We start from the raw sequence: 110531 nt of genomic DNA, 5'->3' as shown, positions 1-110531 counted from the left end.
TGCCGGGAACGTAGAAGGGAAGGCCTTTCTTCTTCTTAATCTCCCCCACTTCTTGGGCAAGTTTGGCCCTTCTGTTGAGTAGGGTCAGAAGCTCTCTGTCTATCCTGTCTATCTCCTCTCTCAGCTGGCTGAGACTCTTCATCTTCTCGAATCCTCTCCAGGAGCTCTTTGAGCTCTTGTGCGTTTTCCTCTACAACTTTAACAATTTTGGGGTCGTAAAGCTTCCCGCTGTTTTCCTTTAAGTGTTTAAGGACCTCTTCAAACGGGTGCGGCTCCTTGTAGGGGCGCTTAGCGGTCATCGCCTCTATAACGTCGGCCACGGCGACTATTTTAGCAAGTTTGGGTATCTCTTCACACTTAAGGCCCTTGGGGTAACCGCTTCCGTTGCACCTTTCGTGGTGGTAGAGGACAATCGGGAGTATCTCTTTGAAGGTCTCTATGGGCTCGAGGATTCTGTAGCCGATTTCGGGGTGCTTTTTGATGATTTCGTACTCTTCGTCGGTTAGTTTTCCGTTTTTGTCGAGTATGGAGACGGGAACGCCCAGTTTGCCTATGTCGTGGAGCAGGGCCCCGATTTTTAGGTTCTCAAGCTCTTTCTCGGAGAGTTCAAGTTTCCTGCCTATGAATTCGGCAACTGCTGCAACTCTGCTGCTGTGACCCCGGGTCCAGGGGGACATTGCGTCTATCGCTTTGGCGAAGGCCTCTATGGTCTGGAGGAGGACTCTGCGGTTTTTCTCTTTCTCTTTGGCGGCAAGGAGTACCGTGTCTATTATGTTCAGGATGGTTTCGAGGAACCTGGACGGTATTTTCCGGTGGCAGACGTAAAAGCCCGAGTGGGAGAGCCGTCTTGATGTGAAACCTTTCGGACACTGAGGGGTTTTTGCCACTTTTACCGCTATGTTCCTCATTTTAAAGAGGGAGTTCACGGTAGAGATAAAGTCCTCCAGGGCCTCGGCCTTTACCAGGTAGTAGAGGAGCTCCGAGCTTAAAGTCAGGAGTTTAAAGTTGAAGTTGAACTCTTTCCTTATGGCCTTGTAGAGTTTGTAGATTTTCTTCTCTATCTCGAGGAACTCATCTTTTTTCTTTTTATCGAACTTCTTCTGGAGTTCGAGGGGGTTTGAGAGGAGTTGGACTATCGACTCTATTCTCTTCTTTATGCCGCTGTAGGAGGCCCAGAGGAACAGCACGGTAGCGATGAAGAGGTAGATGTCGAACATGAGGAGAACCGCCTGGAAAATCCGGTAGGTCGATAGAAGGGCCCGATTCGAGAAGTAGAGGACGAGGCGGGTCGGTGGGTCTTTGGCAAGGGTGGCCTCCTCTACGTAGATGCAGGGCTCTTTGAAGAGGTCCTTTGAGCAGCGGGGCAAATGGCGGACGTCCGATTTAAACAGCTTGGCCACCGGGTAGGTCTGCATGAAGGTGTAGACTTCTACCCCTACTAATCTTGAATCACTGTTTAGAAAGGCTTCAAGGTCGCTTAAGGTTCCGCTGTAGTTGAAGTTCTTTATGTCTCTGTAGAGCAGGCGGGAGACCACTTCGAGCTCTACCCGGGCCTGTTGGGTGAACCAGTCGTGGAACGTCTGTTTCAGCAGGTAGTTGCCGGCAAAGTAGAGGGCAACGAAGATTAAAAACTGGAAGACTATGATGCCGAAGAAGAGCCGGGTGGTGTAGTAGAACTTAAAGGCTTCAGATAGGCTACGGAACAGACGGTTTAGCTTTTGAACTGCCTTTTTCAGCGGAAGCTCCCTTAATGGTTCTTAAAAGGTTGCTGAGGCGGCGTTTGTGAAGCTCCTCGTCTTTGGGTATCGTGTAGATGGTATCCCTGTAGCGGGCCGCTTCGGGGGCTTCCAGCATCCGGCTGTAGAGGTTCACGGCCGATACCTCGAGGTCTACGTCGTATTGGAGTAGTTTCTGCAGCTTCTTGTCGGTTTGGTAGGGCCAGATTCCTGCCGAGGGAAAGCCGCCCTCCTTTATGAGTATTTTCGCAATTTCCCGGGCGTGTTTTACTTCGTCGAGCATGTTCTTCAGAAAGACCGATTCGGCCTTTTTAGACTTGGTTATCCCTGCGTGGTTTACGTATTGAATAATGGCTCCGTATTCATGAGAGAGGGCAACGGTGCACATTGTAAAGAAGTCTTGAATGTTGTCGGTAGGATTTGCAAGGGCAGAGGGAGAGATTGCCGCTTCGGAGAGAATCCCCAGGATAACACTTAAAAACTCCCTCCTCTTCAAGTTCCACCCCGAGTGCATATATTATCTATGCTGCCTAATACAATTATATTACTCCTTTTCTCAGGAGGCGAAAATGCCGATATACGAGTTTAAGTGCAAGGAGTGCGGAGAGGAGTTTGAGAAGTTCGTTATCTCTTACTCTCAGATAGGGCAGGTGAAGTGTCCCAAGTGCGACTCCAACAACGTTGTTAAGAAGGTTTCTGCCTGTGCGGTAGGCGGAAGTGACTCCGGTTCTTCCGGAGGCTCCTGCACGGCGTTTGGCTGAGGTATTTAAACGGCGGGGTTCCCGCCGTCTATAACCTCTTCTCTGCCACAGACCACTACCTTCCCGAGTTCGTTCAGAACTTGGTTTAGGGTTAGCTCAAGGCCGCTTTCGGCCCTTACCGCCAGCGCTACCATTCCTGCAACTTCAAAGAGAAGTTGGTCTTTGGTCATAGAGGTAAGCTCTTCACACCTTTCATTGTCTATGGGGATTCTACCTATAAGGTTCCCGCCTTTGTCGTAGAGTTCAACCGTTGCCAATGTTCTCCTCCTGTTCTATCTCTTTCAAGAGCTTAAGCTCCTCTTCTGTGAGTTTACCTTCTCTTTTGAGTTTCTCTATGAGCTCGGGGGCTCTTTTGAGGGTTTTCTTTAGGCTCTCTTTCTTGCGCCACCTCTCTATTTTTGCGTGGTGTCCCGAAAGGAGAACTTCGGGAACTCTCATTCCTTTGAACTCGGCCGGGCGCGTGTAGTTGGGGTAGCCCATAAGCCCCCTGTCCATGAAGGAGTCTGCTTCAAGGCTCTCTCGGTTCCCTAAAACCCCCGGGGTTAGCCTTATAACGGCGTCCATAATTACCATGGCGGGAAGCTCTCCGCCGGTTAGAACGTAGTCGCCTATGGAGACTTCTCGGTCTACCAGCTTTTTAACCCTTTCGTCGACCCCTTCGTAGCGGCCGCAGATGATTAGTAACCTGGGGAGTTTTGAGAACTCCAGGGCCATTTCTTGGTTGAACTTCTCTCCCCAAGGCTCTGTGAGTATAACGAAGGGTTTTGGCCCTTCCTTCGAGAGTTTTTCGTATGCCCCAAAGATGGGTTCGGGTTTTAAAACCATTCCGGGCCCACCGCCGTAGGGGACGTCGTCTACAACTCTATGTTTGTCGGTTGTAAAGTCTCTTATGTTGTAAACGTTAACGGATACAAGGCCACGTTCTAAGGCTTTTCCTATAACCCCCTCTCTCAGAAAGCAGTCGAAAAGGCCCGGGAGAACGGTTAAAACGTCTATTCTCACGACTCCATGCCCTCTATGAGGGAAACTGTAACTTTGCCGTTTTTAAGGTCTATCTCTTTAACGAATTGCTCTATAAAGGGTATCAAAACCGTTTTTCCGTCGCTCTTTTCAACTTCAAGGATGTGGCTTGCGGGTTGCTCCAGGATGTTCTTTATAACTCCGAGTTCTCGGCCGTCTTCGGTGAAAACTTTAAGGCCGAGAAGCTCCTCGTAGTAGAACTCTCCCTCTTCAAGCTCTACCCTTTCGTTTTCGTCTATCCAGAGCTCTCCTCCTATTGTCTCTTCTGCCTGGGAGCGGTCGTTTATCTCCTTAAACTTTATCAGGTATATGTCTTTATATGGTTTTACAGATTCAACTGTAACCTCTTCTTTCCTCGTCCCCCTGTAGAGTGTAAGAGAGTCAACGGCTTCGAGCTGCCTTTCAAATATGTCCGACTCAGACTTTACCTTTAACTCACCTTTGAGTCCGTGAACGCCGACGACTTTTCCTATAAGGACCTCTCCTTCGTGATTGAAGGCCTTCATCTTGCGCCTTTCTAAAATCTCCTTAACCGTCCTCTTCCTCTTCACTCCAGCTCCTCCAGCTTCTTTATTGCCTTCTCTATTACGGGAGCGTAGACCTTTGAAATTCTCTCAAAGATTTTCTCAGCCTCTTTTTCATCGTAAATGTGAGAGCTCCTGTTTTTATCTTCAACCATGTCGAGGAGAATCTCGTCGTCATTTTCAGAAAAGAGGATTGTCTTCAAAGTTTAACCTGCAAAGGGGGTTAGAAAGGAGTTTATCAAAAGGCAATAAAAAAGGGGGCCGAAGCCCCCTTTATAAAGTTCACGCTAAGGAGAGTTAGAACCTTACGTCTGCCTGAGCCCAAACGTGGTGCTCGGCCTTGTCGTCGCCGGCAATAGCTTTGTAAGCATCATCCGGGTTGAAGTAGTCGTAACCGAAGCTAAGGCAGAGGTTCTTGCTGTACTTGTACTTGGCCTCAAGGTCGGCTTCCCAACCGATGTCCTTGCCGTAGCTATCAATCTTAGTAATCGTAGTGCTACCAGCTGCTTGCTTATACAAAGCAAGGTCCTTGGCTGCTTTGAAGTAGTGAAGGTCGAGTCCGAGAGCTACCCTTTCAAGAGGCTTAACATGAAGTTTGATGTAAAGATCTTTTACACCTGCAACGTTGTAGAAATATGTATTTCCTGCCGCATCAGTATATGCATTTGACCTCTGAAGAGTCACATCGAGCAGACCATTACCATTGAATTTATAGAAAGGTGTGCTAACCCAAACAGTATCCGCATGGCCAAGCCACTTGTGAGCAGTGGGAAGAACAGACCAGAAGGCCTTCATATCAGAGTTAGGATCGGGATTATCATCTCCAGAGTAGTAGTCGTAACCTACGAAGAGGCTCGGTGTCCAGGCAACTTGGTCGAAGTCTGCACCGGCACCGATGCTGAACATGTAACCTTTGTAGTCGTTGCCGCCTGCGCTACCTGTTTGCTTGGCAGCTTCAAGGTTAAGCTTGATTTTAGCCATGTCGGTTTCAAATGCGGGTGTTACACGGCCGTAGATAGTATCGACATTCATGTCGAGGCCGGCAAAGCTTGTTGTCGGGTTAACGTAGATGTTTGTGATTTCATAAGTTCCGCCGATTCCGAAGGGCTGGAACTTACCCTGCCATGTTGTTACGTAGAGGTCAATATCGGGTTCTTTTTCAACTTGAGGTCTGAACCAAGCATCCTGCTTTCCAGCATCGTTAAGCTTACCGTAGAAGAATGCAGCAAGTCCATAGTTTCCTGCTGCGTAGCCTACCAAGATACCGTCGAGGCTCCTTCCTGCCTGAGACCAGCCTACAGCACCAACGAGCCTCTGGTTACCGAGGTTAACTTCCTGACGACCCATCTTTACGATTACGTTATCAATTCCAAAGGGGTTGGAAAGGAGCAAGTAAGCTTCATGCATTGTAAAGCTTGTGCTTTCGCCAAGGCCAAGACCTTGTCCGTTTTCACCCCAGTAGCCTACAGCTTGAGGTGTGAATACTGCTGTTACGCCGTCGGAGAGCTCGGCTTTGATGTTGAGCCTTGCTCTGTAAGTTGCTCCGAGCTCAGCACCTTTTCCGGAGCCAGCTTCAGCTCCCCACCATTCGAGCCTTTCCCTCAGCTGTCCGCCGATGGTGATTTTAGAGCTGCCCATATCCATGTCGGCAGCGCTTGCAGCGGCAGGAACTATAAGTGCAGCTGCAAGACCCATTAAGGTCGCTGCTTTCAGCGCTTTTCTCATCTGGGACCTCCCCATACTAAAGTTTTTTTAGACGTTGTGTCTTTAAGTTCAAAACAAAATTTAACATCTCCTTCTAAGCAGTGTCAACTGCTTGTAACCGGGCTCAGGGCCTTGTTTTGCAAAGTTGCAAGTTAACTTAGGCTTCCTCTATTAAATAAGGAACACTCTATATATTAACACTGCGGAAGCGTTTTTTGTAAGCAGAGCGGTTAAAGTTTCCTCCGACCCTTGAAATCCCACACCGATTAAACTATATTTCAGGTCGCAGAACGGTTGCCCACGTGGCTCAGGAGGTTAGAGCGCACCCTTGGTAAGGGTGAGGTCGGCGGTTCAACTCCGCCCGTGGGCACCACTCCTTCCCAAGTCCCCCCTTGAATTTTTCCCCTCCTATGCTAAATTTCCAGCCAGAGTTTTCTGCTTAAAATCCACTATACATAAACTTTCGGAGGATGGCCATGGCGAAGCAGAAGTTTGAAAGGACGAAGCCCCACAAGAACGTGGGAACAATCGGCCACGTTGACCACGGCAAGACTACCCTGACAGCGGCAATCACCCACTGCCTTGCGCTGCAAGGAAAAGCCCAGGAAGTATCCTACGACCAAATCGACAAAGCCCCTGAAGAGAGAGAAAGGGGAATCACAATTGCGACAGCCCACGTAGAATACGAATCCGACAAATACCACTACGCCCACGTAGACTGCCCGGGCCACGCCGACTACATCAAAAACATGATAACCGGTGCGGCCCAGATGGACGGAGCGATACTCGTAGTATCTGCGGCAGACGGCCCGATGCCCCAGACCAGGGAGCACGTACTCCTTGCGAGGCAAGTTAACGTACCTGCGATAGTAGTATTCCTCAACAAAGTAGACATGGTAGACGACGAAGAACTTCTTGAACTTGTTGAACTTGAAGTTAGAGAACTCCTCTCCGAATACGGCTACCCTGGAGACGAAGTACCCGTAATCAGGGGATCTGCCCTTAAAGCCCTTGAATGCACCGACCCCAACTGCGAATGGTGCCAGCCGATATACGAACTTGTAAAAGCCCTTGACGAATATGTACCTGAGCCTGTAAGAGAAATCGACAAACCCTTCCTGATGCCGATAGAAGACGTATTCTCCATCTCTGGACGTGGAACAGTAGTAACAGGAAGAGTAGAGAGGGGGACCCTGAAAGTAGGAGACGAAGTAGAAATAGTTGGATTAAGGGACGAGCCCATAAAGACAGTGGCGACAGGAATAGAAATGTTCAGGAAAGTACTTGACGAAGCCTTACCTGGAGACAACATAGGAGTGCTGCTTAGGGGAGTAGGGAAAGACGAAGTAGAGCGCGGAATGGTAGTAGCCAAGCCTGGTAGCATCAAGCCCCACAGGAAGTTCAAGGCGGAAGTTTACATACTGTCTAAAGAAGAAGGGGGAAGGCACACCCCGTTCTTCAACGGATACCAGCCGCAGTTCTACTTCAGGACGACGGATGTAACAGGGAAAGTTAAGCTGCCTGAAGGCGTAGAGATGGTGATGCCTGGAGACAACGTTACCTTTGAAGTAGAGCTTTTAAAGCCCGTAGCTATTGAGGAAGGGCTGAGGTTTGCGATTCGTGAAGGTGGAAGGACAGTAGGTGCAGGTGTTGTTACCGAGATTCTTGACTAAGTTTTCGGGGGCTCTGCCCCCTTTAACACCACAGACAAGGAGTTGAGGCATGGCGAAGAAGGGACCCCGTGAGATAATCCAGCTTGCCTGCACAGAGTGCAAGAGGAGGAATTACTCTACAACCAAGAACAAGAGGAACACTCCCGACAGGCTCGAACTCAGGAAGTACTGCCCTTGGTGCAACAAGCACACCTTGCACAGGGAAGTTAAATAGTCTATATTTTTAGCCTGCAGGTAGGCCAGTAGCCCAATTGGTAGGGCTCCGGACTCCAAATCCGGCGGTTGGGGGTTCGAGTCCCTCCTGGCCTGCCATTTTATTTATTTTCCCTTCCTTTTCTGTTAAAATTCCGCTCCGTAAATAAATCAATCTTCAGGGGTTCTAATGTCTCCTTTTCAGTTTTTAAAGGAAGTAAGGGAAGAGCTTCAACGGGTTACCTGGCCCTCTAAGGAGGAGGTTGTAGAGGCAACGATAGCGGTGATTGTCTTCTGTGCGGTGATAGCGGCTTACTTCTGGGTTATAGATACGGTTCTCACTGCGGCCCTTGAAGTTATCCTGGCGAAATAAGGTATTGGGAGAGTTTCAGATGGCAGAGAAAAAGTGGTACACCCTTCACGTCCAGTCGGGCTTTGAGTTCAGGGTGAAGGCCAACTTGGAAAAAGCACTAAAAGAGGAGGGGGTAGAGGACAAGGTAGAGGAAATCTTCATCCCTGCCGTGGAAAAGGTGGTTTTTAAGGCCCTCGGCAAGGAGAAGGGCGAGGTACCCCTTCACACCGAAGAGCCCAAAAGCATAGAAATTGAAGGGGACGAGGGGAAAACGGTCACTTTCAGGGTTGAGAACGGTCAGGTTTGGGTTGAGTCGTGCCAGTGTGAAAAGAAGAAGTGCACCCCCGACAAGCCCATAAGTCGAATCGGCCAGAAGATTAAGTGTCCGGAGAACAGAGTGGAAGCGAAAATAGAGCTTCGCGACAGGCTCTACCCCGGCTACATCTTCATAAAGGCAGACCTCGATAAAGACCTTCAGAGCCTTATAAGGAGGGTGCCCAGAGTTCTCGGCTTTGTCAGCGCCGGAGGAAAGCCTGTAACTGTGAGCGAGGCCGAAATCCAGGCGATGAAGGAGAGGCTTAAGAGGGGCGTTCCGAGAATCAGGAAGCTCAAGTTTGATATCGGGGACAAGGTCAAGATTAAAGAAGGGCCGTTTATCGGCTTTGAAGGAACCATATCGGAGATTGACCCCGAGCACGGAAAGCTTATAGTTTTGGTGAACATTTTTGACAGGCAAACTCCCGTTGAGCTGGAGTTTGACCAGGTAGAGAAAATCAGCTAATTAAACGGAGGAAGCCATGGCCAAGAAGGTAGTAGCTGAAGTTAAGCTTCAGCTGCCGGCAGGAGAGGCTACGCCTGCACCACCGGTAGGTCCGGCGCTCGGTCAGCACGGCGTAAACATCATGGAGTTCGTTAAGGCCTTCAACGCTGCAACTGCAGACAAGAAGGGCCTTGTGATTCCCGTTATCATCACAATCTACTCCGACCGCTCCTTCGACTTCGTTCTCAAGACGCCTCCGGCCTCTGTTCTCATCAAGAAGGCCGCCGGCATCGAGAAGGGAGCCCACATGCCCAAGAAGGAGTGGGTTGGGCAGATTACAAAGGAGCAGCTCAGGCAGATTGCCGAGCAGAAGATGCCCGACCTCAACTGTTACGACATTGAAGCTGCCATGAGAATCATCAAGGGAACTGCAGAAAACATGGGCGTTAAGGTGGTTGACTAACCTTAACCGATACCACCGCAAGGTGGAAGGCAAAAAAGCCGACAGGAGGAGAAGAAATGCCCAAGCACGGTAAGAAGTACATGAACGCCCTGGCCCTTGTGGACAGGAAGAAGCTCTACCCCTTAAAGGAGGCCATTGCACTTGTTAAGAAGATGGCCGACGTTACCCAGCGTAACTTCGACCAAACCGTTGAGATGGCGGTTCGCCTCAACGTTGACCCCAAGTACCAGGACCAGATGGTAAGGGGAAGTGTTGTTCTGCCCCACGGACTCGGTAAAGAGAGGGTTGTTGCCGTAATTGCTCAGGGTGAGAAGCTCAACGAGGCCAAAGAGGCAGGTGCCGATTACGTTGGCGGAGACGACCTCATCCAGAAAATCCAGCAAGGCTGGCTCGACTTCGACGTTCTCATAGCCACTCCCGACATGATGGGTAAAGTGGGTAGGCTCGGTAGGATTCTCGGTCCGAGGGGACTCATGCCCAACCCCAAAACGGGAACCGTTACTTTTGACGTAGCCAAGGCCGTTAAAGAGGCCAAAAGGGGTAAGGTTGACTTTAAAGTTGAGAAGGCCGGTATCGTTCATGCTCCGATAGGGAAGGTCTCCTTCGACGAGGAGAAGCTCTACGAGAACGCCGTTGCCCTTATGAAGGCGATACTTGCGGCCAAGCCTTCCGGAGCTAAAGGGCAGTACGTTAAGAGCGTTGCCGTTGCAGCAACTATGGACCCCGGCGTTAAGGTAGATGTGTTCGACGCCGTTAACGCTGCTCAGAGTGTAGAGTAACCTTGACACCTAAGAATTTTTGAATAGAATTAGCGCTGCCAGTCGGCGTGCCGGTTGAAGAGGGTAGGTGCATAGGCTTAAATGCCCTAAAGGGCAGCCTACTGAGACCGGGTGAGAGACCCCGCCAAGCTATGCCCTCCCTCTTCACCCCGCCAAACAACAGCAGGAGGTAACCTCCGTGAAAACCAGGAAGCATAAGGAGCAGATTGCTCAAGAGTTAAAGGAGAAGTTCCAGAAGGCTCCGCTGGTTATTCTCACAAACTTCCAAGGGATGACCGTTGCCGAAACGAACCAACTCAGGCGCAAGCTGAGGGAAGCGGGGGCCGAGTATAAAGTTGTTAAGAACACCCTTATGAGGTACGCCTATCCCGGAACCCCGGTAGAGCAGATTAAAGACGCCTTTGTAGGGCCTACGGGTATAGTTTTTGCCTTCGATGACATAGTTGCGGCCGCAAAGGCTCTTAAGGACTACATGGCCGGAGACGGCAAGGAGGAGCCCAAGCTTAAGTTCAAGGCAGCCATTGTAGAGGGCAAGGTTGCCGACTTTAACATGATTAAGCAGCTGGCCGAGCTTCCCTCCAGAGAGGAGCTCCTGGGACAGCTTGCCTTTACCCTCAAGTACCCCGTCAACGCTATGGCCTGGTCGCTTGAGAACCTCTTTACCAAGCTTGTTACGGTTCTTGAGAACGTTAAGGCCGAGAAGGAAGGAGCTGCATAAAAAAACTTTAGAGAATACTCACTAAGGAGGAGCGAAATGGCTGAAATCACCAAGGAGCAGATTATCGAAGCTATCAAGAACATGACAGTTCTCGAGCTTGTTGACCTCATCAACGCCATCAAGGAAGAGTTCGGCGTATCCGACATGCCCGTAGTTGCCGCTGCCGGACCCGTTGCTGCAGGCGGAGCTGCCGGAGCTGCTGCCGAGGAGAAGACCGAGTTTGACGTTATCCTCAAGTCCCCCGGTGCCAAGAAGATTAACGTTATCAAGGTTGTAAGGGAGATTACAGGACTCGGCCTTAAAGAGGCTAAGGCTCTCGTTGACAACGCTCCGAGCCCGGTTAAGGAAGGCGTATCCAAGGAGGAGGCCGAGGAGATTAAGAAGAAGCTTGAGGAAGCCGGAGCCGAAGTAGAGATTAAGTAACCCTTGCCTGCAGACAGGTAGAGGACTATAATTTATCAGCTGGGAGACTGCCTACAGGGGTAGTCTCCCTTCTGCTATTTAATCACTAAAACTCCCTTGCGAGGAAGAGGAGACTATGGGAAAACTCCAAAAAACCGCCCCCACCTACGAGAAAGAAAAAGTAACGTCTCTCCCCAGGAAAAGTTTCGCAAAAAGGAAAGAGACCTATCCCATTCCCGACCTTCTCCAGTTTCAGTTTGAGTCCTACGAGCGCTTTATTCAGCTTAACAAGGCTCCCCACGAGAGGGAGAATGTAGGGCTTGAATCTGCGTTCAGGCAGGCCTTCCCGATTATCGATGAGACTACCGGAGTGGAGATTCACTACAAGGGATACGAAATCGGAGACTGGTACTGTAAGTGCGGAAAGTTTCAGGGGCTCGGAGGAAAGGGAGTAGTATGCCCCAAGTGCGGAATGGAGGTTGTGTTCCGCCCCCGCTACACCCCCGACGAGTGTAAGGAGAGGGGTATAGACTACAGCGCGCCTTTAAGGGTTCTCTTTGAGCTTCACGTGTGGCAGAAGGACCCTAAAACCGGCGAGAAGATTGCCCCGGTAATCAAAGAGAACAAGATGTACTTTGGCGAAATCCCCCTTATGACCGAGAGGGGGACGTTTATCATAAACGGAACCGAAAAGGTTGTTGTCAGCCAGCTTCACCGCTCTCCGGGACTCTTCTTCAAGAACGAGATATCTAAAACCACGCAGGTTGCAAGGGTTATTGATATAGCCAGCATAATCCCCGCAATGGGCTCCTGGCTCGAGTTTGAGATTCCCTACAACGACATCCTCTACGCAAAGATAGACAGGAAGAGGCGCTTTATAGGAACTTACCTTCTGAGGGCCTTTGGCCTCAGAACCGACGAGGAGATACTTAAGGTATTCTACGGCGACGTTATCGAGACTCTGAAAGTTGTTAACGGTGAGCTTGTAGATGCCGAAACGGGTGAGGTTAAGAAGCCCGAGGAGCTCAACGACTACTACCTTGTTTCCGACGTTGTAGACCCGGAAACCGGCGAGGTTATACAGGAGGCTTACGAGGAGCTCTCTACAAGCTCCAGGAAGCTCCCCGAGGGGGCCGAGTTTAAGGTAATCAACAAGAAGAAGACCCCCTACGGCGCCGTAATCGTAAACACCCTGAGGAAGGAGAAGCGCGACAGGGTCAGGGAGAAGATAGAAGACCCCCTCATTGCCGCCTACGTTGAGATATTCAGGAAGGTTCGCCCCGGAGATACGGCTACTGTGGAAGGGGCGAGGAAGCTCTTTGAAGCTATGTTCTTCAGCACCCGTAACTACGACCTCTCGAGGGTCGGTAGGGCCAAGGTTAACGAGAAAATCTACCCCAAGGAGAAGCTCGAGAGGTTAACCAAGGAAGACCTGAAGGAGATAGAGTGGCTTCCTCCCCTTAAAGTGGCCGAAGACGTTTACAACGAAGAGGGCGATATCGTTGTAGAGAAGGGCACCCTCATCACTCCGGAGGTTGCCTTAAAGCTTGCGGCCCTTAAGAACTACGATGAGTTCAAGGTTGAGCCCGACTACGACGACGCCGGAAGGATTCTCCACAAGGCAGACATTGTAGGCGCCGTTAAGGCCCTTATGGAAGTTCACGCAGAGCTTCGCCCCTACGACGACATCGACCACCTGGGCAACAGGAGGGTTAGGGGCGTAGGCGAGCTCGCCGAGATTGCCTTTAAGTCGGGTCTGTTCAAGCTTGAGAAGGCGGTTAAGGAGAAGCTCGCCGTTGCCGACGTAGACTCCGTAATGCCCCAGGACCTCATCAACCCGAGAACGGCAATTAACCCTCTGAAGGAGTTCTTCACCCTTACCTCCCTGTGCCAGTTTATGGACCAGACCAACCCGCTGGCAGAAACCACCCACAAGAGGAGGCTTTCTGCCCTCGGTCCCGGAGGACTCACAAGGGAGAGGGCAGGATTTGAGGTAAGGGACGTTCACCCGTCTCACTACGGAAGAATCTGTCCTATTGAAACTCCGGAAGGTCAGAACATTGGTCTTATAAACTCGCTCACAACCTACGGAAAGATTAACTGGCTGGGCTTCCTGGAGACTCCTTACAGGAAGGTGGTTAACGGTAAGGTTACAGACGAAGTGGTTTACATGACCGCCGAGGAGGAGGAGAACTACGTTATAGCCCAGGCCAACGCCCCCGTAGACGAGAACGGCTACATTACCGCCGATACCGTAATGGCCCGCCACAAGGCGGAGTTTAAGCTGGTTAAGAGGGAAGAGGTCCAGTTTATGGACGTCTCCCCGAAACAGGTGTTCTCCGTATCCGCTTCTCTCATTCCGTTCCTGGAGCACGACGACGCCAACCGTGCCCTGATGGGCTCCAACATGCAGCGTCAGGCCGTTCCCCTTATAAAAACCGAGGCTCCCCTTGTTGCCACCGGTATGGAGAAGGAGGTGGCCCTTTACAGCAGGGCTGCGGTTGTTGCCAAGCGCTCCGGGGTTGTTGAGAGCGTTACGGCAGACAAGATAATCATCAAGGTTGACCCCGAAGAGATTGAGGAAGGGGGAATCTCGGTAGATACCGGGTTTGACGTTTACAACCTGAAGAAGTTCCAGAAGTCTAACCAGAAGACCTGCATCAACCAGAGGCCGATTGTTAAGAAGGGGCAGAGGGTTAAGAAGGGTCAGATTATCGCCGACGGCCCCTCTATGGAGAACGGAGAGCTTGCCCTCGGTAAGAACGTTCTGGTTGCCTTTATGCCCTGGCGCGGTTACAACTTTGAGGACGCCATCCTGGTCAGCGAAAGGCTCTTGAAGGACGACGTTTACACCTCCATTCACATTCAGGAGTTTGAGTGTGAGGCCGTTGAGACGAAGCTCGGACGTGAGGAGATAACCCGCGATATCCCCAACGTGTCCGAGGCGGCTCTGAGGAACCTTGATGAGTCGGGTATTGTCCGTATAGGAACCTACGTTAAGCCGGGAGACATTCTGGTAGGAAAGGTTACTCCTAAGGGAGAGCAGGTTCTTACCCCCGAGGAGAAGCTCCTTCAGGCGATATTCGGCGAGAAGGCCAAAGGGGTTAAGGATACCTCCTTACGGGTTCCCCACGGCGTAGAGGGAGTTGTTATAGACGTTAAGATTCTCTCCCGTAAGGGCGAGGCGAAGGACCCGAGAACCCAGCTGATAGAGGCCGAGGAGAAGCTCAAGCTCGAGAGGGAGAAGCAGGAGGAGATTAACCTCATCAAGAAGGACCGCGACAGGAAAGCGGCAGAGCTTATCCTGGGCAAGAAGGTGAAGGAAGACGTTTACGACGGTGCGGGTAACCTGCTCATTTCCGCCGGAGAGGAGATAACCGAGGATAAGGTTGAGCAGCTTGTCTTCTTCGCCCTCAGGAAGCCCTCAATCATCGACGACGAGCAGGTTGCCGAGGAGCTGAAGAAGATAAGGCTCAAGGCCGTTGACAAGATTGCCCTCGTTGAGCACATCTACGAGGAGAAGAAGGCGGCCCTTGAGATGGGGCACGACCTTCCGGCAGGCGTTAACAAGAAGGTGAAGGTTTACATAGCGACCAAGAGGAAGCTCACCGTTGGTGACAAGATGTCCGGTCGCCACGGTAACAAGGGTGTTATCTCTCAGATTAGGCCCGTTGAGGATATGCCCTTCCTTGAAGACGGAACACCGATAGACATTGTCCTCAACCCGCTGGGCGTTCCGTCCCGTATGAACATCGGTCAGGTTCTTGAGGTTCACCTGGGGCTTGCCGCCAAGGCTCTCGGTAAGAAGATTGAGGAGCTCATGAAGGTAGGCCTTGAGAAGGTGAGGGAGGAGATTAAGGCAATCTACAACGACGAGCAGGTGAGCAAGCTTATCGACTCCCTCTCCGACGACGAGCTTCGCGAAGTTGCCAAGAAGCTTGCCAACGGCATCAGGTTTGAATCTCCGATATTTAACGGAGCCAAGGAAGAGGAGATTAAAGAGCTCCTTAAGAGGGCCGGCCTGCCCGAAACGGGCCAGCTTACGGTTTACGACGGCCTTACAGGTGAGCCGTTCGACCAGGACGTTACCGTGGGTTACATGTACATGCTGAAGCTCATTCACCTTGCAGACGACAAGATTCACGCCCGCTCTACCGGACCTTACTCCCTTATCACTCAGCAGCCGCTCGGCGGTAAGGCCCAGTTCGGCGGTCAGAGGTTCGGAGAGATGGAGGTGTGGGCTCTTGAGGCTTACGGTGCCGCCTACACCCTCCAAGAGATGCTCACCGTTAAGTCCGACGACGTTGAGGGCCGTTCGAGGGTTTACGAGGCCATTGTTAAGGGAAGGTACTCCTTTGAGCCCGGACTCCCCGAGTCCTTCAACGTTCTCGTTAGGGAGCTTAAGGCCCTTGCCCTCGACGTTAAGTTCATCAAGGAACTCGAAGAGGAAGAGGGCGAATCTGAAAACCCTGAAAACGCTCACTAAAGCCGTTTCCGCGGGGGCACCTGCCCCCGCTTAAACCCCCTTAGGAGGACTCAACTGTGAAGAAGAAGGAGATTGTATTCTCCCAAGAGCCCAAGACTTTCGAGTTTGACGCCATAGAGATAGGCCTTGCCTCTCCTGAAAAGATTAGGGAGTGGTCTCACGGGGAGGTGAAACTTCCCGAGACCCTTAACTATAGGACCTTAAAGCCCGAGAAAGATGGACTCTTCTGTGCCAGGATATTCGGCCCCGTAAGGGACTGGGAGTGTCTGTGCGGTAAGTACAGGGGCTCCAAGTACGCCGGCGTTGTGTGTGACAGGTGCGGCGTTGAAGTTACACTCTCTAAGGAACGTAGGCGCCGCTTCGGACACATCGAGCTTGCAGCTCCGTGTACCCACATCTGGTACGTAAAGTCCGTTCCCAGCAAAATCGGAGCCCTGCTTGGCCTTTCCGTTAGGGAGGTTGAGAGGGTTGTTTACTTTGAGAGCTACATAGTTCTCGACCCCAACGAGTACGACGGGGAAGAGGTAGAGCTCTCCGGCGGTAAGAAGATTAAGCTGGAGCAGTTTACCCTGCTTACAGAAGACGAATACCAAGAGGTTAAAGAGCAGCTGGGAGAAGATGCGATAGAGGTGGGTATAGGCGCCGCCGGAATAAAGGAGGCCCTTAAGAGGGTAGACCTTGAGGAACTTGCCAAGGAGCTTCGCGACGAAATCAGAATGTACTCCGGCGAAATCTCCTCCATTAACGCAGACCTCCAGAAGAAGCTTCCCAACGTTTTCAAGGCGGCTGTAGAAACCCTTTCCCACTACACGGGGCTCGATGAAGACACAATCATCGGAATAGTGAAAAACGTTCTCGTTGTAGTCACAGACCCGGGAGACTCCGGCCTTGAGAAAGGGGCAATAATCGAGTATGCCCAGTATAAAGAGCTTCAAGACAAGGTAAACCTTGAAGTTGCAAAGGGCGGAAAGGCCCTCGAGTGGTACGTAGAGTTCCTCGCCGAGCAGGGTAAAATCCCCAGCAAGGAGCTCGTTAAGGAAGAAATCAGAAGGGCCACCAGGAAAGACACCACTGAGGCAAAGCTTAAGAAGCTCGTAAGGCGCCTTAAAATAGTTGAGTCCTTCCTCAACTCCGACAACAAGCCCGAGTGGATGGTTCTCGAAGTTCTTCCCGTTCTTCCTCCGGAGCTCAGACCCCTTGTTCCCCTTGAAGGAGGAAGGTTCGCCACATCCGACCTTAACGACCTCTACAGAAGGGTTATCAACAGGAACAACCGTCTTAAGAGGCTCCTTGAGCTGGACGCCCCCGACATCATCGTCCGCAACGAAAAGCGTATGCTTCAGGAGGCCGTAGACACCCTCATCGACAACGGAAGGAGGGGAAGGCCCGTTAAGTCCTCTAAAGGACATCCCCTCAAGTCCCTCTCCGACGTTTTAAGGGGCAAGCAGGGTAGGTTCAGGCAGAACCTCCTCGGTAAGAGGGTAGACTACTCCGGACGTGCAGTTATTGTTGTAGGTCCGGAGCTGAAAATGCACCAGTGTGGCCTGCCCAAAATCATGGCCCTTGAGCTCTTCAAGCCCTTCATCTACAGGAGGCTTGAGGAGAAGGGCTACGCTAACACAATGAAGCAGGCCAAGAAAATGGTGGAGCGTCAGGAGCCCGAGGTGTGGGAGTGCCTTGAAGAGGTGATTAAAGAACACCCGGTTCTCCTGAACCGTGCTCCCACCCTTCACAGGGTCTCCATTCAGGCCTTTGAGCCGGTTCTCGTAGAGGGTAAAGCTATCCAGCTCCATCCCCTCGTATGTCCGCCCTTCAACGCCGACTTCGACGGCGACCAGATGGCCGTTCACGTTCCCCTTTCCTTAGAGGCCCAGCTTGAGGCTTACACCCTCATGCTCTCCACCCAGAACATCCTCTCACCTGCCCACGGTAAGCCCCTTACCGTTCCGTCCCAGGATATGGTTCTCGGCCTCTACTACATGACGCTCGACAAGCCCGGTGCCAAAGGGGAAGGAAAGGCCTTCTCTTCCTTCGATGAAGTTCTCAAAGCCCTCGACCTCGGAGAGATAGAGCTTCACGCCCGCATAAAGGTTAAAGTTCCCGCTCACAAGAGCGACTCGGGCAAAGAGGAAGTTGTAGAGACAACGGCCGGAAGGGTTAAGTTCAACACCCTCCTTCCCGAGGAGTACCCGTTCGTTAACAAAGTAATGACCAAGAAAGCAGTTGCGGCACTTATCTCCGACGTTCACAAAAAACTCGGAAACGAAGTGACCGTTGACATGCTCGACCGCCTCAAAGAGGCTGGATTCCTCCAGGCTACACTCGGCGGTCTCTCCATAGGCGTGTGCGACCTTCACATTCCGCCTACAAAGAAAGAGCTCATAGAGAAGGCAAAGAAAGAGATAGCCGAAATTGAAGAGGGATACCGTAAAGGACTCCTCTCGAAAGACGAGCGCTACAACAAAATCGTTGACATCTGGACAAGGGTTACCGAGCAGATAACCAAAGACATGATGGAGTACATGAAGACCCACGACATCGGAGGAAGGGGCCGCCTCACAAACGACGGTAGGTTCAACCCCGTCTTCATGATGCTCTCCTCCGGTGCCCGTGGTAGCCAGACCCAGATTCGTCAGCTGGCCGGAATGAGGGGTCTTATGGCCAAGCCCTCCGGTGAGATTATCGAAACTCCGATTATCTCCAACTTCCGCGAAGGTCTCACCGTTCTGGAGTACTTCATCTCTACCCACGGTGCAAGGAAAGGTCTGGCCGACACGGCCCTTAAAACTGCCGATGCCGGATACCTCACCCGTAGGCTTGCAGACGTAGCCCAAGACGTAATAGTCACAATGGAAGACTGCGGCTGCGAAGACGGAATAGAAGTTTCCGCCCTTATAGAGGCCGGAGAAGTTGTTATCCCCCTTGCCAAGAGAATCGCCGGACGCTTTGCTGCAGAAGACATAGTAGACCCTGTAACCGGGGAAGTTCTGGTTAAGAAAGACCAGGAAATCACAGAGGAAGTTGCCCAGAGGATAGAAGACCTCGGCATAGAGAAAGTAAAAGTTCGCTCCATACTCACCTGCCGTGCACCCTTTGGCGTATGTGCCAAGTGCTACGGTAGAGACCTTGCACGTCAGAGAACCGTTCAGCTCGGAGAGGCCGTAGGAATCATAGCCGCCCAGTCCATCGGTGAGCCCGGAACCCAGCTCACCATGAGAACCTTCCACATCGGTGGTATCGCTATGCGCGGCGCCGAGGCCTCCGAGTACAGAGCCAAGCACGACGGTGTTGTGAAAATCTTCGACGTTAACACCATAACCGACAAAGAGGGCCGTAAAATCGTTATTAACAGGGCCGGTAAAATTGCCGTTGTAGACGAAAAGACCGGTAAGCACTTAGAGCGCTACGACATTCCTTACGCTGCTGTTCTGAGGGTTAACGACGGAGACAAAGTAACCAAAGGGCAGATACTCGCAGAGTGGGACCCCCACGCCCTTCCGATACTTGCCCTCAGGAGCGGTATCGTTAAGTACAAAGACATCATCCCCGGAGTTACCATCTCCGAGAACGAGCCTGTGATTCTTGAATACAGGACCCTTCCCTACGAGCCCACAATAGAGCTTGTAGATGAAGAGGGCAACGTTATCGACTTCTACCCGCTCCCCGTTGGTGCGAGGATTGCAGTAAAAGAGGGTGAAAAAGTAGAAGTGGGTGCCGTTCTCGCGAGGATTCCCAGGAGAATCGGCGGAACCAAGGACATTACAGGTGGTCTGCCAAGGGTTGCCGAGCTCTTCGAGGCTAGAAGGCCTAAAGATACTGCAATTCTTGCGGAAATCAGCGGTCAGGTTACGGTAACCACCGAGAAGAACAAGATAATCATCACCATTGTTGACCCCGAAACCAACGTTAAGAGGGAGTACGAAGTACCCAAGGGTAAGTACATCTACGTAAGAACCGGAGACTTCGTTAAAGCCGGCGAGCCCCTTACAGACGGCCAGCTCAACCCCCACGACATACTCAATATCTTGGGCGAGAGGGCCGTTGCAAGGTTCCTCCTTGACGAGATTCAGTCGGTTTACAGGGCTCAGGGTGTTGACATCAACGACAAGCACTTTGAGGTAATCATCAGGAAGATGCTTTCCAAGGTTAAGATTGAAGACTCCGGAGACTCCAATTTCCTCGTTGAAGAGGTTGTAGACAGAGAGGAGTTTGAAAGGGTAAGGGAGAAGCTCTTTAAAGAGGGTAAGCGTCCGCCTAAGGCAAGGCCCGTTCTTACCGGAATTACAAAGGCGGCCCTCTCTACAGACTCCTTCATCTCTGCGGCTTCCTTCCAGGAGACAACAAGGGTACTTTCCGAAGCTGCAATTGCAGGAAAGAGGGATTACCTTAGGGGCCTGAAGGAGAACGTTATAATCGGAAGGCTCATACCTGCAGGAACCGGAAGGAAAGAGTACAGGAAAGTTACCTGGGAGTACTGCCCCGAGTATGAAGGAGCAGAAAAGGGTGAAGAGGCAGAAGCCGAAGGTTAAGTGCTGAAGTGAAACACCGGAAGGCGGGGCTTTAAGCCCCGCCTTTTTTATTTAACTTCGGTTCCGCTCTATCCTGTATTTCGGAGTTCCTGTATCTAAAATATAGTTTTAGAAAACTTACTGCATTCCATCATAAAATATTCAAAGTTGGGCTTGTAGCTTGGGCTGCAAGCCCTTCAGGATTTATATTAGATTATTATCATAAACTTAATGGAGGTCCGCTGCACTTAACCCTCTCTTCACCAATTTGCTATAATGAGAAAAGCATTGCAGTTCTTTAACTTGAGAATATGGCCAAAGGTTGGTTTTATCTGAACAAGTGGGATTTAAACCTAAAACGGCCTTTCTCTCTTGAGTTCTATTCCTGCTCGTTTTATCTGAACAAGTGGGATTTAAACCCTCAAAGGTGGCGGTGGTAACCTCGTATTCGTAATCGTTTTATCTGAACAAGTGGGATTTAAACCTCTTCTTTAAGAACTCCCTTACGGTCTCAAGGTCGCCGTTTTATCTGAACAAGTGGGATTTAAACGTCGTCATATAGGGAACGCAAGTTCATCTCCTCCCCCGGTTTTATCTGAACAAGTGGGATTTAAACCAACAAAATAGAGAAACTCAGGCAGAAGCTCCTAAGTTTTATCTGAACAAGTGGGATTTAAACCCACGATAGAGCTGGCTTTTGTGAATAGCTACGCCAAGTTTTATCTGAACAAGTGGGATTTAAACCTTTGAGGGCGTTCTCAATGGCCTCTTTCAGGACAAGAAGTTTTATCTGAACAAGTGGGATTTAAACTGTAGTAGATGTGGAAATATCTCATCTCCTCTTCGTGGTTTTATCTGAACAAGTGGGATTTAAACCATTGATTTATTTGAATTTGCTTACCCCCAATATCTAGTTTTATCTGAACAAGTGGGATTTAAACGTTAAAAGCATTTAGCTTTACTTGGGAGGCACTTCCGCTTTATATTGCTGCTGCTCTCTTAAAGTCAGCAGTAGAGGAAAGTTAATTCAAACCTTTCTGAGTCGAAAAGGCCTTTGTCGGTTAGTTTGAGTTTTGGAATCACTTCAAGAGCCATGAAAGACAGTGTTATTAGGGGGTTTTTCAGCCGGCAGCCGAGGTTTTGAAGCTCGGTTTTTATTTCGGTCACTTTAGCGGCTAAGCTTTTAACGTTTGAGTTGCTCATAAGGCCCGCAATGGGTAGGGGAATTGTTATGTTGCGGTTTCCGGCGTGTAAGCTTATGCCGCCACCGACTTCTATTACCCGGTTAACTGCTTGAACTATTTCCCGGTCGGAAGCTCCCAGGGCTATTATGTTGTGGTGGTCGTGGGCTATCGACATTGCCAAGGCTCCCCTTTTAAGGTTGAAGCCTTTTATGAAGCCTACGCCTATTCTCTTCTCTCCATACCGATTAACAACTACAAGTTTGAGAACATCGTTATCGGTATCTGAACAGAGGTTGTTTTTGATTTTCCTGGCCTTTAAACAGGCTTTGTCTGTTATTAATTCCCCGTCTGTGGCGATTATGGTTTTTACAAACTCTCTTAATGCTGTAATTCTGATTTCCTCTTCTGTTATTTTCTCTGCCTGGAAATTGTTTAGTGTTTGGGAAATGGCCGGTGGCACAAATAGAGGCGTGCCGTTGTGGGCTATTTTCCGGCCGTTGCAGTAAACGCTTTTTACTGTTAGGGGTTTTAGGCTTTCCAGTATTAGAAAATCTGCCGGGTCTCCGGGCCGAAGCAGACCCACCGGTAGTTTATAGTGGATTATCGGGTTTACAGAGGCGGCTCTTAGGGCTTTTAGGGGGGATATGCCCTCTTCTATTGCCGTTTCTACAAGTCTGTTTATGGTTCCGGAGGTAAGGTCGTCGGGGGAGCGGTCGTCGGTGCAGAGCATAACTTTTTCGGGGTATTTTTCTATTAGCGGAAAGAGCTTCCGGAAGTTCCTTGCGGCAGAGCCTTCCCGAATCTGTATGTAAACTCCCAGTTTTATTTTCTCCTCTGCCTCCTCCAGTGTTGTCGATTCGTGGTCGGTAGATATTCCGGCTTCGAAGTATTTTCTTGCCTCTTCCCCTTTTAAACCCGGGGCGTGACCGTCTATCGGTTTTTTCACCCTTTTTGCCGCCTCTATTTTCGCCATAACTTTTTCTTCTCTATTAATTACTCCGGGAAAGTTCATCACTTCTCCCAGCGATTTCACCTCTTTGAGCTTTAAGAGCTCTTCAACCTCTTTAACGCCGAGCACGGCACCGGCCTTCGAGAGCGGAGAGGCCGGGACGCACGAGGGTGCGGCGAAGAAGAGCTTCACCGGCACGCTTTTACCGTTCTCTACCATAAACTTCACGCCCTCAGTTCCCAGAACGTTTGCTATCTCGTGGGGGTCGGCAACCGCCGAGATTACGCCGAAAGGGGCGAGGGCTGCGGCAAACTGTGCCGGTGTCAGCAGGGAGCTCTCTATGTGAACGTGGGAGTCGATAAACGGTGGAGTGATTATCTCTCTTCCCGTTCCTCCGGGCTCTACCCTCTTTATCTTGCCCTTTTCAACGGTGATTCGGCCGTTAAAAACCTTCCCGTTTAGGGGGTCGTATACCTTCCCTTCAATTACCGTTTTCACCTTCCACCTCCCTACCTCCATTCTACTCCTCGGAAGGCGGTTTCAATAATTAAGAATCACTAATCTTAGAAAAGATGGAGTATAATGGAGGAAATAAAATAGTGTGGAGGTAAACGTGAAGAGAGTATTGGTTACCCTCGGGGCTGTTGCAGCACTTGCAACGGGCGCGGTTGCAGGTGGAGGAGCCCACTGGGGTTATTCCGGCAGCATCGGGCCGGAGCACTGGGGAGATTTAAGCCCCGAATACCTTATGTGTAAAATCGGTAAGAACCAATCGCCCATAGATATTAACAGCGCCGATGCGGTTAAGGCGTGTCTTGCTCCCGTTAGCGTCTACTACGTTTCAGACGCAAAGTACGTTGTTAACAACGGCCACACAATTAAGGTTGTTATGGGGGGAAGGGGTTACGTGGTTGTTGACGGTAAGCGCTTTTACCTGAAGCAGTTCCACTTTCACGCCCCCAGCGAGCACACCGTTAACGGCAAGCACTACCCCTTTGAAGCCCACTTCGTCCACCTTGATAAAAACGGGAACATAACGGTCCTTGGCGTTTTCTTTAAGGTTGGGAAGGAAAACCCCGAGCTTGAGAAGGTGTGGCGTGTTATGCCCGAGGAGCCGGGTCAGAAGAGACACCTTACCGCAAGAATCGACCCGGAGAAGCTCTTGCCCGAGAACAGGGACTACTACAGATACTCCGGCTCTCTCACCACACCGCCCTGCTCGGAAGGGGTTAGGTGGATTGTGTTTAAAGAGCCGGTTGAGATGTCTCGGGAGCAGCTTGAGAAGTTCAGGAAAGTTATGGGCTTTGACAACAACAGGCCGGTTCAGCCCCTTAATGCAAGGAAGGTTATGAAGTAGTTCCGGCGGGGCTTGTGCCCCGCTTTTTCGGGGCCTACATTATGGAAGTATGTTGAGGGTTCTCTTCCTGCTTCTGTTTTTGGCTTCTGCGGCCGCTGCAAAAACTTCCGCCTCCCTTTACCTGCCTTACAGGTATCCCGGCTCTTTGGGCTACTTTAAGGTAAACCCGAAGAGTCCTTACAAGGTTGTAGTTTCCGGGGCCGGCAGGAGTTGGGTGTTTAAGGGGGTAGAGGGAAGCAGTAAGGTTTACTTTGTTGTTCCATACGGGCTTAAGGGGCGGTTCAAGCTCTCCCTCTACCGGGGAAGGCGGGAGGTCTTCTCGCGGATTTTGAGGGTTTCCCCTAAAAGGTTCAGGGTTTCACGGATTTGGGTAAAAACGAGGCCTTTGAAGGGGGCCCTTCTGAGGAGGGTTATTCGGGAGAACAGGCTGCTGAGGCGTATCTTCTCTCAGGTTACTCCTAAGAAGTTTCGCTCTTCTAAGCTTCACCCTCCCCTTCCGAGGTTGGTGGTTTCTACGCCCTTTGGAGCCAAGAGGATTATTAACAGGAAGAAGCGCTCTATCCACTGGGGAACCGACTTCAGGGCCAAAAGAGGCACTCCGGTTTACGCAGCCCTTTCGGGCAGGGTGGTTCTGGCCAGGAAGCTCTACTTTACCGGCAACACGGTTGTTATAGACCACGGCTTGGGGATTCATACCCTCTATGCCCACCTGTCGAGGATAACCGTTAAAGAGGGACAGTTTGTAAAGAGGGGACAGGTTGTCGGCAGGGTGGGGTCGACCGGTAGGAGCACGGGACCGCACCTGCACTTCGGCTTTTACGTTGACGATGTAAAGGCAGACCCCATGCTGGTTCTGAAGGAGCAGCTTTAAGGGGCCCGCCCGCTTTGCAGGGGCCCTACAGTATTCCAGCCTTTTTGGCGTAGGAGTAGAGCTTCATAACCACCTCTAACGGGTTGCTGTCGGCGGAGGTTTCCTGCTCTACCGTTCCCACAATCTCTTTTCCCTTCTCGGGCTGGTTGAGTAGGCCTTTTAGGAGCTTCAGCACCGTTTCCGCGTTGAGCTCCGAGCCGCCTCCGAGTGCTCCTGCAAGCTTCCTGAGGTCTCCAAAGTTCATCTTTTCCCCCTATATTTGTTTTGTCAAACCATACCACTTGAGCCCTACGGATTTCAAGGGAGGTTTTTTGAGAAGGGCCGTTTTCCTCGACAGGGATAACACCCTCATTTACGACCCCGGCTTTATCCACGAGCCTGAAAAGGTCAGGCTCCTTGAAGGGGTTGTTGAGGGGTTGAAGCTCCTTAAAGAGGCCGGCTTTCTGCCGGTGGTTATCAGCAACCAGTCGGGCATCGGCAGGGGCTACTTTACAGAGAGAGAGTTCTGGGCGGTTAACGCAAGGCTCAACAAGCTTCTGGCACCCCACGGGGTTCAGATAGAGGACTTTTTCTTCTGCCCCCACAGGCCCGACGAGAACTGCGACTGCAGGAAGCCCTCTCCGCGCCTGGTTTTTGAGGCGGCCCGAAAGTGGGGAATAGACATCTCGGAGAGCTTCGTTATAGGCGACAGGGACTCCGACCTTATGCTCGCCTTCAACGCCGGTTGCAGGGGCGGGCTGATTGTGGGAAGGGAACCCTTTAAAACCTTCCTCGACGCCGCCAGGTTTATAGTCGGAGGAGGAGATGAAGCTCTACTCTCGGATAAAGACAAGGCCTGAAGATTTTGTTGTGGAAGAGCTTCCCACCCTAAAGCCCGGGAACGAGGGGAAGTTCTGGCTTTTGAAGCTCAAAAAGCGGAACACTTCAACTCTTGAAGCCCTCAGGGTTATATCCCGCTTTAAAAAAATACCCTTGAAGAAAATTGGCTTTGCCGGCCTTAAGGACCGTTTTGCCGTTACTGTTCAGTACCTTACGGTGCCCGTTGAGTTTGAGGTGGGAAACTGGTGCTTTGAGTTCAGGAACGGCAGGTGGGTTGAAGTAGAGGCCTTCGACTTTACCGGAATGGGCTTCTGCGTTGAGCCGCTGGGTAGAGTTAACAGGCCGCTTACGTTGGGGGACTTAAAGGGGAACAGGTTCACTGTGGTTATCAGGAACTTCGAGAAGAACCTGAGGGAGAGGTTCTACCGTAACTACGAGGTTGTAAAGCGCTACGGCTTTCCCAACTACTTCGGCGAGCAGCGGTTCGGCAGCGTTAAGAGCCGCGACGACTTCGTTCTCCGCTACCTGCTGAGGGGAGACTTCGACGGCGCCCTCAGGAGCTACTTCTTCGGCAAGTCTTCTATAGACTTCTGGGGAGATTGGCGGAAGCTCTACAAGACCCTCTCACCCACCCTTGAGGAGTACGAGAAGGACCTCATAAGGGGGCTCATGAGGGGGCTGACTGCCGAAAAGGCCTTCAGGATTCTGCCCAAAAACGTTCGGCTTATGTTCAACTTCGCCTATCAGAGCTTCCTCTGGAACGAAGTTCTCAGGGAGTACGTAGAGGCTAAATACCCCTTTGTGCGGGTGCCTTTTATAAACAACTGGAAGCTCTCCTACTACCTCGAGGTTCACGACATCGATTACCTTAAGGAGCTTCAAATCCCCTACACCGGCAAGGAGTACCCTCCCGAAGACCCGGTTCTTAAAAAGGCTATGAGCCGGGTTTTCAGGCGTTACGGCGTGAAGGAGGAGTGGTTCGACGCCCAGGTAGGAGGTATGGCGGTTATGACCGACGGCCTCCGCAGGGCCGTTGTCTTTCCGGAAGGGTTTAAGGTGCTCGAGAAGACGAAAAGGAGCGTGAAGCTCACCTTCACGCTCCCGTCGGGCTCCTACGCAACCATACTTCTGCGCTTTCTCCTTAAAGTGTAGCCAGAATGGACTGGGCGCTGTCTTCCGCCACTAAACAGCTCTCTATCAGCTCCTCCCGCGACAGGAGGGAGAGTTCCGGGGGGAGTTCAACCTCGGCTCCCTCGTTGAGCCTGTCGCACTCTTCAAGGAGCCTCTTTGCAGCCTCTTTGAGCTTCCCAAGCTTACTCTCGGGGTTGAGCAGGCCGTTAACCACGTACTCCGAAACGCCGGCCTTTTCAAGGATTTCCCTGATTTCCTCTCCTATCTCCTCCCTTACCTGCTCGAGGATTCCCACCATGTAGGCTTCGTCGTCGTGCTCGGGCATCAGCCTCTTTGCAAGCTCCCTCATCAGGTATGCCAGCTTGAGGGTTCTTTTTATTTCGTCTTTATTGGCGTTTTTGAGCATAGAGGAGGTGAGGAGGAGGAAAACGTAGTCTTTTAAGTTCCTGTATCCCAAATAGGCTATTGCCTGAACGATAGACTTGATTTCCTTTTTGAGGCCGAAGTAAGGTGAGTTAATGAATTTTAATAATTTTGCCGAAAGGTTCGGGTCCATGCTGATTATTTTGGCTATTTCGTCGAGCTCTTCCCCCTCAAGGAGCGCCTTTATCAGTTTTAATAGCACTTCCCGTTTAAGTTCGAGCTTTTCTATGCTGGACATTGCTCCTCCCTCACTCGTGATTCAGAATTCATTATAGCAGTTGAACCACTTTCTCGGCCTCTATGTCGGCGTCGAAGCAGACCTTTACCAGGAACTCCTTCTTGAAACCGCCCACCAGCAGGGGGAACTCCTTTTCCTCCCCTTCGATAATCTTCCTGCAGTAAGGGTTAAAGGCGAGGGCAAACTTCAGGAGTATTCCCAGCGGGGAGTGGGGGTTTGTCAGGCCCTCTACCACCTCTTCTGAGACGCAGGCCTCTTTCAGCATATTTAAAAGCTCCTGCCCCATTTCCCTGTAAACCGGGTAGAGTATCCCCACCATAAAGGCCTCTTCGGCCAGGGAGGGAACCTGCCTCTTGGCGGCCATTTTCATTATGTAGGCCGTTCTCAGGAGCTCTTTCAGCTTTGTCGGGTCTTTTTCGGTTAGGAGCGAGGTGGCAAGGAGCGTTACGGCAATCTCCTTGAGTTTTTTAAGCCCGATGAAGGCTATTGCGTCCTTTATTGAGGAGATTCTCCGCTTCAGCCCCGCGTAGGCAGAGTTTGCAAATTGGAGGAGCTTTGCCGCAAGGTTGGGGTCTGCCGAGGCTATCTCGGCCACCGTAGAGAGCTCCTCTTCCTCCATAAGGGCTTTTATGAGCCTTAGAAGCACCGTTCGCGAGATTTTCGGCTCTTTCATCTCAACCTCTAAGCGTAAGTTTCTGGTAGTAGAAACCGTCTGCGTTGTCTTTGTGGGGAAAGAGCCTCAGGCTGCCCTCCTGCTCCCTCTCTTTAAGGTATTCCGGCAGCCCGGTTAGCGGGAGCGGTGTGTAGCCCAGTCTCCTTGCAAATGCGCTGTTCTCCTCTCCCTCCTCCCTCTCGAGGGAGCAGACGCTGTATAGGAGCGTTCCTGTGGGCTTTAGGAGCTCTTTTGCCGCCTTTAAGAGGCTCCTTTGGATGGTTTGGTTGTGTTTTATTAGGCTCAGACTCTTGTTCCACTTGCCTTCCGGGTGGCGCCTTATAACGCCGGTTGCCGAGCACGGGGCGTCTATGAGGATTCTGTCGAACTTTCCCCTGAACCTGTTCAGGAAGTTTGGGTCTCGGGCGATGTCCGTGATTACAACCTCTGTATTCTCCACTCCCAGTTTCCGCAGGTTCTCCTTCAGGAGCTCGGCCCGCTCTCTGTTTACGTCTACGGCAACGATTTTCGCGCCGTTTCCGGTCAGCGAAGCTATTGCCGTTGTTTTGCCCCCGGGGGCCGCCCCAACGTCCAGTATCAGCTCCCCCGGTTTTGGCTGTAGAAGGTAGGCCGCCAGGTAGGAGGCAGGGTCTTGGATGTAGAAGAGCCCCTCTTTGAAGCCCGGAAGCTCGGGGAGGTTCACCCTCCCCTTTATCCTTATCATCTCTTTGAGGAACGGGTGGGGCTCTGCCTCTACGCCGGCGCTTTTCAGGAGGTTTAGAAGCTCTTGGGGTTGGGTTTTTATGAGGTTTACCCTTATGAAGAGGGGCGCCACCTTGTTGAGGCCTTCGAGGAGGTGGGGGAGCTCGCGGGGGCCGTAGAAGCTCTCCCACCTTTTAACCATCCAGGTTTCAAAGGAGTGTAAGGTTGCAAGCCTTTCGAGGGGGTCTTTAATGCTCTCTACCTCTTCTCGGTAGTTGAAGTTTAAAAGCTTTTTCCCTACGGCGTTTACAAAGCCGGCGGCTCCCTTTCCGAGCCGCTGCTTTACAACCTCAACCGTTTCGTTCAGCGCGGCGTAAGGGGGAACGCCGGTGAAAAAGAGCTGGTAGGCAAGCAGTCTCAAGGCGTTTCTCACTGTAGGTTTTTGGCTTGCAAGTCTCCTGCCGCTTGCCCGCTCTACCGAGAAGTCAAGGAGCCTTAGGAACCTTACCGTTCCGTTCACCAGCTCCCGTAGGAAGGCCCTCTCCTGCGGGGTCAGGGCCGCCGTTAGGGCCTCCAGGTGCTCCCTCAGCTTTTTGTCTCTCTCGAAGGCGTTTAGGACCTTAACCGCTATTTCCCTCTGTTTCCAGCCAGTCAACATCTTCAAATATCTCCTCTCCCTTTACTGCCCGCTCTATGAGCTCTGCCACCTGCTCGGGGATTCTGTTTGTGGTGTCTATGTGGATAACCCTTTCCGCCAGCGGGTTCTCAAGGGCTTCGGTTGCTATTACGGCAAACCTCTCCGCCTCTACGTTCTCCTCTACCTTGGCCGGCGGGTAGTTCCTCGGAGCCAGCCGCTTCCTTACCGTTTCCGGAGAGGCCCTCAGTATCACAAGGAGGTCTGCAGGTATAAGGTGGGCAACGAGCCCCTCGGCTATGAAGGCGTTTCTGTTTTCAAAGTAACTTTTCAGTTTTTCGGGGTCTACAACCAAGGCGTTGCGCTCGTCGTCCAGCTCGCTGTAGAGCTTCTCCTCCCTTACGAGTCGGGAGAGCTCAAACAGCGGCAGTTTCAGCCTTTCTGCCAGCAGCTTTGCAACGGTGCTTTTGCCGGTTCCCGGGGTGCCGGTAATGGTGATTCTCAACCCTTTACCTCTCTTAAGCTTAGTCTTCAGAGTATAAAATTACACTCAAACTCTGCTCTGGAGGGCGCCCTTGCCTAAGAGAACCGACCTCAGGAAGATTCTGATAATCGGCTCCGGGCCCATAGTCATAGGTCAGGCTGCCGAGTTCGACTATTCGGGAACCCAGGCCTGCAAGGCTTTAAAGGAAGAAGGCTACCAGGTAGTCCTCGTAAACTCAAACCCTGCAACAATTATGACCGACCCCGACATAGCCGATAGGACTTACATAGAGCCCCTAACCGTTGAAGTCCTTGAGAAGATTATAGAGAAAGAGCGGCCCGACGCTCTCCTTCCGACCGTTGGAGGCCAGACGGCGCTGAACCTGGCCGTTAAACTCCACGAGGCCGGTATTCTTGAAAAGTACGGCGTTGAGCTGATAGGGGCAAAGGTAGAGGCGATAAAGAAGGCCGAGGACAGGGAGCTGTTTAAAGAGGCCATGCTCAAAATCGGCCTTGAGGTTCCGAAGAGCGGAACCGCCCACACCCTTGAGGAGGCCCTTGAAGTTGTTAAAGAGGTGGGACTTCCGGCAATTATCCGCCCCGCCTTCACCCTCGGGGGCGAGGGAGGAGGTGTTGCCTACAACATCGAGGAGTTTAAGGAGATTGCCAAAAAGGGTCTTGCCGCCTCACCTGTAAGCGAAATCCTCATCGAGGAGAGCGTTCTCGGCTGGAAGGAGTATGAGCTTGAGGTCATGAGGGACCTCAACGACAACGTTGTAATCATCTGTTCCATAGAGAACGTTGACCCTATGGGGGTTCACACCGGGGATTCCATAACGGTTGCTCCGGCCCAAACCCTTACCGATAAGGAGTACCAAGTTCTGAGGGACGCCGCCATCGCCATAATCAGGGAGATAGGCGTTGAAACCGGCGGCTCAAACGTTCAGTTTGCGGTTAACCCTGAAAACGGCAGGGTTATAGTGATAGAGATGAACCCCCGGGTTTCCCGCTCGTCTGCCCTTGCCTCTAAGGCGACGGGCTTCCCTATTGCGAAAATCGCCGCGAAGTTGGCAGTCGGCTACACCCTCGACGAGCTTCCCAACGACATAACGAAGAAAACCCCCGCCTCTTTTGAGCCGGCGATAGACTACTGCGTTGTTAAGTTCCCCCGCTGGGCCTTTGAGAAGTTCCCCGAGGCCGACTCCACCCTCACCACCAGGATGAAGTCGGTGGGCGAGGTTATGGCCATAGGCAGGACCTTCAAGGAGGCTCTACTTAAGGCCGTTCGCTCCCTTGAGATAGGCCGCTACGGCCTGACCATGAAGGGGGTGGAGAGGCTCTCCGACTCAGAGCTTGAGAGCAGGATAGCCGTTCCCAACGCCGACAGGATTTGGTACATAGCCGAGGCCTTCAGGCGGGGCTGGAGCCTGGAGAAACTCTACGAGCTCAGCAGGATAGACAGGTGGTTCCTCCACAACATCAGGCAGCTTGTAGAGCTTGAAGGGGAGCTTAAGAAGCACACCGTAGATACTGTTCCCGGGGAGCTTTTAAAGTGGGCCAAGAAGTGGGGCTTCTCCGACAGGGAGATAGCGTCTCTCTTGGGGACCACCGAGAAGGCCGTTAGGGAGAAGAGAAAGAGCCTTGCTCCCGTCCTTTACAAAACCGTTGACACCTGTGCAGGCGAGTTTGAGGCCTACACCCCCTACTACTACTCCACCTACGACGGCAGGGAGTGTGAGGCCAACCCGTCGAAGAAGGAGAAGGTTACCGTTTTCGGCTCGGGGCCCAACCGGATAGGTCAGGGTGTTGAGTTCGATTACTGCTGCGTTCACGCCGTTTGGGCGCTCAGGGAGCTCGGTTACGAGGCCCACATGGTTAACTGTAACCCCGAGACCGTTTCTACCGACTACGATACCTCCGACAAGCTCTTCTTTGAACCCCTTACCCTTGAAGATGCCCTTAACGTTGTGGAAAAGGAGAAGCCCTTAGGAGTTGTTGTTCAGTTCGGCGGGCAAACGCCCCTGAAGCTTTCTGTTCCCCTTGAGAGGGAAGGGGTTAAGATACTGGGAACCTCTTCCGAGAGCATAGATATAGCGGAGGATAGGGAGCGTTTCAGGGAGCTTCTCAACCGCCTCGGCCTCAAGCAGCCCCCTTCCGGGATTGCCCGCTCCCTTGAGGAGGCCGAGAAGATTGCCCAGGAGATAGGCTTTCCCGTCCTCATGAGGCCCTCGTACGTTCTCGGCGGGAGGGCCATGAGAATCGTTTACTCTATGGAGGAGCTTCGCCAGTATATGGCCGAGGCCGTAGAGGTCTCCGAGGAAAAGCCGGTTCTCATAGACAAATTCCTTGAAGACGCCGTTGAGTTCGACGTAGACGCCGTTGCCGACGGTGAAGAGGTTGTTATAGGCGGCGTTATGGAGCACATAGAGGAGGCCGGCATCCACTCCGGAGACAGCGCCTGCGTTCTGCCCACCTTCTCCGTGAGCAGGGACATCGTTGAGAAAATCAAGGAGATAACCCGCAAAATAGCCCTTGAGCTGAACGTTAAGGGGCTTATCAACATACAGTTTGCCGTTAAAGACGGCGAAATCTACATAATAGAGGTTAACCCCAGGGCCTCAAGAACCGTTCCCTTCGTCAGTAAGGCAACCGGTATTCCCCTTGCGAAGGTGGCAACAAAAGTTGCCATGGGTAAGAAGCTCAGGGAACTGGGCGTTAAAGAGGTTGAGCCCGAGTACTACTCGGTAAAGGAGGCGGTATTCCCCTTCAACCGCTTCCCCGAAGTCGACCCCGTTCTGGGGCCGGAGATGAAGTCCACCGGCGAGGTGATGGGAATAGACCCCGACGTAGGTATAGCCTTTTACAAGGCCCAGCTTGCCGCCGGCTCAAGGCTTCCCCTCGACCCTTCCTGCGGTAAGGTCTTCATAAGCGTAAAAGACAAAGACAAGCCCAAAATTTACTCCGTTGCCAAACAGCTTGCAGATATGGGCTTTAAAATTGTCTCCACCGAGGGAACCTACAGGTTCCTCAGGGAGAAGGGGATACCCGTTGAGCTGGTTTACAAGCTGCAGGAGGGCAGGAGGCCCAACATAGGCGACCTCATTAAGAACGGAGAGGTGTGCCTCATAATAAACACCCCCACCGGCACCCGCTCCAAGAGGGACGCCTACAGTATAAGGCGTCTTGCGGTTAACTACGGAATTCCCTACTACACAACTGTTCGTGGTGCAGAAATGGCCGTAAGGGCCATCTCCGCCATGAGGAAGGGTAGCCTCAACGTTAAACCACTTCAAGACTACTACGGAGGGAAGTAATGGCCGAGGAGAAGAAGGAACAGCAGCCTCAAGTTGTTGTGGGAAGTATGCCCTACAGGGTTTCTATGGCCGAAGTTGACGCCTACGGCGTTATGTACTACTCCAGGTTCTTCGAGCTCTTTGAGAGGGGAAGAACAGAGCTTTTCAGGGCCCTCGGTATTGAGTACAGGCAGATTCTCCAGCAGAAGCAGATACTCATGCCGGTTGTTGAGGCGGCCTGTCGCTACATGGCTCCCGTTGTCTACGACGACCTCATAACCCTTGAGACCGCCATCACCAATATCGGCACAAGGGGCATAAGGTTCGACTACAGGGTGCTCAGAGACGACGTTGTTCTGGCTGTCGGTTTTACCCAGCACATCTTCATAGACCCTCAGGGCAGGCCCGTTTCCTTCGGAAAGGAGGTGTTTAACATCTTAAAGGAGAAGGGTGTTATCACCGGGGAGCCCCCCAAAGACGAGGAGGGACAGCAGCAGCCCCAGCAGGCCCAGCCTCAGGAGGATGTGACTCAGAAGCTGAAGAACTTCATAATCGAGAGAACGGAGGGGAAGGATAACTAAGAAGGGGCCGGTAGGCCCCCTTTCTAAACAACTTCGAAGCGAACCGAGAATACTTTTCTAAAGTCGTCTTTAACCGTAAAGGCTATTCTTCTCCTTATTGCCACTCTTCTCAGGTTCAGGTTTACGTCGAACGAAACGGCGTTTGTTCCGTCGCTGCCGTGGAAGCTTAAGAACTTTACTCGGCTGCCCTTCGGTACTTTAAAGGTCCTTGAAGAGCTTACGGATACGTGCCTTCCGTTTATCAGGAGGTCTACCGTGTAGGTGCGTTTCGGGTTAACGAGTCGCTCTACATTTGCTATGAGGTAGTCGAAGCTCGGCTCAATCTCTACGCCGTGGAGTTTGAAGAACTCCTTTAGCATCATAAGGTGGAACTTTACCTTCGTTTCAAGGTTCGGCAGCTGCTTTGAGACCTCGAGGCAGATGGCTGGAACTTTCGGCTTTGTCAGGCAGTAGTAGGTGAGGGAGCGCCTCTGCTCCGGGTGTTTTGTGTCTGCGGCAAAGGTCCTGGTGTTGTAAACGGGGATTCGCCACTCCCTTTTGTGTATGGACCTATTAACGGCCTTTGAAACGGCCCTTGCCTCTTTCCCTAAGGGGAAGCCGTTGTGCTCTTCGGCGTCTATGACTATGCACTGGCCCCAGGCTCTCGGGTTCACAGAGTGGAAGCCGTACCCGTCGTGGAGCGTTAGGAGTATGTCGGGTTTAACGTTCCCTATGAACTCTTTTAGGTCTTGGACCCTTTTGTAGTCTGGGTCTTTTTTCGATAAGGGGCCGAACTTCCTGTTCATGTCGCCGTTGTAGCCCCTTTTGTCGGCGAGAATCGAGACGAAGTTGCTCCTCGGGGCGATGAAAAGCTCACCCCTTTTCACCTTAACGGTTCGGAGGATTTCGGCCGCAGTGTAGGCCCCCGGCTCGTTTCCGTGGATGCCTCCTACAACCAGGATGCGGCCCCCTTTTCTCTCCCCCTGTAGGTGCGTCTCCTGGAAGGGGAAGGGGGGAAGCTCTATGAGTGCTCCCCTTCCTGGGGACGCAAGTGCCTCACTTTTAAGGGCCGCGAGCAACGGGACGCTAAAGATTAGGCCCTTTACAAGTTCTCTTCTCCCAGGATTTTCCATCTTCCACCTTCCTTGATTATGTATAGCACCTTGTTGGTTATTGAGTTGTAGTTGTTGGAGCGGTACTTCAGCCGCATCCTCACTACATATAGATTACCAAATTGGAGTAGCCTTCCGTCTTTCATTGCACACAGGTCGGAGATTGAAATCTTTATCCACCTTTTATGTTTTGTTACCCGCTCTTTGTGGGCTATCCACTCCTTTAAGCCGCCCCTTTCCCAAACGAAGTGTTTGGAGTAGCACTCAAAGTAGGGCTTTAAGCTTTTGGGGGTGTTCTCCCAGGCCCTTTTCCACTTCAGGACGAAGTTTATTATCGACCTCTGCTCTTTGAGGAACTCGGGCTTTGTTGCGTAGGCAAGGTGGGAGACAACAACTACGGGGGTTCTCTTGGGAACTATCAGTTTTTTGAGCTCCCGCAGGTACTCGTTCTTCAGAACGATGCAGCCGTTTGTGCTGTGGGGCGGACGGTTGGGGTTGTTCGTTCCGTGAATCCAGATGCCGTGTCCGTTCCTCTTCAGGATTTTCCTATCGAGAAGGTTGGGGTAGTTGAGGGGGAAGGCGCCTATGCCGTATATCGGCGGGAGGTTTGTCTCCCAGTACATCGGAAAGTAAATTCCTTCGGGGGTTCTCTGGTCTCCCTCTTCGAGCTTATCTCCCGGCCGCTTTCCGGTTATGCAGGGGAACTTCCTGACTATAAAGGGGACGCCGTTTTCCATTCTTATTACGTAGAGGACCTCGTTTGTCTTATCTACAACAATGGCGTGAAGGTCTCTTGGGAGCTCAAGGACGTTTGCCACCAGCTTTGTGTTGTAAAGCTTGGAGAGGAGCTCCTTCGCCTTTTTGCTGTCTCCGGCGTAGGTTAGGAGCAGGAGTTGAAGTTTGAGTCTCTCTTCCTGGGGGAGCTTCCTTATCTCCTGCTCAAGTTTGGGAACGGACCAAACCCCTAAGTTTTCCACTATTTCCGTAAGGGTTGTTCCCCTTCCCGGCGAAAGAGCTGTTAGCGTAATCAGGAGGGCCAAGAGAATGGCTCTTAACATACTGGTGCCTCCAGCCGTTCCTTCCTGCGCTCTTATTTTATCGGAAGGAGGGCTGGAGGGTTGAAGGGTTTTTAAATAATGGAGTGAAGCTCGTCTACTATCTCTTCAAGGTCTTGCTTTGTTACCTCTTTTCTCGTTGCAAAGTCCTCTATTCTCGAAGAGAGCCAGAACAGGTGTTGGGCGTTTTTAAAGTCTTTGCTTACCTTCCCCCTCATTACCGGCCTGAAGTAGCCGATTGGGCGAGACCAGAGCGTTACATCGTCGGAGCCGCACCTTTCACACTCCCTCTTCTTCCCCACCATTTTGTGTCCGCAGGAGTTGCAAGTTGTCAGGAACGGGGTTTTCGTTAGGTACTGAATCGGGAAGTTCTTTATGATGCCGAAAATGAGCCTCTCCTGCTCGTGAGGCTCCATCTCCTCGGCGGTAAACAGGTGCATTATGCTGCCGCCGGTTGCGTAGCTCTGGAAGTGGGCGTTTACGTCTATCTGTTTCAGAAGGTCTCCCTCCTGGAAGGGAGCCTGAAAGCCCGAAGTCAGAAACACCCTGCCGGTCTGGGGGTCGCCGTTAACGAACATCCTTGCCTTCACTTTACACTTCATCTGGAACCTCCACCCTTAAAAAGAGTTCTTCTCCGAATGCGTTAACTGCTTCCCGGATAAACTCGTTGAGTTTAGGGTCGCCCGATATATCCGGCGTTCTATCTCCGTTTATAACCTCTTCAAGGGCCTTTGCAAAGGCGAGGTCTTTCTGTGCCATCTTACAGGCGGCGTTCTCACTGGGTGCGTACTCAAGGGAGTAGAGGACCTTGTCCCTCTCCATAAACTGATAGAGCTTCTCGTAAAGGTACTGGGCTATCTGGTGGGCGTAATCCTTGGCCTCCTCGTTGAAGAGTCCATCTTTGAAGCCTGCGTTTATCATACCTTCGTGCACGCCCACAACCGAGAATATGTTAAACAGCGAACGGTCGTCCTTCTGGTAGAAGGAGAGGTAGGGGAAGAGGTCTTTCCAGTGTTTCCTGAGCCATTCCCTCTTCCTCTGTAGGGCCTTTGCCCCAACCTCCATTGTGTAATCTATCATTCTCTTCAGAAAGTCGAAGTTGTCCTTTGCCAGGAACAGGAGCCTGTTCATATTTATGGCGTAAACGCCTATGCCGCCTACTCCGCTTCCCGAGTGGAAGGGGTTTGAGCCGGTTACAGCTTCAACCTGGGAGATGTCGAAGAGCATTCTGCAGCAGTTGCTGTAAATCATCCCCTCGTCGAAGGGCTTTATGTAGGGGTTTTTCTCCTTGTACTTTGAGGGCTTGGTGAACGGCTCTTTTAAGTAGTTCTGAACGTAAAAGCCTCCGAAGTACTCGCTCTCTTTAAGTAGCATCTTCCAGGCCGGGTTGTTCCTGTCGAAGTCCTCTGTTACGTTTACCGTTATCAGGGGAAAGGTAAAGGGATTGCCGTCGGCATCTCCCTTTCTCATCGCTTTTATAAAGGCGATGTTTACCCGGTCGAAATAGTGGGCCGGAATCTGGCTGTAGGTGTAGTTAAGGAGCTTCCCGGCGTAAACCACCGGCTCGTCTTTGAGCCTGCTGTTGGGCTTACCAAAATCGAGGGTGATATTTGAAAACGGAGAGTTACCGCTCCTGAAGGGCAGGTTGATGTTGTACAGAAACTCCTGCCACAGGTTTTCAAGCTCGTAGTCGGAGTAGCTCTTTTTACCCTCCTTTTCCAGGTAGTAGAGGTAACCTGCAGCCACCGTGGAGAGGTCGTTCAGAGAGGTTGCCCCCGAGACCTCCTGTGCTATGAGGCAGATGAGGTTGGCACACTGCATAAAGAGCGTTTCCAGCCTTTTTGGGGGTGCTGCCCTCCTTTCGTTCTTTGCGTTGCTCTGGAGTCCGTAGTAGGCGATGTCTTTTGCCGAGAGCCCTATGCAGTAGGCGCTGAGCCTGTAGGTTTGGTGTTGATAGGCCCACCCTTCCTCGTGGTGGATTCTAACCGGGAGTCCCTTGTAGATAACGTCGAAGAGGTAGTCCTTCATAACCTCGCCGACTACAACGTGCTCCAGAACCGGTATTCCGCGGACGAAGTTTGCGTTGTTCCTCGAGATGTCGTCGTTATCGATGAAGAGGTCTATCAGCTTGAAGTACTTGTTCATTCCGCCTCCACAGGGTAGAAAGGGTTAAACTGGTGCGGGAAAGATTTTAGACTTCCCCTTATCAGCTCCTTGTCCTCGTCGGTTAGCAGGGGGTATTCAACGGTGCGCAGGAGCGTGAAGGGCAACGAGTATCGCTTTAAGACCTCTATTGTTAACTTCACTCTATTCACATAGTTGTAAACTTCTGAATCCTCTAAATCCTCCCTCGAAAAAAGCACTCTCTTAAAGCGTTTGAGCTGGTGAGGGGTATACTCATCGAGGAGGGGAATCTTAACATCGAGGGCCACGCCGTCTATTAACCTATTTTGGGCCAGTTTTTCAACCCTCTCGGGCTCTGTTCCATTTGTGTCGAGCCTTACGGGGAAGCCTTTTTCTTTTATGAACTTTAACCCCTCCTCGAGTCGGGGCTCAAGGGTGGGCTCTCCTCCGGAAACTATTACCAGCTCCACCCCGAGCAGTTTACAGAGGGAGAGCTTCTCCTCCAACTCCCCGTAGTTAAACCTCTCGTACTCTTTCGGTGCCAGGTGTTTGTTGTGGCAGTGGTAGCAGTTCAGGTTACACAGCCTTAAAGGGGTGTAGAGTAGAGCCGACAGGACCCCGGGATGGTCTTTAAACGATGTGGGAATGTCGGTTTTGACGAACGGGGAGGAAGCCACCGCTCCTCCTGGGATGGGTTGATGAGATATTAATTTAACACTGAATATCTGAAAAAGGGAGGCCCCGCGAAGGACCTCCTCGGCAGTAAGGGACTGTTGTTATTGTTCTTCCCTCAGCTCCTTTGCAAGGGCTACAAGGTTCCTCAGAGCCGGTATAACCTCTTCCCAGCGCCTTGTTTTCAGGCCGCAGTCGGGGTTAATCCAGAAGTTCTCTTTGGGGATGACTTTGAGAGCCCTTTCCACTATCTCCTTCATCTCCTCAACGGTGGGGACGTAGGGTGAGTGGATATCCCACACCCCGAGGCCTATCTGCCTGTCGAAGTTCACCTTCTCGAATGCCTCTATTATGTCGCCCTTAGAGCGGGTGGCCTCTATCGAGATAACGTCGAAGTCCATCTGGAGTATGTACTCCATAATTTCGCCAAACTCCGAGTAACACATGTGGGTGTGAATCTGGGTTTCGGGCTTAACCGAGCTGTGGCAGAGCCTAAACGACCTGACCGCCCACCTGAAGTAGTCATCCCAGTTGCGTCTCTTTATCGGGGCCTTCTCCCTTATGGCGGGCTCGTCTATCTGAACGATTTTTATTCCCGCCTTTTCGTAGTCGGCTATCTCGTCTTTAAGGGCGAGGGCTATCTGGTAGGCTACCTCTTCGGTGGGGATGTCTTCCCTTACGAAGCTCCAGGCGATTATCGTTACGGGTCCGGTGAGCATTCCCTTCACCGGTTTATCGGTGAGGCTCTGGGCAAAGGCAATCTCCTTTATAGTCATAGGACCTTCTCTGTCTACATCTCCGTAGATGATTGGAGGCCTGTAGCACCTGGTTCCGTATGAGATTACCCAGCCGTTGCCGGTTGTTGCTATGCCCTTCATCTTCTCGGCGAAGAACTCAACCATGTCGGTCCTTTCAAACTCCCCGTGGACGAAAACGTCCAGTCCCAGCTCTTCCTGAATCTGTATGGCCTTTGCGATTTCACCCCTGATGAAGGTGTCGTAGTCCTCTTGGGAGAGCTTCCCCTTCCTGTAGAGGAGCCTTACCCTCCTTACCTCCTCCGTTTGGGGGAAGGAGCCTATTGTGGTTGTTGGGAAGAGGGGGAGCTTCAGGACCTCCTGCTGCTTCTTCACCCTCTCGCTGTAGGCGGGCTTCCTCTCGAAGTCCTCCTCCTTGAGGTTTTGAACCCTCTCCCTCACCTCTTTGAGCTCGCCGAAAGAGCTTCCTACGCCTTTGCTCCAGCTGTTAAGCTCCTGGTCGCTTCCCTTAGCTATAAGGCTGAGCTCTTTCAGCTTCTCCTCTGCGAAGGCAACTTTTTCAAGGAGTCCTTCGGGCAGCGTTGCTCCGGCGAGGCTCACCGGCAGGTGAAAGAGGGGGGCGGCGTTTGTTGCAACAACCTCAAACCTTTCGGCAAGCTCCGCTAAAAGGGCCCTTTTAGCGGTGAGGTCTGCCCTCCAGACGTTTCTTCCATCTATAACCCCGGCAAAGAGCTTCTTGCCGCCCGGCTCTACCGTTTTGAGCTGCTTTAGGTTCTCTCCGCGGTCGTGGACAAGGTCAACGCCTACGCCGGAGACGGGAAGCTCAAACAGCCCGGCAAGGTTATCTACGCTGTCGTAGTAGGTGAAGAGGTTTACATCTCCGGGGAACCTCTCAAACTCGCCGTAGGCTTCCTCTACAGCCTTCCACTCCTCTTTACTTAGCTCAAGAACGAAGGCCGGGTCGTCGAGGTGAATCGACTCAAATCCCCTCTCTACGGCGTAGTCAACGAGGGTTTTTGCAACCTCTTTAAGGAGCTCCCCGAAGGCCCCCTCGGGCAGGTTCTTTGAAAGCTTCAGAAACGTAAGCGGGCCTATCAGGTGTGCGTTCCTCTTAACCCCTTTATGCCTGTCCCACACCGGAACCGTCGCCTTAAACTGGGGCCGCTTGCCCTCAAAGTCCGGAACCAAATAGTGGTAGTTGGTGTTGAACCACTTTGTCATCTCCAGGGCGTTTTTGCCCCTGCACAGCTGGAAGTACTCCTCCAGGCTCTCGGCCCTGTAAAGCCCGAGGATGAGCGCCGTGTCGAGCATGGGGTCGTAAAGGGTCATCTCCCCCCGGGGGAAGTTGTCTACGTGGGCTGCGTAGCTCTCCTCCCTCTTCTTGTTGAGCTTCTCGATGCCGGTTAGAAGCTCCTCTTCCGTTACTTTTCCGGCCCAAAAACCTTCAATGAGCCTCTTGAACTCCCTCTGCTTCCCGAGCCTCGGGAAGCCGTAAGCGTAGGTTTTGATCATACTTACCTCCTGCGGCGTTTTGGGTTTAAACGCCTGCAGGCGGTTCAACGGCGGGAAAAAGAAAAAGGAAACCCCTTCTCTTTCCCGCGTCCCGAACCCCCGCAGGACGCGAAGGGGTAGGTGTTCACCTACCCATCACGGGCCGGTCTCCCGGCTCGCAGGCTTCTTAAAGGGTTTAACCTTCCCAGGAAGGCGGCTTATCACCTTTCCTTCCCAGTGGTTAAACCCCCCGAGTTTTTGCCTGCTCACGGTTGCGAGGACAGCGCCGGACTCTCACCGGACTTCCCGTTCACCCGTGACGGTGTCAATTTTAAAGAGTTTTCCGTAAAAGGCAACAAAGGGGCCTAACTTCCCCTCCCCCTTAAAGTCGCAGAGAGCTTTACAATCCCCTTTGCCACCCTCTCCTTGGCGCCGCTTAAAACCGAGAACACCCTCTCTAAGGCCTTGGAAATCCCCGACAGCCCCTTTAACTCTTTTATTATCTCGCTCTGTTGCCGGTTAACCTCTCCCAACTCGTCCGATATCTTAATAACCCGGTTGATGTCGTTAACGAGGGTGTCGAGCTTCTTCCTCACCTCCTCCATCGCCTCTATGTTTCCCTGGATGTTCTTCAGCGTCGGCTCAATCTCCCTTTCGAGCTCCTTAATCTCGTGGAGGATTTTGAACGTTTTCTTTGCCATATCCCGTATCTCGTTGGCAACAATGGCAAACGTTCTGCCGCTCTCTCCTGCCCTCGAGGCCTCTATAGAGGCGTTTATGGCAACCAGCTCTATGTGGGAGGCTATGTTCTCTATGCTATAGAGCTGGCGGTTTATGTGGCTCATGTTCTCTATGAGCTTCCGGTACTCAACCGAAGCCCTTGAAAGCTCTTCCACTATCGGTTTAAAGTCTTCCATAAACTTCTGAAAGTTCCGGGAAATTTCGCTTAGGGTCTGAATATCCCTCTCCATGTTCTCGCTGTTTTTCAGGAGCGTTCTCTCCACATCGCTTACCAGCTTGTTCACAGTTTGGGAAGTTTTACTCAGCGACAGAACGCTCCTTTCAAGGTCCGAAAGGGCCTCGAGTACCTCTACAGGGATATCAGGTCTGTTCCGCATTTCAGGTTCTCCAAGAACTTAAAGAAGTTTTTAACGTGCTCTTTGGGAATCAGGGCGCCGTGCTGGGGCAGAATCGCCTCCAGTTCCAGCTTCTCCACCCTTTTAAGCCAAGCCCTTACCGCTTTGTTGTTTGCCATAAGGAGCTTGTGGGGGCCGTAGAGGAACTCCATGTGCTTTATCCAGTCTTCAACCACAAGGTAGTTAAAGTTGCCGAGCGCTATCCCGATATCGCCGCTGAAGAGGAACCTGCTTATGGGGTCGTAAAGGGTAAAGTGGTTCGGAGAGTGAAGGTAGTGGGCCGGAATAGCTTTAACCCCTATTTTCCCGACCGGTATGGTTGCTCCCTCGGAGGGTATGGGAAAGGCGTTTTTCTCTATATCCTCAACCCCGAAGTGGGGCAGGAACCGAACCCAGAGCTCCCCTATCGCTATTTTGGCCTGGGGGCACACCTCCTTCCACATGGGGATTGAGCCGCACACGTCCGGGTCTTGGTGGCAGAAGTAGAGGAACTTTATAGACTCAAGGGAGGTATACTTACAAACCTTCTGAACCAGTTGTGGAAAGAGGTGGTAGCCTCCCGGGTCCACTATCAGCCCCTCTCCGTCGCTTATAACCAGGTAGGAGAGGACGTCTACCGAACCCTCTTGTGCTCCCTTCGTTCCGAGGTAAACAACCGTGTGTCTGCTGTCGGAATAGAGAACCGCGTCTGCGTTGGGTTTCAGCTTTTTGGGAAGCGCCATAACAGACTCCTTAGCTCTTCGCTTAAAATCTAAAAATCTTGATTCACTATTATAGTCCTTGATTCTTTAATTGTGTAGGGATAACTTTAAAAGATTCTATTTATATTTGATAATAGAAGAAACTGATTGGAGAGTAGCGAGGGCGGTTAATTTTGTGATTCACCGTTTTTGCGGTTAAAAGAGGGAGCGGAGGAGGAGATGTGATTTTAGTTAAAAAACTAAAATTTAAAGTTTTTCTTCTTTTCCTCTAAAACCGAGTCCAGCACTTCGTAGAGCTCTTCAAGACCGTACCAGAGCACCGTAAAGGAGAGTGTGATTAAGAATATGGCGGTTAAAGACATCTCCCCCTCGTCGGAATTTAGTTGAGGGCCTAACAAATTCTATATTAGTATTATCGGTTCAATCGGTCAAGTTTTAACAGGGAGGTTGCCGTGAAAATAGAGGTTGAGAAGGGTAGGGTTGTCGCCTTCCTGGAGGACGGACAGGAGGCCTTTATAACTTTCGGCGTTGAGGAGAGTGAAAAAGTTGTTGTTGTAAGCACTACTTTTGTTCCCGAGAGCCACAGGGGTAAGGGGATAGCCGGAAAACTTACCGCCGAGCTTGTGAAGTGGGCCGACTCTAACGGCTACAGAATCTACCCCCTGTGCTCCTATACCAGAAAGTTCCTCGAGAGAAAGAGGCCGGACTTAATAGTGGAGAGGTGATGGAGGTTGTAGTTACCACAGACCGAAGGCCGAAACCGGAAGTTGTTGAAGACGCAAAGACCCTTGCGGAAAGGCTGAACGCCCCCTTTGTTAAGCGCAGGCACAGAACGGTAAACAGCATCAGGAGGGAGTTCGGCAGGGCGGTTCTCGTTGTGGGCAACGACCACAACCTTACCCTTCACACCTTGAAGGGGCAGAAGCTCTTCTTCCACCCGGGGCTGTTTAAAATCAGGCTTCTCAGTTACCTTTCGGGGGGCCGTGAGGCCATGGTAGAGGCCATGGGCATAGGGGAGGGAGACTCGGTTCTCGACTGTAACCTCGGCCTTGCCCAGGACGCCCTCCTTTCGGCCTTTGTCACGAAGAGGCCGGTTGTGGGCGTGGAGATAGACCCGGTTATCTACGAGATAGTGAAGAGGGGCCTTAAGAGCTACAAGCCCGAAGGGAAGCTCAAGCAGGCGGAGTTTGCCTTCTCCCTGGTAAAGCCCGTGCTCTCTGATAACCTGATCTTTTTGAAGACTCAGCCCGATAACTCCTTCGACGTTGTTTACTTCTCTCCGATGTTCGTTAAGCCCAAGTGGAAGTGCGACGTTATGATGCCGTTTAGGGAGGTTGCACCTAAAGGGTTTGTTACTCCCGAGCTTCTCAGGGAAGCAGAGCGGGTGGCGAGGCGAAGGGTCGTTATAAAGGTGAACAAGGGGGTTAGGGAGCTCTTCCCCTTTTTGGCAGACTACGAGCCGCAGCCCAGCTCTACGAGGGTGGAGTATTTGGTGAAGGAGCTTCATAAGTAGTAACTGTTATCGTTAAGGCTCGATTTCCTCTTGAAACTCCGAAACTTTTTTATTAAAGTTATCGGGAAAACAAAACCGATTGAGGAGGAGGTATGGCCGAAACTGTAACTTTGAAAGGAAACCCCGTAACCCTTGCCGGGCCCGTTGTTAACGTGGGAGATGAAGCTCCCGTTGCCTGCGTTGTAAAGAGCGACCTGTTGGAGAAGCAAATCGGCGGCAAGAAGGAGAAGGTTCAGCTTATCATCACCGTTCCCTCACTCGATACCCCCGTGTGTGAAACGGAGACGAGGAAGTTCAACGAGATGCTCAAGGACCTTGATGTAGACGTTACCGTTGTTTCTATGGACCTTCCCTTTGCCGAGAAGCGCTTCTGCGAGAGCTTCAACGTCTCCAACGTAGACGTTGCCTCCGACTTCAGGTACCGCGACATGGAGAAGTTCGGCGTTCTCATTGCCGAGGGTGCCCTTAAGGGACTCCTTGCAAGGGCCGTGTTTATCGTAGATAAGAGCGGAAAGGTCTGCTACAAGCAGCTGGTTCCGGAAATCACCCAGGAGCCCAACTACGACGAAGTCCTCTCTGCCCTTAAGAGCGTTCTTTAATCTCTTCCCCGCCTCCTTGAAGGGGGCGGGAAAATTTTGTAACCCTCCCTACTGCTCCCCCCTGTTGAACCTGAAGTGCCCTTAAGACAAAGAGAGGAAGGTTTTGAAATAGATTTAAAATTCTAAAAAGCGAATTTAATCGGCTTCTTAATAACAGCCAGAATCAGGGTCTACTCCGCTCCCCACTTGAAAAGGAGACCCCGGCTGCCGTTAAATAGATGGGGTAACAATCGGGAGGTGCCATGACCAGGATAACGGTAGTTAAGCGGAAAGGGGACAGGGAGCCGCTCTCCATCGAGAAAATCAGGAAGGTTATCAACTGGGCTGCCCAAGGGCTGGCCGTTAATACTCTGAAGCTGGAGGCCAAGCTCAAGCTCCACTTCTTCGACGGCATAACAACGAGGCAGATACACGAAGCGGTTATAAACACCGCCCTTTCTCTAACAACCCCCGAGGAGCCCGACTGGCGGATTCTGGCAGGCAGGCTCTTCATATTCAACCTCTACAAGGAGGTCTCTATAAAGAGGGGAACCAGTAAGCTCGCCTACGTTGGCGGGGGAGAGGAGTATTTAAAGGTTGTTAAAGACCTTGTGGATAAAGGCCTTTACACGAAGGAGCTTCTTGAAAAGTACTCCGAGGAAGAGCTCGTAGAGGCGGGCGACTACATAAAACAGTCTTACGACTTCCTCTACGACTACGCAGGGGCCAACCTCCTCGCCCGGCGTTACCTCTGCATCTACGAGGATACCCCCTTTGAGCTTCCCCAGGAGATGTTCATGACCATTGCCCTTATGCTGGCCATTAACGAGCCCAAAGAGAAGAGGATGGCTTTTGTTAAGAAGTTTTACGACCTTATAGCGGGGAAGAAGCTCTCCCTTGCAACGCCGATTCTCATAAACTTGCGCCGCCCGAACGGTAACCTCTCCTCCTGCTTCATAACCGCAATGGACGACAACCTCGACTCCATAATGTACACGGCCAACCAGGTTGCCCAGATTTCAAAGAGGGCCGGCGGCGTTGGAGTTAACCTCTCCCGCATAAGGGCCCAAGGCTCCTGGATAAAGAAGGTTTTCGGCGCAAGCGGCGGCGTTGTCCCCTGGGTGAAAATCCTCAACGACGTTGCAGTTGCCGTTAACCAAGAGGGCAAAAGGGCGGGAGCCGTAACGGTTGCCCTTGACGTGTGGCACTTAGACGTTTACGACTTTCTCGAGCTCAAAACCGAAAACGGAGACTTAAGGCGTAAGGCTTTCGACATATTCCCCCAGCTTGTAATCCCCGACCTCTTCATGGAGAGGGTAAAGCTGAACCAGGAGTGGCTGCTGGTTGACCCTTACGAGGTAGAGCGGAAGTTCGGCTACAGGCTCTACGAGCTCTGGGGGGACGAGTTCGAGAAGGCCTACACCCACGTAGAGGCCGAGAGCGACAAGCTGAGGCTGAAGAAGAGGGTAAAGGCAAGGGAGCTCTTCAAGGAGATTCTGAAAACCCAGGTGGCCACGGGTCTTCCCTACATCTTCTTCAAAGATACTGCCAACCGCCTTAACCCCTTGAAGCACGACGGCTACATCGGGAACGGGAACCTCTGTATGGAGAGCTTCTCAAACTTCAGGCCCTCTAAAGGGTTTAAGACCTACACCGACGGTAAACGCATCATCAACGAAGTTGAGGAGTGCGGCCTCGTCCACACCTGTAACCTGCTCTCTGTGAACCTTGCCAACATAGAAAACGACGAAGAGCTTGAAGAGGCCGTAAGGGCCGCGGTGAGAATTCTCGATAACACCATAGAGCTCACCTCCTCTCCTATCCCTGAGAGCGAGCTCCACAACAGGCGCTATAGGACTATAGGTATAGGGACCCTGGGGCTTGCAGACTACCTTGCAAAGAGGGAGATTCCCTACGGAAGGCAGTCCCTTGCCGTTATAGACGAGCTCTACGAGAAAATCGCCTACTACGGAATCGACGAAAGCGTGAACCTTGCAAAGGAGAGGGGAGCCTTCCCTCTTTTCGAAGGTTCCGACTGGAGCAAGGGGATAATCATCGGTAAAGACGCCGGTTACCTTCTTGAGAAAACTTCCCTTAAAGAGAAGTGGCTGAAGCTCCTCTCGAAGCTCAAAACTTACGGAATCAGGAACGGTCAGCTCTTTGCCATAGCCCCGAACACCAGCTCGGGACTGCTCCAGGGAGCAACGCCGGGGGTTCTTCCGCCTTTCAGCAGGTTCTACATAGACAAAAACCAGAAGCAGGCCGTTCCCATATGCCCGCCCTACCTGAAGGAGAAGTTCTGGTTCTACAGGGAAAGCAAAACAATGGACCAGAAGGAAGTTATAGACGTTATCTCCACCATTCAGAAGTGGGTAGACAGCGGTATCTCTATGGAGCTTCTGTTCAACCTGAACCTCGGCATAAGGGCAAGGGACATTTACGAAACCTTCCTCTACGCCTGGGAGAAGGGCATAAAAACCGTTTACTACGTAAGAACCGTTCAGAGGGACTCTCAGGCCGCCCTTGAAAAGCAGGAGTGTATCGCCTGCGCCAACTGATGTTTAAAAACTTTAATGATGAGCTTCTATGGTTAGTGTTATTATTAAAGCAGAAGCTGGAGAGTAAACTACTATAAATCAATAGCTGGGGAGTTCACCTCCCCACCACTACCAGTTGAGGGGTTCACCCCCTCACCATTATCTATTAGGTAGGGAGTTATCTCCATTGCAAGGGGAGGTCCTCCTCCCCTTACCTCTCTTGTTAAAGGGGGATATTTGGAAGAAAGACGAATAAAAACGGCTATATACGTTGATTTCGACAATATATATGGTGCTCTTCTCTCAATCTATCAAATGGCTCCTGGAAAAGACAGGAATGAACTCTCTCCTTTTCAGGCCCAGTTATTGAAACTATTAATACCAGAATTCCTAAAACTATTAAAGAACGGAATTATTTTTACAGGAGGTGGAGAGGATATATACCAAGACTCGCGATGTATCAAAATATTTGCTGAGTATCACAATTTGCCCTATCAAGCTCGTATATCCCCTCCTTTAACACATATAGTACAAGAGGTTGGAGCCGTAACTCATAATCCTTTTATACCCTCTTCAAAAAAGGGGAAGGGTAAAAATGCAGCAGATGTAGCTTTGGTCCTTTCGGTAATAGAAGATTTGTTGATAAAGAGGATACCCGTGGACGCTGTTGTTATAGCAACTTGTGATATAGACCTTTATCCTGCAATAAGATGGCTTAAAGAGCACACGGGATTGTCCATTATCCTTGCCTCCTTTGAAGGAAGGATAAACTCTATCTACTTGAGGACTCTTAATTCTGGCGAGATATGGTTTTTGAATGATGGGGATGAGAACCGCGATTACACGATTAGAACGTTGAAAAATGGCCTTTCGGCCTACTTGAACTTGATAGAGAACGGGGATATTAATGCTTATCCTAATGATAAGGACTTGAAATATTTGGAGGGTTTGAAAAACATCGTGACTGAGAAGGTTTCTCTTAAATCTGAGCTTGTGGTTCTAATAGATAAAGTTAAAAACCTAAATAGAAATGGAAGAGAGAGGGATGTGTACGTTGTTTTCAAAGAGAAATTAATTAAGGGGCTTAGGGGTTGGCTTGTAAAAAATGGTTATGCTAAAACCGGTCTTATAATCAAAAATTGGTTGCCAAGATGGAATCTTGGAATAGATGAAATGACTGCAAATCAATATCTTAAGAAGGTTGTTGAAGAGGAACTTCCCCGCCATCCTGAGATTGTCTTTGAGTGCCAAGGAGAGAAAGACGGGGTTATAATAGGGACATTCAAGTTCAGATCTACAAACTAGCCTCGGAGGTCTAATGGCCGACCTTAGAAAAGAGTTGATGAAACCCCGTCCGATTTTCAACCCGGAAGGAAACGACGACCCCGCAAAGAGGGGAATCCTCAAGGGGAACACCACGAACATCTTCAACCTGAACGTTATTAAGTACCCCTGGGCCACGAAGCTCTACAGGGTTATGATGGCCAACTTCTGGATACCCGAGACCGTTGACCTCACCCAGGACGTTCAAGACTATAAAGAGCTGACCGACGATGAGCGTCAGGCTTACGATGAGATTCTCTCCTTTCTGGTTTTCTTAGATTCCATTCAGACTACCAACATACCCAACATAGCCGCCTACGTTAAGGCCCCCGAAATTACGATTGACCTTTCTATACACGCCTACCAGGAGGCGATTCACTCCCAGAGCTACGGCTACACGATAGAGAGCGTTGTTCCCGCCGAGAAGCGGGAAGAGGTTTACTACTGGTGGAAAAAGGACCCGATTCTCTTTGAGAGGAATAAATACATTGCGGACATCTACCAGAAGTTCCTCGAGGAACCCACCCTTGAGAACTACGGAGAGGTTCTCATAGGCAACTACCTCCTTGAAGGGCTTTACTTCTACAACGGTTTTATGTTCTTCTACAACCTTGCATCAAGGAACTTGATGCAGGGAACTGCCGACATAATCCGCTACATAAACAGGGACGAGCTTACCCACGTTATCCTCTTTGAGCACTTCATGAAAGACCTTACAGACGAGGGCTTTAAGAAGTACCTGACGAAGGACAAGATTTACGACATGTTCAGGATAGCCGTTGACCAGGAGCAGCGGTTCAGCAAGAAGGTTATAGGGAACAAAATCCTCGGAATGAACGAGCAGTCTATAGAGGACTACACCTTCTACATAGCCAATAAGCGCCTTAAGGCCCTCGGTCTTGAACCCATATTCCCCGACAGGGGCAACCCCTACGAGCACCTTGAGAGGATTGCCGATACGGGCGGAGAGGCAAACGTTAAGGCAAACTTCTTTGAGGCCACCGTTACGAGCTACAACCAGGCAAACGCCGTTGAAGGGTGGGATGAAATTTAGAGGTCCCCTGTTTACAGGGGGCTCTCCCCTTCCCTTAACTCCTGAGCGCCTTCGTGGTGCCTGAGCCTCTTCTTGTTCTCCTTCTTGAACCTGTACATCTTCTCGTCTGCTATCTTGATGAGGTGCTCTGCCTCCTTGCCGTCCTGGGGGGCGCTTGCCAGCCCGTAGCTCATCGAGAGGTTGAACTTCCTGTAGCGCTCCTCTATGTGGTTTTTTACGCTCTTCAGTCTGCTCTCTATCTTCTCCGTGTTGCAGTTGGTGCAGATTACCACGAACTCGTCTCCGCCCAGCCTGGCCACAAGGTCGCTCCGCCTGAAGGAGTTTTGAAGGATGTCTGCAACGTCGCTCAGGACCATGTCTCCTACCTGGTGGCCGAGGAGGTCGTTTACGAGTTTGAAGTTGTCCAGGTCTACGTAGGCCAGGCAGACGTTCTGAAGCTCGCCCCTTTTCAGCTTCTCGAGTTCCTGACTCAGGTAGGAGAGGGCAAATGCCCTGTTGTAAAGCCCTGTTAGAGGGTCTCTAACCGCCATTTTATGGATGTTGTTTAGCAGCTCTGTTGTCAGCTTTGAGTGAAAGTAGGCAATTATCGAAACGGCGAAGTAGACCACAAGGGCCTGGTTGAGGGCTTCGCTGGAGTAGGGGAGCTTGATTATCCTGAAGTAGTTGAGAACCAGTATCAGGAGCAGTATCGCCGTGAAGGCCCCTATCCACTTGAGGGCCTCCTTTGGACGCTTGAAAAACGAGATTATCAGCGGAAAGAGGTATATCCAGAAGATACCTGTGTTGTAGGTGCCGCTTATTACGGTAAGTAGCGGGAAGAATATTACCAGCGTGGCCAGGAAGATGTTTGAGGCCAGCTGGAAGTCCTTGGAGAAGAGGAAAAAGGTTAGGTTCAAGGCCAGGATTGTTGCAGTCAATATTTCAAACAGGCCAAGCAGGCTCGAGTGGAGGGAGTTGAAGGCACCGAATGCCGACAGGAAGAGGATTGCCAAAACGGAGAATATTATGAACCCTTTCTCTCTTACTTTTAACTCAAACTCCTCAATCATCGCTTAACGTAATAGGGTTTAGTTTATCTCCTCTACTGCGGTTTTCCTGAGGATTTCCTCTACTAGCTCGGGGGTGCAGAGCTTCGTCCCCTCTCTCGTAACTGTTGCCGTTCCGCAGGCAACCCCGAAGGCCACGGCCCTTTCCAGGGGCTCTCCGGAGTAAATCGCGTAGGCAAACCCTCCAACAAGGGAGTCTCCGGCTCCCACCGTGTTTTTAACCTCAACTTTCGGGGGGATTACCCTAAAGGCTTTTTCCTCGGTTACGCAGATTGCGCCGAACTCCCCGAGGCTCACTATTACCACTTCGGGGCCGGTCTCTACCACCTCTTTTGCGGCTTTAACGAAGTCTTTGGTTTCCATGAGGGGTCTGCCTACGAGCCTCTCGAGTTCATGTTTGTTGGGTTTTATCGCGAAGGGAGCCGCCTCTACGGCTTTCTTCAAGAGCTCCCCGTCTGCGTCAACAACGATTTTCGTTTCGGAGCCCCGGTAGTTTAGGATTATCTCCCGGTAGTAGGTATTCGGTAGGTGGGGAGGGACGCTTCCTCCCAAGATTAAAACCCTGGGTTCCAGCTCCCAACACACCGCCCTGTTCAGTTTCTCCTGCTCCTCCTGGGTAAGGGGCTCTCCCCTTGCTGCAAGTAGTATGTGTTTTCCCTTTGCCCTCTGCTCCAGTATGGTGTTAACCCTTGTTGTGGATGTTGTTTCGACTATTATCGAGTTTACCCCTTCCTCTTCCAGCATTCCCTTTATACACTCGCCGGTGCAGCCTCCCAAAGGGAGTGCAAGGTAGGAGTCCTGGCAGAAGCGGGCAATTACCCTTGCGGCGTTTACCCCCTTGCCTCCGGGAGACAGAAATGGGTTTTCGACCCGTGTTGTGTCGTCCTCTTTGAGGGCTTGGGTGTAGTAGTAGACATCGAGGCTGGGGTTGGGGCAGAGCGAGAGAATCATGGTTACCTCTTTACTTGCGTTTGAAGAGGGCCTTAACTTTCGGCAAGAGGAGCTCATACTCTTCGTAGGCCGCCTCTATTAGTGCCGTAACCGGGTCTGCCTCCGTAAGGTTTTCCGGTTTGAAGGAGTTTAAAAACTCTTCCAGAGCCCTTTTGAAGCTATCGCTGTCGTGCTTCTCCCTTACCTCAACAATGGCCCTGGAGAGGGCCTCCTCGTGGGAGAGGCCCTCTCTGCGGTGCCTGTTGTATGCGGATTGAAGCTCTTGCTTTATCCGTTCCATTAAAGCTCTCGCTTAACCTTTTCAATAGTATAACACTCTATAACGTCGCCCACCTTTATGTCGTTGAAGTTCTCCAGTCCTACGCCGCACTCGTATCCGGCCTGAACCTCTTTAACGTCGTCTTTGAACCTCTTGAGGGAGGCGATTTTACCTTCGTAGATTACAACGCCGTCCCTTACCAGCCTTACATTTGCGTTTCTCCTGATTACGCCGTCGCGGACGTAACAGCCGGCCACGGTTCCAACCTTCGGAACCTTAAAGGTTGCCCTGACTTCAGCAGAGCCCAGGTATACCTCTTTCTCCTCAGGTTCAAGGAGACCCTGCATCGCCTTTTTAACTTCGTCTACGATGTCGTAGATGACCCTGTAGGTCCTAACGTCTACTTTCTCCCTCTCTGCTGCTTTCCTTGCTGCAGAGTCCGGACGGACGTTAAAGCCTATAACTATGGCGTTAGAGGCCGCTGCAAGCATGATGTCGTTTTCGGTTATCGGGCCCACTCCTGCGTGGATAACCTGAACTTTAACCTCGTCGTTGGAGAGCTCCTCAAGGGACTTGCGTATCGCCTCTATAGAGCCCTGAGCGTCGGCCTTTAGAACTATGTTGAGCTCCTTAACCTCGCCTGCCTGCATCTTGGAGAAGAGTTCCTCAAGGGATACCCTCTTCTCCTTTTCAAGGGCCGATTGTCTTGCAAGCTCTTGCCTCTTTTCGGCAATCTGACGGGCCTTCTCGAGGCTCTCTACAACGTAGAACTTGTCTCCGGCCATCGGAACGTTCTCAAGGCCCAGAACTTCCACGGGCATAGAGGGCCCGGCCTCTTTAACGGGCCTGCCTTTATCGTCGAACATGGCCCTTATCTTTCCGGCGTACAGGCCGGCAACTACCGGATCTCCCACTTTCAGGGTTCCCTGTTGAACCAGTAAGGTTGCAACCGGTCCCCTCTTTTTGTCCAGCTTCGCCTCAAGGACAACTCCCCTTGCGGGTTTGTTGGGGTTCGCCTTGAGCTCCATCAGCTCGGCCTGAAGGGCAATCATCTCGAGGAGCTCGTCTACGCCCTCTCCGGTTTTTGCCGATACGGGAACCATTACTGTATCTCCGCCCCAGTCTTCGGGGATTAGGCCGTGCTGTGTGAGCTCCTGCTTAACCCTCTCAGGGTTTGCTCCCGGCTTGTCGATTTTGTTTATTGCAACGATTATGGGAACCCCTGCGGCTTTTGCGTGGTTTATGGCCTCTATTGTTTGGGGCATAACGCCGTCGTCTGCGGCTACAACGAGAACGGCTATATCTGTAACTTGGGCACCCCTTGCCCTCATGGCGGTAAAGGCCTCGTGGCCGGGGGTGTCTAAGAATACGAGGGTCTTCTTCCCTTCACTTGTTTGGGCCTCTACAACGGAGGCACCTATGTGCTGGGTTATACCGCCGGCCTCTCTTTCGGCAACTTTTGTGTTCCTTATGTAGTCTAAGAGGGTTGTCTTTCCGTGGTCTACGTGGCCCATAACCGTGATAATCGGCGGGCGGGGCTTAAGGTCTTCCTCTCTGTCTGGGGTTTCTGCGAGTTCTGCCTCAAGTGCTGCTTCTTCCTCTTCTGCCCCTTCCAGCTTCACAACTTTGTCGTACTTTTCTGCAACTTTGGCGGCAGTTTCAAAGTCTATCGGCTGGTTTATCGCTACGAACTTTCCGAGGGATATGAGGTCCTGGAGTACCTGGTTGGGCTCAACGCCGAGCTTCTCGGCAAACTCCCTAACGGAGATTACTTCCGGTATTACAACCGTTCTCGCCCGCTCTTCTTCCTCTATGAGCCTTTGGAGCTGCTCCTCTTCAGAGAGCTCCTCGAAGGGAACCTCTTCTACTTGGTCCTCTTTCTTTTTCTTCTTACGTTTTTTCCTCTTGGCCCTGTTTTTCTCCTCTATTTTGCGCATAAGCTCTTCGAACTTTTTCTGGTCCTCGAGCTCCTTCTGCTCACGCTTCCTCTGGGCGAGAATCTCCTCTTCGCTCTTGGGTTTCCCTTTCTCTTTTGTGTGTTGCTGGGGTTGAGTGGAGGCTACGAGCTTTTCAAGCTGCTCCCTTGTAACTGTCTCCTGTTGAGGCCTTCTCCTTTCCGGTCTTCTCGGCCTTTCCCTCCTCTCACGAGAAGGTCTGCCCTCTTTCCTTTCGCCTCTTTCGCCTTCTTCTCTCCTTATGGGTTTGCGCCTTCTGCGCCTGCGCTTTGCAAGCTCTTCGGGTGATAGGATCCTCACGTCGGAGCGTTTCTTGCGCTCCTCCCTTCTCTCTTCCCTTTGAGGTTCTTTAGGCTGTTGGGGCTCTTCCCTTTTCTCCTGCTTTGGTTGAGCCTCTTTGGCGGCTACAGGCTTCTCCGGTTGGGCCTGAGCCTGCGGCTGAGCGGGAGCTTCCTTAACTTCTGCTTTCTCCGCTTGGGCCTTTTCGACTGGAGCTTGTGCCTTCGGGGCCTCTTCTTTCTTGGGCTCCTCTTTTTTAACCTCAACGGGTTTTATAAACTCTTTTATGAGCATAACTTGACGCTCGTCGAGTCCGGAGGAGGCGCTTTTAACGTGTATATCAAGCTCTTCCTTCAGGCGCTCTATGAGCTCCTTTGAGGACATACCGAGCTCTTTTGCAAGTTGGTGAACTCTGACTCTTGCCAAAACGGAACCTCCCGAAACGGTTAAGCCTTAATATATACGGCTGGCAGATTATATCAATCTTGGCTTTTTTTAAAAGGCGTCCTCGATGTGAACGGTGTTTAAAGGAGTTCCGTCTGCCGAGAGTTCAACGGCTATTAGGTCGAACCTGACTTCGGCGTAGCTGACGGAAGTTTCGGCCAGGAAGGCCTCTGCACACCGCTTTATACGGTTTGCCTGGGCTTTCGTTAGCGCCTCTTCCGGGTTTACCGGGCCTCCCCGCTTCCTCGACTTGACCTCTACGAATACGAGGGTTTTACTCTCCTTGTGGTAGGCCACTAAGTCCAGCTCTCCGCAGGAGCACCTGTAGTTTCTCTCGATAATAGAGTAGCCTTTCCTCTGTAGATGCAGGGAAGCCGCTATTTCCCCCGTTTTCCCTCTCCTGTGAGAGCTTCCCAAAGCTCCTCCTGTGAACCGGCGATAGTCCGAAGCTCCTAACGGCGCCGTAGTGGGTCTTTGTGGGGTAGCCTTTGTGTTTGTTGAAACCGTAGTTGGGGAAGAGGGTGTGAAGCTCCTCCATTATGAAATCCCTAACCACCTTTGCCACAACGCTTGCGCAGGCGCAGGAGAAGCTCCTCTCGTCGCCCTTCGGTATCGCGATGAGCCTGCCTGCAAACTTCGGAATCTTCAAGTAGTCGGTTATCAGGTAGTCGGGTTTCAAAGGGAGCTCCTCTATGGCCCTTTCCGCTGCGAGCAGGGTGGCCCTGTAGATGTTTAACTCATCGATTTCGGTAGAATCTGCAAAACCTACACCTACGGCGTATGCGCTCTTGAGGATTTCCCTAAATAACCTTTCCCTCTCCCGTTTTGTTAATTTTTTTGAGTCCCTGAACAGGAAAGGTTTAACGTGGGGGGAGAAAACCACCGCGGCCGCCACAACCGGACCTGCCAGCGGGCCCCTCCCCGCCTCGTCAACTCCGGCAACGAACCTGTAGCCCTTAGACCACAGGCTCTTCTCTATGGAGATTATTTCTTGGTCATCCACTCCTTTCTCTCTTTAATGCGGGCAGCTTTACCTTTACGCTCCCTGAGGTAGTAGAGCCTTGCCCTTCTTACGATACCGCGCTTGAGAACCTCTATTTTGTCAACAACCGGGGAGTGAAGGGGGAAGGTCCTCTCTATTCCGATACCGTAGGATACCTTCCTTACGGTGAAGGTGGCGTCTGTTCCGCCGCCCCTTTTCCTGATGACAACGCCTTCAAACGCCTGAATCCTTTCCTTATCCCCTTCCTTAACTTTAACGTAAACCCTTACGGTGTCTCCGACCCTGAACTCGGGTATGTCTTTCCTGATGTATTTCTCCTGAACAGCCTTCATGAGGGCGTCGAGTCCGCCGAGCATGATAAAACCTCCTAAGCTTTCCCTAAGTTTAGCGGGGAAATTGTAGGGGAAAATAAAAAAAAGTCAAGACGGAAAGTGGTGCGCCCGGCAGGATTCGAACCTGCGACCTCGAGATTAGGAATCTCGCGCTCTATCCTGCTGAGCTACGGGCGCACGGCAATAGGAAAGATAGGCAAAACGGTTTGAACTGTCAACAATAAACGGCTAAAATTTGCCAAAACTTCCGGAGGAGCTTGATGCTTAGGTTCTACACGGCCGGAGAGAGCCACGGTAAGGGGATTTTCGCCTACCTTGAGGGGTTCCCCGCCAACTTCCCCGTAGACTTCGACTTCATTAATCGGGAGATGGCCCGCCGTCAAAAGGGTTACGGTCGCGGCGGCAGGATGAAGATAGAGAAAGACCGGGTTGAGTTTTTAAGCGGCGTTCGCCTCGGGAAGACTTTGGGCTCTCCCATTCTCATGGCCGTGTGGAACAGGGACTACAAGAACTGGGAAGAGGTTATGAGACCCGAGCCGGGGCAGCTCCCTCCCGAGAAAAAGGTTACCCGCCCGAGACCCGGCCATGCAGACCTCCCCGGCGTTTTAAAGTACGGTTTCGATGATGTGAGGAACGTTCTGGAGCGCTCCTCTGCCCGTGAAACCGCCGGAAGGGTAGCAGCAGGGGCCCTGTGTAAAGACCTACTTCGTAGGCTCGGCATAGAGGTGGGAAGTTTCGTTCTATCTATAGGCTCTGCTCAGGTGCCGATGGAGGCAATAGAGGGTAAGAGCTTCAAAGAACTCTTTGAAAACGCGGAAAACTCCCAGGTCAGAATTCCGGTTTCAGACCCGGAAGTTGAAGAGACGTTCAAAAGGGAGATAGATGGGGCCAAAGCCAAGGGAGAGAGCCTCGGCGGAGTTTTCGTTGTTTTTGCTACCGGCGTTCCTGTGGGGCTCGGGAGCCATACCCAGTGGGATAAGCGTTTAGACGGCAGAATTGCCCAGGCTATAATGTCTATCCAGGCGATTAAGGGTGTTGAGATAGGTTTGGGCTTTGAGGCGGCACGCCTTCCGGGCTCAAAGGTTCACGACGAGATTTTCTACAGCCAAGAGAGGGGCTTTTACAGGCTTACCAACAACGCCGGTGGTATAGAGGGAGGTATAACAAACGGTGAGCCGATAGTTGTAAAGGCTGCTATGAAGCCGATACCCACCCTTTACAAGCCGTTAAGGAGCGTAGATATAAAAACCAAGGAGCCTTTTGAGGCCTCCGTTGAGCGCTCGGATGTGTGTGCGGTTCCGGCAGCCGCCGTTGTCGGCGAGGCAATGCTGGCGATAGTTATTACTGCGGCTCTCCTTGAGCGCTACCCCGCCGACAGCTTTGAGGAGCTCCGTTTGTTATTCTATTAGTCTTGAGATGCCGTCATTTTTGTTAGGTTGTATGATGATGCAGTCACTGTGTTCTATGACTCTGAACTTGCTACCGTCACTGTTATTTGTTTCTTGCTTACACGAGAGGACCCTTGATAAGGGAATCCAGTACCAAGTATCATAATTCCCCTTTGCGCAGAATACAAACCAAACCGGTAGTCGTGTTAACCTTTCAAATTCAATGTATTTTTCCACCTCGTTTTTTTCATCAAGTGTAAATGAAAGTTTAGCTCCGTAAGGTTTTTTCTCTTTAACATCTACAGCGATGATGCCGAAGTTTTTTACAATAATGAGGAAGTCTGGGCGTTTAGAGGTTCCTTTAAAGAACTTGGAGAAGGTGTTTATGCTTTGTTCTATATAGAGGTAGGGATAGTTCATTTTATCCAGCCACTCTCTAAATTTTTCCTCGGCTACAGTCTGTAGGTTGTTTGCCTTCATATTTACCTCCTCATTCCCTATAACTCAGAGCTTCGGCAACATGGTGAGGAAGGATTTTATCCGAACCCTCTAAGTCCGCGATTGTTCTGGAAACCTTTAAAACTCTGTTGTAGGCTCTGGCTGAAAGGCCTAAGGTTGAAACTGCATGGTTAAGGAGCTCTTCGGCTTCCGGTGTAAGCTTGCAGAACTTTTTAACTTCTTTTCTTCCCATCTGGCCGTTGAACGAGATTTTTGAGCCCTTAAACCGCTTTTTCTGTATCTCTCGGGCTTTTAAAACTCTTTCTTTTATTTTAGCAGAGCTTTCTCCTTTATCTCCTTTGAACTCTTCGGGCTTAACGGCGGGAACGGTTACCTGGAGGTCTATCCTATCCATTATAGGGCCGGAAACCTTAGACCTGTAGCGCTTTACCTGGAGAGGAGTGCATTTGCAGTAGTGGACGCCGTCGCTAAAACCGTAGTACCCGCACGGACACGGGTTGCTTGCCGCTACAAGGAGGAAGTCTGCAGGGAAGGTGAAGGAGCCGGAAGCTCGGGACACGGTTACTATACGGTCTTCAAGGGGCTGCCTGAGGGCCTCTATTACACTCTTTTTAAACTCGGGAAGCTCGTCTAAGAAAAGAACGCCGTTGTGGGCAAGGCTTACCTCTCCGGGCTTTACTGAACTTCCCCCTCCTATTATGGAGGCCTCAGATGCACTGCTGTGGGGTGAGCGAAACGGCCTTTGCACAACGGGAACCTGGTGGATAAGGCCGGCAACCGAGTAGATTTTGCTCGTTTCTATTATTTCTTCTTGGCTCATCTGGGGCATTATTGTGGGGAGCCGCCTTGCAAGCATGGTCTTGCCCGAGCCCGGCGGGCCCACCATGTAAACGTTGTGTTTGCCTGCTGCGGCTATCTCAAGGGCCCTTTTTGCCTGAAGCTGGCCCACCACTTCTGCCATGTCTACGCCGTAGTTTGCGGTGTATTCGGGTGGAGAGTGTTTAACTGGAGGGGAGTGAAGCTCTCCGTTTAAAAACTCCACTGCCTCTTTTAGGCTTTTTACCGGTATCGCCTCTATCCCTTCTATGAGGGCCGCTTCCGATGCGTTCTCCGGAGGGACTATAACTCCTTTTAACCCCTTCTCCTTTGCCAAAACGGCCGCCGATAGCGTTCCCCTAACCGGGTGAAGCTCCCCCGAAAGGCCGAGCTCCCCTGCTATAAGGTAGCTGTTGAGCTTTTCACCTTTAACAACCCCAAGAGAGGCAAGTATCCCTAAAGCTATTGGAAGGTCGAGGTTCGTTCCTTCTTTCCTCACGCCTGCAGGTGCCAAGTTTACGGTGAACTTCTTTCCAGGGAACCTGAACCCGCTGTTGGTTATTGCAGAGCGAACCCTCTCTTTACTCTCTTTTACGGCGGAATCGGGGAGGCCAACGATTATTATTCCCGGCAGCCCTTTGGAGGAGTCGACCTCAACCGTAATCTCTATTGCGTCTACTCCGTAGGTAGAAAAGCTCTTTACCTTGGATACCACTAATACTCCCCTATTACGCCGCTTTCTAAGACCTCCGGCGGGTTCGGCGGGTTGATTCTGACTACAAGGTAGTAGATTGCCTCATCGGGCGAGTAAAACCTTTTCCCCGGAAACACCCTACATCTGTTCTTTGCCTTTCTCTTCCTACACCTTCCCTTGTAAACCTTGCCGGATGGTGTAATGAACACTACGAGCTTATCTTTCGGGTTTTCTACTGTAACGAATGGTTTAAAGTAGGTGGAGCTTCTATCAAACCTCTTCCAGCCCGTTTCTGCTCCTATCCCGGGTAGGTAAGGAAACAAAGTTGCTGTAAGAGTTAGCAGAGCAGTTAGAGTTTTTACTGCCCCCTTCACTGAACCGCCGAATTTTTGTTCTTTAAAAAGAAAATGGTCGGGGCGACCCGACTTGAACGGGCGACCTCTGGCCCCCCATGCCAGCGCGCTACCAGGCTACGCCACGCCCCGACGCACAAGTAAATATAGGAAATCGGTCGGCAATTTCAACCGCCTATTCGGGTTCTATTGTCATTAAAGCTTCATCCGGGTTCACGTTATCCCCCGGTTTAACGTAAATGGCCTTAACAACGCCGCTTATGGGGGCGTGAACCTCGTTCTGCATCTTCATGGCTTCTACTATGGCAACAACGTCACCTTCCTGGACTCTATCGCCCTCTTTAACCTTAATCTCAACCACCTTTGCGGGCATAGGAGAGGTGACGTCGCCCTCCTTAGTGGCCCTCGGCCTCTTGGAGGCGGATGTTAACTCTCCTGCAATTTCAACCTCTTCTCCGGTTGGTACTACCTCAACAAGGGGCTCAACAACAACCTCTTCGAGTCTGCCGTCTATCTTGATGAAGTAAGGCTTTTTACCCTCCTTCTTATGCCCTACGCCGGCGATTTTCACGTGGTAGCTCTCGCCGTGAACGTTAACGATAAACTCGGTGGGAGCAAGAGGTTGTGGGCACTTCCTCTCCTCCTCCTCCATGTCCTGTAGGTCCTCTTCCGAGATGGCCGGTATCTCTCCCTTCTCAACCTTTTCGCGCCACTCAAAGAACTCCCTTGCCACTTTCGGGAAGAGGCAGTAGGAGAGAACGTCCTCTTCGCTTCTGGCAAGGTCCTTAATCTCTTCCCTACACTTTCCCAGCTCCGGCTGAAGAAGGTCTGCGGGTCTGCAGGTTATCGGCTCTTCATCTCCGAGAACCTTCTTAATAATCTCCTCTTTAATCGGAGCCGGAGGTCTTCCGTAGAGTCCTTTTACGTAGTTTTTAGTCTCCTGGGTAATCATCTTGTAGCGCTCGCCTGCAAGAACGTTCAAGACGGCCTGTGTACCTACTATCTGACTTGTCGGCGTAACAAGGGGCGGGTATCCGAAGTCCTCTCTAACCCTCGGAACCTCTTTCAGAACCTCTTCCAACTTATCGAGTGCTCCCTGTTCTTTTAGCTGGTTAATGAGGTTGGAAATCATGCCGCCCGGAATCTGGTGCTCTAAAACGGCAGCATCTATGCCTTTGAAGTCTATGTCGTACTTCTTGTATTTCTTTCTTACCTCTTTAAAGTGCTGGGCCATCTTTTTAAGGGCTTCTTTGTCGAACCCGATTTCATATCCGAACTCACCTAAGGTATAGGCCATTGTCTCCACTGCCGGGTGGGAAGTGTCGGAGGCAAGTGGAGAGCTTGCAACGTCTATTATGTCGGCTCCGGCCTCTATTGCTTTTAACTGTGCCATTTCGGCCATGCCGCTTGTGCAGTGGGTATGAACGTGAACCGGTAGGCCCACCTCTTCCTTGAGCGCTTTAACCAAGGAGTAGGCCCTTTCGGGAGAGAGCAAGCCCGCCATGTCTTTTATGGTGATTATGTCGGCTCCCATCTCCTTAAATTCAAGGGCCAGCTCTATGTAGAGGTCTTCTGTATGGACGGGGCTGATGGTGTAGGAGAGGGCGCCTTCTACGATTTTCCCCATCTCTTTGGCGGTTTCAACGGCCACCTCTACGTTCCTCAGGTCGTTTAGAGCGTCAAATATCCTAAAGACGTCTATGCCGTTTTCGGCAGCCTTTCTCACAAAGGCCCTGACAACGTCGTCTGGATAGTGGCGGTAGCCTACAAGGTTCTGGCCCCTGAGGAGCATCTGTAATCTTGAGTTGGGCATAAGCTTCCTTAGAACTTTGAGCCTCTCCCACGGGTCCTCTCTGAGGAACCTCAGACACACGTCGAAGGTTGCTCCGCCCCACATCTCAACCGACCAAAAGCCGGCTTTGTCGATTACGGGGGCGATTTCCACCATGTCTTTTGTTTTCATCCTTGTGGCAAAGAGTGACTGGTGGGCATCCCTTAGGCTTACATCTGTGAACTCTATCTTCCTTCCCATTGCTGCCTCCGTTAAAGTCCGTGGTGTGCTGCTATTGCTGCAGATATAGCAAGGGCCAGCACCTCTGGGTCGGTTTCTTGAATAAAGGTGAACTCCTTGATTTTCTTATCGATAAAGGAGGTATCGAACTGCCCTTTAACAAACTCCGGGTCGTTCAGTATCTTCTTAAAGAAGGGAATGGTTGTGGGCACACCTCTTATTACGAACTCTCCGAGTGCCCTCCTTGAGCGTCTGATTACTTCGTCCCAGTTCCTTCCCCAAACTATCAGCTTGGCCACCATTGAATCGTAGTAGGGAGGAATTGTGTAGCCCTTGTAAACCACGCCGTCTATCCTTACTCCTATTCCTCCCGGGGAGTAGTAGGCGGTTATCGTTCCGGGAACCGGGACGAAATCTTTGGAAGGGTCTTCGGCGTTTATCCTGAACTGCATTGCGAACCCGCGAAGCTGAACGTTTCTCTGGGAGAATGAGAGGCCCATTCCTGCGGCTATTCTTATCTGCTCCTGAACGATGTCTATTCCTGTAACCTCTTCGGTTATTGTGTGTTCAACCTGAAGCCTGGGATTTACTTCCATAAAGTAAAAGTTGCCGTATTTATCCATGAGGAATTCCCAGGTTCCTACTCCGTAGTAGCCTATCTTCCTTGCCGCCTCTACGCATATCTTTCCAAGCTTCTCCCTCTGTCTTCTGGTTAGAACCGGGGAAGGAGCTATTTCGAGAACTTTCTGGTGTCTTCTCTGGAGAGAGCAGTCCCTCTCCCCCAGGTGAACAACGTTCCCGTGCTTGTCGGCCACTATTTGAATCTCTATGTGTCTGGGATTCTCTATGTACTTCTCAATGAAAACCTCGCCTTTTCCAAAAGCTGCCTCGGCCTCCTTAACAGCTATCTGAAACTGGGTCTCAAGCTCTTTTTCGTTTCTCGCCACCCTAAGGCCCCTACCGCCTCCGCCGTGGGCCGCTTTTATCATCACAGGGTAACCTATTTTCTTGGCTATCTCTTTGGCCTCTTGAAGGTCGTTTATCGGTTTCTCACTGCCTTCGGCAACGGGAACTCCCAGCTCTTTCATGAGCTTCTTAGACTCAATTTTGCTGCCGAATATTCTCAGGTGTTCCACCGAAGGGCCGATGAACTCTATTCCTTTTTTGCGGGCGTACTCGGCAAAGTCTGCCCTTTCGGATAAGAAGCCGTAGCCCGGGTGTATAGCTTCTGCTCCTGCCCTTTTGGCTATATCTACTATTTTGTAGTAGTTGAGGTAGGCTTTAACAGGGTCTCCGTGGATTAGGTAGGCCTCGTCTGCCTTTTTAACGTGGAGTGAGTTGACATCTGCTTCGGAGTAAATGGCTACGGTTTTTATTCCCAGCTCCTTGCAGGCCCTTATGACCCTTGTAGCAACCTCTCCGCGGTTTGCTATCAGAACCTTCTTAAACATGGAGAAAACCTCCAACTATTCTCAGGAGCAAGTTTGAGACAACGCCGGCTATTGCATCGTCTGCCGTTATTCCCCATCCGCCTGGGAGTTTTTCAAACCAGGTGATGGGGGGAGGTTTCATTATATCAACAGCTCTGAAGATTATGAGGCCCGCCAGGGCAGCTGCTGGGTTGTGTTGCGCCTTTACACCGAGGAAAGTTATGAATATGCCGAGGACTTCATCTATTACCACTTGGTCGGGGTCTTTAGAGTTCAGCTCTTTGGAGAGGTAGTCGGAGGAGATAACGCTCAGCAGGAAGGTTATTGCAACTATGAAGAGCTGCAGTTTCAAACTCTGGGGCCAGAAAAAGTAAACGAGCAAAGTGGCAAATATAGAGCCCCAAGTCCCAGGCATTTTGGGCAACTTCCCGGTGTAGAGGGCCGTAGCTATTAGTTCCATTAGGAATTTCCGCACTATTAACCTCCCGACCGTATTCTACTTGTTAACGGGGCGGAAAATAAGGTATCATAATTTACAAATAGGGGGAGTAGTACCGAAAGTGAGGGGGAGTGGTTTATACCTGATTCTTTTACTCTCTGTAGTCCTTTTGGCAACGGGGTGCCGGGCGGTTACCTCTGCCGATTTCGGGTGTTCAAGGAGCTTCTCCGTAGTTTTTAATAGAGGCGGCCCTAACAATCTGCTGGGAAGAGAGGTTTTCTACTTCTCCTCTTCGGGTTTTGTTCAGCATTACGTTGAAGACGGAAAGCGCTACGGTTACATTGACTCTTTAAGCCAAGGGAAACTTGCTTTTGACTATTCCAGGGTAGAGGAACGGCTCATAGTTTTAATGGGAAAGGGTAAAAAAATCACCAATTCCTCTAAAAAAGAGAAAGTTGAAGTTGACTTTGTTAATCCTACTACCTGCGTTTACTTTTTAAATAGGGGTAGAGTTGTAAAGGAAGCCTGTGTTAGCGGTATAAATGGAGAAATTTACCGTTATTTGAGCAGGTTAACGCGTAGTGCTCCGCGTGTGAAAGGTTCTAAAGGAAGGCTTTGGCTGGAATTTGTTCCAGTTGATACCGGACCTGCTCACATCTCTTTAACTAAAGATGAGCTCAGACGTAGCCCACTTCTTTGGAAGGCTTTTAACTGTCCTTTCCGTTTAGTGGAAGTAAGTGGAGAGTTGAATTTGCCGGGGTTTTGGTGTGAAGCTCCGTGTTCTCAAGTTTTAAGGGTTGAAGATGGTTATTACGTGTTAAATTTTGAAAAAATTTGAGAGTTTGCTATGCTGTATGCCAGTATAAGCGGGGCCAACGGAACAACCGGAAGTTACAGCTTTAGTGTTGGTGAGAGACTTTACTCAGACCAGGTCTTCCAGCCTGTGGAGCCTGCAAATGAGGAGATAAACGAGAGTTCGGGGTCTTCAGGTGGAGGATGCTCTTTCTCAAATACAACTAAAACCAATTTTGCTGTTAATATGCTTATAATGGTTCTACCTCTTGGGTTCTTATTGTTGAGGAGGAAGAAATTGGCTTAAAGGGGGGAGGGGCTCTCCCCCCTTATTAAACATTAATAACCATTGAGGGGGATTTGAAGCGACCGATAGTTGTTGCTTCCTACGGAGCAGAGGTATCGAAAAGGGCAAATCGTTTGTTGGTAAGTGTAAACGGCAGGAATAAGCCGGTACCTTTAGGTGTTATAGAACTTTTAATCCTTTTTCCAGGGGTATCTATAACCTCTTCTGCAATCCGGTTCCTGTCTCATCATAATAGGCCTGTCATTTTTGTTAACGGATTTGGGAAAGTTGTATCTGTGAGTCTCCCGGAGCATTTTGGAAGCTCTACGGTTAATTTAAGGGCGGCACAATATAGGCTTTTCCCCGAAGAGGCCTTTGCTAATGCTCTAATTAGAGAGCTTCTTTTAAAAAAATGTAATCAGCTTAAAGAGGTTATTCCGGATATATCAGAAAAGATTACAGAGGTTGAGGAAAAAATTCCCGTTGCAGATACGCTAAATACGCTTCTTGGCTTAGACGGCACCTTAGGGAAGTTGATGTATGGCTACTACTCTCAAAAAGATTTGGGGGAGTTTTCTTTTAAGTCTCGAGAGTACTATCCTCCTCCCGACCCGGTAAACGCTGTTTTGAGTTTGGCTTTTTCCTATTTTTACAACCTTATAACTGCCAACGTTATTGGCAGTGGATTCGACCCTTATATGGGCTTCTTTCATAGGAGAAGAGGCACTCACGCTTCGTTGGCATCGGATGTGATAGAAATTGTGCGGCCTAAAATAGCGAATTTCGTCTTTGAGCTTTTTGAAACAAAAATTTTTAAAAAGGAAGATTTTGAGCAAACTATAAGAGGAATTACTCTTAGAGAAGATAAGCTCAAGTTTTTACTGTTACTGTTAACAGAGTTCCAGAGGAAGAAGAAGGTTTTAAATACTGCTAACTCTTTTATTAAAAAGCTGAAGGAGAAGCTTGTTTGAGTGATGTATGTTGTGGTTTATGATATAAGAGATAACAAAACGCGTTTGCGGGTGGCGAATATCCTCGAAAAGTATGGAGAACGTGTCCAGTACAGCTGTTTTGAAATTGGGAACTACTCTCAGGAAATAATTAAAAAACTTGCACTTATACTGTCGGTTCGTATTAACTACGATACAGATAGAGTTTTCTTTTATCCGATTAGCAATTATTGCCGCTCTTATATATTACGCTTTCCTCGGAAGTTTGGAGAGATTTACGAAGATTTGATGGATTGGAAAGAGGAGTTAGGTAGGCTTACCCGCAGAAAATTCTTTTATTTTTTAAGAGATACTCTCGAAATGGAAATAAAAAGCGGTAAATTTTCCAAGTATCTTCTGGTTTACGATATTAGTGACAACTTGATTAGGATAAAATTCTCAGATATTTTGGAGGAGTTCTCCGAAAGAGTTCAGCTTAGCGCCTTTGAGGTTCCGGCATCTCCTAATGTTATCGCAAGAATAGCAGTATTAGCTATGCAGTTTGCCGAGATAGATGATAATTTGAAGGTCTATCTCTATCCTATAGATAAGGGTAGTGAGAAGAAAATTATTCGTATAGGAAGCTCCTACCTTTCATTTAGGGATATCTTGTGAATTGGCCGAGAGTGTGTTATCATTTTAATAAGGTCTTTGAAAGAAGAGAATATGTTAGTATATCCTAACCTGTACTGGGGAGAAGCCTTGGGAACCAATGGTATGAAAGCCGAATGTAAAATGAATACCTTGGCTTGTAATGGCTATTCCCCATCAAGGGTTGAAATGCCCGAAAAAGTAGACGGGATTGCGACCATTCCTACAGCGTATTGTAGGAATGACCCAGAAAGCATTATGTTGAAATGCCCGAAAAAGTAGACGGGATTGCGACGAGGCAGCACTGTGTTTCATCTCAATTACGATCTGCGTTGAAATGCCCGAAAAAGTAGACGGGATTGCGACATTACAATATCTTCCCTCAGTATATTATTATTGTTGTTGTTATAGTTGAAATGCCCGAAAAAGTAGACGGGATTGCGACCGATACTTATCATATCCAATATACTTCAACCTCCACATCTTCATGTTGAAATGCCCGAAAAAGTAGACGGGATTGCAGCAGGAAAGGTTTGGTAGCAGGGGATTTATGGAATTAGAGTTAAGGTTGTAACCTATTCTCTAAAGGTGTCTATGATACCTTTGATGATAATCCACATAATGATTAGGAATACAAAAACATCCATTAATTTCATGGTTTTCTCCTTGTATGGGGTTTAGGAATTTCCTACAGCAACTCTATTTCGTCACAGTATTTGGATATCTCTGGGAGTAAATGGTGTTCCTTTTTCTTTTACTCTGCTTTTGACTTTATCTTCGAGTAGGTATATAAAGATTTTGTCTCTTTTTGAGCAGTATTTTTGGATAGTTGCTTTGAGTTTGGGGATTTGTGTTTTTGAAATTTCTATCTCGAAAACGCTTCTTTGGATTCTAACTCCGTATTTTAGAAGTTCTTTAGCAATTCTGCATCTTCTTCTGTAGTCTGAGGATACCCACGCACCTTGATATTCTTCTTCAAAGTTGAAAATGTCGTAGATAACTACATAGGTGGAGTTTTTTCTTCCCTTTTCCCGCATATTGCTGTTTCTCCTTTAAGGCTGTTTTTTGTTAGCGGATAGGCTATTACGTGGTCTGTCTGTTTATTTATTAGTTTGTCAATTCGTTTGAAAAGTTCGGAGAGTTCTTTTTCAGTGCATTCTACTTCAAAACAGCTGAATTGGACTCTTTTGCCGAATTTTTCAAGGATGTCTGCCACTTTTGTTCTTGTTTTATCATTGGATATGTCGTATGTAATTAAATACATCATTGAAATTTTCCCTCACCTACAATTTTTCTGATTGTGAATATGACAGGGAGTAAATACTCTCCGTTATAGGTGAACTCCAGGAGAATTTTTGTGGCTATTTTCTTTCCTGCTTCGGTTAGGCCTTTGGGTGTAAGTTCTTCAGTATCTATTAGGCCGGTGTTGAGCATATGGGCACATATGAAGAGTCTCTGGGGGAGGAGCAGATTCTCCAATTTTTCAACGATTTCCTCCTCAGGCGTGTACCCTTCGCCTTTCATAATGTAGGCTGTTAGTGCCCTTGATAAGCCTGTTATAAATAGAACGAACTTATTCAGTTCGGGGGATTTGGGGTTAACTGAGGAAAACTGGTCTACGTATCTTAGAAACTCCGACGTTATAAGTTGGTCGATTGTTCTATTTCCCAACTCCGCTCTTCCATTTAGGGTTTTGTTGAGTATGTTCTGATAGAAAGCTCTGTTTTGTTGGCGTAGTTCTCTGGTTCCGGAGGCGCTACGGAAAGATAGAAGTGTTCTGAGGGCTTCTTCCTTTTTGAGGTGAATCATTGAGTAAAATTTATAGCTGTTTGGTTCAGGGAATTTAAACTTTTCAAGCTTAGGGGTGGTAATTATCCGGATTAGGTCGTCATTGACTTGGACTGTTAACAGATTATGTTTTCTGAAATCCTCAATGGCCTTTTGAGGAATTTGCAAGTTATTGAGTAAAATGACAGCCTCTAATTTGCTTAAGGGAAATTCTTTTCCCTTTGTTTTGGTTTTTATTATTAATTTCCCCCAGCCGGTTTTTAATTCCCCACTTTCTGTGACAAATAGCTTCATTTTTCATCCTATTGCTTTTTTTCAATTTTAGCATAGAAGTTGTAGAATTCCTCTGCCATGGTTTTAAAGTTTGAGGAGTTTTTTGCCAATAAGGAGTTTATTTGGAAACCCGGGCTTGAAAGAGTAAGGGCTGCTGTTGAGGAGTTTGGCGGTAAAGACTACCCTTCTGTAATTGTTGCCGGAACTAACGGTAAAGGCTCAACTGCCCTTGCTACCGCAGAGTCTTTGGCTTGGAACGGTTTGAAGTGTGGGCTCTTTACCTCTCCTCACGTTTACAAGTTTAGTGAGCGTATAAGGATAGGTCCCCGGGAGGTTTCGGAGCAGTTACTCAATGAGGCTTTTGATTCCGTCCGTCCGCTGATTGAAAAGTTCTCTTTGACTTACTTTGAGGCTTCGTTGCTTCTTGCTCTTGAGGTTTTTAGGAGGGAGAGGGTAGATTGTGCCGTTTTTGAGGTTGGACTCGGCGGTAGGCTCGATGCTACCAATGTTTTGGAGCATCAAGTAGGAGTAGTAACGCCGGTAGGTTTCGACCACCGGGACTATCTTGGGGATTCCCTTGAAGCTATTGCAGTAGAAAAGGCTGCCGTTTTGAAACCCGGAATGGTTGCAGTTGTTGCAAATCAGCAGCGGCCGGTTCTTGATGTTTTAAAACGGAGGCCTGTGTCGGAGCTTCACCTCTACGGCAAACACTTCTGGGCAGACGGCGTGAAGGTAGAGTTTGACGGAACTGAATTTTTCTATATGGCCACGGTTCCGGTTAAAACTTCTTCTGTTGGTTTTCATCAGGCTGTTAACGTGTCGGTTGCTCTGAGGGCTGCTCAGCAGCTGTCTGAGCGGTTTCTCGGTAAACGGTTTATTTTCCCAAAGGAGCTAAAAAGTAAACTGCCGGGCCGTTTTGAAGTTCTAAGGAAGGAGCCCCTTGCCGTTTTTGATGGTGCCCACAACAAACAGGCCCTTGATGCCCTTTTTAAGTTGCTCAGGCAGCTCGGTTTAAGGGGGAGCGTTGTTTACTCAGGTTTTAGGGATAAGGAACAGGGCCGTAATTTAGAGGCAGTTGCTCGGTATTTAAGGTGGAGCGGAGGTTCTCTTTACCTTTTTCAGCTCCCCTTTGATAGGGCTGTAAGCGTTGAAGAGCTTGTTTCGGAAGCTCGTCTTTTGGGTATAGATAGGGTTTCGGTTTTAGACTCTATTTCTCTGAAAGAACTTAACTTTCCGGTAGTAATTACCGGCTCTTTCTACTTGGGAGGTTTTATTGAACGCTAAACCGTTCCTTTGGGAGAGGAGAGTTCCGGAGGATTTCATAGTAATTGAAGATTCCTCTTTCCCCTTAGAGGAAAAGGGTTCGTTCTACCTTTACCTGCTTGTTAAAAGGAACCTCACTACAAAAGAGGTATGTAAGCGTTACAACCTCTCCTATGCCGGTTTGAAGGATAAATTCGCCTTAACCGCTCAGCGGGTATCTTCTCAAGCTTTCCTCGGGAATTTCCTGAGAGAAGAGCTTGCTCCCGGTAGCTGGTTCATTTTGAAGTTCCTCGGAAGGGTTCGTAAAAAGGTAAAAGTGGGGCAGTTGAAGGGAAACAAGTTTGCCGTTAACGTTTCCGGTTTTCCCTTTAGGGTTAGGGGAGCTTTTGTAAACTACTACGATGTTCAGAGGATTTCCGGAAACTGGGAAAGGGGAAGGGAGTTTCTCCTGCAGTTAAGCTCATCGGCTAAGAGGAAACTGAGCTGGACCCAGAACTTCCTTATAGATGCGTACCTTTCATACCTGTGGAACAAGAGCCTTGAGATGTTCCTCAGGGAACGTTTTGCCGGTTACTACGTTTACCACGAGGAAGAGTCGTTTTTCATTCCTACTGAGCTCGAGGGTGCTCTCGAGGAACTTCCCAAATTCTGGACAATTTTGGGCTACAAGAAAAAGCTTCTGCACTCACGGCCGTACTACGAAAAACTGCTGGAGGAACAAGGATTTGATATTCAATCCTTTTTAGACCTTCTTAGAATGCTCAGGATAAAGGGCGACTACCGAATGCTTTACGTTGTTCCGCGGAACGTGAAACAGACCGGGAACTACCTCTTTTTCTACCTACCGAAAGGTTCATTTGCTACTATGTATTTAAAACACATACAGGTGTGAGGCGGCGAGTTGTCGTTAGAGAAGTTAGAGGCACTCCTTTCCCCCTGCAGGCTTTGTCCGAGGAACTGCGGTTCAAAGAGAAAAAACGGTGAAACGGGCTTCTGTAAAGTTCTCGATAGGCCTATGGTCTCTTCGTTTGGCCCTCATTTCGGGGAGGAGCCGGTTCTTGTGGGTTTCGGGGGTAGCGGAACCATATTCTTTACGGGCTGTAATTTAGGGTGTGTTTTCTGCCAGAACTACCAGATATCTCACCTTATGGAGGGAGAGTACATTTCGGTTTCGGAGCTTGCAGATATTATGCTGCACCTGCAGGAGAGGGGGTGCCACAATATCAACCTTGTTACGCCCACCCACCAAACGCCTCAGATATTTGCAGCGGTAGAAGAAGCCAAAACAAAGGGGCTAAGGGTTCCGATAGTTTACAACTGTGGAGGTTATGAGAGCGTAGAGGTTCTGAAAGAGCTTAAAGGGCTTGTTGACATTTACATGCCCGACTTTAAAACTTTGAGTAGAGAGTTTGCCTCTAAGTACCTGAAAGCTCCCAACTACCCGGAAGTGGTTAAGGAAGCTCTTCTTGAAATGCACTCCCAGGTAGGAGACCTTCAGGTTAACGACTACGGCCTTGCAGAAAAAGGTCTTATGGTTCGTCACCTTGTTATGCCCGGCTGGACCCACGACAGTATGGCTGTTTTGGACTGGATAACTGAGAACCTGGGCAGGAACACCTACGTTAACGTTATGGACCAGTACTACCCCTTCTACAGGGCCTGCGACTATCCCGAGATATGCAGGAGGGTAACCGAAGAGGAGTTTGAAAGGGTTTACGCCTATGCCAAGCGCCTGGAACTGCGACTTGCAGTTTAAACTTAAAAAATAACTGAGGGGGAAGTGGCATGAGGATGTTGATTACTCCTTGGGGTAATTTTAAGGCCTGGAACGAGGTTACCTATCACTTTGATGGTAGGTCTGAAAGTTCGGCAACCTCTTTGAAATTGTTAGTGAACAGCCTTGAGCCGGATTATGTTCTTCTCATTGTACCCGATCATTGTACCCGACTCTCTTTTAGATGACAGAGAGAAGGAACTTCTCCTTAAAGGGGAGCCGGTAACTTATGAAACTCACGTTAATTACGTAAAGGAGTCTGTTAAAGGTTTTCTATCTGCACAGGGCCTTGAAGAAGGGAGGATTGAGATTTTTGTCCTTCCGGGCAAGGGAACTTTCCCTCCGCCTCGAGGAGTTGAAAATGGAGTTACTATACGAGTTGAAGGGGAAGCAACCGATTACTTTTACGCTTTCCTGTTTGAACTCTATAAGTTCTTTAAGAACAACAGATTGTTTTCTGATAACGATGAAATTGAGGTTATGTTGGACCTTGCTCATGGTTTAAATTTTGTTCCGGTCCTTACCTATAGAGCGTTAAAGGAGTTTTTTCGCTTCTTGCTAACTTCAGAAAGGTGAAATTTGTTGCCTACAACGCCGACCCTGTAGTAACCGGAGTTGCAGATTCAAATATTAACGTTGTTGAAGAGGCGTTATTAATTCCGAAAATTTCATTAGAAAGAACACTTAAAGATAAAAGATCCTTTGTAAAGACAAATCACAGTGAACTGAGAAGGTCTTGCAGGGAGAATAAGCTTGAAGAGTTGTACATTTTGTACGGCTCTTTAGCTTTTGGTTTACCCCTGCTTCTTGCAGAAGAGGCCCTTTCTATTAAGAGATTTTACGAGGGGTTGAATGAAGTTTTGGAAAGGTGCGTTTCCGACTATCGAAGGCTTACAGAGTGTACCTACGAGGATGGAACTTTCTCCGTAAAGAGGAGTGGGACATTTCAAGATTCTGTTAGGGTGGCCGTTTTCGCTTTTTCGGTTCTTGAGAGTTTGTGCTCTGTTGTCCGCTTGCTGGAGGGTGAGGGAGTTCCTTACAACGACTACCTTGCGAATTCTGATAAGCAGGAACAAAAAGAATCGGACGATAAACGGAAAGATAGAGCCCACCCGGATAAGAGGAACTTCTTTGCCCACGCAGGTTTCGAGAGAAATGTTGTTGAGCTTAAAAGGAGTTCTACGGGAGAAATCCTTTTACGGTACAGACCCGATAGGAAGAAGACTGTTAAGAAGTTTGTTCGGGAAGAGATGGAGAGGTTTGCGCTTTTGGAGTAGAAATCGGTAGGGGCGGAGCCCCCTTAGAAGGAGAGCTCCGCCTTTACTGTTCCTGCGTAAATCGGATCGTTGTTGGAGTTGCCCGCCGGGTTGAGAACCACCTGGAAGTCGGGGGTTATAGAGAGGGAGTCGGTTAGGCGGATTTTGTAGTAGGTTTCGAAGTGCCACTCGGGGGATTTATACTCGGCCTCTCTGTTTGGCAGTGCCGCTGCGGCTCCGAAGGCAAAAAGGTCTTTAGGTCTTGAAGGAAGGAGGCCTTGGTATACAAATCCTAAAGAGTAGAACTGCTGGTCGGGGTAAACGCTGTTTCCTACTGCCGCCCTGCCGAACACTCCCAGCTTCTCTGTTAGCCACTGGTCGAAGGAGATGCCTACCACTACTCCTTTGGCCGTTTTGGGCTTCTGGGTGGGGTTGTCTGTCTGCTGGCCGATTTTTATAAGGTCTGCCCTGTCGTTCCAGATGTAGAGCCTGTAGTTCCCCTCAAGGCCGTTGAGTTCGGGAGAGTAGGTTAGCTGTGCGGCAAGAACCGGTTTGTCGAAGGCGTCTTGGTAAGGGTCTTTCTCTTTAACGCTCCAGGAGGAGCCGTCCCAGTAAATTGTAGATTCGGTGTTACTCTGTGCGACTCCCTGGAAGGACAGGGTATCGGTGAGCTTCCAGTCCACTCCCACCATCGGGGCAAAGTGGTCTTCGGGGTCTACCATTGGGTTGTTTACGAAGGGTTTACCGACGAACTGGCTCACTTCGTCGTTTGCAAATTCGTTTGTATCTATGAGTATGAAGGGTTCTGTTTTACCCACTATCAGGTTGAGGTTGCCGCCGAAGAGCTCTTGGGAGTAGTAGAGCTCGAGGAGCCTGAAGGTGTCGTCTCCCGGGTTGTCGTCTGAGAGGGTGTTCAGGTTGGCGAAGAGGGAGTCTCCTATGCCGTTGGCGTCTGCTCCGGTTCCCTCGCCTGCGTGGAGCCTGCCGTAGAGTATGCCTCCCGGTGTCACCTTTGCGGTGAGCTCAAGGTTGGCAACGAGTCCCGTTCCTGAAGGGTTGGGAACTTCTTCTCCGTTGAGCTTCCCCGCCGCAGCTCCCTGGTAGTAGATTACGGCGTTTCCGGAGAACTCAACCCTGCTCAGGGCCTCTTTGATTTGGGCCACCTCTTTGGCCACCTTCTCTTCTTTAGCGTTTTTCTCCCTGAGCTCCTGCTCCAGCTTGTTGATACGCTCTTTAAGCATCTGGAGCTCCCTGAGGACTTCCTGGTCGGTTTGGGCCTGTGCGGGCACTGTTGCTAGGGCCGCCAGTGTAGCTGCTGCAAGTACTTTCCTCACCACGCTCGCCTCCTCGTATTCACAGTTTTGTTTAAATGTGTATAATGGGTAATACAAAAGTTTGTAATTTGATTATCGGTTTTAAATTCTATAAGATGATTCTGAAACTTTCAACATAAGGAGGAGGTATGAGAAGAGCGATTCTGGCCCTCACTATGACGGTAGCTCTCGGGGGAAGTGCTCAGGCCCACTTTATGGTCCTCAAGCCCTCCACCGATATTGTAGAGGGCAGTAACGCCAAAACTATAAGGGTTGAAGCCCGTTTCACCCATCCGATGGAGGGCGGCCCCAACATGCCCTTTAAGCCCGTTAAGAGCGGAATTGTTGTAAACGGGAGGAAGCTCCCGGTTCACTGGCAGAAGCACGAGATTCCCGCAATGCCCGGAAGCTCCAAGATGGTTCCTTACTACACTGCCGACGTGAAGCTCAGGATGCCCGGGGTTTACCAGTTCTACCTTGTGCCCGACTACTACTTCGAGCCTGCAGAGCAGAAGTTCATCAGGCAGATAACTAAGGTAGAGGTGGAAGCCTACGGTATGGAGGAGGGCTGGAACAAACCTATAGGCCTTAAGGCCGAGATAGTTCCGGTTACCCGTCCGTTCGGACTGTGGGAAGGTAATACCTTTGTAGGCAGGGTTTACTTTAACGGTAAGCCTGCCGCAAACGTTAGGGTTGAGGTTGAGTATCTGAATACTCAGGGAATCAAGGTTCCTGCCGACCCCTTCATCACTCAGGTTGTCAGGACCGATAAGGACGGTTACTTCTACTATACGATTCCCTGGGCAGGTTGGTGGGGCTTTTCCGCCATAGGTTACGGCGGCAAGCGCCGCTACAAGGACGGCAAGGTTTACCCTGTTGAGCTGGATGCCGTTATGTGGGTTAAGGCCTATCCCAAGCCGAACGGGGTGAAGTGATGCACATCTCAGAGGGCGTTCTTCCGGGATGGATGCTTGTTACCGGTTGGGTTTTAACGGCCGGCGGCCTTGCGCTCGGTCTTAGGGAGATAAACGAGAGGAAGCTCCCGCTGGTTGCGCTGCTTTCGGCCACGTTCTTCGTGGCCTCTCTGGTGCACCTCCCCATAGGGGTTACGAGCGTTCACCTGCTCTTGAACGGTTTGGCAGGGGCACTGTTGGGCTGGGCGGTTTTCCCGGCCCTTTTCGTAGCCCTTCTGTTTCAGGCGATTCTCTTTCAGTTCGGCGGAATTACCGTTTTGGGAGTTAACACTTTTAACATGGCCTTTGCCGGAGTTGTGGCCTACTACCTTACGAGGCCCTTTTTCAGGAACCCGACAAAGTGGAAGCTTGTTGCGGCCGGCGTTGTTGCCGCCTTTGCCGGCGTTTTTGTTGCAGCGTTTTTCCTGAGCGTTGAGCTCTATTTGGCGGGAAGCTCCTTTAGGTCTACGGCCTACCTTGCCTTCCTTGCCCACATTCCCGTTTTCGTTGTTGAGGCGATTTTTAACGCCTTTGTCTTTCTCTTTATCTATAAAAACGCTCCCGAGCTTCTGGAGGCGAAATGAGAGGGGTTCTTCTTACGCTGGTTCTTGTTCTGGGACTCTTTTCCCCGGCACTTGCCCACAAGATTTCCGCCTTTGTAGATGTTGAGGATAACACCGTTCACCTTGTTTCTTACTTCAGCGACGGAACGCCCGTTAAGAACGGTAAGGTTGAGGTTCTCGATAGCAGCGGCAAGGTTGTTCTGACCGGCAGAACCGACAAGAACGGAGAGTTTGATTTTAAGGTGAAAAAGCCCGGAACCTACACGGCGGTTGTTATTGCCGAGCTCGGCCACAGGGCCAAGGCCTCTTTTACCGTAGGTAAGGAGGAGCTTCAGCCCCCCGCACCCTCTTCTCCTTCCGGCTCCTCTGCGGTTTCAAAGGTCTCTGAACCTGTGGCCTCTAAGGGTTGTGCCGTTTCCGAACAGGAGCTCAGGAAGATTATCAGGGAGGAGCTCGACCCGATTCACCGGGAGCTTCTGAAAATTGAAGAGCAGAACGCCAAGGTCTCTTTTAAAGACGTTGTGGGAGGCCTGGGCTGGATAATGGGAATATTCGGCGCAGCGGCTCTGGCCCTTTCCTACAGGAGAAGGGATGGAAGCGGTTCTGGCAGAAGTTGATACCCCCCTGAAGAGGCTGGACCCGCGGTTTAAGGTTCTCTCCTTTCTCGCCCTCGCCTGGGCTATAGCCCTGGCGGGGTCTTTAAAGGAGATTTTTGCCTTCCTTCCGATTGTTCTCCTCGTTGCCCTTCCGGCGCTTCCCCACTTTAAGAGGTTCTGGAAGCTCCTGCTTTTTGCCGACTCCTTTCTCATTCTCGTTCTTGCAACTCAACTGTTTTTAGGCTCTCCGGAGGTGGCCCTTAAGGTTTTCCTGCGTTCAAACGAGATTCTGCTCCTGTCTATATCCCTGCTCACAACAAGCACCCTCTTTGAGATACTTCACGCCCTTCACCACCTTAAAGTTCCTAACTCCCTACTTCAGGTGGCCTACCTAACCTACCGGTACCTCTACGAGGTTAAGGAGCGGTTCGACCTTACCCTTAAATCGGCCTACTGCCGCGGCTTTGAGCCTAAAACCTCCCTCTTCACCTACAGGACTTACGCCAACCTTGTGGCAAACCTCTTGGTTCACAGCCACTACAAGGCCGACAGGGTTTACAGGGCTATGCTCTGCAGGGGGTTTAACGGTTACTTTCCCGTTTTCCGTCATTTCAAGGCCTCGGTTAAGGACTATCTTTTCCTTGTCTTTACCACTCTTTACGGGGTGTTCGTGTTGTGGAAGTTCTGAAGGCCACCGACCTCTGGGTTGAAATCGGAGGTATAGAGGTTCTCAGGGGAGTCGATTTCTCCCTCTCAAAGGGGGAGAAGCTCTTTTTAACCGGCGATAACGGAGCCGGCAAGACCACCTTCATAGAGACCCTGATGGGGTTTGTGAAGCCTTTGAGGGGGCAGATTTTCTTAAACGGCTCCCCGGTTGAATCCGAAGGCGACTGGCGTAAACTCCGCCTCACCGTAGGCTACGTGTTTCAGAATCCCGACGACCAGCTCTTCTGCCCCACCGTTGAAGAGGAGATAGCCTTCGCACCCCTTGTTGCCGGAAAGAGCCGCCGGGAGGTCGAAGAGATTGTCTCGTCGCTCCTTTCCCTCTTTAAGATAGAGCACCTCAGGCTCAGGCCCACCCACAAGCTCTCCGGAGGGGAGAAGAGGATAGTCTCCATTGCCGCCGTTTTGGCGATGGAGCCCGAGCTCCTTATCCTTGACGAGCCCACCGTTGGCCTCGACCGCTTCAGGCTCGCCAGGCTCGAGGAGTTCCTTAGGGAGACCGACTGCGGCGTTCTGGTTGTTACCCACGAGAGGGAGCTCATAGACCGCCTCCGGTGGAGGCGGCTTGAGCTGAAAGAGGGGCGGTTACTTCTCGCTGAAGATGGCTAAAACGTAAACTACGAAAGCCACAACGAACAGGAAGACAACGAGCCACCATGCGGCCTTGAAAACGAGTCTGCTCCAGTTTCTTCCACCCTGTTTACGCTCTTTGTAGTAGTCTCTGTCGTAAAGTCCCACTACTCTCTCCTGTAGACCGTTCCGGTCGGAAGGTCCTCTAAGGTTATTCCGAGCTCTTTCAGCCTGTCCCTTATGAGGTCTGCAAGCTGGAACTCCTTTTTCTTCCTGAGCTCTCCCCTTACCTGGATGAGAAGCTCTATGAGGGCCTCCTCCAGTCCGCCCTCGCTCTGCTCCCTTTCGAGCTTAAAGCCTAAAGTTTTCAGGGCGTTTTCGGTGAACCGGGCCGCATCAACGAGGCTCTCCCTCTCGCTGGGGGTTATCTTCTGCCGTTTGAGGGCTTTGTCTTTTAAGGTGTTTGCCCTTTTTACAAGCTCGTAGAGCGCTCCCAGGGCCTTTGCGGTGTTGAAGTCGTCGTCCATTGCCGCTTCAAACTCCCTTCTGGCGCTTTCAACGTCTATTGGCTCGCCTTTTTCCCCTTCTTCGGGGAGCTTTTCTACCGCCTTTACGCTCTCTATGAAGGTTGTCAGCCTCTTTAGGGCCCTTTCGGCCTCTTTAAGCCTTTCGACTGTGAAGTCTATGGGGCTCCTGTAGTGGGTTGAGAGCAGGAAGAGCCTTAAGGTGTCGGGCGAGAACTGCTTTAGAATCTCTTTGATGGTGAAGAAGTTGCCGAGGCTTTTGCTCATCTTCTCCCTGTTTACCATTACGAAGCCGTTGTGAATCCAGTAGCGGGCGAAGGTTTTGCCGGTGTAGCTCTCCGACTGGGCTATTTCGTTTTCGTGGTGGGGGAAGATGAGGTCGAAGCCGCCTCCGTGTATGTCTATCGTTTCGCCCAGGTACTTCATGCTCATTGCCGAGCACTCTATGTGCCAGCCGGGCCTTCCCACTCCCCAGGGGGACTCCCAGCCGGGCTCTCCCTCTTTGCTCTTCTTCCAGAGGGCGAAGTCTAAGGGGTTTTTCTTTTTCTCGCCCGGCTCAACTCGGGCTCCCGCCAGAAGCTCTTCCGTTTTCCGCTTTGAGAGTTTGCCGTACTCGGGGAAGCTCTCTACCGAGAAGTAGACGTCTCCGTCGGCCTCGTAGGCGTGGCCTTTCTGGATGAGGCCGTCTATCATCTCTATTATCTCCCGTATGTGCTCGGTGACCTTGGGCTTGTAGGTCGGCTCCTTAACGTTTAGGGCCTCCATATCCTCTTCGTAGGAGGCTATGTACTTCTTTGAGACTTCGTACCAGGGTATCCCCTCTTCTTTTGAGCGTTTTATTATTTTGTCGTCTACGTCGGTGTAGTTCCTTACGAAGATAACTCTATAGCCTCTGTACTCGAGCCACCGCCTTATAACGTCGAACACAACGGCGCTCCTTGCGTGTCCTATATGGGCGTGGTCGTAAACCGTGGGGCCGCAGACGTACATCTTGACGGTTTTTCCCTCCAGGGGCTTGAACTCCTCTTTGCGCTCTGTAAGGGTGTTGGTGACTTTTATCATCCGCTCTCCCTCTATATTTTCTCGGTTGAGGCTGAAAGTAATTATAAGCTCGGGAGGTAAGCGTGAGAAAGGAGCGTTACACTTTTGAAGACCTGGTTAAGATAATGGAGACGCTACGCTCTCCGGAAGGGTGTCCGTGGGACAGGAAGCAGACCCACGAGTCGCTCCTTCCCTACCTGATAGAGGAGGCCTACGAGGTTGTAGACGCCGTTCGTAAAGGAGACGATGCCGAGCTTAAGGAGGAGCTGGGAGACCTGCTCCTTCAGGTGGTTTTCCACTCCCAGATTGCAAAGGAGCGGGGGGCCTTTACCGTTGAGGATGTTGTTGACTCGATAGCGAGGAAGCTCATCTACCGCCACCCCCACGTTTTCTCCGGTAAGGAGGGGATAGAGACCGCCGAAGACGTTAATCGGGAGTGGGAGAAGCTTAAAGAGAAGGAGGGGAAGCGCAGAGAGAGTCTGATGGACGGGGTTCCGGAGTCTATGCCGGCCCTTGAGAGGGCTTACAAGCTCCAGAAGCGGGCGGCTAAGGTCGGCTTTGACTGGAGCGACTTTAGGGGGATTAAGGAGAAGATGGTTGAAGAGCTTCAGGAGATAGAGCAGGAGCTTCACACCGGCAACAGGGATAAGCTCCGGGAAGAGGTAGGCGACCTTCTCTTCATGGCCGTTAACCTCGCCCGTTTCTTGGGGATTCACCCGGAAGTTGCCCTTAGGGAGGCGAACGACAAGTTTGAAAGACGTTTCCGCTACATGGAGGAGGTCGCCCGTAAGGAGGGGAAAGAGCTGAAGGAGCTCTCCCTTGAGCAGATGGAGCGTTTGTGGGAGCAGGCAAAGCGGGAGCTCAAGTGATAAGATTTTGGCAAAACCGAAACCGGAGGAGAAATGCCGCTTTTTAAGAAGGTTCTCTACCCTACAGACTTTTCCGACCTTGCAGAGGTTGCTCTCGACTACGTTAAAAAGCTCAAAGAGGCAGGGGCTCAAGAGGTTGTTGTTCTTCACGTTATTCACCCCTTGGAGTTCTCCCTTCCCCAGTTCGATGACCCCTTTGCCCTCGACGTTGCCACCATATACGCCCACATTCCCGAGATAGAGAAGGCGATTCTCGAAAGCCACGAGGAGGCGCTTAAGAAGATAGAAGAGGAGCTCAAAGGCCTCGGCTTTAAAGTAAAAACCGTTATGACCGTAGGTGAGCCCGCCGACGAGATAGTGAACGTTGCTAAGCAGGAGCAGGTGAAGGTTATCGTTATGGGCTACCACGGCAAAGGGCTCCTTGAGCGTATTCTCGAGATGGGAAGCACCACCAGAGCCGTTATAGAGAAGGCACACTGTCCGGTTCTCGTTGTGAAGAAGGAGGGGTAGATGGGAAGGATAAAGGACATCAGGCCTTTAAAGTGGACGGGAGAGGCCCTGCTTCTCCTCGACCAGAGGAAGCTCCCCTTAAAGGAGGAGTGGGTTGAGTGTAAAGACTACGAGTGCGTTGCAAGGGCCATAGAACAGATGGTTGTAAGGGGCGCCCCGGCCATAGGCGTTGTTGCCGCCTACGGGGTTGTTCTCGGCGCCAAGGAGATGGCCGAGAAGACCAAAGGCTACCTTGACTTTAAGGCGAAGGTTGAGCTCATAATTAACCGGCTGGCGGCAACCAGGCCCACTGCCGTTAACCTCTTCTGGGCCCTGAAGCGTATGCGCAGGATTGTAGAGGCCGGGACTGATATAGAGGAGATAGTTGTTGCCCTTGAGACCGAAGCCATAAACATAGAGAGGCAGGACGTTGAAACCAACAGGAAGATAGGCTACTACGGTGCCGAGCTCCTCTCCTCCCGGGAGGTAATCCTTACCCACTGTAACACCGGAGCCCTTGCAACTGCAGGCTACGGAACGGCCCTGGGGGTGGTCAGGGCTGCCGTTGAGATGGGTAAGGATATTACGGTCTTCGTAGATGAAACCCGCCCCTACCTGCAGGGGGCAAGGCTTACCGCCTGGGAGCTTCAGCAGGAGGGCATTCCCTACTACCTCATAACCGACAACATGGCCGGCTGGTTCATGAGCCTCGGAGAGATTACCTGCATAATCGTTGGGGCAGACAGGATAGCCAGGAACGGCGATACGGCCAACAAAATCGGCACCTACACCCTCTCGGTTCTTGCGAAGGAACACGGCATACCCTTTTACATAGCCGCTCCCACCTCTACATTCGACCTCTCCATAAAGAGCGGTGCCGACATCCCCATAGAGGAGCGTTCCGAAGACGAGGTGCTCTACTGCCACTGTAAGAACTGCCGCATAGCTCCCTACGGGGCAAAGGTTAAAAACCCCGCCTTCGACGTTACGCCCCACGAGAACATTACGGGGATAATCACCGAAAAGGGTGTAATCAACGCTCCCAACGAGGAGAAGGTTCTTGAGTTCTTCTCCCAGTAGGAGAGGCTTCGTTCTGTTTATCGTTCTCGTTGTGGTGGCCGTTCTGGCCGCTTTCCTCTTTTCTGTCCTCTTCCTTTCCTCTCAGGGGGTTAAGAGGTCCGAGGCCGTTAAGGACTACACCGTTGCCTACCACGCCGCCGTTTCGGCCGTTAAGATAGCCCTTAAGTATTTAAAGGAAGACGACAACAGCTTCGACGGCACAGGCGACGACTGGGCAAAGCCGATACACTACAACTACAGCGGCGTTGCCCTCTCTATAAGAATAGAGGACCTGTGCGGCAAGCTGAACGTTAACAAGCTTACGAACCCGGTCTACTTTAAGGTGGGGAAGCGGCTCTTTGAGGAGCTCAACCTCAACCCCGACCTCCTGGACGCCCTGAAGGACTGGATAGACAAGGACAGCCGGGTAACCGGCGACGGTGCAGAGGCGGACTACTACGAGGCCTTCGGCTACAAACCCTCCAACTCGCCGATGAAGAGCCTGGGGGAGCTTTACTACGTTAAGGGGTTCACCTACAAGGTTGTGAAAAAGGTTAAACCCTACTTTACCGTTTACGGCTCCGGGAAGGTGAACGTCAACTCGGCCGGGAAGAAGCTCCTGATGGCCCTCTCCGACCGGATAACTCCCACCCTTGCTGATAGTATAATTGAGGCGCGGCCGATAAGGAAGTTGCAGGACCTCTTAGACATTCCCGGTTTCACCAGAGAGCTCTACTTTGAGATAAGGCCGATAATAACAAACAGGTGCAACTACTTTCGGGTAGAGGTTACCGCTTCCTACGGAGATGCCACTGCGTCTGTTGTGGCCCTCACCACGAGGCGCAGGATTCTTGAGTGGAAGGTCGTTGAATGATAGGGGTTGATGCTGGAAGCTCCGCCGTTAAGTGGTTCGACGGCAAGGCCTTCGGTTTGGGAGAGCTGCCGGCAGCTCCATTGGTTGTCGGCGTCTCTTCGGCAACGGCTCTCGTTAAGTTTTCAGACTACCCCGTCTGTAAGGGGACCAACTTAAAGAGGCTGATTGTCAGCGACGTTGCCGCGGAGCTTTCGGTCTCCCCTTCTGAAGTTGCCGTTGCCTACTGCCCCGTTGAGAGGCTGGAGAAGGGGTGTAGGTTTTTAACTTTCGTTGAGAAGGTGCAGGTTCTCAACTCCCTGAGGGAGAAGTTTAAGGAGCTCTCGTTCCTCACCGTTGACGCCGTTGGAGGTGCCACTGCAGGCTACCTGCTCTTCGGAGAGTCTCCTTTTACCGTCCTCGATGCCGGGGCCTCTAAGCTCAGCTGTTACCGGGTGGAAGGCGGTCTTATAACGGGTTTTGAGCTCCTCCGTGGCGGCTTTTCGTACCACCTTCCGCGGCTCTCTGCCGCCGTTGAGCGGCTGAAGGGGCTGTTTAAAGGCAAGCTTTTGCTGGTGGGCGGGGGAGCCCTGTCGGAGGAGTTTAAGGGGGAGCTCGGAAAGCTTGTTTCCTTTGAGGTTCCGGAAATTCACCCCTTCGGCAGGGAAACGCCCCTCTTTTTCAACGCTTACGGTCTTAGGCACCTGCGCAGGTTCAGGTGCAGGGCCTTCTTCTTCCAGCGCTCCCTTTTTAACCTGGACTTCCTCCAGAAGAACAGGCTGCTGCTTGTTAAGTTGGCAGGGGGCATTGCCGTTTCTCTCTTTTTCTTTACGGCCGCTCAGGTTGTTCAGCTTGTTGCCGCAAAGAGGGACTACACGGCCTTAAAGGGGGAGCTCTACTCGAAGCTCTCCGAGCTTTTAGGGGAAAAGGTTGTGGCTCCCGAGATTCAGATTCCCCAGGAGATTGAGTCTTTAAAAGAGGAGGCCCGATTCCTTCTTGCAGACAGGCCTCCGCTGCTGCTTTACCTTGATGCCATTTCCCGCTCGGTGGTTAAGGGGTTAAAGGTTTTGGAGATTGAGGGGGATATCAAGAGCGGCCGTTTCACCGTTACCGGCCTGGCTCAGGGGAGTAACCTGGTGGACGCTTTCGTAGCCAACCTGAGAGCCCGCTTTAGAAAGGTTTCCGTCTCCTCCACCTCCCAGGTGAAAGGGGGAGTGAAGTTCACAGTTACGGTTTCAGGGGTGAAGCTTGGACGTTAAGGAGTTGAGGGAAGTTCTGGAAGAGAGGCTCTCTTCTTTAAGCGATAGGGAGAAGAGGCTCCTTCTCGTTTTCGTGCCGGTTCTGCTGTTTGTTTTGTACCTGGGGTTGGTTTTCCTCCCCTTGAAGAGCTCTGTTGACCGGTACAGGGAGCGTCGGGAGCTTCTGCTGAAAAAAGTTAACTCCCTCAAGGTTCAGCTTGAGGAGCTTGCGGCTTTACGCTCCCGCCTTAACCCGCTCCTTGTTAAGGTTGACAGGGGGATAGGCCTTGACCCCTCATCCTACGTTAAGAGCGTTGCCCGTATGGTGGGCCTTCAGATAGACTCTGTTAAGGTGCTTGCAGGGGAAACTTCAAACGGCATAGAGCGTGACAGGCTATCCGTTTCCTTCTCGCAGGTTGAGCTTAACAGGCTTGCAAGGTTTATAAACAGGCTCGAGAGGGGGAGCTACGCCTTTAGGGTGGTTTCCGTTTCCCTCTCCGACTACGACGAGAACGGCCTCGTTTCGGGGAAGCTCACCCTCTACTTCTTCAGGAGAGCACAATGAGGAAGCTCGGTTACCTCGTTCTCTTCCTCGTTTTAACGGCAGTTGCCCTCTACTTCACCTTTCCCTTTGACAGGCTTGTGGGTTACGAGGCCTGTAAGAGGGGGCTCTCTTTCTCTTCGGTTGAGGTAAAAAGGCTTCCTCCGGAGGTTGTTTTCAGGTCTGTTTGTTTCGGCTCGCTTCCGGTCTGTTTTGAGAGGCTGTCTGTTGGACCCCGGGGGACCCACCGGTTCCGGTTCTACGCTGAGGCTTGCGGCGGTAGCGTAGGAGGTGAGCTTACCTACCCGGTTGGGAAGGTTGAGTTTAAGGCCTTCGGCCTTAAACTGGGGCGCTGCGGCGGCGATTTGAAGGGGAAGCTCTCGGGTGAGGGCTCTCTTGAGTTGAAAGGGGGTAAGCTCGTAGGGGGTAGCGGGGAGCTTCTGTTCAGCAACCTTGAGGTTTCGAACTTGAAGTTCGGCCTCTTCTCCTTTGAGACCCTAAGGCTTGGCAGGGTTACGGTTAAGTATCGGGTTGAGGGGGTCAACAGGGTTAAGCTAACCGTAACGGGCAGCGGGCCCGATGCCCTTTTACGGGCCAGCGGCTACCTGAACGTTAACCCGGTGAATCCCGCCTCTTCTTACCTCAACGCCAAGGTTCACGTTACCGCCGAGAGCGGCGACCTTAAGGGTAAGAGCTTCACCTTCACCCTGAGGGGCACTCTAAAAGACCTTGAGGTGCTGTGATGGTTGAGGCGGTCAGCGGGACCGTTTCCGGCAAGGGAGACGGCGCTGTTTTCCTCAGCTGCGGCTGTTTTACTTTAAGGCTGCTTGTCCCCGAAAGGCTCCTTCCCGAGCTTCACGAGGGAACCCATGTGACCCTTTACACAGAGCTGCTCTTCCCCCAGGAGGGGGCTCCTCAGCTGTTCGGCTTTAAAACCCGGGAGGAGAGGGAGCTCTTCAGGCAGCTTATGAAGGTTCCCAAAGTGGGAAGCCGCCTTGCCCTTGCGGTTCTCTCCGTTTTCTCTCCGGAGGAGTTTGTGAAGGTGCTCGAGGGGGAAGATGTTGAAGCCCTCTCTAAGGTGCCCGGGTTGGGGCGGAAGCTCTCCCGTAGGCTCATCACGGAGCTGAAGGGAAAGCTTGTAAGCGGCGAGGTGCCCCGGGAGGTTAAGGAGGTTCTGAGGAGGCTCGGCTACACAACGGCCGAGATAAACGAAGCCCTGAAAGGCCTAAATTTAACCGGTGTAGGAGTTGAAGAGGCCGTTAAAGAGGCCCTTAAACGCCTTTCGGGGAGTTTAGGTGATAGAGAGACCGAGTAGCTTTGCAGAGTTTATAGGTCAGGAGCCCGTAAAGAGGGTTCTAAAAGTTGCCGTTGAGTCTGCCAAGAGGCGGGGTGAACCCCTCGACCACATACTCCTCTACGGCCCGCCCGGCACCGGAAAAACGACCCTCGCCACCATACTCGCCTCTGAGCTTCGGGTGGGGTTGAAGCTCCTTTCGGCTCCCACAGTGGAGCGTAAAGGCGACCTGCTGGGCGTTCTCACAACCCTGAACGAGGGAGATATCCTCTTCATAGACGAAATCCACCGCCTTCCCCGCTCCATAGAGGAGATGCTCTACACCGCCATGGAGGACTTCAGGGTAGATGTTATAGTCGGCGGTAAGCGGGCCGTCTCATTTGAGCTTCCCCCTTTCACCCTCGTTGGCGCCACAACCAGGCTCAACCTAATCACGCCTCCTTTGAGGAGCCGGTTCGGTATAGTGTGCCGGCTTGAGCTCTACTCCCCCCGGGAGCTGAAAGAGGTTGCCCGCAGGGGAGCAGAGAAGCTCAAGCTGAACCTGACCGAAGGGGCCCTTGAGCTCCTTGCCGGCTGTAGCCGTGGCACGCCCAGGATACTGAACCAGATACTCAAGCGGGTCAGGGACTACGCCACCGTTCACGGCTGGGAAGTTATAGACGCTCGGGAAGTTGAGGCCGTTCTTGAGGACCTCGGTATAGACCGCTACGGCCTTGACCGCCTCGACAGGAAGATTCTCGAGACCATCGCCACTACATTCAAGGGCGGACCTGTGGGGCTCTCTACCCTCTCAACCGTCCTTAAAGAAGACCCCGACACCGTTGAGTCGGTTCACGAGCCCTTCCTCATAGAGATGGGTTACCTGGTTAAAACGCCCAGGGGCAGGAAACTTACCGAAAAGGGCTGGAAGGCTTTGGGTTTGAAGGGAGAAGGCCTCCCGCTCTTTGAGAGCGAAAGGCCTTGAAGTTCTAAAGGTTTACCTGCTTCACTTCCAGGATTTCGGGAATCTCCTTTATCTCCTCTATGGCCTGCTGGGGAACGTCGTCGTCTATCAGGATTACCCCTTTGGCCTCCTTTCCCTTCTCCTTTCTTCCCAGCTGGAACCCGGCTATGTTTACCCTGTGCTTGCCCAGAATCGAGCCGAGCTTCCCGATAACGCCGGGAACGTCGTAGTTCTTGATGAGCAGCAGCTTCCCTTCGGGAGTGAGGTCGAAGAGGAAGCCGTTTATCTCTACAATCTTCGGGAACTTCTCGTCCATTACGGTTCCGGCTATCGAGAACTCCTCGCCGTTTTCGCCCCTGCAGATAACCCTTACGAGCTTCTTGAAGTTCACTCCCTCGGGCCTTCTAACCTCTACAACCGATATCCCTTTCTCCTTGGCCAAAAACGGCGCGTTTATAAGGTTAACCGGTATGTCCACAACTTTCTGGAGGTAACCCTTCAAGAAGGCCGTTGTTATGGGCTTTACCTCCTCTCCCAGCTCACCTCGGAACTCAAGGACTATCTCCTTGCTCCTTGAGCAGGCAACCTGGACCGCAAAGAGCCCGAGCTTCTCGGCCAGCTCCATGTAAGGTTTAAGGTTCTTGGCGGCCGTTGTGTCCTCAAAGGGGGCGTTTACGGCAAACTCCACCTCCTCGCCCCTTAAAGCGGCGAGTACCTGGTTGGCGATTATCACTGCAACGTTGGTCTGGGACTCAAAGGTGTTTGCCCCTATGTGGGGAGTTACAACTATGTTGGGGGCGTCGAGGAGTATGTTGTCGGTTGCGGGCTCTTTACTGAAAACGTCTACGGCCGCGGCCCTTACTTTTCCGCTTACGAGGGCCTCGTAAAGGTCCTTCTCGTTGATAATCCCCCCTCTGGCTATGTTCAGGAGGATTACTCCGTCTTTCATCTTCTCGATTTCCCGCTTGGTTATCATGTTGCGGGTCTCATCTGTAAGAGGGGTGTGGACCGTGATTATGTCCGAGCGCTTTAGGAGCTCGTCCAGGTCGTCTACGAGCTCAACCCCGAGTCTCTCGGCCTTCTCCCTCTTTATGTAGGGGTCGTAGGCTATCACCTTCATGTCGAAGGCCTTTGCCCTTATGCCGACCCTCGAGCCTATTCTGCCGAACCCTATGATTCCCAGAGTTTTACCTGCGAGCTCAACCCCCATAAACTTCTTCCTCTCCCACTTACGCTCCTCTTTTAAGGACTTGTGGGCGTAGGGGATGAGCCTGGCGGCCGCTATCATCATTCCCATTGTGTGCTCTGTTGCCGCCAGGGTGTTTCCGGTGGGGGCGTTCACAACGAGTATTCCCCTACGGGATGCCGCTTCAAGGTCTATGTTATCTACGCCTACTCCTGCACGGCCTACAACTTTTAGTCTCTTTGCCCTCTCCAGGAGCTCTTCGGTTACGGGAGTTCCGCTTCTCGTTATGAGGGCGTCGTACTCGGGGATTATCTGAAGAATCCTGTCGAAGTTCCTGAAGAGCTCGGGGTCGTAGGTGAGCTCAACGTCGGGCTGGCTCTTCAGAAGCTCTATGCCGGCGTCTGCTATGTGTTCTGTAACAAGGACTTTAAACTTACCCATCGGTTCCTCCCTACTGCTGGTGAATGGAGATTATATTCAATCGCCTTAAACCGCAGAGAAGAGGAACCTTAAAACGTTGGTTGCGTAAGCGCCGGGCGGGAGGAGGAACGACAGCTCAAACCCGTTTTCGAACCGTTCAAGCTTAAACTCCTTCGGCTTTACAACGCTCTCCCTTCGGAAGCTGTGGAACAGCCCCTCGTAGCCTTTGAGGTTCTCTGGGTCTATCCTGAGCTTCTCCAGCTCCCTGCTGTAGAGCTCAGCCGACTGGAGGGTAAAGGCCTCTAAGGTTCGGGGAAGCTCTATCATCTCTTTAGGGTACAGCAGGGTCCCTCCCCTGTACTTGAGCTTAAGGGGTTGTTCACACCTTCTCTTTACCTCGCCGGAGAGCTTCTCGTTAAACAGCCAGCTCTGGAGCAGGTTCGCCTGGAACTCAAGCTCTTCCCGGGGAATCAGCCTCCACGCCTCTTCAAAGGTTGCCCCCTTCAGCAGGGCTTTGGCAACCTCTCGCCTCCAGCCCCTAAGGAGCTCAGCTGCCGTTTTAAAGTCCCCCCTCTCAAAGGCCCTTTTCCCCTTCCTCTCCCTCGAACTCTCAAAGCCCGCACCCTTAAAAAGGTGCAGAAGAGCCTCTTTGGTTCCCGGCCTGTAGTGGAGCAGACACTTCCCGCCCCTTACGGAGTTAAAGCGCTGCTCTCCGTAGTAGTTGGGAATCCCCCACTTCTTCAGGAGCTCCAGTCGCCACTCTTGGGGCTCTTTCACCCCTTCTACCGCTATCTGGAACCTGTTACCGGCGTGTAGCTGTTTGGCCGGCAACCGCGCAAACCCCGCCTCCTGCAGGCTCAGCCCTTCGGTTTTGAACGTTTTTAGCCTAAAACGCTTCGGAACCGTTAGGAACTGAACCGTAAGGGCGTTTTTATCCTTTATCCCCCCGTAGGAGATTACGCTGAGGGGAACGCCGCTCCTTTTAGCTACGGTTTTCAAGGCTTCAAGGCCCTCAACCCCCCTCTTTGTGAGCCTGTAGAGCCTGAACGGGCCGCTCTTTCCGGGGGGCTCTTTGAGCACCTCTTCCACTTTAAACGCTTCGGGCGATGATTTAACTCTCAACTTCCCTCTCCGGCTGTATAATCTTTACCTAATAAAGTGAAAAACGGAGGTGGTATGAAACTATACCTTGTGGTCTTTGCCCCCAACTACGCCGAGGGGACCTACATGTTTGCAGAGAGCTTGGAGTTTGTAAACGATGCCCACGTTAAAGTTACGGGTTACTTCGCCTTTAAAGAAGACGTTTCTGAGTACTTCAGGCTCAAAGAGGAGGGGGTGAAGAAGAGAACCCTGATAATCCCTCAGAGCTCCTACACCTTCATAGAGGAGCTTGAGGTGTAGCCCACTGCGGGCTACACCTGTGGTCGGCTCAGTAGGTTACCACTCTCGGCAGCGCTTTTGCCTGCTCTACCCAGTCTTTTACCTGTTTCAGGGTGGGGAGCTTCCTCACCAACTTCTTCTCCCTGTTAACCTCCTCTAACTTCTTCAGGAGGTTTTCGGGGTTCCTCTTCGAGAGCTCCACAACAGTGTTAACTCCGGCCCTCTGGAGGAGCTCGGCGTACTGTGGGCCTATCCCCTTAACCCGCTCAAGGTCTGCCCTGTTTACCCAGTCCAGGATTAGCCTCTCGTCCAGGCCGGTTTTCTGAGCAAGCTCCCTCCTTCCCTGGGGTGTGGAGCCTTTCTTTAGAAGCTCCTCAACCGTTTTAATCCCTGCGTTTCGCAGCTTTTCCCCGTACTTGGGGCCGATTCCTTCGATTGACTCTACCGGTTTCATCCCTTTACCCCCATGGTTTTTTTCCATTTTACGCCCCTGATGCAGACTTTTCTGAAAGATTTTTTAACCTTCATGGGGTTGACTTGTGGGCACCGCTCCTATAAGATTCTTGAGTAGGAAGGCAGCACGAGCAAGATAGAGCCCCAGAAGGCATGCCGTTTCTGCCTTCTGGGGCTTTTTTATTTCACAAATTTTGTTTAGAGAGGTAAGACGCATGGAGAAGCTCACAGGAACAGTAAAGTGGTTCGACTCTAAGAAGGGCTACGGCTTTATTACGGCCGACAACGGCCAGGACGTTTTCGTCCACTACACCGGCATCAACGGCGAGGGTTTCAGAACCCTTGAAGAGGGAGAGAGGGTCTCCTTCAACGTTATGGAGAGCGATAAAGGTCTTAAGGCCGTAGACGTAGACAGGCTTTAACAAGAGAAGAACATCGCATAAAATAGGTTGCCACGGTTTCCGTCTGAAACGGCGGCGGGGGCCGTGGCAATTTTTATTTCCAGACTACCAAACACAACAGGAGTTGCACATGGAGTTTTCTTTCTCACAGCTTGACGAGCGTATTCAGAAATCGCTTGAGGAGATGGGATTTGTTGAGCCCACGCCTATCCAGAAAGAGGCTATTCCCCTTGCCCTTGAGGGTCACGACCTTGTAGGGCAGGCCCAAACCGGAACCGGCAAAACTGCGGCCTTCGGTATCCCTCTGGTTTCCGGTATAAGTCCCCGGGAGCGCGGCGTTAAGGCAATAGTTCTCACTCCTACCAGGGAGCTTGCAATTCAGGTGGCCCACGAGCTCTCCCTTATAGGGAAGAACAAGGGAGTTTCGGCCTTTCCCATCTACGGGGGCGTTTCCATAGAGAGGCAGATAAACGCGCTTAAGAGGGGGCGCCACCAGATAATCGTGGGCACTCCGGGCAGGGTGAAAGACCTTATAAACAGGGGAGTTCTCCGCCTCGACAGGGTCCGTTACGCCGTGTTGGACGAGGCAGACCAGATGCTCGACATGGGCTTCATAGAAGATATCGAGGAGATACTCTCTAAAACTCCCAAGGAGAAACAGACCCTTCTCTTCTCCGCTACCATGCCCTACGAGATAAGGCGCCTTATCGGCAGGTACCTAAAACCCGACTACAAGAACGTGAAAGTTGGCAAGCAGCTCATAACGCCGAAAGTTAAGCAGAGGATAATCCTTGTAAGGAGTGAGGATAAGATAAAGGCCCTTGAGAAGCTCCTGAAAGAGCACGAGGGCGTATCTACAATAGTCTTTGTTAAAACCAAGAGGGATGCTGCCGATATTGAAAAGGAGCTTCAACGCCGCGGAATTAACGCCAGGGCCATTCACGGTGACCTCTCTCAGAGGCAGAGAGAGTTCGTTATGCGCGCCTTTAGGGAGGGGAAGGTGAAGGTTTTGGTTGCCACCGACGTTGCCGCCCGGGGTATAGACATAAAAGACGTTGGGCTCGTTATAAACTACGAGCTTCCCGAGAACCCCGAGAGCTACGTCCACCGTATAGGCAGAACCGGAAGGGCCGGAAGGGAAGGGCTTGCCATCAGCCTTGTTGCCGAGCCCGAAAAGAGGCGCCTTTACAGGATAAAGGGTCTTAAAGGAGTAAGGCCCGAACGTTTCAGGGTTAACACGGTAAAGGAGCTGAAGAAAGAGCTCCTTGAGGCCGATGCAAACTCCCTTCCCCCTTACGTTAAGCGTTTGGCATCGGAGCTTCTGAGCGAGCGCTCTCCAGAGGAGCTCGTTGCCGTTTTACTATCTAAACTGCTGAGCAGGTAGCTGTGAATGGGGAGACGGTAAACCTCTCGAAGTTTCTGCTGGCGGTATCCTCCATAAACAGTTTGGCCGACCCCGTTTTAAACGACCACAACTACAGGGTGGCTTTCATAGCCTACACCGTCGCAAGGGAGGTTACCTACTCCCCCTCCTTCATTCACAACGTTTTAGTTTCCGGGCTGCTGCACGACATAGGCCTGCTTCTAACCTCTTATGAAGACGCCAAGCTCGTTAAAGACCTTGAAGACCCGGAGCTCGGAGTCAAGATTCACGCCCACGCCGAGGTTGGCTACAGGCTGCTTAAAGAGTTTCCAATTCTCAAGGCCGAGGCCATAGCGGTCCGCTACCACCACATCCCCTACAGGGATTTCGTTGAGCAGCAGGACAAGTTCATCCCGTTTGCCTCCCTCATTATCCACCTTGCCGACAGGATAGACGTTTTCGTCAGCGCCCGTGTGAACAGAGAATCTCCGTTCTCGTCCATCCCACACCTTCTCTCCCCCCTTGAAGAGTACCTGCTAAAACAAAGGGGAACGCTCCTTGACCCTGCCCTTGTGGACATATTCCTGGGTAAGGTGGCGCCGAAGGAGGCCTTCTGGTACCACCTGTTGAGTCAGGAGGCGCTAAAGCGGGACCTTGAGAGGCTTCTCGTCTCCTTTTCCTCCCGGATGCCCGTTGAGTTCTTCTACCAGCTCTCCCAGCTCTTTGCCTACCTGATAGATTTTAAGAGCCCCTTTACCGCCACCCACTCCTCAGGGGTTGCCCAAACGGCGGTTTCGCTTGCCTCCTTCTTTAACTTCACCTCCCCCGACCTCAGGAAGATGCGGGTTGCGGGCCTCCTTCACGACGTAGGAAAGGTTGCCATTCCCCGGGAGATTCTCGAAAAGCCCGGTAGGCTCACCGAAGAGGAGTTCTCCATTATGAAGTCCCACGTTTTCTATACTTTTAAAATCCTCGAGGAGCTGGACGCCTGCAGGAACGTCCTCGAGTGGGCTTCCTACCACCACGAGACCCTCGACGGCAACGGTTATCCTTTCAAGCTGGCCGCCAAAGACCTCTCACTCGGCTCCCGGATAATGGCCGTTGCGGATATCTTTACCGCCCTTATGGAGGACAGGCCCTATAAGAAGGGGTTACCCGTTCAGACGGCCTTTGAGATTCTCGAGCAGCTGAGCTCCCAGAGGAAGATAGATGTGAGGGTTTACAGGGTTCTTAGGAAGAACTACGAGATGATAGAGAAGCAGAGGAGCACGGCCCAGCAGCGGGCCAGGGAGCTTTACAACAAGCTGAAGTCTATATCGTCTGAGGAGCTCCAATCCTTCTGAACTTCCTGTACCTGTCTTCCACGAGCTCTTCCGGCGACATCCTCTGTAGCTCTTTCAGGTGGCGCTCAACGGCCTCTTCAAAGTTTTTAAAGGTTGTCTCCCAATCCCTGTGGGCCCCTTCGAGGGGTTCCGGTATGACCTCATCTACTATGCCGAGTTTTAAAAGCTCCTCGGCGGTCAGTTTCAGGGCCTCTGCCGCCTCTTTTACCTTCTCCTGAGACTGCCAAAGGATTGCGGCACACCCTTCGGGGGAGATTACCGAGTAGATTGAGTTTTCGAACATCAGCAGCCTGTTGGCAACGCTTATTGCAAGCGCTCCCCCGCTGCCGCCCTCTCCTATAACAACGCTGATTACGGGAACTTTGAGTTTGGCCATCTCGAGGAGATTGCGGGCTATCGCCTCCGACTGGCCGTGCTCTTCGGCCTCTATTCCGGGAAACGCCCCGGGGGTATCTACCAGTGTGATTATCGGTCTTTTAAACTTGTCGGCCAGTTTCATCACTCTGAGGGCCTTTCTGTAGTCCTCCGGAAGGGGCATTCCGAAGTTCCGCTCTATTTTCTCCTTGGTGTCCCGGCCCTTCTCCTGGCCGATTACGCAGACGGGCTCCCCTTTAAACTTGGCGAATCCGGCTATTATCGCTTTGCCGTCTCCGCAGTGGCGGTCGCCGTGGAGCTCTACGAAGTCGCTGAAAACGCTCTTTATGTAGTCGATTGCGTGGGGGCGGTTCGGGTGGCGGGCAATCTGCACCCTATCCCACGCCGACAGCGAGCTGTAGAACTCCTCAATCTTCTTGAGGAACTTCTTCTCTATCTCCTCTATTACGGTAGGGTCGTGCTTTCCCAACTTTTTCAGTTCCTCTATTTTTTTGCGCAGTTTCTCAACCTTGTTTTCAAACTCGTAAACTCCTCCCATCTTTGCAACCTCAGTGGACCTTTATTCTCTCCTTAGGTATCAGCTTGCCGAGCTCCCTTAGAACTTGTGGTTCAACGGGTAGTCGGAGGCTCGGGTCTATTTGCAATTTTACAAAGCAGTCGGGCAGCTCCGCCTCAACTACAACCGGCTTACCGTCGGGAGAGGAGTGGTTCTGGATGAAGGTGTGAAGCTCTTTGAGGAGCTCCTCGGTTATCTCCTCTCCTTTGAGCTTAATGGAAACTTCCGTTATTTTATCCACTATCTCCCTGTTCAGAGGAACTATCTCCTTGGCTATTACGCTCTTGCTCTCTTCCTCCTCCCTAACGCTTCCCTTAACCACCACTATGTTCCCCTCTGTAAGGTGCTCTCCGGCCTCCTTGAAAACGCTCGGGAAAACAAGGACCGACGTGCTGCCGTCTAAGTCGGTAAGCTCCACCGTTGCCCAAAGGTCGCCCCTTTGGGTCCTTCGGAGCTTCACGTCCGTTATCGCTCCGGCCAGAGTGAGCTCTTGGCCGTCTTTCCACTCTTCCTTCTCGGCAGTTGAGTCAAAGGCAAGCGTAACTATCTCTTTGAACTCAAGTAGCGGGTGGCCCGAAAGGTAAAAGCCTATGGCCTGGCGCTCATACTCCAGTTTGACCCTCTCCGGCCACTCTTCAACTTCCGGAAACTCAACCTGGACTATGCTCTCGGCCTCTCCGAAGAGGCTGAGGAGCCCTTTGCTCTGGGATTTCTGAATGCTCTGGGCGGCGTTCATGGCCCTGTCGAGGGCCGCAAGGTTGGAAGCTCTGTTTATGCCCGTTGAGTCAAAAGCTCCGGCCTTTATCAGGGCCTCTATAACCTTCCTGTTAACCACTTTAAGGTCTACCCTCCTGCAGAAATCAAACAGGTCTTTAAACTCACCCCCCTCCTTTCGCACTTCCTCTATGTGGAGGGCGGCCTTCTCTCCAACCCCTTTAATACCTGCAAGGCCGAACCTAATCGCCTCGCCCTCTATCTCAAAGTATGCGCCGCTTCTGTTGATGTCGGGCGGAAGGACGTTTATTCCGTTCTCCTTACAGTCCTTGATGAACTTTACGATTTCGTCGGTCTTGTCAAAGTCTATCGACATCATAGTTGCAAACAGCTCTTTCGGGTAGTGGGCTTTCAGGTAGGCGGTTACGTAGGCAAGGAAGCCGTAAGCGGCCGAGTGGGACTTGTTAAAACCGTACTCTGCAAACTTCGCTATGTCGTCAAAGAGCTTCTCTATCTTCTCCCTCGGGTAGCCCCTCTCAACGGCCCTGCTTACGAATATGCTTCTTTGCTCCTCCATAATCTCCTTCTTCTTCTTACCCATTGCCCGCCTTAAAAGGTCGGCCTCACCCAAAGAGTAACCTGCAAGGATGTTTGCTATCTGCATAATCTGCTCTTGATAGATGAAGAGGCCGTAGGTCTCTTTCAGAACGGGCTCGAGCTCGGGGAAGATGTAATCCACCTCCTCCTGGCCGTGCTTCCTCCTTATGTAGCTCTCGGCCATTCCGGAGTTAAGCGGTCCGGGGCGGTAAAGGGCCACGAGGGCTATGATATCTTCGAAAACGCTGGGCTTTAGCCTCTTCATCAAGTTTCTCATTCCGCGGGATTCAAGCTGGAACACCCCTACGGTGTTCCCCGACTGCAGCAGCTTAAACGTTTCGGGGTCGTCAAGGGGCAGCTTCGTCGGGACTATCTCTACCCCGTGCCTCTCCTTGATGAGCTTTATGGTTCTGTCTATGATTGTCAGGGTTTTAAGGCCCAGGAAGTCCATCTTCAGCAGGCCCAGGGCCTCAACCTGCCCCATGTCGTACTGGGTTGTTATGTCGCCGTCTTTGCTCTTTGCAAGGGGGATGTAGTCGGTGAGGGTTTCGGGGGCTATAACCACTCCGGCTGCGTGAACTCCCGTTTGCCTTGCAAGCCCCTGAAGCCTTTTGGCTATCTTTATCAGCCTCGCTATAGTCTCGTCTTTTTCGGCAAGCTCCCTGATTTCCGGGGCCCTCTCAACTGCGTCCTCAACGCTCTTTGCGTCGTCGGGTATGAGCTTGGCTAACTTATCTACCTCCTTCGGCGGGATGCCCAGAACCCTGCCCACATCCCTGATAACCATCTTTGTCTTCATGGTTCCGAAGGTGATAATCTGGCAGACCTTATCTTCGCCGTACTTCTCCCGAACGTACTGGATAACCCTGTCTCGGCCGTCTTGGCAGATATCAACGTCTATATCTGGCATCGTTACCCTTTCCGGGTTTAGGAACCTCTCAAACAGCAGGTTGAACCTTATGGGGTCTATGTCGGTAATTCCTATGGCATAGGCCACGAGGGAGCCTGCGGCGGAACCCCTTCCCGGCCCTACGGGGATGCCGTTCCTCTTGGCCCAGTTTATGAAGTCCCAAACGATTAGGAAGTAGCCCGGGAAGCCCATATCGTTGATGATTTTCAGCTCGTGGTTTAGGCGCTCGTAGTAGACCTGCTTTTTCTCGCCGTCTGTAATCCCCTGCTCTTTAAACCTCCTCTCGAGCCCTTCCTCTGCCAGTTTCCGCAGGAAAGAGTCGTAAGTGTGACCCTCCGGCACTTCGTACTTTGGAAGCAGGTAACCTTTGTTTTCAAAGGTTTCCAGCCTCTCTTCCACCTTTTCGGCAATCTTTAAAGTGTTAAATACCGCTTGGGGAACCTCTTTAAAAACTTCCAGCATCTCCTGGGCGTCTTTTACGTAGAACTCCCTGCTGGGAAAGCGCATTCTCTTCTCGTCGCTGAGCTTCTTCCCGGTCTGCAGGCAGAGCAGGACGTCGTGGGCCTCCCAGTCTTCCTTGTTCAAGTAGTGGGCGTCGTTGGTTGCAACCAGCTCAATGTCCAGCTCTTTCGCCAGTTTTATCAGGAACTCGTTGGCCTTTTTCTGTTCGGGTATTCCGTGGTACTGAAGCTCAAGGTAAAAGTCCTCCCCGAAGAGCTCCTTATACCACTGGGCGGCCCTCCTCGCCTCTTCCTCCTTTCCCATCAGATAAAGGAGCGGCACCTCGCCCTGGATACAGGCCGATAGGGCTATCAGTCCCTCGCTGTACTTCTCAAGGACTTCCTTATCTATTCTGGGTTTGTAGTAGAAACCCTCGGTGAATCCGATTGTGCTGAGCTTCATCAAATTTTTAAGGCCTTTGTCGTTCTTGGCCAGCAGTATCAGGTGGTAACTTCCCTTCTCACCCTCTCCCCCTTTCTTCCGGTCGAACCTGGAACCTTTAGCTATGTAAAACTCCTGGCCGATTATGGGCTTTATACCCTCCTCCTTGCAGGCCTTGTAGAGCTCATAGGATGCAAACATGTTTCCGTGGTCGGTTATCGCCACGGCCGGCATCCCGAGCTCCTTTGCCTTCTTCACAAGGTCTTTAACCTTTATGGCTCCGTCGAGAATCGAGTACTGGGAGTGAAGGTGTAGGTGGACGAAGTCTCCTTTCCTTACCATGGCCTCTCCTGAACGCCTTTATGTGGAAAGTTAATTCTACACGGCCGAAGCTCTTAACAAATTCTTAACAAACTACCGGCCCACCGTTGATAACTTTCTCCTTTGTTAAAATTTGCCAGACCACATCAGGGGCGAATATGAACAGGCAGAGCCGCTTCTTAAACCTGCTCTTTAGCAAATTTGCCCTTGCGGCCACCCTCCTTGTGGTGATTATCCTCTTTGCCCTCTTCGTGGTTCTTTATAAAGAGTCTTCGCTCTCCATACACACCTTTGGGGTATGGCACTTCATAACCTCTAAGGTCTGGAACCCCCCTATGGAGAAGTTCGGCGGCGCTCCCGCCATATTTGGAACCGTTGTGAGCACGATTATTTCAATACTCATAGCGGTTCCCGTTGCCATAGGAATTGCCATTTTCCTTACCGAGATTGCCCCCCACCCCTTGAGAACTCCGGTAGGGGTAGCCATAGAGCTTCTTGCCGCCATTCCCTCAATCATCTACGGAATGTGGGGCCTCTTCTTCTTCGCCCCCTTTATGCGCGACTACCTTCAGCCCGTTATACACGCAACTTTAGGGAAGCTACCGCTCATCGGCCAGTGGTTCTCCGGCTACACGCCCGGCATAGGGCTCCTTACCGCCTCTATAGTCCTCTCGATAATGATTCTCCCCTTTACAGCCGCAATAGCCAGGGACTCCTTTAACATGGTTCCGGACATCCTAAAAGAGTCTGCCTACGCCCTCGGGGCTACAAAGTGGGACGTTATGAAAGACGTTGTTATCCCCTACGCCAAGCTCGGCGTGGTGGGCGGAGTTATCCTGTCTCTGGGTAGGGCACTGGGCGAAACCATGGCCGTAACGTTCGTTATGGGTAACCAACCGGTTATACCCCACTCCCTCTTAGAGCCCGCCACATCCATTACCGTTACCCTCGCAAACGAGTTTACCGAGGCCGACACCGACCTCTACCTCTCGAGCCTCTTCTACCTTGCCCTCATACTCTTCGTAATGAGCTTCCTCGTAATCAGCATAGGTAAGTTCTTCTTCCTCAAAAAAGTAGAGAGGTAGCCGTGGACGCCTTTCAGAAGAGAAAACTGATAAACAAACTGGTTCTCGTCCTCTCTACCCTTGCGGCCCTCTTCGGGCTTATGTGGCTCTTCTGGATACTTGGAACCCTACTTTACAAGGGGCTCTCATCCCTCTCCTTGGAAGTCTTCATCGGCAACCCGCCGGCTCCCGGAGACAACACGGGAGGTCTCAAACACGCCATAGTCGGGCAGACCCTTATAGTTCTGCTTGCAACCGTCATAGGTATTCCGATAGGGATACTTGCTGGAACCTACCTCTCCGAATACGGCAAGGGGAGTAAACTGGCCAACTGGGTCAGAGACCTCTCCGACATAATGATGAGTGTTCCCTCTATAGTCATAGGCACCTTTATCTACGCGGTTCTTGTAAAGCCTGTGGGCCACTTCATGGGAATTGCCGGCTCTGTTGCCCTCGCAATAATGATGATTCCCATAATCCTCAGGACCACCGACGATATGCTGAGAATGGTACCTCCGGAGCTCAGGGAGGCCGCCTACGCCCTCGGAGCCACGAAGTTCCAGGTGATAAAAGACGTTGTTTACAGAGCTGCCATTACCGGCATTTTAACCGGAGTTATACTCGCCGTGGCCCGGATAGGCGGAGAGACCGCTCCCCTGCTCTTTACCTCCTTCAACAACAACTTCTTCACCCTAAACATATTCCAACCTATGGCCTCCCTTACGGTCACCATGTACGACTACGCTATGAGCCCCTACAAGTACTGGCAGCAGCTTGCCTGGGCGGCGGCTATAATCCTAACGTTCGGGGTTCTGGGGGCCAACATACTGGGCCGTATAATAGCCCACTACAAGTTTAAAAAGTAGCGGAGGAGATATGGCCTTCATAATAGAGCCTTCTGAGCCTGCAAAGATAGTGGTAGACAACCTCAACTTCTACTACGGCGACAAACACGCCTTAAAGAACATCTCCTTCAAAGTCCCCGAGAAGAAGATAACGGCCCTCATAGGCCCCTCCGGATGCGGAAAGACTACCCTCTTAAGGTGTTTCAACCGTATGCACGACCTCTACCCCGGTAACCGCTACGAGGGTAGAATCCTCCTCGACGGGGAGAACATCCTCGACCCGGGCTACGACCTCATAAAGCTTCGCAGCCGCGTCGGAATGGTCTTTCAAAAACCTACCGCCTTCCCCATGTCCATATTCGATAACGTGGCCTACGGCCTTAAACTCAAAGGGATAAAGAACAAAACCGAACTTCAAGACCGCGTAGAGAAGGCCCTTAAAGACGCCGCCCTGTGGGAAGAGGTGAAAGACCGCCTTAACGCCCCTGCCTCGGGCCTTTCCGGAGGTCAGCAGCAGAGGCTCTGTATAGCCAGGGCAATTGCCGTTGAGCCGGAGGTTCTGCTCTTTGACGAGCCCACTTCTGCTCTCGACCCTATTTCAACTGCAAAAATAGAGGAACTCGTTGTCAGCTTCCGCGACAGGCTCACCATAATCATCGTCACCCACAACATGCAGCAGGCTGCCAGGGTGTCGGACTATACCGCCTTCATGTACTTGGGAGAACTCATAGAGTTTAACAAGACCGAAGACATCTTCATTAAGCCCAAAGAGAAGCTTACAGAGGACTACATCACCGGAAGGTTCGGTTAGGCCTTCCTCTCCTTATTCTTTAGCCTCCCAACAAATTAAATCTTTATAATTCTTGACAATCCTGATGGCTTTATCTTAAGATTCCTTTATCCAGACGTTTACAGGTTGTTTACAAAATTTTTACAGTTTAGTAAAATCGGACTTAGCCGTTACCAAACCGAGGGAGAGGAGAGATGCTCTACAACTTCGTCGTTTTTGTAGTAGTTATGTTCCTTGCGGGACTTTCGCTCTGGCTCCTGTCTGTAGCCGTTGCTCCGAGAGACCCCCACCCTGTTAAGGAAGACACCTACGAGTGTGGTCTGCCGGCACCTGAGCCCATTATCGCCAGCGTTAACTTCCAGTACTACTTCTACGCCATCATCTTCATAGCCATGGATATAGCCGGTGTCTTCTTCGTTCTCTACTCCATAGGTAAGGGCGACCCTAAGTTCGGCTGGATATTCATCCTCTTCTCGCTACTCCTCATGATTCCCCTCTCCTACATAATGGTTGGAGGAAACAGAAGATGATTCTCAAGTTCTTCGACTGGAGCAGGGCAAACTCACCCTGGGGAGTTCACTTCTGTAGCGGCTGCTGCTCCCTCGAGGTGCTTGCCCTTATGGGGCCCAGGTTCGACTGGGAGCGTTACGGCTTCATGATGACTCCGAGCCCGAGGCAGGCAGACTTCATCATAGTTACGGGCCTCGTTTCCCGTAAGGTTCTGCCGGTTCTCCTCAGAGTTTACCAGCAGATGCCCGAACCCCGTTACGTTTTCGGTATGGGGGCTTGTGCCGCTGGCGGCGGACCCTACTGGGATTCCGACTTCGTGGCGGTAGACGTCTCCCAGTACATACCCTTTGACGTTTTCGTTGCAGGCTGTCCGCCAAACCCGGAAGCCACCCTTGAAGGGTTCCTGAGGCTCAAGGAGATAATCCTCAGGGATAGGGAGAACGCCGCCAAGAAGTATCCCAACAGGATGGAAGAGATACCCTACTAACTGGAGAGAGAGATGCTGGAAGAGGTAAAGGCCAAGCTTGAACAGCAGTTCGGCTTTGAGTGTGAGCCCTACGATACAAACTTTCTGCTGGTTAAGGCCGACAGGGACAAGCTCAGAGACCTGATGAAGTTCCTGAAGAAGGAAGGCTTTAACTACCCCCATACCGTATCCGTTGTTGACTACACCCCTAAAGGGCAGGGGTACCAGGTTAACTACATCCTTGAGGACCTTGTAAAGAAGAAGTTCGTTATGGTCAGAGTGGAGCTTCCGGCAGACGACCTCTCCGTTCCCAGCGTTTGCGACATATTCCCGCCCCTGCAGCCTCACGAGCGTGAGGCTTGGGAGATGTTCGGCGTTGACTTCATAGGCAATCCCAGACTCGAGGTTATGCTGTTGCCCGAGTGGGCGGAAGGGTGGTTCCCTCTCAGGAAGTCTTACGACTTCAAAAAGCACAGAAAGCCAACTAAGGGGAAGAAGTAATGGGAAACAGCATCACCCAGGCAGGTTACACCTTCGTTGTAGAAGAGCAGGTGGAAGTTTCCGGGGAAGACCTGGGGCTTTTGCAGGAGAAACTGCTTCAGCTTAACTGGGGTGTTCAGCACCCGGCTTCGGGCCCCATGCGTTTAAAGGTTTGGGTCGACGGAGACGAGGTTGTAAAGGTTGACCCGGATATCGGTTACGTTCTGAGGCTCCTTGAGAAGCTCGTTGAGTATAGAACCTGGATAAACGCCATCGTTAACGTAGAGAGGGCCTGTTTTATAGACAACTTCGGCACCATGACCGGCTACTCGATAGCCGCCGAGAAAATTGCCGGCGTAGAGGTTCCAAAGAAGGCCGACTACGTAAGGACGATACTGTGTGAAGGCGGAAGGATAGTGAGCCACCTTATAGGCTTGGGCAGCTTTATAGGGGTGCTCGGCGTTCACACCCCTATGCAGTGGGCCCTTATAGCCCGTGAGAAGTTCCTCGACGCCTTCGAGGTTTACGCCGGTCAGAGGATAGCCACCTCCTCGATTGTTCCCGGAGGGGTTAGGTACGAGCCTACCGGCAAGTTTATAGAGAAGATGATTACCGCCGTTGATTTCCTCGAGAAGGAGTTTATCCCTCGCTTCGGCGAGGTCTTCATAGACAACCCGACCCTGAAAATCCGCTCCCAGGGGGTAGGGGTTGTTCCCCGTGAAAAGGCAGTTGAGCTCGGCCTTGCCGGTCCGGCCCTCAGGGCTTCGGGCATTCCGTCCGACATACGGAAGGACTACCCCTACGCCGCTTACGGCGAGCTCGACTTTAAAGTGGTAACAAAGGAGGAGGGTGACTGTTACGCCCGCTACCTGGTTATCTGGGAAGAGCTTATAGAGTCTGCCAAGATAATCAGGCAGGCCATAGAAGGTTTTCCCGAAGGTGAGTATAGAACGAAGTTCCCCGTTAAGGTGCCCGCAGGAGAGGCCTACGTTAACGTTGAGTGGGCCCGCGGGTGCTTCGGCTTCCACCTTATAAGCGATGGAGGAACCGGGCCTTACAGGCTCAAGATGAGGGCTCCTTCTTTTGCAAACCTGTGGGCAATGCCGGAGATGATGAAGAACGTGAAGCTCGCCGACGTTCCCGTCATATTTGCCTCACTCTACATATGTCACGGCGACATAGACAGGTAGGAGGAGAGTATGGAAGCCTGGCTGAGAGCGATATTCTTTCCGGGATTTGTCTTCCTGCTGGTTGTGTTTCTGATGATATTCTACCTGGAGCGTAAGATTCTGGCAGATGTTCACCTGAGAACGGGCCCCTACTATGTAGGTAAGTGGGGACTGCTTCAGACAACTGCCGACGTTTTCAAACTCCTTCAGAAGGAGTTCATAATCCAGAAGAGGGCCAATAAGCTCCTCTTTTCGCTCATCCCCTTTGTGGCCTTCCTTATGGTTGCGATTCTCATCGCCTTTATTCCCTTCTCGGCCCACAGCTACATAGTGAGCACCAGCTTCGACCTCCTCTTAATTCTTGCACTCGTTACCGGTATGCCTCCTGTCTTCTTCTACGCAGGTTGGGCTTCAAAGAGTAAGTACTCCTTTATCGGCGGCTTGAGGGTTGTAAACCAAATGATTTCCGGGGAGATTCCCCTCTGGCTCTCTGCCCTTGCCGCTGCTGTTTTCTACGGAACTCTCAATCACCTGGAGATTATCCAGAAGAGCTCTATAGTCAGCTTCTTCGTTCTTCTGCCTGCTTTCCTCATCTTCATAACCGCCACCCTTATAGTTACCGATAGGCCTCCCTTTGATATACCCGAGGCCGAACAGGAAATCGTTTACGGATTCCTCACAGAGTTCGGCGGCTTTAACTACGCCATTTTGGTTCTCTCCAAGCTGGTGGAGCTTTTTGCCCTTTACTCCGTTGCCGTGGTTCTCTTCCTCGGCGGCTTTAAAGGGCCGATTCTGCCTGGAGTTGTCTGGTTCTTCATAAAGGTTGCAGCCCTTTACTTCTTCACCTTTGTGGTAAGGGCCTCTACTCCCCGTATAAGGATGGACCAGCTTCTCAGGTTCTGCTGGAAGGTGCTTACGCCTCTTGCCCTTCTGAACCTTGCGTTTGTAATTCTCATTAAGATGTTCATCGCTTAAAGGAGAGGAAAATGGAGCTGAAGGAGGCTTTGCTCTTACCGGTTGAAGCTACGAAGAAGGTGATTAGGGTTACCAAGGCCGTTTTCGCCCCCAAGGCCACCGAGATATGGTGGGACAAGGGGGTGAGGAGGGAGCTCCACTACCGCGGAAAGCACATCATAAGGGCCGAGCTGTGTATCGGCTGCTCCCTCTGTTCGAGGGCCTGCCCCGTTAACTGCATAGATATGGTTCCTACGGGTGTTAAAAAGCCCAGGGCCGTGCCGAGGGTTCGCGCAAACGAGTGTATGTTCTGCGGCCTCTGTGAGGACGCGTGCCCCACGAAGCCCGAAAAGGCCATTAAGCTTACAGACGAGTACCGTATGTTTGTAGAGCCGGGCACTTGGGACAACTTGACGAAATACACCTTTGAGGCTCAAGACCTTGAGAAGGCCATAGAGAAGGCCAAGAAAATGGAGGAGCTTCTCGAGAAGAAGAAGCAGGAGGCCCTGAAGAAAAAGCAGCAGCAGGCTCAAGCTCAGGCAAAGCCTCAACCTCCTGCCAAACCCGAGGCCAAGCCCTCTAAGCAAGAGAAGGAGGGAGAAGAGAAATGAGCGGGAACGTTTATTTCTGGATAGTGTACGCGGTTATAGTCTTCTCGGCCATTATAGCCCTTGAGGCCTCCTCGCTTCTTTGGGCTGCCGTTTCCTTCGTTGTTCTGCTTTCGGAAATAGCCTTGGTCTACTTCGGTTTGAACATGCCAGTTCTCGGCGGCGTCCAGCTGGCGGTTTACGCCGGCGGTGTAACCATTTTGGTCCTCTTTGCGATTATGATGATTGGAGAGAGCTACAAGAAGCCTCCGGGAAAGGCCGTAAAGGCGATAGTTTTGAGCCTTATACTTCTTATAATCGGGATTGTCTTCTCCTTCTGGAGTGCCATAGATACCTTTCCGTTTAAGGTTTACTCTACGGAAGCTCTCGGAACCGTATTTGTTGAGAAGTACTCCTTCTTTACCATTGTTCTGGGCTTCATAGTTGCCGCAATCCTCTACATGGCCAACGCCATTATCACCAAGAAGAGGGAGGCTGAGTAATGCTTTTGGAGGCCGACGTTCACGCATACCTGTTTCTGTCTTTCTCGCTCCTTGCCGTAGGCGTCTACGGATTGCTCTCAAGGAAGTCCGTTATAAGGATGCTCTTTGCGGTTGAGATGATTATCAACGCCGCCAACTTGAACTTTGTAATTTTCTCCGCTCAGCGGAACCTGGACGGAGAGGTTTTTACCTTCTTCACCATAGGTCTTGCTGCACTTGAAGCGGCTGTCGGTCTTGCCATAGTTATCGTTTTCTACAAGCGCTTCGGCGAGGTTATACCATCAAAAATCAAGAACCTGAGGTGGTAGGATGGAGAAGGTTGTATACCTAACCATAGGAATCTTCTTCCTCGGGAGTATTCTGGCCTTTCTGGTAGGTAAGTTTACTGAGCGCTGGAACTCCTTCTGGGTTGCCGCGGCAACCGGACTGCTCGGCTTTATCCTCTCCTGCTACATTGCGCTGAACATGGGAGAGGAGCCCATAGTTCACCGCTTCACCTGGTTCCAGTTCGGCTCGTTTAAGGTTCCCTTCGGGATTTTCGTAGACCACCTCTCGATAATTATGGCCCTTATAGCTACGGGTATCGGCTTCCTGGATATCGTCTTCTCCAAAGGTTACATGGAAGAGGATGAGTCGCCCCACAGGTACTACTTTGAGAAGCTCTTCTTCATAGGCTCTATGGTGGGGCTTGTCTTCGTTAGTAACCTTGTGGGGCTTTACATCTTCTGGGAAGGCGTTGGACTCTGTTCCTACCTCCTCATCGGCTACTGGTACTGGAAGAAGAGCGCTGCCGAGGCTGCACTTAAGGCCTTTGTTATGACCAGGTTCGGCGACGTTTTCATGCTCGCCGGTATAATAGTTGCCTGGGTTCTGCTCGGAACGATTAACTTCCAGGAGTTAAACGCTCTTGCCCTTGCCGGGGCATTTAGCGTGAAGCTCGGACTCCTAATCTCCATACTCATATTCATAGGAGCCGTTGGTAAGTCTGCACAGTTTCCGCTCTTCCCGTGGCTTCTCGACGCCATGGAAGGTCCTACAACGGTTTCCGCCCTTATCCACGCCGCTACAATGGTTAACGCCGGTGTATACCTTGTGGCAAGGATGTTCCCCTTCTTCGACTACTCCCACGCCCTCATAGTTGTTGCCTTTATCGGTGCCATATCTGCCTTCATAGCCGCAACCGGTGCCCTTGCACACACCGAGATTAAGAAAATACTTGCCTTCTCCACTATGGAACACCTTGCCCTCATGTTTGTAGCCCTCGGTGTAGGCTCTGCCGCGGCGGGAATCTTCCACCTTATGAACCACGCCATCTTCAAGGCACTGCTCTTCCTTGCTGCAGGTGCCGTTATCCATATGACTCACCACCAGAAAGACGCCTTTAAGCTTGGTGGCCTTATGAAGTACATGCCCCAAACGGCATTCCTCTTCCTGGTAGGTATCCTGGCCCTTGCGGGTGTTCCGCCCTTTAACGGCTTCTTTAGTAAGGACTGGATACTTGCCGCCACCTACGCCTACGGTAACCCCGTTATATTCGGACTCACCTTTGTGGCGGCGGTTCTCTGTATAGCTTACGGCTTTAGGCTCTGGTTCGTTGTGTTTACCGGAGAGCCCTCCGAGTACTCTAAGCACGCCCGTGAAGCCTACCCTGTAATGCTGGTTCCCCTCTACGTTCTCGCCTTCATGACGATAGCGATACCCTTCTTCAAGGAGAAGATTATCCACTGGCTCTTCGGTGAGGTTCACGAGCCTTTCTACCTCGACCTGCTCGTTGCCACTCTCACGGTGATGTTTGTGCTCTTCGGAATCGTCTTCCTCATCTACTACAAGCGGGTTATCTCTACGGCCAAGTTCCTTGCCCACCCCCTCGGTAAGGGGATAAACGAATTCCTCTACAACGGCTGGTACGTAGATGCCGCAATTAAGTGGATTTGCAGGAGCGTCTTCTACGGCTCTATAGCCAAGGCCGTAGAGTGGGTAGACATCCACGTTGTAGACGGTGCCGTTAACGGAACGGCGAAACTCTCCCTTGCCTGCTGGGATAGGTGCAGGAAGATACAAACCGGCGACGTTATAGACTACCTTACCTACTTCGTTGCAGGTGTTATAGCCATAGTTCTTATCATTCTCTTTGTGTAGAGGAGGAGTAGATGGTTCTGCTGAGTATGATACTGCTCCCGGTTCTGGTGGCGCCTTTCGCCTGGTTGGGAGAGCGGCTTCATAAGGATTTACCCAAGTACCTCTCCCTTGCCGTGGGAGCTTTTCTGGCACTCTGTACGGCTTACCTGCTTGTTAAGTATCCCGGTAACGGTAACGGTTTCGCTTTCCACGAGTTCTACAGGATATACCCTCCGTTTGACTTTAACCTGCACTTGGCCGTAGACGGCATCTCTCTCGTTTTAATCGCCATTACGGCCTTCCTGGCCATTACGGTCACCCTCTCTTCGTGGCACGTAGAGAGGCCGGGCGCCTTCTTCTTCCTGGTTCTCATCTTCCTTGGGCCGATGGTGGGCGTTTTCGCCTCTCTCAACCTGCTCTGGTTCTTTATCTTCTGGGAGTTTACCCTGGTGCCGATGTTCTTCCACATCGGTATTTGGGGTGCCGAAAACAGAATCTACGCCGCAATGAAGTTCTTTATCTACACCCACTTGGCCAGCGTTTTCCTCCTACTGGGCATTATCGTTCTCTACCTTTCCACCGGAACTTTCGAGTTTGAGAAACTGGTAGGTGTTCACCTCTCGCCGGAGATTGCGAAGCTCGTTTGGATTCTGATGTTTATAGGCTTTGCTGTAAAGATGCCTGTTGTTCCGTTCCACACCTGGCTTCCCGATGCCCACGTTCAGGCACCCTCTCCTATCTCCGTATTCCTTGCAGGATTGCTCCTTAAAATGGGTGCCTACGGACTTTTAAGGTGGGAGCTCTTCCTCTTCCCTCAAACCAGTAAGTTCTTTGCGCCGCTGATGGCCTTTATAGCCGTTCTCACCATCTTCTACGCCGGTTTCAGGGCTTTGGCCGAAGACCACATAAAGAGGATGGTTGCCTATTCCTCAATTAACCACATGGGCTTTGTTCTTCTGGGGCTTGCCTCTTTAACTGCCGCTGGGATTTCGGCAGCGATTTACGAGATGGTGGGACACGCCCTGATAATCTCTCTGCTCTTTATGATTGCAGGCTACATTCACCATAAAACCCACACCTGGTACATCTCCGAGCTCGGCGGCCTTATGAAGAAGATACCGGGCCTTATGACGATGTTCGTTATAGGGGTTCTCGCAGCTGTCGGTCTTCCCGGAACGGCCGGTTTCGTCGGTGAGCTGACCGTAATGCTCGCCGCCTTTGACTACTACGGCTGGATTATGATTATTGTTCCCCTTGCGAGTGCCCTCGGTGCAGGGTTCTTTATGTGGATGCTCCAGAGGGCAGTGTTCGGTCCGCTGAGGGAAGGGTTTGAGAACCTTAAGAGTCTTAAGGAGCTTCCCCTCGTAGAAAACGTCCCGCTTGCCATGTACATTGCAGCTTTCATACTGGTCGGTGTTATTCCGGCGGTTGTATTTAACCTCTATAACCCTGTAGTTAACACGTTTGCACAACTCTTTAAGTAGGGGGTAGCCGGTGAACATTAACTTCTTAGCAGCAGTAATGATTCTGGCTCTAACCGGAGCGTTCCTTCCGGTTATCAACAGGGTCTTCAGGATATCCGGAATCCTCGGAGCCATTATCTCCAGTATAGGTTACGTGGTATCCCTTTTCCTTGTCATCATCTCGGACCAGGGTAGGTCCATTCTCAACAGCTTCTTCGTAACCGACGACGTTTCCCGCCTGATAGGAGGAATGGTTCTGGTTGCCTCTTGGATGACCATGCTGGTCATCTACTGGATTACCGAAAAGGACAAGTTCGTCAACGAGCTGATAGGCGCCCTTATGATTTCCACGGCCGGAGCCCTCTTGCTCATCTCGGCCGAGAACTTCGTCTCCCTTATTATTGCGATGGAACTTATGACTATGCCCACTTACCTTATGGTTCTGTTTGCCTTCGACGACACCTCCTTAGAGGCGGGTGTTAAGTACTTCTTCAACGGCGCCCTTGCCGTCGGGTTTATGCTGTTCGGTATATCCCTCCTCTACGGAATGACCGGGAGCTTTGAGTTTGCTGCCCTTGCCAAGAACCTCTTTAAGGACCCCCTTGTTGCCCTTGCCGCCGTGTTCATATTTGCCGGTTTCGGCTTTAAGCTCACCGCATTTCCGTTCCACTTCTGGGGTCCGGACGTTTACGACGGCACCTGCCCGGGCGTTGCAGCCCTGTTGACGGGTATCTCTAAGAGTGCGGCCTTTATCGGGCTTATGAGGGTTATATACGAGGCCATTCCCGTTATCTCCAAGGAGTTTACCCTTATCCTTGCGGTTATCGCCGCGGTTACCATGACCGTTGGTAACCTCCTTGCGCTTGCCCAGAAGAGGGTTTCGAGGATTCTGGCCTTCTCTTCGGTTGCCCACGCCGGTTACACCCTTGTTGCCTTTGCAGCCCTTTCTGTTCCCGTTAGCGTTACCGGTATCCTCTACCACTCTGTTGCCTACGTGTTTATGAAAACTGCCGCGTTCCTCTGTTTCGCCGTTTTCCTCTTTATCTGGGGAGCAAGGACTATGGACGACTACAAGGGGCTCGGTAGGAGGGAACCCCTCCTTGCGGCCCTGTTCCTCATATTCCTGCTCTCTTTGGCCGGTGTTCCTCCGATGGCCGGTTTTATCAGTAAGGTTTTCGTTTTCACTGCCGCCGTTGATGCCGGAATGACCTGGCTTGCCCTTATCGGTCTGCTGAACAGTGCCTTCTCTGTGGCTTACTACATCTGGATAGCCAAGCAGATGTACCTTGAGGAGCCTACGTTAGATAAGCCTATAAACGACTCTCCGAAGAAGAACTTCGTTCTGATTCCCCTTGCGGTAATGGCCGTTCTTCTCATCGTTCTCGGTATTTGGCTTACGCCGGTTCTCAACGCTTCTGCCGTTTACGCCGCTAAGGTCGGCTTCTAAGGGAGGGGTTCTCCCTTCCCTTTTCTTTATAATTCCCTCACACCCACAAATTAATCAGGGGAGATGTTTTGGATTCGTTTGTAAGGGACCTCTACTCTCTGCCCATAGGGGCCGAGTTCTCCGGTTATTTCTTCGTTGAAAACGTTGAAATCAGGAAGCACAGGACCGGCGAACCCTTTTTAAGGCTCATTCTCTCCGATAGAACGGGCACCTTTACCGCCCTTTGGTGGAAGCCTCCAAAGGACGCCGACCTCACCCAGTTTCAGAAGGGAGACGTTGTTTACGTTTCGGGCCATGTGGAGTACTTCCAGGGGAGCTTGCAGCCCAAGCTGAAGGAGATTCGTAAGGCTGAGCCCGGTGAGTACAGCTCCGATAAGTTTGTTTCTGTCAGCCGTTACTCCATAGATGAGCAGTTTACAGAGCTCCTTGAGCTTATAGAGAGCGTGAAGAACCCTTACCTGAAGAAGCTCCTTGAGCTGTTCTTCTACGACGACGATTTTGTGGAGCTCTTCTTAAAGACGCCGGCGGGTAAAACGATTCACCACGCCTGCATCGGCGGCCTCCTTGAGCATACCTTGTCCGTCTGTGAGATATGTGAGACCGTTGCCAGGAGGTTCAAGAGCATCGATAGGGACCTTCTCATAGCGGCCGCAATCCTCCACGACATCGGTAAGGTTCACGAGTACAGGGTGGGAACTTCCATAGAGATTACCACCGAAGGGATGCTCTTGGGACACCTCTACATGAGCTGTGAGATGGTTGCCGAGAAGATTGCCCAGGTGGAGGGTTTCCCCCGGGAGCTGAAGGTGAAGCTCCTCCACTGTATTCTCTCCCACCACGGTAAGTACGAGCACGGCTCTCCGAAGATGCCTAAAACTCTTGAGGCCGTAGCTCTTGCCTATGCAGATGCCCTCGATTCAAGGGTTAAGGGGTTTGAGGAGTTTATAGAGAGGGAGCTGGGAGCCGGTAAGGGGTGGACCCGCAGACACTTTGCCTTTGAGGTTCCAATATATTTTGACGGAGAATTTAACTACGGGGAGTAGGTGATGGAGAAGAGACAGCTGACTTATAAGGATGCCGGTGTTGATATAGAGGCCGGAGAGACTCTGGTTGAGAGGATAAAGCCCTTTGCCAAGAGGACTTTTGACTCCAACGTTCTTGCCGGTATAGGTGGCTTTGGAGCCGGATACTTGATGCCTAAGGGCTACAGGGAGCCCGTTTTGGTCTCGGGAACCGACGGTGTGGGAACCAAGTTAAAAGTTGCTCAGATGGCCAACGTTCACGATACGGTGGGAATAGACCTCGTTGCCATGTGCGTTAACGATATCCTCACAGTGGGGGCCAAACCCCTTTTCTTCCTCGATTACTTTGC

Annotated in this window: 115 protein-coding genes, 4 tRNA genes, 2 pseudogenes, 2 CRISPR repeat arrays and 1 riboswitch (2 of these 124 cut by a window edge); of the genes and pseudogenes, 71 read left to right on the top strand and 50 right to left on the bottom strand. The window is 51.3% G+C overall.

The window, feature by feature from the left end:
- The 3 genes from pheA to THEAM_RS08060 all read right to left on the bottom strand — a co-directional run.
- Positions 1 to 142, bottom strand: the 5' portion of a protein-coding gene (pheA, locus tag THEAM_RS08070) for a prephenate dehydratase (RefSeq protein WP_013538338.1). The gene continues 935 nt to the left of window position 1, outside the view; only the first 142 of its 1077 coding nucleotides appear in the window; its start codon is at positions 140 to 142; its stop codon lies off the left edge, out of view.
- Positions 36 to 1535, bottom strand: coding sequence for an HD-GYP domain-containing protein (locus tag THEAM_RS09500; protein WP_013538337.1), 1500 nt, complete (start codon positions 1533 to 1535; stop codon positions 36 to 38). The genes pheA and THEAM_RS09500 overlap by 107 nt, the downstream gene beginning before the upstream one ends.
- A 160-nt stretch (positions 1536 to 1695) precedes the next feature.
- Positions 1696 to 2232: a ferritin-like domain-containing protein gene (locus THEAM_RS08060; RefSeq protein WP_198005515.1), complete on the bottom strand. Its 537-nt coding sequence runs from the start codon at positions 2230 to 2232 to the stop codon at positions 1696 to 1698.
- 73 nt (positions 2233 to 2305) lie between these two features.
- Here THEAM_RS08060 and THEAM_RS08055 point away from each other — a divergent pair, with 73 nt between their 5' ends.
- Positions 2306 to 2497, top strand: a complete 192-nt coding sequence (locus THEAM_RS08055; RefSeq protein ID WP_013538335.1) for an FmdB family zinc ribbon protein — start codon at positions 2306 to 2308, stop codon at positions 2495 to 2497.
- Between the two features lie 5 nt (positions 2498 to 2502).
- Here the strand turns inward: THEAM_RS08055 and THEAM_RS08050 are convergent, their stop codons facing one another.
- The 5 genes from THEAM_RS08050 to THEAM_RS08030 all read right to left on the bottom strand — a co-directional run bounded on the left by THEAM_RS08050 (position 2503) and on the right by THEAM_RS08030 (position 5766).
- Positions 2503 to 2754 carry a hypothetical protein gene (locus tag THEAM_RS08050; protein WP_013538334.1) on the bottom strand — a complete coding sequence of 84 codons (252 nt, stop codon included), beginning with the start codon at positions 2752 to 2754 and terminating at the stop codon, positions 2503 to 2505.
- Positions 2741 to 3499, bottom strand: coding sequence for a tRNA (guanosine(37)-N1)-methyltransferase TrmD (trmD, locus tag THEAM_RS08045; protein WP_013538333.1), 759 nt, complete (start codon positions 3497 to 3499; stop codon positions 2741 to 2743). The genes THEAM_RS08050 and trmD overlap by 14 nt, the downstream gene beginning before the upstream one ends.
- Positions 3496 to 4068: a ribosome maturation factor RimM gene (gene rimM / locus THEAM_RS08040; protein WP_013538332.1), complete on the bottom strand. Its 573-nt coding sequence runs from the start codon at positions 4066 to 4068 to the stop codon at positions 3496 to 3498. Before rimM ends, trmD begins: the two co-directional genes overlap by 4 nt.
- The gene (locus THEAM_RS08035) at positions 4065 to 4244 is read right to left on the bottom strand and encodes a nucleotidyltransferase substrate binding protein (protein ID WP_041439580.1); all 180 of its coding nucleotides are present in this window, start codon (positions 4242 to 4244) and stop codon (positions 4065 to 4067) included. Before THEAM_RS08035 ends, rimM begins: the two co-directional genes overlap by 4 nt.
- Before the next feature lie 94 nt (positions 4245 to 4338).
- Positions 4339 to 5766, bottom strand: coding sequence for an alginate export family protein (locus THEAM_RS08030; protein ID WP_013538331.1), 1428 nt, complete (start codon positions 5764 to 5766; stop codon positions 4339 to 4341).
- A gap of 275 nt (positions 5767 to 6041) precedes the next feature.
- Between THEAM_RS08030 and THEAM_RS08025 the strand changes: the two genes are divergently transcribed.
- The 12 genes from THEAM_RS08025 to rpoC all read left to right on the top strand — a co-directional run bounded on the left by THEAM_RS08025 (position 6042) and on the right by rpoC (position 20099).
- Positions 6042 to 6118 (top strand) — tRNA-Thr (locus THEAM_RS08025).
- A gap of 103 nt (positions 6119 to 6221) precedes the next feature.
- The gene (gene tuf, locus THEAM_RS08020; protein WP_013537014.1) at positions 6222 to 7418 is read left to right on the top strand and encodes an elongation factor Tu; all 1197 of its coding nucleotides are present in this window, start codon (positions 6222 to 6224) and stop codon (positions 7416 to 7418) included.
- Positions 7419 to 7467: 49 nt separating this feature from the next.
- Complete coding sequence (gene rpmG, locus THEAM_RS08015) at positions 7468 to 7632, top strand: 50S ribosomal protein L33 (RefSeq protein ID WP_013538330.1); 165 nt, start codon at positions 7468 to 7470, stop codon at positions 7630 to 7632.
- A 22-nt stretch (positions 7633 to 7654) separates the two neighbouring features.
- Positions 7655 to 7730 (top strand) — tRNA-Trp (locus THEAM_RS08010).
- 70 nt (positions 7731 to 7800) lie between these two features.
- The gene (gene secE, locus THEAM_RS08005) at positions 7801 to 7983 is read left to right on the top strand and encodes a preprotein translocase subunit SecE (RefSeq protein WP_013538329.1); all 183 of its coding nucleotides are present in this window, start codon (positions 7801 to 7803) and stop codon (positions 7981 to 7983) included.
- Between the two features lie 19 nt (positions 7984 to 8002).
- A complete protein-coding gene (gene nusG, locus THEAM_RS08000; protein WP_013538328.1) occupies positions 8003 to 8743 on the top strand; it encodes a transcription termination/antitermination protein NusG in 741 nt (246 codons plus the stop codon).
- A gap of 16 nt (positions 8744 to 8759) precedes the next feature.
- Entirely contained in the window at positions 8760 to 9185 is a 426-nt protein-coding gene (gene rplK, locus THEAM_RS07995; RefSeq protein WP_013538327.1) for a 50S ribosomal protein L11, read from the top strand.
- A gap of 56 nt (positions 9186 to 9241) precedes the next feature.
- Positions 9242 to 9964 (top strand): 50S ribosomal protein L1, encoded by a 723-nt coding sequence (rplA, locus tag THEAM_RS07990; protein ID WP_013538326.1) that lies wholly within the window; start codon positions 9242 to 9244, stop codon positions 9962 to 9964.
- Between the two features lie 178 nt (positions 9965 to 10142).
- Positions 10143 to 10682, top strand: a complete 540-nt coding sequence (rplJ, locus tag THEAM_RS07985; RefSeq protein WP_013538325.1) for a 50S ribosomal protein L10 — start codon at positions 10143 to 10145, stop codon at positions 10680 to 10682.
- Between the two features lie 45 nt (positions 10683 to 10727).
- Positions 10728 to 11105: a 50S ribosomal protein L7/L12 gene (gene rplL, locus THEAM_RS07980; protein ID WP_041440093.1), complete on the top strand. Its 378-nt coding sequence runs from the start codon at positions 10728 to 10730 to the stop codon at positions 11103 to 11105.
- Between the two features lie 115 nt (positions 11106 to 11220).
- Complete coding sequence (gene rpoB, locus THEAM_RS07975) at positions 11221 to 15570, top strand: DNA-directed RNA polymerase subunit beta (RefSeq protein WP_013538323.1); 4350 nt, start codon at positions 11221 to 11223, stop codon at positions 15568 to 15570.
- Between the two features lie 56 nt (positions 15571 to 15626).
- Complete coding sequence (gene rpoC, locus THEAM_RS07970) at positions 15627 to 20099, top strand: DNA-directed RNA polymerase subunit beta' (protein ID WP_013538322.1); 4473 nt, start codon at positions 15627 to 15629, stop codon at positions 20097 to 20099.
- 304 nt (positions 20100 to 20403) lie between these two features.
- A CRISPR array of direct repeats spans positions 20404 to 21019; the repeat unit is 28 nt; unit sequence GTTTTATCTGAACAAGTGGGATTTAAAC.
- A gap of 64 nt (positions 21020 to 21083) precedes the next feature.
- On the opposite strand, the gene ade is transcribed toward rpoC, so the two are convergent.
- Complete coding sequence (ade, locus tag THEAM_RS07965; RefSeq protein ID WP_198005514.1) at positions 21084 to 22709, bottom strand: adenine deaminase; 1626 nt, start codon at positions 22707 to 22709, stop codon at positions 21084 to 21086.
- Positions 22710 to 22824: 115 nt separating this feature from the next.
- Between ade and THEAM_RS07960 the strand changes: the two genes are divergently transcribed.
- Positions 22825 to 23568, top strand: a complete 744-nt coding sequence (locus THEAM_RS07960; protein WP_013538320.1) for a carbonic anhydrase — start codon at positions 22825 to 22827, stop codon at positions 23566 to 23568.
- A 49-nt stretch (positions 23569 to 23617) separates the two neighbouring features.
- Positions 23618 to 24439 (top strand): peptidoglycan DD-metalloendopeptidase family protein, encoded by an 822-nt coding sequence (locus tag THEAM_RS07955; protein WP_041439574.1) that lies wholly within the window; start codon positions 23618 to 23620, stop codon positions 24437 to 24439.
- Between the two features lie 25 nt (positions 24440 to 24464).
- Here the strand turns inward: THEAM_RS07955 and THEAM_RS07950 are convergent, their stop codons facing one another.
- Positions 24465 to 24683, bottom strand: coding sequence for a hypothetical protein (locus THEAM_RS07950; RefSeq protein ID WP_013538318.1), 219 nt, complete (start codon positions 24681 to 24683; stop codon positions 24465 to 24467).
- A 67-nt stretch (positions 24684 to 24750) separates the two neighbouring features.
- Between THEAM_RS07950 and THEAM_RS07945 the strand changes: the two genes are divergently transcribed.
- Positions 24751 to 25278 carry a D-glycero-alpha-D-manno-heptose-1,7-bisphosphate 7-phosphatase gene (locus THEAM_RS07945; RefSeq protein ID WP_013538317.1) on the top strand — a complete coding sequence of 176 codons (528 nt, stop codon included), beginning with the start codon at positions 24751 to 24753 and terminating at the stop codon, positions 25276 to 25278.
- Positions 25244 to 26410 (top strand): tRNA pseudouridine(13) synthase TruD, encoded by a 1167-nt coding sequence (gene truD, locus THEAM_RS07940; RefSeq protein ID WP_013538316.1) that lies wholly within the window; start codon positions 25244 to 25246, stop codon positions 26408 to 26410. Before THEAM_RS07945 ends, truD (THEAM_RS07940) begins: the two co-directional genes overlap by 35 nt.
- Here the strand turns inward: truD (THEAM_RS07940) and THEAM_RS07935 are convergent.
- Genes THEAM_RS07935 through THEAM_RS07920 form a run of 4 tightly spaced genes read right to left on the bottom strand, consistent with a single transcriptional unit; the run spans position 26400 to position 29543 of the window.
- Positions 26400 to 27050: an HDOD domain-containing protein gene (locus tag THEAM_RS07935; protein ID WP_013538315.1), complete on the bottom strand. Its 651-nt coding sequence runs from the start codon at positions 27048 to 27050 to the stop codon at positions 26400 to 26402. The two genes, truD (THEAM_RS07940) and THEAM_RS07935, sit on opposite strands and share 11 nt — an antisense overlap.
- Before the next feature lie 31 nt (positions 27051 to 27081).
- Positions 27082 to 27723: an HDOD domain-containing protein gene (locus tag THEAM_RS07930; protein WP_013538314.1), complete on the bottom strand. Its 642-nt coding sequence runs from the start codon at positions 27721 to 27723 to the stop codon at positions 27082 to 27084.
- A 1-nt stretch (position 27724) separates the two neighbouring features.
- Positions 27725 to 29062 carry a 16S rRNA (cytosine(967)-C(5))-methyltransferase RsmB gene (rsmB, locus tag THEAM_RS07925; protein WP_013538313.1) on the bottom strand — a complete coding sequence of 446 codons (1338 nt, stop codon included), beginning with the start codon at positions 29060 to 29062 and terminating at the stop codon, positions 27725 to 27727.
- Entirely contained in the window at positions 29025 to 29543 is a 519-nt protein-coding gene (locus tag THEAM_RS07920) for an adenylate kinase family protein (RefSeq protein ID WP_013538312.1), read from the bottom strand. Before THEAM_RS07920 ends, rsmB begins: the two co-directional genes overlap by 38 nt.
- 70 nt (positions 29544 to 29613) lie before the next feature.
- Between THEAM_RS07920 and carB the strand changes: the two genes are divergently transcribed.
- Both carB and THEAM_RS09495 read left to right on the top strand, forming a co-directional pair.
- Positions 29614 to 32835 (top strand): carbamoyl-phosphate synthase large subunit, encoded by a 3222-nt coding sequence (gene carB, locus THEAM_RS07915; RefSeq protein WP_013538311.1) that lies wholly within the window; start codon positions 29614 to 29616, stop codon positions 32833 to 32835.
- A complete protein-coding gene (locus THEAM_RS09495; RefSeq protein ID WP_013538310.1) occupies positions 32835 to 33395 on the top strand; it encodes an acyl-CoA thioesterase in 561 nt (186 codons plus the stop codon). The genes carB and THEAM_RS09495 overlap by 1 nt, the downstream gene beginning before the upstream one ends.
- Before the next feature lie 23 nt (positions 33396 to 33418).
- Here THEAM_RS09495 and THEAM_RS07905 read toward each other — a convergent pair whose 3' ends face one another.
- The 9 genes from THEAM_RS07905 to THEAM_RS09825 form a co-directional block, all read right to left on the bottom strand.
- Positions 33419 to 34507, bottom strand: coding sequence for a M99 family carboxypeptidase catalytic domain-containing protein (locus THEAM_RS07905; RefSeq protein ID WP_013538309.1), 1089 nt, complete (start codon positions 34505 to 34507; stop codon positions 33419 to 33421).
- On the bottom strand, positions 34477 to 35544 hold the full coding sequence (locus THEAM_RS07900; protein ID WP_013538308.1) for a L,D-transpeptidase family protein: 1068 nt from the start codon (positions 35542 to 35544) through the stop codon (positions 34477 to 34479). The genes THEAM_RS07905 and THEAM_RS07900 overlap by 31 nt, the downstream gene beginning before the upstream one ends.
- 71 nt (positions 35545 to 35615) lie before the next feature.
- Positions 35616 to 36143 (bottom strand): anaerobic ribonucleoside-triphosphate reductase, encoded by a 528-nt coding sequence (gene nrdD, locus THEAM_RS07895; protein WP_041439570.1) that lies wholly within the window; start codon positions 36141 to 36143, stop codon positions 35616 to 35618.
- Positions 36133 to 37686, bottom strand: a complete 1554-nt coding sequence (gene nrdD, locus THEAM_RS07890; protein ID WP_049767044.1) for an anaerobic ribonucleoside-triphosphate reductase — start codon at positions 37684 to 37686, stop codon at positions 36133 to 36135. The genes nrdD (THEAM_RS07895) and nrdD (THEAM_RS07890) overlap by 11 nt, the downstream gene beginning before the upstream one ends.
- Entirely contained in the window at positions 37683 to 38342 is a 660-nt protein-coding gene (locus THEAM_RS07885) for a radical SAM protein (protein WP_013538307.1), read from the bottom strand. The genes nrdD (THEAM_RS07890) and THEAM_RS07885 overlap by 4 nt, the downstream gene beginning before the upstream one ends.
- Before the next feature lie 99 nt (positions 38343 to 38441).
- Positions 38442 to 40604, bottom strand: coding sequence for a 5-methyltetrahydropteroyltriglutamate--homocysteine S-methyltransferase (gene metE, locus THEAM_RS07880; RefSeq protein ID WP_013538306.1), 2163 nt, complete (start codon positions 40602 to 40604; stop codon positions 38442 to 38444).
- 123 nt (positions 40605 to 40727) lie between these two features.
- A riboswitch (cobalamin riboswitch) is annotated at positions 40728 to 40916 on the bottom strand.
- 32 nt (positions 40917 to 40948) lie between these two features.
- Positions 40949 to 41701, bottom strand: coding sequence for a methyl-accepting chemotaxis protein (locus THEAM_RS07870; protein ID WP_013538305.1), 753 nt, complete (start codon positions 41699 to 41701; stop codon positions 40949 to 40951).
- Positions 41674 to 42441, bottom strand: a complete 768-nt coding sequence (locus THEAM_RS07865) for an oxygen-binding di-iron domain-containing protein (protein WP_013538304.1) — start codon at positions 42439 to 42441, stop codon at positions 41674 to 41676. Before THEAM_RS07865 ends, THEAM_RS07870 begins: the two co-directional genes overlap by 28 nt.
- Positions 42442 to 42659: 218 nt before the next feature.
- A complete protein-coding gene (locus THEAM_RS09825) occupies positions 42660 to 42782 on the bottom strand; it encodes a hypothetical protein (RefSeq protein WP_013538303.1) in 123 nt (40 codons plus the stop codon).
- A gap of 90 nt (positions 42783 to 42872) precedes the next feature.
- Between THEAM_RS09825 and THEAM_RS07860 the strand changes: the two genes are divergently transcribed.
- From THEAM_RS07860 to THEAM_RS07835, 6 genes are all read left to right on the top strand, one after another.
- Positions 42873 to 43145, top strand: coding sequence for a GNAT family N-acetyltransferase (locus THEAM_RS07860; RefSeq protein ID WP_013538302.1), 273 nt, complete (start codon positions 42873 to 42875; stop codon positions 43143 to 43145).
- On the top strand, positions 43145 to 43933 hold the full coding sequence (locus THEAM_RS07855) for a class I SAM-dependent methyltransferase (protein WP_013538301.1): 789 nt from the start codon (positions 43145 to 43147) through the stop codon (positions 43931 to 43933). The genes THEAM_RS07860 and THEAM_RS07855 overlap by 1 nt, the downstream gene beginning before the upstream one ends.
- Positions 43934 to 44025: 92 nt before the next feature.
- On the top strand, positions 44026 to 44532 hold the full coding sequence (tpx, locus tag THEAM_RS07850) for a thiol peroxidase (protein ID WP_013538300.1): 507 nt from the start codon (positions 44026 to 44028) through the stop codon (positions 44530 to 44532).
- A 242-nt stretch (positions 44533 to 44774) separates the two neighbouring features.
- Positions 44775 to 47069, top strand: a complete 2295-nt coding sequence (locus tag THEAM_RS07845) for a ribonucleoside-diphosphate reductase subunit alpha (protein WP_013538299.1) — start codon at positions 44775 to 44777, stop codon at positions 47067 to 47069.
- Between the two features lie 216 nt (positions 47070 to 47285).
- On the top strand, positions 47286 to 48353 hold the full coding sequence (locus THEAM_RS07840) for a PIN domain-containing protein (RefSeq protein WP_013538298.1): 1068 nt from the start codon (positions 47286 to 47288) through the stop codon (positions 48351 to 48353).
- Positions 48354 to 48390: 37 nt separating this feature from the next.
- Positions 48391 to 49425, top strand: coding sequence for a ribonucleotide-diphosphate reductase subunit beta (locus THEAM_RS07835; protein ID WP_343122263.1), 1035 nt, complete (start codon positions 48391 to 48393; stop codon positions 49423 to 49425).
- Positions 49426 to 49436: 11 nt separating this feature from the next.
- Here the strand turns inward: THEAM_RS07835 and THEAM_RS09490 are convergent, their stop codons facing one another.
- The 9 genes and pseudogenes from THEAM_RS09490 to THEAM_RS07795 form a co-directional block, all read right to left on the bottom strand.
- On the bottom strand, positions 49437 to 50474 hold the full coding sequence (locus THEAM_RS09490; protein WP_013538296.1) for a GGDEF domain-containing protein: 1038 nt from the start codon (positions 50472 to 50474) through the stop codon (positions 49437 to 49439).
- A gap of 18 nt (positions 50475 to 50492) precedes the next feature.
- On the bottom strand, positions 50493 to 51422 hold the full coding sequence (locus tag THEAM_RS07825; protein ID WP_013538295.1) for a 1-phosphofructokinase family hexose kinase: 930 nt from the start codon (positions 51420 to 51422) through the stop codon (positions 50493 to 50495).
- Between the two features lie 10 nt (positions 51423 to 51432).
- On the bottom strand, positions 51433 to 51702 hold the full coding sequence (locus THEAM_RS07820) for a hypothetical protein (RefSeq protein WP_013538294.1): 270 nt from the start codon (positions 51700 to 51702) through the stop codon (positions 51433 to 51435).
- On the bottom strand, positions 51702 to 53936 hold the full coding sequence (infB, locus tag THEAM_RS07815) for a translation initiation factor IF-2 (protein WP_425478111.1): 2235 nt from the start codon (positions 53934 to 53936) through the stop codon (positions 51702 to 51704). The genes THEAM_RS07820 and infB overlap by 1 nt, the downstream gene beginning before the upstream one ends.
- 318 nt (positions 53937 to 54254) lie before the next feature.
- Positions 54255 to 54299 (bottom strand): annotated as a pseudogene (locus THEAM_RS09880) (hypothetical protein); the annotation flags it as partial.
- 111 nt (positions 54300 to 54410) lie between these two features.
- Complete coding sequence (locus THEAM_RS07810) at positions 54411 to 54728, bottom strand: YraN family protein (protein WP_232203441.1); 318 nt, start codon at positions 54726 to 54728, stop codon at positions 54411 to 54413.
- Complete coding sequence (locus tag THEAM_RS07805; protein ID WP_013538292.1) at positions 54634 to 55362, bottom strand: ribonuclease HII; 729 nt, start codon at positions 55360 to 55362, stop codon at positions 54634 to 54636. The genes THEAM_RS07810 and THEAM_RS07805 overlap by 95 nt, the downstream gene beginning before the upstream one ends.
- The gene (rplS, locus tag THEAM_RS07800) at positions 55344 to 55694 is read right to left on the bottom strand and encodes a 50S ribosomal protein L19 (RefSeq protein ID WP_425478110.1); all 351 of its coding nucleotides are present in this window, start codon (positions 55692 to 55694) and stop codon (positions 55344 to 55346) included. The genes THEAM_RS07805 and rplS overlap by 19 nt, the downstream gene beginning before the upstream one ends.
- Positions 55695 to 55794: 100 nt before the next feature.
- A tRNA-Arg gene (locus tag THEAM_RS07795) sits at positions 55795 to 55871 on the bottom strand.
- An 83-nt stretch (positions 55872 to 55954) separates the two neighbouring features.
- Between THEAM_RS07795 and aroC the strand changes: the two genes are divergently transcribed.
- Positions 55955 to 57103 carry a chorismate synthase gene (aroC, locus tag THEAM_RS07790; RefSeq protein ID WP_013538290.1) on the top strand — a complete coding sequence of 383 codons (1149 nt, stop codon included), beginning with the start codon at positions 55955 to 55957 and terminating at the stop codon, positions 57101 to 57103.
- On the opposite strand, the gene THEAM_RS07785 is transcribed toward aroC, so the two are convergent.
- The 7 genes from THEAM_RS07785 to THEAM_RS07755 form a co-directional block, all read right to left on the bottom strand.
- Complete coding sequence (locus THEAM_RS07785) at positions 57092 to 57562, bottom strand: hypothetical protein (RefSeq protein WP_013538289.1); 471 nt, start codon at positions 57560 to 57562, stop codon at positions 57092 to 57094. The genes aroC and THEAM_RS07785 overlap by 12 nt on opposite strands.
- Before the next feature lie 10 nt (positions 57563 to 57572).
- Positions 57573 to 59072 carry a YifB family Mg chelatase-like AAA ATPase gene (locus tag THEAM_RS07780; RefSeq protein WP_013538288.1) on the bottom strand — a complete coding sequence of 500 codons (1500 nt, stop codon included), beginning with the start codon at positions 59070 to 59072 and terminating at the stop codon, positions 57573 to 57575.
- Positions 59072 to 59374 (bottom strand): hypothetical protein, encoded by a 303-nt coding sequence (locus THEAM_RS07775; protein WP_157629631.1) that lies wholly within the window; start codon positions 59372 to 59374, stop codon positions 59072 to 59074. Before THEAM_RS07775 ends, THEAM_RS07780 begins: the two co-directional genes overlap by 1 nt.
- Before the next feature lie 85 nt (positions 59375 to 59459).
- A tRNA-Pro gene (locus THEAM_RS07770) sits at positions 59460 to 59536 on the bottom strand.
- A 43-nt stretch (positions 59537 to 59579) separates the two neighbouring features.
- A complete protein-coding gene (gene oadA, locus THEAM_RS07765) occupies positions 59580 to 61436 on the bottom strand; it encodes a sodium-extruding oxaloacetate decarboxylase subunit alpha (protein ID WP_013538286.1) in 1857 nt (618 codons plus the stop codon).
- An 11-nt stretch (positions 61437 to 61447) separates the two neighbouring features.
- Positions 61448 to 62866, bottom strand: coding sequence for an acetyl-CoA carboxylase biotin carboxylase subunit (gene accC, locus THEAM_RS07760; RefSeq protein ID WP_013538285.1), 1419 nt, complete (start codon positions 62864 to 62866; stop codon positions 61448 to 61450).
- Entirely contained in the window at positions 62859 to 63320 is a 462-nt protein-coding gene (locus THEAM_RS07755) for a phosphatidylglycerophosphatase A family protein (RefSeq protein ID WP_013538284.1), read from the bottom strand. The genes accC and THEAM_RS07755 overlap by 8 nt, the downstream gene beginning before the upstream one ends.
- An 85-nt stretch (positions 63321 to 63405) precedes the next feature.
- Here THEAM_RS07755 and THEAM_RS09680 point away from each other — a divergent pair, with 85 nt between their 5' ends.
- The 5 genes and pseudogenes from THEAM_RS09680 (at position 63406) to cas2 (THEAM_RS09780) (ending at position 65966) form a co-directional block, all read left to right on the top strand.
- Positions 63406 to 64122, top strand: coding sequence for a hypothetical protein (locus THEAM_RS09680; RefSeq protein ID WP_013538283.1), 717 nt, complete (start codon positions 63406 to 63408; stop codon positions 64120 to 64122).
- Between the two features lie 9 nt (positions 64123 to 64131).
- Positions 64132 to 64383 (top strand): hypothetical protein, encoded by a 252-nt coding sequence (locus THEAM_RS07750; RefSeq protein WP_041439562.1) that lies wholly within the window; start codon positions 64132 to 64134, stop codon positions 64381 to 64383.
- Positions 64384 to 64436: 53 nt separating this feature from the next.
- A complete protein-coding gene (gene cas1 / locus THEAM_RS07745) occupies positions 64437 to 65333 on the top strand; it encodes a CRISPR-associated endonuclease Cas1 (protein WP_013538282.1) in 897 nt (298 codons plus the stop codon).
- A 3-nt stretch (positions 65334 to 65336) separates the two neighbouring features.
- Positions 65337 to 65537, top strand: a pseudogene (cas2, locus tag THEAM_RS09875) (CRISPR-associated endonuclease Cas2); the annotation flags it as partial.
- Between the two features lie 63 nt (positions 65538 to 65600).
- The gene (gene cas2, locus THEAM_RS09780) at positions 65601 to 65966 is read left to right on the top strand and encodes a CRISPR-associated endonuclease Cas2 (protein ID WP_232203428.1); all 366 of its coding nucleotides are present in this window, start codon (positions 65601 to 65603) and stop codon (positions 65964 to 65966) included.
- A 159-nt stretch (positions 65967 to 66125) separates the two neighbouring features.
- A CRISPR array of direct repeats spans positions 66126 to 66466; the repeat unit is 35 nt; unit sequence GTTGAAATGCCCGAAAAAGTAGACGGGATTGCGAC.
- A gap of 183 nt (positions 66467 to 66649) precedes the next feature.
- Here cas2 (THEAM_RS09780) and cas2 (THEAM_RS07735) read toward each other — a convergent pair.
- From cas2 (THEAM_RS07735) to THEAM_RS07730, 3 genes are read right to left on the bottom strand one after another with little or no spacing between them, the layout of a single operon-like run.
- Positions 66650 to 66979, bottom strand: a complete 330-nt coding sequence (gene cas2, locus THEAM_RS07735; protein WP_013538280.1) for a CRISPR-associated endonuclease Cas2 — start codon at positions 66977 to 66979, stop codon at positions 66650 to 66652.
- Positions 66943 to 67158, bottom strand: coding sequence for a CRISPR-associated endonuclease Cas2 (cas2, locus tag THEAM_RS09610; protein WP_232203427.1), 216 nt, complete (start codon positions 67156 to 67158; stop codon positions 66943 to 66945). The genes cas2 (THEAM_RS07735) and cas2 (THEAM_RS09610) overlap by 37 nt, the downstream gene beginning before the upstream one ends.
- Positions 67159 to 67205: 47 nt before the next feature.
- Positions 67206 to 68024 (bottom strand): TetR-like C-terminal domain-containing protein, encoded by an 819-nt coding sequence (locus THEAM_RS07730; RefSeq protein WP_013538278.1) that lies wholly within the window; start codon positions 68022 to 68024, stop codon positions 67206 to 67208.
- Positions 68025 to 68081: 57 nt separating this feature from the next.
- On the opposite strand from THEAM_RS07730, the gene THEAM_RS07725 reads away from it, so the two are divergent.
- Genes THEAM_RS07725 through THEAM_RS07705 form a run of 6 tightly spaced genes read left to right on the top strand, consistent with a single transcriptional unit; the run spans position 68082 to position 72317 of the window.
- Entirely contained in the window at positions 68082 to 69287 is a 1206-nt protein-coding gene (locus tag THEAM_RS07725; RefSeq protein WP_013538277.1) for a bifunctional folylpolyglutamate synthase/dihydrofolate synthase, read from the top strand.
- The gene (gene truD, locus THEAM_RS07720) at positions 69277 to 70158 is read left to right on the top strand and encodes a tRNA pseudouridine(13) synthase TruD (protein WP_013538276.1); all 882 of its coding nucleotides are present in this window, start codon (positions 69277 to 69279) and stop codon (positions 70156 to 70158) included. Before THEAM_RS07725 ends, truD (THEAM_RS07720) begins: the two co-directional genes overlap by 11 nt.
- A gap of 9 nt (positions 70159 to 70167) precedes the next feature.
- Positions 70168 to 71022 (top strand): radical SAM protein, encoded by an 855-nt coding sequence (locus THEAM_RS07715; protein WP_013538275.1) that lies wholly within the window; start codon positions 70168 to 70170, stop codon positions 71020 to 71022.
- A gap of 29 nt (positions 71023 to 71051) precedes the next feature.
- A complete protein-coding gene (locus THEAM_RS09870; protein WP_425478095.1) occupies positions 71052 to 71228 on the top strand; it encodes a hypothetical protein in 177 nt (58 codons plus the stop codon).
- Complete coding sequence (locus THEAM_RS07710) at positions 71179 to 71616, top strand: CRISPR-associated DxTHG motif protein (protein WP_041439557.1); 438 nt, start codon at positions 71179 to 71181, stop codon at positions 71614 to 71616. Before THEAM_RS09870 ends, THEAM_RS07710 begins: the two co-directional genes overlap by 50 nt.
- Positions 71613 to 72317 (top strand): TM1812 family CRISPR-associated protein, encoded by a 705-nt coding sequence (locus THEAM_RS07705; protein WP_041439554.1) that lies wholly within the window; start codon positions 71613 to 71615, stop codon positions 72315 to 72317. Before THEAM_RS07710 ends, THEAM_RS07705 begins: the two co-directional genes overlap by 4 nt.
- A 23-nt stretch (positions 72318 to 72340) precedes the next feature.
- Here THEAM_RS07705 and THEAM_RS07700 read toward each other — a convergent pair whose 3' ends face one another.
- A complete protein-coding gene (locus THEAM_RS07700; RefSeq protein WP_013538274.1) occupies positions 72341 to 73633 on the bottom strand; it encodes a carbohydrate porin in 1293 nt (430 codons plus the stop codon).
- Positions 73634 to 73758: 125 nt separating this feature from the next.
- On the opposite strand from THEAM_RS07700, the gene THEAM_RS07695 reads away from it, so the two are divergent.
- The 5 genes from THEAM_RS07695 to THEAM_RS07675 are packed head-to-tail and all read left to right on the top strand — an operon-like array spanning position 73759 to position 77053.
- Complete coding sequence (locus tag THEAM_RS07695; RefSeq protein WP_013538273.1) at positions 73759 to 74544, top strand: DUF4198 domain-containing protein; 786 nt, start codon at positions 73759 to 73761, stop codon at positions 74542 to 74544.
- The gene (gene cbiM / locus THEAM_RS07690) at positions 74544 to 75146 is read left to right on the top strand and encodes a cobalt transporter CbiM (protein WP_013538272.1); all 603 of its coding nucleotides are present in this window, start codon (positions 74544 to 74546) and stop codon (positions 75144 to 75146) included. The genes THEAM_RS07695 and cbiM overlap by 1 nt, the downstream gene beginning before the upstream one ends.
- Positions 75143 to 75742, top strand: a complete 600-nt coding sequence (locus tag THEAM_RS09480; RefSeq protein ID WP_013538271.1) for a carboxypeptidase-like regulatory domain-containing protein — start codon at positions 75143 to 75145, stop codon at positions 75740 to 75742. Before cbiM ends, THEAM_RS09480 begins: the two co-directional genes overlap by 4 nt.
- On the top strand, positions 75717 to 76409 hold the full coding sequence (locus tag THEAM_RS07680) for an energy-coupling factor transporter transmembrane component T family protein (protein WP_013538270.1): 693 nt from the start codon (positions 75717 to 75719) through the stop codon (positions 76407 to 76409). Before THEAM_RS09480 ends, THEAM_RS07680 begins: the two co-directional genes overlap by 26 nt.
- A complete protein-coding gene (locus tag THEAM_RS07675) occupies positions 76397 to 77053 on the top strand; it encodes an energy-coupling factor ABC transporter ATP-binding protein (RefSeq protein WP_013538269.1) in 657 nt (218 codons plus the stop codon). Before THEAM_RS07680 ends, THEAM_RS07675 begins: the two co-directional genes overlap by 13 nt.
- On the opposite strand, the gene THEAM_RS09735 is transcribed toward THEAM_RS07675, so the two are convergent.
- Positions 77030 to 77182: a hypothetical protein gene (locus THEAM_RS09735; protein ID WP_013538268.1), complete on the bottom strand. Its 153-nt coding sequence runs from the start codon at positions 77180 to 77182 to the stop codon at positions 77030 to 77032. The two genes, THEAM_RS07675 and THEAM_RS09735, sit on opposite strands and share 24 nt — an antisense overlap.
- On the bottom strand, positions 77182 to 78600 hold the full coding sequence (gene cysS, locus THEAM_RS07670) for a cysteine--tRNA ligase (protein ID WP_013538267.1): 1419 nt from the start codon (positions 78598 to 78600) through the stop codon (positions 77182 to 77184). The genes THEAM_RS09735 and cysS overlap by 1 nt, the downstream gene beginning before the upstream one ends.
- Positions 78601 to 78662: 62 nt before the next feature.
- Here cysS and mazG point away from each other — a divergent pair, with 62 nt between their 5' ends.
- From mazG to ruvB, 9 genes are read left to right on the top strand one after another with little or no spacing between them, the layout of a single operon-like run.
- A complete protein-coding gene (gene mazG, locus THEAM_RS07665) occupies positions 78663 to 79448 on the top strand; it encodes a nucleoside triphosphate pyrophosphohydrolase (RefSeq protein ID WP_013538266.1) in 786 nt (261 codons plus the stop codon).
- Between the two features lie 33 nt (positions 79449 to 79481).
- Positions 79482 to 79958: a universal stress protein gene (locus tag THEAM_RS07660; protein ID WP_013538265.1), complete on the top strand. Its 477-nt coding sequence runs from the start codon at positions 79482 to 79484 to the stop codon at positions 79956 to 79958.
- Positions 79959 to 81017, top strand: coding sequence for an S-methyl-5-thioribose-1-phosphate isomerase (mtnA, locus tag THEAM_RS07655; RefSeq protein WP_013538264.1), 1059 nt, complete (start codon positions 79959 to 79961; stop codon positions 81015 to 81017).
- Positions 80998 to 81870, top strand: a complete 873-nt coding sequence (gene gspK / locus THEAM_RS07650; protein WP_013538263.1) for a type II secretion system minor pseudopilin GspK — start codon at positions 80998 to 81000, stop codon at positions 81868 to 81870. Before mtnA ends, gspK begins: the two co-directional genes overlap by 20 nt.
- Positions 81867 to 83105 carry a PilN domain-containing protein gene (locus THEAM_RS07645; RefSeq protein WP_013538262.1) on the top strand — a complete coding sequence of 413 codons (1239 nt, stop codon included), beginning with the start codon at positions 81867 to 81869 and terminating at the stop codon, positions 83103 to 83105. The genes gspK and THEAM_RS07645 overlap by 4 nt, the downstream gene beginning before the upstream one ends.
- The gene (gene gspM / locus THEAM_RS07640) at positions 83095 to 83649 is read left to right on the top strand and encodes a type II secretion system protein GspM (protein ID WP_013538261.1); all 555 of its coding nucleotides are present in this window, start codon (positions 83095 to 83097) and stop codon (positions 83647 to 83649) included. Before THEAM_RS07645 ends, gspM begins: the two co-directional genes overlap by 11 nt.
- Positions 83646 to 84368, top strand: a complete 723-nt coding sequence (locus THEAM_RS07635; RefSeq protein WP_013538260.1) for a hypothetical protein — start codon at positions 83646 to 83648, stop codon at positions 84366 to 84368. Before gspM ends, THEAM_RS07635 begins: the two co-directional genes overlap by 4 nt.
- Positions 84368 to 84940, top strand: coding sequence for a Holliday junction branch migration protein RuvA (gene ruvA / locus THEAM_RS07630; RefSeq protein WP_013538259.1), 573 nt, complete (start codon positions 84368 to 84370; stop codon positions 84938 to 84940). The genes THEAM_RS07635 and ruvA overlap by 1 nt, the downstream gene beginning before the upstream one ends.
- Positions 84921 to 85883 carry a Holliday junction branch migration DNA helicase RuvB gene (ruvB, locus tag THEAM_RS07625; RefSeq protein WP_013538258.1) on the top strand — a complete coding sequence of 321 codons (963 nt, stop codon included), beginning with the start codon at positions 84921 to 84923 and terminating at the stop codon, positions 85881 to 85883. The genes ruvA and ruvB overlap by 20 nt, the downstream gene beginning before the upstream one ends.
- Before the next feature lie 4 nt (positions 85884 to 85887).
- Here ruvB and serA read toward each other — a convergent pair whose 3' ends face one another.
- Both serA and truD (THEAM_RS07615) read right to left on the bottom strand, forming a co-directional pair.
- On the bottom strand, positions 85888 to 87489 hold the full coding sequence (gene serA / locus THEAM_RS07620; RefSeq protein WP_013538257.1) for a phosphoglycerate dehydrogenase: 1602 nt from the start codon (positions 87487 to 87489) through the stop codon (positions 85888 to 85890).
- Between the two features lie 45 nt (positions 87490 to 87534).
- Positions 87535 to 88590 (bottom strand): tRNA pseudouridine(13) synthase TruD, encoded by a 1056-nt coding sequence (gene truD, locus THEAM_RS07615; RefSeq protein WP_013538256.1) that lies wholly within the window; start codon positions 88588 to 88590, stop codon positions 87535 to 87537.
- Between the two features lie 54 nt (positions 88591 to 88644).
- On the opposite strand from truD (THEAM_RS07615), the gene THEAM_RS07610 reads away from it, so the two are divergent.
- Positions 88645 to 88869 carry a hypothetical protein gene (locus THEAM_RS07610; RefSeq protein ID WP_013538255.1) on the top strand — a complete coding sequence of 75 codons (225 nt, stop codon included), beginning with the start codon at positions 88645 to 88647 and terminating at the stop codon, positions 88867 to 88869.
- Positions 88870 to 88897: 28 nt separating this feature from the next.
- Here the strand turns inward: THEAM_RS07610 and THEAM_RS07605 are convergent, their stop codons facing one another.
- Positions 88898 to 89302, bottom strand: coding sequence for a DUF4332 domain-containing protein (locus tag THEAM_RS07605; RefSeq protein WP_013538254.1), 405 nt, complete (start codon positions 89300 to 89302; stop codon positions 88898 to 88900).
- 214 nt (positions 89303 to 89516) lie between these two features.
- Here THEAM_RS07605 and THEAM_RS07600 point away from each other — a divergent pair, with 214 nt between their 5' ends.
- The 3 genes from THEAM_RS07600 to THEAM_RS07590 all read left to right on the top strand — a co-directional run bounded on the left by THEAM_RS07600 (position 89517) and on the right by THEAM_RS07590 (position 92408).
- Positions 89517 to 89723 (top strand): cold-shock protein, encoded by a 207-nt coding sequence (locus THEAM_RS07600; protein ID WP_013538253.1) that lies wholly within the window; start codon positions 89517 to 89519, stop codon positions 89721 to 89723.
- A 109-nt stretch (positions 89724 to 89832) separates the two neighbouring features.
- Positions 89833 to 91086 (top strand): DEAD/DEAH box helicase, encoded by a 1254-nt coding sequence (locus THEAM_RS07595; protein ID WP_013538252.1) that lies wholly within the window; start codon positions 89833 to 89835, stop codon positions 91084 to 91086.
- A 2-nt stretch (positions 91087 to 91088) separates the two neighbouring features.
- The gene (locus tag THEAM_RS07590; RefSeq protein WP_013538251.1) at positions 91089 to 92408 is read left to right on the top strand and encodes an HD-GYP domain-containing protein; all 1320 of its coding nucleotides are present in this window, start codon (positions 91089 to 91091) and stop codon (positions 92406 to 92408) included.
- On the opposite strand, the gene THEAM_RS07585 is transcribed toward THEAM_RS07590, so the two are convergent.
- Together THEAM_RS07585 and dnaE are read right to left on the bottom strand one after the other, a co-directional pair.
- Positions 92377 to 93321 carry an acetyl-CoA carboxylase carboxyltransferase subunit alpha gene (locus THEAM_RS07585; RefSeq protein WP_013538250.1) on the bottom strand — a complete coding sequence of 315 codons (945 nt, stop codon included), beginning with the start codon at positions 93319 to 93321 and terminating at the stop codon, positions 92377 to 92379. The two genes, THEAM_RS07590 and THEAM_RS07585, sit on opposite strands and share 32 nt — an antisense overlap.
- A gap of 10 nt (positions 93322 to 93331) precedes the next feature.
- Entirely contained in the window at positions 93332 to 96784 is a 3453-nt protein-coding gene (gene dnaE, locus THEAM_RS07580; protein WP_013538249.1) for a DNA polymerase III subunit alpha, read from the bottom strand.
- A 137-nt stretch (positions 96785 to 96921) separates the two neighbouring features.
- Between dnaE and pstC the strand changes: the two genes are divergently transcribed.
- The 16 genes from pstC to purM all read left to right on the top strand — a co-directional run.
- Positions 96922 to 97848, top strand: coding sequence for a phosphate ABC transporter permease subunit PstC (gene pstC / locus THEAM_RS07575; protein ID WP_013538248.1), 927 nt, complete (start codon positions 96922 to 96924; stop codon positions 97846 to 97848).
- A 2-nt stretch (positions 97849 to 97850) separates the two neighbouring features.
- Positions 97851 to 98693 (top strand): phosphate ABC transporter permease PstA, encoded by an 843-nt coding sequence (gene pstA / locus THEAM_RS07570; protein ID WP_013538247.1) that lies wholly within the window; start codon positions 97851 to 97853, stop codon positions 98691 to 98693.
- Positions 98694 to 98703: 10 nt separating this feature from the next.
- Positions 98704 to 99483, top strand: coding sequence for a phosphate ABC transporter ATP-binding protein PstB (pstB, locus tag THEAM_RS07565; protein WP_013538246.1), 780 nt, complete (start codon positions 98704 to 98706; stop codon positions 99481 to 99483).
- 173 nt (positions 99484 to 99656) lie between these two features.
- Positions 99657 to 99992 carry an NADH-quinone oxidoreductase subunit A gene (locus THEAM_RS07560; RefSeq protein WP_013538245.1) on the top strand — a complete coding sequence of 112 codons (336 nt, stop codon included), beginning with the start codon at positions 99657 to 99659 and terminating at the stop codon, positions 99990 to 99992.
- Positions 99989 to 100459 carry an NADH-quinone oxidoreductase subunit B gene (locus THEAM_RS07555; protein ID WP_013538244.1) on the top strand — a complete coding sequence of 157 codons (471 nt, stop codon included), beginning with the start codon at positions 99989 to 99991 and terminating at the stop codon, positions 100457 to 100459. Before THEAM_RS07560 ends, THEAM_RS07555 begins: the two co-directional genes overlap by 4 nt.
- Before the next feature lie 12 nt (positions 100460 to 100471).
- Positions 100472 to 100939 carry an NADH-quinone oxidoreductase subunit C gene (locus tag THEAM_RS07550; protein WP_013538243.1) on the top strand — a complete coding sequence of 156 codons (468 nt, stop codon included), beginning with the start codon at positions 100472 to 100474 and terminating at the stop codon, positions 100937 to 100939.
- A complete protein-coding gene (locus tag THEAM_RS07545) occupies positions 100939 to 102108 on the top strand; it encodes an NADH-quinone oxidoreductase subunit D (protein WP_013538242.1) in 1170 nt (389 codons plus the stop codon). The genes THEAM_RS07550 and THEAM_RS07545 overlap by 1 nt, the downstream gene beginning before the upstream one ends.
- 9 nt (positions 102109 to 102117) lie before the next feature.
- On the top strand, positions 102118 to 103062 hold the full coding sequence (locus THEAM_RS07540) for a complex I subunit 1/NuoH family protein (RefSeq protein ID WP_013538241.1): 945 nt from the start codon (positions 102118 to 102120) through the stop codon (positions 103060 to 103062).
- Between the two features lie 11 nt (positions 103063 to 103073).
- A complete protein-coding gene (locus tag THEAM_RS07535; RefSeq protein WP_013538240.1) occupies positions 103074 to 103652 on the top strand; it encodes a 4Fe-4S dicluster domain-containing protein in 579 nt (192 codons plus the stop codon).
- A complete protein-coding gene (locus tag THEAM_RS07530; RefSeq protein WP_013538239.1) occupies positions 103649 to 104131 on the top strand; it encodes an NADH-quinone oxidoreductase subunit J family protein in 483 nt (160 codons plus the stop codon). Before THEAM_RS07535 ends, THEAM_RS07530 begins: the two co-directional genes overlap by 4 nt.
- On the top strand, positions 104131 to 104439 hold the full coding sequence (gene nuoK, locus THEAM_RS07525; RefSeq protein ID WP_013538238.1) for an NADH-quinone oxidoreductase subunit NuoK: 309 nt from the start codon (positions 104131 to 104133) through the stop codon (positions 104437 to 104439). The genes THEAM_RS07530 and nuoK overlap by 1 nt, the downstream gene beginning before the upstream one ends.
- 1 nt (position 104440) lies before the next feature.
- Positions 104441 to 106270: an NADH-quinone oxidoreductase subunit 5 family protein gene (locus tag THEAM_RS07520; protein ID WP_013538237.1), complete on the top strand. Its 1830-nt coding sequence runs from the start codon at positions 104441 to 104443 to the stop codon at positions 106268 to 106270.
- 11 nt (positions 106271 to 106281) lie between these two features.
- The gene (locus tag THEAM_RS07515; protein ID WP_013538236.1) at positions 106282 to 107733 is read left to right on the top strand and encodes a complex I subunit 4 family protein; all 1452 of its coding nucleotides are present in this window, start codon (positions 106282 to 106284) and stop codon (positions 107731 to 107733) included.
- A 10-nt stretch (positions 107734 to 107743) separates the two neighbouring features.
- On the top strand, positions 107744 to 109159 hold the full coding sequence (locus tag THEAM_RS07510; protein WP_013538235.1) for an NADH-quinone oxidoreductase subunit N: 1416 nt from the start codon (positions 107744 to 107746) through the stop codon (positions 109157 to 109159).
- Positions 109160 to 109227: 68 nt separating this feature from the next.
- Complete coding sequence (locus THEAM_RS07505; RefSeq protein WP_013538234.1) at positions 109228 to 110202, top strand: 3'-5' exoribonuclease YhaM family protein; 975 nt, start codon at positions 109228 to 109230, stop codon at positions 110200 to 110202.
- An 18-nt stretch (positions 110203 to 110220) separates the two neighbouring features.
- Positions 110221 to 110531, top strand: partial view of a phosphoribosylformylglycinamidine cyclo-ligase gene (gene purM / locus THEAM_RS07500; protein WP_157629679.1) — the 5' end (the start) only. The gene runs 709 nt beyond the window's last position; the window shows 311 of its 1020 coding nt (coding positions 1-311); the start codon lies at positions 110221 to 110223; the stop codon falls past the right edge of the window.

The sequence above is a fragment of the Thermovibrio ammonificans HB-1 genome, from assembly GCF_000185805.1.
GTDB lineage: Bacteria > Aquificota > Aquificia > Desulfurobacteriales > Desulfurobacteriaceae > Thermovibrio > Thermovibrio ammonificans.
The sequence above is the reverse complement of the archived record's forward strand: the minus strand, read 5'-3'. Positions and strand labels throughout refer to the sequence as shown.

Excerpts from the sequence above, each read along its gene's own strand:
- THEAM_RS07600 (WP_013538253.1), top strand. The coding sequence starts at position 89,517 with ATGGAGAAGCTCACAGGAACAGTAAAGTGGTTCGACTCTAAGAAGGGC.
- THEAM_RS07845 (WP_013538299.1), top strand. The coding sequence starts at position 44,775 with ATGACCAGGATAACGGTAGTTAAGCGGAAAGGGGACAGGGAGCCGCTC.
- rplS (WP_425478110.1), bottom strand. The coding sequence starts at position 55,694 with ATGAAGGCTGTTCAGGAGAAATACATCAGGAAAGACATACCCGAGTTC.
- ruvA (WP_013538259.1), top strand. The coding sequence starts at position 84,368 with ATGGTTGAGGCGGTCAGCGGGACCGTTTCCGGCAAGGGAGACGGCGCT.
- THEAM_RS07645 (WP_013538262.1), top strand. The coding sequence starts at position 81,867 with ATGATAGGGGTTGATGCTGGAAGCTCCGCCGTTAAGTGGTTCGACGGC.
- THEAM_RS07785 (WP_013538289.1), bottom strand. The coding sequence starts at position 57,562 with ATGAAGGCAAACAACCTACAGACTGTAGCCGAGGAAAAATTTAGAGAG.
- serA (WP_013538257.1), bottom strand. The coding sequence starts at position 87,489 with ATGGGTAAGTTTAAAGTCCTTGTTACAGAACACATAGCAGACGCCGGC.
- THEAM_RS07750 (WP_041439562.1), top strand. The coding sequence starts at position 64,132 with ATGCTGTATGCCAGTATAAGCGGGGCCAACGGAACAACCGGAAGTTAC.
- THEAM_RS09480 (WP_013538271.1), top strand. The coding sequence starts at position 75,143 with ATGAGAGGGGTTCTTCTTACGCTGGTTCTTGTTCTGGGACTCTTTTCC.
- mtnA (WP_013538264.1), top strand. The coding sequence starts at position 79,959 with ATGGGAAGGATAAAGGACATCAGGCCTTTAAAGTGGACGGGAGAGGCC.
- THEAM_RS07635 (WP_013538260.1), top strand. The coding sequence starts at position 83,646 with ATGAGGAAGCTCGGTTACCTCGTTCTCTTCCTCGTTTTAACGGCAGTT.
- nuoK (WP_013538238.1), top strand. The coding sequence starts at position 104,131 with ATGCTTTTGGAGGCCGACGTTCACGCATACCTGTTTCTGTCTTTCTCG.
- THEAM_RS07540 (WP_013538241.1), top strand. The coding sequence starts at position 102,118 with ATGGAAGCCTGGCTGAGAGCGATATTCTTTCCGGGATTTGTCTTCCTG.
- THEAM_RS07725 (WP_013538277.1), top strand. The coding sequence starts at position 68,082 with ATGGTTTTAAAGTTTGAGGAGTTTTTTGCCAATAAGGAGTTTATTTGG.
- THEAM_RS07660 (WP_013538265.1), top strand. The coding sequence starts at position 79,482 with ATGCCGCTTTTTAAGAAGGTTCTCTACCCTACAGACTTTTCCGACCTT.
- secE (WP_013538329.1), top strand. The coding sequence starts at position 7,801 with ATGTCTCCTTTTCAGTTTTTAAAGGAAGTAAGGGAAGAGCTTCAACGG.
- tuf (WP_013537014.1), top strand. The coding sequence starts at position 6,222 with ATGGCGAAGCAGAAGTTTGAAAGGACGAAGCCCCACAAGAACGTGGGA.
- aroC (WP_013538290.1), top strand. The coding sequence starts at position 55,955 with ATGCTTAGGTTCTACACGGCCGGAGAGAGCCACGGTAAGGGGATTTTC.
- THEAM_RS07730 (WP_013538278.1), bottom strand. The coding sequence starts at position 68,024 with ATGAAGCTATTTGTCACAGAAAGTGGGGAATTAAAAACCGGCTGGGGG.
- metE (WP_013538306.1), bottom strand. The coding sequence starts at position 40,604 with ATGATCAAAACCTACGCTTACGGCTTCCCGAGGCTCGGGAAGCAGAGG.
- cas2 (WP_232203428.1), top strand. The coding sequence starts at position 65,601 with ATGGATTGGAAAGAGGAGTTAGGTAGGCTTACCCGCAGAAAATTCTTT.
- THEAM_RS07820 (WP_013538294.1), bottom strand. The coding sequence starts at position 51,702 with ATGGAACGGATAAAGCAAGAGCTTCAATCCGCATACAACAGGCACCGC.
- THEAM_RS07530 (WP_013538239.1), top strand. The coding sequence starts at position 103,649 with ATGAGCGGGAACGTTTATTTCTGGATAGTGTACGCGGTTATAGTCTTC.
- THEAM_RS07710 (WP_041439557.1), top strand. The coding sequence starts at position 71,179 with ATGTTCTTCTCATTGTACCCGATCATTGTACCCGACTCTCTTTTAGAT.
- rplK (WP_013538327.1), top strand. The coding sequence starts at position 8,760 with ATGGCCAAGAAGGTAGTAGCTGAAGTTAAGCTTCAGCTGCCGGCAGGA.
- THEAM_RS09490 (WP_013538296.1), bottom strand. The coding sequence starts at position 50,474 with ATGATTGAGGAGTTTGAGTTAAAAGTAAGAGAGAAAGGGTTCATAATA.
- THEAM_RS07930 (WP_013538314.1), bottom strand. The coding sequence starts at position 27,723 with ATGAAAGAGCCGAAAATCTCGCGAACGGTGCTTCTAAGGCTCATAAAA.
- rsmB (WP_013538313.1), bottom strand. The coding sequence starts at position 29,062 with ATGTTGACTGGCTGGAAACAGAGGGAAATAGCGGTTAAGGTCCTAAAC.
- THEAM_RS08055 (WP_013538335.1), top strand. The coding sequence starts at position 2,306 with ATGCCGATATACGAGTTTAAGTGCAAGGAGTGCGGAGAGGAGTTTGAG.
- oadA (WP_013538286.1), bottom strand. The coding sequence starts at position 61,436 with ATGGGAAGGAAGATAGAGTTCACAGATGTAAGCCTAAGGGATGCCCAC.
- rplA (WP_013538326.1), top strand. The coding sequence starts at position 9,242 with ATGCCCAAGCACGGTAAGAAGTACATGAACGCCCTGGCCCTTGTGGAC.
- truD (WP_013538316.1), top strand. The coding sequence starts at position 25,244 with ATGAAGCTCTACTCTCGGATAAAGACAAGGCCTGAAGATTTTGTTGTG.
- THEAM_RS07515 (WP_013538236.1), top strand. The coding sequence starts at position 106,282 with ATGGTTCTGCTGAGTATGATACTGCTCCCGGTTCTGGTGGCGCCTTTC.
- THEAM_RS07605 (WP_013538254.1), bottom strand. The coding sequence starts at position 89,302 with ATGAAACCGGTAGAGTCAATCGAAGGAATCGGCCCCAAGTACGGGGAA.
- THEAM_RS07535 (WP_013538240.1), top strand. The coding sequence starts at position 103,074 with ATGGAGCTGAAGGAGGCTTTGCTCTTACCGGTTGAAGCTACGAAGAAG.
- rpmG (WP_013538330.1), top strand. The coding sequence starts at position 7,468 with ATGGCGAAGAAGGGACCCCGTGAGATAATCCAGCTTGCCTGCACAGAG.
- THEAM_RS07610 (WP_013538255.1), top strand. The coding sequence starts at position 88,645 with ATGAAACTATACCTTGTGGTCTTTGCCCCCAACTACGCCGAGGGGACC.
- nrdD (WP_049767044.1), bottom strand. The coding sequence starts at position 37,686 with ATGAACAAGTACTTCAAGCTGATAGACCTCTTCATCGATAACGACGAC.
- THEAM_RS07555 (WP_013538244.1), top strand. The coding sequence starts at position 99,989 with ATGATTCTCAAGTTCTTCGACTGGAGCAGGGCAAACTCACCCTGGGGA.
- THEAM_RS07680 (WP_013538270.1), top strand. The coding sequence starts at position 75,717 with ATGGAAGCGGTTCTGGCAGAAGTTGATACCCCCCTGAAGAGGCTGGAC.
- accC (WP_013538285.1), bottom strand. The coding sequence starts at position 62,866 with ATGTTTAAGAAGGTTCTGATAGCAAACCGCGGAGAGGTTGCTACAAGG.
- THEAM_RS07950 (WP_013538318.1), bottom strand. The coding sequence starts at position 24,683 with ATGAACTTTGGAGACCTCAGGAAGCTTGCAGGAGCACTCGGAGGCGGC.
- THEAM_RS09825 (WP_013538303.1), bottom strand. The coding sequence starts at position 42,782 with ATGTCTTTAACCGCCATATTCTTAATCACACTCTCCTTTACGGTGCTC.
- nrdD (WP_041439570.1), bottom strand. The coding sequence starts at position 36,143 with ATGAAGTGTAAAGTGAAGGCAAGGATGTTCGTTAACGGCGACCCCCAG.
- nusG (WP_013538328.1), top strand. The coding sequence starts at position 8,003 with ATGGCAGAGAAAAAGTGGTACACCCTTCACGTCCAGTCGGGCTTTGAG.
- THEAM_RS07560 (WP_013538245.1), top strand. The coding sequence starts at position 99,657 with ATGCTCTACAACTTCGTCGTTTTTGTAGTAGTTATGTTCCTTGCGGGA.
- rpoB (WP_013538323.1), top strand. The coding sequence starts at position 11,221 with ATGGGAAAACTCCAAAAAACCGCCCCCACCTACGAGAAAGAAAAAGTA.
- THEAM_RS08030 (WP_013538331.1), bottom strand. The coding sequence starts at position 5,766 with ATGAGAAAAGCGCTGAAAGCAGCGACCTTAATGGGTCTTGCAGCTGCA.
- THEAM_RS07695 (WP_013538273.1), top strand. The coding sequence starts at position 73,759 with ATGAGAAGAGCGATTCTGGCCCTCACTATGACGGTAGCTCTCGGGGGA.
- THEAM_RS07935 (WP_013538315.1), bottom strand. The coding sequence starts at position 27,050 with ATGTCCAGCATAGAAAAGCTCGAACTTAAACGGGAAGTGCTATTAAAA.
- THEAM_RS07955 (WP_041439574.1), top strand. The coding sequence starts at position 23,618 with ATGTTGAGGGTTCTCTTCCTGCTTCTGTTTTTGGCTTCTGCGGCCGCT.
- THEAM_RS07825 (WP_013538295.1), bottom strand. The coding sequence starts at position 51,422 with ATGATTCTCTCGCTCTGCCCCAACCCCAGCCTCGATGTCTACTACTAC.
- THEAM_RS07595 (WP_013538252.1), top strand. The coding sequence starts at position 89,833 with ATGGAGTTTTCTTTCTCACAGCTTGACGAGCGTATTCAGAAATCGCTT.
- THEAM_RS07905 (WP_013538309.1), bottom strand. The coding sequence starts at position 34,507 with ATGGAAAATCCTGGGAGAAGAGAACTTGTAAAGGGCCTAATCTTTAGC.
- THEAM_RS07520 (WP_013538237.1), top strand. The coding sequence starts at position 104,441 with ATGGAGAAGGTTGTATACCTAACCATAGGAATCTTCTTCCTCGGGAGT.
- THEAM_RS07835 (WP_343122263.1), top strand. The coding sequence starts at position 48,391 with ATGAAACCCCGTCCGATTTTCAACCCGGAAGGAAACGACGACCCCGCA.
- THEAM_RS09870 (WP_425478095.1), top strand. The coding sequence starts at position 71,052 with ATGAGGATGTTGATTACTCCTTGGGGTAATTTTAAGGCCTGGAACGAG.
- THEAM_RS07870 (WP_013538305.1), bottom strand. The coding sequence starts at position 41,701 with ATGCGGAACAGACCTGATATCCCTGTAGAGGTACTCGAGGCCCTTTCG.
- cysS (WP_013538267.1), bottom strand. The coding sequence starts at position 78,600 with ATGATAAAAGTCACCAACACCCTTACAGAGCGCAAAGAGGAGTTCAAG.
- cas2 (WP_013538280.1), bottom strand. The coding sequence starts at position 66,979 with ATGCGGGAAAAGGGAAGAAAAAACTCCACCTATGTAGTTATCTACGAC.
- dnaE (WP_013538249.1), bottom strand. The coding sequence starts at position 96,784 with ATGGTAAGGAAAGGAGACTTCGTCCACCTACACCTTCACTCCCAGTAC.
- THEAM_RS07900 (WP_013538308.1), bottom strand. The coding sequence starts at position 35,544 with ATGTTAAGAGCCATTCTCTTGGCCCTCCTGATTACGCTAACAGCTCTT.
- THEAM_RS07865 (WP_013538304.1), bottom strand. The coding sequence starts at position 42,441 with ATGGCGCTTCCCAAAAAGCTGAAACCCAACGCAGACGCGGTTCTCTAT.
- pstB (WP_013538246.1), top strand. The coding sequence starts at position 98,704 with ATGGCCTTCATAATAGAGCCTTCTGAGCCTGCAAAGATAGTGGTAGAC.
- tpx (WP_013538300.1), top strand. The coding sequence starts at position 44,026 with ATGGCCGAAACTGTAACTTTGAAAGGAAACCCCGTAACCCTTGCCGGG.
- THEAM_RS07585 (WP_013538250.1), bottom strand. The coding sequence starts at position 93,321 with ATGGGAGGAGTTTACGAGTTTGAAAACAAGGTTGAGAAACTGCGCAAA.
- THEAM_RS07550 (WP_013538243.1), top strand. The coding sequence starts at position 100,472 with ATGCTGGAAGAGGTAAAGGCCAAGCTTGAACAGCAGTTCGGCTTTGAG.
- THEAM_RS07855 (WP_013538301.1), top strand. The coding sequence starts at position 43,145 with ATGGAGGTTGTAGTTACCACAGACCGAAGGCCGAAACCGGAAGTTGTT.
- THEAM_RS07545 (WP_013538242.1), top strand. The coding sequence starts at position 100,939 with ATGGGAAACAGCATCACCCAGGCAGGTTACACCTTCGTTGTAGAAGAG.
- pstC (WP_013538248.1), top strand. The coding sequence starts at position 96,922 with ATGAACAGGCAGAGCCGCTTCTTAAACCTGCTCTTTAGCAAATTTGCC.
- THEAM_RS09495 (WP_013538310.1), top strand. The coding sequence starts at position 32,835 with ATGGCCGAGGAGAAGAAGGAACAGCAGCCTCAAGTTGTTGTGGGAAGT.
- cbiM (WP_013538272.1), top strand. The coding sequence starts at position 74,544 with ATGCACATCTCAGAGGGCGTTCTTCCGGGATGGATGCTTGTTACCGGT.